84 protein-coding genes and 4 pseudogenes are annotated in these 93495 nt (G+C 71.3%); 29 read left to right on the top strand and 59 right to left on the bottom strand.

Features of this window, described 5'->3' with window-relative positions:
* Positions 1-370: 370 nt before the first annotated feature.
* A complete protein-coding gene (locus tag ACFZB3_RS35445; RefSeq protein WP_391382869.1) occupies positions 371-772 on the bottom strand; it encodes a hypothetical protein in 402 nt (133 codons plus the stop codon).
* A 51-nt stretch (positions 773-823) separates the two neighbouring features.
* On the opposite strand from ACFZB3_RS35445, the gene ACFZB3_RS35440 reads away from it, so the two are divergent.
* Together ACFZB3_RS35440 and ACFZB3_RS35435 are read left to right on the top strand one after the other, a co-directional pair.
* Positions 824-1582 carry a DUF6192 family protein gene (locus tag ACFZB3_RS35440; protein ID WP_391382866.1) on the top strand — a complete coding sequence of 253 codons (759 nt, stop codon included), beginning with the start codon at positions 824-826 and terminating at the stop codon, positions 1580-1582.
* Between the two features lie 306 nt (positions 1583-1888).
* Positions 1889-2284, top strand: coding sequence for a hypothetical protein (locus tag ACFZB3_RS35435; RefSeq protein ID WP_391382863.1), 396 nt, complete (start codon positions 1889-1891; stop codon positions 2282-2284).
* 643 nt (positions 2285-2927) lie between these two features.
* Here ACFZB3_RS35435 and ACFZB3_RS35430 read toward each other — a convergent pair.
* On the bottom strand, positions 2928-3611 hold the full coding sequence (locus ACFZB3_RS35430; RefSeq protein WP_391382860.1) for a TetR family transcriptional regulator: 684 nt from the start codon (positions 3609-3611) through the stop codon (positions 2928-2930).
* 109 nt (positions 3612-3720) lie between these two features.
* Between ACFZB3_RS35430 and ACFZB3_RS35425 the strand changes: the two genes are divergently transcribed.
* Together ACFZB3_RS35425 and ACFZB3_RS35420 are read left to right on the top strand one after the other, a co-directional pair.
* Positions 3721-4323, top strand: coding sequence for a hypothetical protein (locus tag ACFZB3_RS35425; RefSeq protein ID WP_391382919.1), 603 nt, complete (start codon positions 3721-3723; stop codon positions 4321-4323).
* A 353-nt stretch (positions 4324-4676) separates the two neighbouring features.
* Positions 4677-5288: a ferredoxin gene (locus ACFZB3_RS35420; RefSeq protein WP_391382857.1), complete on the top strand. Its 612-nt coding sequence runs from the start codon at positions 4677-4679 to the stop codon at positions 5286-5288.
* 485 nt (positions 5289-5773) lie between these two features.
* On the opposite strand, the gene ACFZB3_RS35415 is transcribed toward ACFZB3_RS35420, so the two are convergent.
* The 5 genes from ACFZB3_RS35415 to ACFZB3_RS35395 form a co-directional block, all read right to left on the bottom strand.
* On the bottom strand, positions 5774-6145 hold the full coding sequence (locus ACFZB3_RS35415) for a hypothetical protein (protein WP_391382855.1): 372 nt from the start codon (positions 6143-6145) through the stop codon (positions 5774-5776).
* 309 nt (positions 6146-6454) lie between these two features.
* Entirely contained in the window at positions 6455-7024 is a 570-nt protein-coding gene (locus ACFZB3_RS35410) for a transcriptional regulator (protein WP_391382852.1), read from the bottom strand.
* 9 nt (positions 7025-7033) lie between these two features.
* Positions 7034-8611 (bottom strand): helix-turn-helix domain-containing protein, encoded by a 1578-nt coding sequence (locus ACFZB3_RS35405; RefSeq protein ID WP_391382849.1) that lies wholly within the window; start codon positions 8609-8611, stop codon positions 7034-7036.
* Positions 8608-8934: a helix-turn-helix domain-containing protein gene (locus tag ACFZB3_RS35400; protein ID WP_391382846.1), complete on the bottom strand. Its 327-nt coding sequence runs from the start codon at positions 8932-8934 to the stop codon at positions 8608-8610. Before ACFZB3_RS35400 ends, ACFZB3_RS35405 begins: the two co-directional genes overlap by 4 nt.
* Positions 8935-9509: 575 nt before the next feature.
* Positions 9510-10193 (bottom strand): restriction endonuclease, encoded by a 684-nt coding sequence (locus tag ACFZB3_RS35395; protein ID WP_391382844.1) that lies wholly within the window; start codon positions 10191-10193, stop codon positions 9510-9512.
* Positions 10194-11079: 886 nt separating this feature from the next.
* On the opposite strand from ACFZB3_RS35395, the gene ACFZB3_RS35390 reads away from it, so the two are divergent.
* On the top strand, positions 11080-11616 hold the full coding sequence (locus ACFZB3_RS35390) for a 2'-5' RNA ligase family protein (protein WP_391382842.1): 537 nt from the start codon (positions 11080-11082) through the stop codon (positions 11614-11616).
* Between the two features lie 19 nt (positions 11617-11635).
* On the opposite strand, the pseudogene ACFZB3_RS35385 reads toward ACFZB3_RS35390, so the two are convergent.
* Positions 11636-12355: pseudogene (locus ACFZB3_RS35385) on the bottom strand (ATP-binding protein).
* A 78-nt stretch (positions 12356-12433) separates the two neighbouring features.
* Here ACFZB3_RS35385 and ACFZB3_RS35380 point away from each other — a divergent pair.
* From ACFZB3_RS35380 to ACFZB3_RS35370, 3 genes are all read left to right on the top strand, one after another.
* Positions 12434-13018, top strand: coding sequence for a hypothetical protein (locus ACFZB3_RS35380; protein ID WP_391382916.1), 585 nt, complete (start codon positions 12434-12436; stop codon positions 13016-13018).
* Positions 13015-13587, top strand: coding sequence for a restriction endonuclease (locus ACFZB3_RS35375; protein WP_391382839.1), 573 nt, complete (start codon positions 13015-13017; stop codon positions 13585-13587). Before ACFZB3_RS35380 ends, ACFZB3_RS35375 begins: the two co-directional genes overlap by 4 nt.
* A gap of 1117 nt (positions 13588-14704) precedes the next feature.
* Positions 14705-15256, top strand: coding sequence for a CoA transferase (locus ACFZB3_RS35370; protein ID WP_391382836.1), 552 nt, complete (start codon positions 14705-14707; stop codon positions 15254-15256).
* A gap of 343 nt (positions 15257-15599) precedes the next feature.
* Here ACFZB3_RS35370 and ACFZB3_RS35365 read toward each other — a convergent pair.
* A pseudogene (locus ACFZB3_RS35365) lies at positions 15600-16394 on the bottom strand (ISAs1 family transposase); the annotation flags it as partial.
* Between the two features lie 452 nt (positions 16395-16846).
* Here ACFZB3_RS35365 and ACFZB3_RS35360 point away from each other — a divergent pair.
* Both ACFZB3_RS35360 and ACFZB3_RS35355 read left to right on the top strand, forming a co-directional pair.
* Complete coding sequence (locus ACFZB3_RS35360; protein WP_391382834.1) at positions 16847-19477, top strand: tetratricopeptide repeat protein; 2631 nt, start codon at positions 16847-16849, stop codon at positions 19475-19477.
* A 161-nt stretch (positions 19478-19638) separates the two neighbouring features.
* Entirely contained in the window at positions 19639-20037 is a 399-nt protein-coding gene (locus ACFZB3_RS35355) for a hypothetical protein (protein ID WP_391382832.1), read from the top strand.
* On the opposite strand, the gene ACFZB3_RS35350 is transcribed toward ACFZB3_RS35355, so the two are convergent.
* Entirely contained in the window at positions 20038-20367 is a 330-nt protein-coding gene (locus ACFZB3_RS35350) for a WhiB family transcriptional regulator (protein ID WP_391382830.1), read from the bottom strand.
* A 291-nt stretch (positions 20368-20658) separates the two neighbouring features.
* On the opposite strand from ACFZB3_RS35350, the gene ACFZB3_RS35345 reads away from it, so the two are divergent.
* Entirely contained in the window at positions 20659-21069 is a 411-nt protein-coding gene (locus tag ACFZB3_RS35345; protein WP_391382922.1) for a hypothetical protein, read from the top strand.
* Here the strand turns inward: ACFZB3_RS35345 and ACFZB3_RS35340 are convergent.
* The 5 genes and pseudogenes from ACFZB3_RS35340 to ACFZB3_RS35320 all read right to left on the bottom strand — a co-directional run bounded on the left by ACFZB3_RS35340 (position 21005) and on the right by ACFZB3_RS35320 (position 26633).
* Positions 21005-21831: pseudogene (locus ACFZB3_RS35340) on the bottom strand (class I SAM-dependent methyltransferase). The gene ACFZB3_RS35345 and the pseudogene ACFZB3_RS35340 overlap by 65 nt on opposite strands.
* A gap of 537 nt (positions 21832-22368) precedes the next feature.
* The gene (locus ACFZB3_RS35335; protein WP_391382827.1) at positions 22369-23802 is read right to left on the bottom strand and encodes an MFS transporter; all 1434 of its coding nucleotides are present in this window, start codon (positions 23800-23802) and stop codon (positions 22369-22371) included.
* A 772-nt stretch (positions 23803-24574) separates the two neighbouring features.
* The gene (locus tag ACFZB3_RS35330) at positions 24575-25255 is read right to left on the bottom strand and encodes a PhzF family phenazine biosynthesis protein (protein ID WP_391382825.1); all 681 of its coding nucleotides are present in this window, start codon (positions 25253-25255) and stop codon (positions 24575-24577) included.
* 215 nt (positions 25256-25470) lie between these two features.
* Positions 25471-25572: pseudogene (locus tag ACFZB3_RS35325) on the bottom strand (nicotinate-nucleotide diphosphorylase (carboxylating)); the annotation flags it as partial.
* 302 nt (positions 25573-25874) lie between these two features.
* Positions 25875-26633 carry a calcium-binding protein gene (locus ACFZB3_RS35320; RefSeq protein WP_391382823.1) on the bottom strand — a complete coding sequence of 253 codons (759 nt, stop codon included), beginning with the start codon at positions 26631-26633 and terminating at the stop codon, positions 25875-25877.
* A gap of 506 nt (positions 26634-27139) precedes the next feature.
* Here ACFZB3_RS35320 and ACFZB3_RS35315 point away from each other — a divergent pair.
* A complete protein-coding gene (locus ACFZB3_RS35315) occupies positions 27140-27427 on the top strand; it encodes a hypothetical protein (RefSeq protein WP_391382821.1) in 288 nt (95 codons plus the stop codon).
* 27 nt (positions 27428-27454) lie between these two features.
* Positions 27455-27883: a hypothetical protein gene (locus ACFZB3_RS35310; protein ID WP_391382820.1), complete on the top strand. Its 429-nt coding sequence runs from the start codon at positions 27455-27457 to the stop codon at positions 27881-27883.
* A gap of 120 nt (positions 27884-28003) precedes the next feature.
* Here the strand turns inward: ACFZB3_RS35310 and ACFZB3_RS35305 are convergent, their stop codons facing one another.
* The 11 genes from ACFZB3_RS35305 to ACFZB3_RS35255 all read right to left on the bottom strand — a co-directional run bounded on the left by ACFZB3_RS35305 (position 28004) and on the right by ACFZB3_RS35255 (position 39397).
* Entirely contained in the window at positions 28004-28537 is a 534-nt protein-coding gene (locus ACFZB3_RS35305; protein WP_391382818.1) for a DoxX family membrane protein, read from the bottom strand.
* Between the two features lie 208 nt (positions 28538-28745).
* Positions 28746-30440: an OB-fold domain-containing protein gene (locus ACFZB3_RS35300; RefSeq protein ID WP_391382816.1), complete on the bottom strand. Its 1695-nt coding sequence runs from the start codon at positions 30438-30440 to the stop codon at positions 28746-28748.
* Positions 30441-30983: 543 nt separating this feature from the next.
* Complete coding sequence (locus ACFZB3_RS35295) at positions 30984-31808, bottom strand: SDR family oxidoreductase (RefSeq protein WP_391382814.1); 825 nt, start codon at positions 31806-31808, stop codon at positions 30984-30986.
* A gap of 87 nt (positions 31809-31895) precedes the next feature.
* Positions 31896-32291: a hypothetical protein gene (locus ACFZB3_RS35290; RefSeq protein ID WP_391382812.1), complete on the bottom strand. Its 396-nt coding sequence runs from the start codon at positions 32289-32291 to the stop codon at positions 31896-31898.
* 165 nt (positions 32292-32456) lie between these two features.
* Entirely contained in the window at positions 32457-33920 is a 1464-nt protein-coding gene (locus tag ACFZB3_RS35285) for an MFS transporter (protein WP_391382810.1), read from the bottom strand.
* 322 nt (positions 33921-34242) lie between these two features.
* On the bottom strand, positions 34243-35187 hold the full coding sequence (locus tag ACFZB3_RS35280) for an SDR family NAD(P)-dependent oxidoreductase (RefSeq protein WP_391382808.1): 945 nt from the start codon (positions 35185-35187) through the stop codon (positions 34243-34245).
* 102 nt (positions 35188-35289) lie between these two features.
* The gene (locus tag ACFZB3_RS35275) at positions 35290-36528 is read right to left on the bottom strand and encodes a cytochrome P450 (protein ID WP_391382806.1); all 1239 of its coding nucleotides are present in this window, start codon (positions 36526-36528) and stop codon (positions 35290-35292) included.
* 60 nt (positions 36529-36588) lie between these two features.
* Positions 36589-36783, bottom strand: coding sequence for a 4Fe-4S domain-containing protein (locus ACFZB3_RS35270; RefSeq protein WP_391382804.1), 195 nt, complete (start codon positions 36781-36783; stop codon positions 36589-36591).
* Between the two features lie 17 nt (positions 36784-36800).
* Positions 36801-37985: an FAD-dependent oxidoreductase gene (locus ACFZB3_RS35265; protein ID WP_391382802.1), complete on the bottom strand. Its 1185-nt coding sequence runs from the start codon at positions 37983-37985 to the stop codon at positions 36801-36803.
* Positions 37986-38196: 211 nt separating this feature from the next.
* The gene (locus ACFZB3_RS35260) at positions 38197-38937 is read right to left on the bottom strand and encodes a glucose 1-dehydrogenase (protein ID WP_391382800.1); all 741 of its coding nucleotides are present in this window, start codon (positions 38935-38937) and stop codon (positions 38197-38199) included.
* A 43-nt stretch (positions 38938-38980) separates the two neighbouring features.
* Positions 38981-39397: a carboxymuconolactone decarboxylase family protein gene (locus tag ACFZB3_RS35255; RefSeq protein ID WP_391382798.1), complete on the bottom strand. Its 417-nt coding sequence runs from the start codon at positions 39395-39397 to the stop codon at positions 38981-38983.
* 275 nt (positions 39398-39672) lie between these two features.
* On the opposite strand from ACFZB3_RS35255, the gene ACFZB3_RS35250 reads away from it, so the two are divergent.
* Positions 39673-41337: an NAD(P)-binding domain-containing protein gene (locus ACFZB3_RS35250; protein WP_391382796.1), complete on the top strand. Its 1665-nt coding sequence runs from the start codon at positions 39673-39675 to the stop codon at positions 41335-41337.
* A gap of 85 nt (positions 41338-41422) precedes the next feature.
* Here ACFZB3_RS35250 and ACFZB3_RS35245 read toward each other — a convergent pair whose 3' ends face one another.
* Positions 41423-41815, bottom strand: coding sequence for an SgcJ/EcaC family oxidoreductase (locus ACFZB3_RS35245; RefSeq protein ID WP_391382794.1), 393 nt, complete (start codon positions 41813-41815; stop codon positions 41423-41425).
* Positions 41816-41868: 53 nt separating this feature from the next.
* Positions 41869-42267: a nuclear transport factor 2 family protein gene (locus ACFZB3_RS35240; protein WP_391382791.1), complete on the bottom strand. Its 399-nt coding sequence runs from the start codon at positions 42265-42267 to the stop codon at positions 41869-41871.
* Positions 42268-42434: 167 nt separating this feature from the next.
* On the opposite strand from ACFZB3_RS35240, the gene ACFZB3_RS35235 reads away from it, so the two are divergent.
* Positions 42435-43481, top strand: coding sequence for a cyclase family protein (locus tag ACFZB3_RS35235; protein ID WP_391382789.1), 1047 nt, complete (start codon positions 42435-42437; stop codon positions 43479-43481).
* A 185-nt stretch (positions 43482-43666) separates the two neighbouring features.
* Here ACFZB3_RS35235 and ACFZB3_RS35230 read toward each other — a convergent pair whose 3' ends face one another.
* Positions 43667-45652 (bottom strand): pyruvate dehydrogenase complex E1 component subunit beta, encoded by a 1986-nt coding sequence (locus ACFZB3_RS35230; protein WP_391382787.1) that lies wholly within the window; start codon positions 45650-45652, stop codon positions 43667-43669.
* Positions 45653-45841: 189 nt separating this feature from the next.
* On the opposite strand from ACFZB3_RS35230, the gene ACFZB3_RS35225 reads away from it, so the two are divergent.
* Positions 45842-46549: a TetR/AcrR family transcriptional regulator gene (locus tag ACFZB3_RS35225; RefSeq protein ID WP_384051675.1), complete on the top strand. Its 708-nt coding sequence runs from the start codon at positions 45842-45844 to the stop codon at positions 46547-46549.
* Positions 46550-46598: 49 nt separating this feature from the next.
* On the opposite strand, the gene ACFZB3_RS35220 is transcribed toward ACFZB3_RS35225, so the two are convergent.
* Genes ACFZB3_RS35220 through ACFZB3_RS35210 form a run of 3 tightly spaced genes read right to left on the bottom strand, consistent with a single transcriptional unit; the run spans position 46599 to position 49711 of the window.
* Complete coding sequence (locus ACFZB3_RS35220; RefSeq protein ID WP_391382784.1) at positions 46599-47762, bottom strand: acyl-CoA dehydrogenase family protein; 1164 nt, start codon at positions 47760-47762, stop codon at positions 46599-46601.
* The gene (locus tag ACFZB3_RS35215; RefSeq protein WP_391382782.1) at positions 47759-48814 is read right to left on the bottom strand and encodes an alcohol dehydrogenase catalytic domain-containing protein; all 1056 of its coding nucleotides are present in this window, start codon (positions 48812-48814) and stop codon (positions 47759-47761) included. The genes ACFZB3_RS35220 and ACFZB3_RS35215 overlap by 4 nt, the downstream gene beginning before the upstream one ends.
* A gap of 45 nt (positions 48815-48859) precedes the next feature.
* Positions 48860-49711 carry an enoyl-CoA hydratase-related protein gene (locus tag ACFZB3_RS35210; RefSeq protein ID WP_391382780.1) on the bottom strand — a complete coding sequence of 284 codons (852 nt, stop codon included), beginning with the start codon at positions 49709-49711 and terminating at the stop codon, positions 48860-48862.
* Between the two features lie 223 nt (positions 49712-49934).
* On the opposite strand from ACFZB3_RS35210, the gene ACFZB3_RS35205 reads away from it, so the two are divergent.
* Both ACFZB3_RS35205 and ACFZB3_RS35200 read left to right on the top strand, forming a co-directional pair.
* Positions 49935-51464 carry a long-chain-fatty-acid--CoA ligase gene (locus ACFZB3_RS35205; RefSeq protein WP_391382778.1) on the top strand — a complete coding sequence of 510 codons (1530 nt, stop codon included), beginning with the start codon at positions 49935-49937 and terminating at the stop codon, positions 51462-51464.
* Positions 51465-51467: 3 nt separating this feature from the next.
* Positions 51468-52238 carry an SDR family oxidoreductase gene (locus tag ACFZB3_RS35200; protein WP_391382776.1) on the top strand — a complete coding sequence of 257 codons (771 nt, stop codon included), beginning with the start codon at positions 51468-51470 and terminating at the stop codon, positions 52236-52238.
* Between the two features lie 51 nt (positions 52239-52289).
* Here the strand turns inward: ACFZB3_RS35200 and ACFZB3_RS35195 are convergent, their stop codons facing one another.
* From ACFZB3_RS35195 to ACFZB3_RS35180, 4 genes are all read right to left on the bottom strand, one after another.
* Positions 52290-53042: an IclR family transcriptional regulator C-terminal domain-containing protein gene (locus tag ACFZB3_RS35195; RefSeq protein WP_391382913.1), complete on the bottom strand. Its 753-nt coding sequence runs from the start codon at positions 53040-53042 to the stop codon at positions 52290-52292.
* A 248-nt stretch (positions 53043-53290) separates the two neighbouring features.
* Positions 53291-54301, bottom strand: coding sequence for a 4-hydroxy-2-oxovalerate aldolase (gene dmpG, locus ACFZB3_RS35190; protein WP_391382774.1), 1011 nt, complete (start codon positions 54299-54301; stop codon positions 53291-53293).
* The gene (locus tag ACFZB3_RS35185) at positions 54298-55251 is read right to left on the bottom strand and encodes an acetaldehyde dehydrogenase (acetylating) (RefSeq protein WP_391382772.1); all 954 of its coding nucleotides are present in this window, start codon (positions 55249-55251) and stop codon (positions 54298-54300) included. The genes dmpG and ACFZB3_RS35185 overlap by 4 nt, the downstream gene beginning before the upstream one ends.
* On the bottom strand, positions 55248-56141 hold the full coding sequence (locus ACFZB3_RS35180) for a fumarylacetoacetate hydrolase family protein (RefSeq protein WP_391382770.1): 894 nt from the start codon (positions 56139-56141) through the stop codon (positions 55248-55250). The genes ACFZB3_RS35185 and ACFZB3_RS35180 overlap by 4 nt, the downstream gene beginning before the upstream one ends.
* Positions 56142-56491: 350 nt before the next feature.
* Here ACFZB3_RS35180 and ACFZB3_RS35175 point away from each other — a divergent pair, with 350 nt between their 5' ends.
* Positions 56492-58090: an FAD-binding protein gene (locus tag ACFZB3_RS35175; protein ID WP_391382768.1), complete on the top strand. Its 1599-nt coding sequence runs from the start codon at positions 56492-56494 to the stop codon at positions 58088-58090.
* Positions 58091-58146: 56 nt separating this feature from the next.
* Here the strand turns inward: ACFZB3_RS35175 and ACFZB3_RS35170 are convergent, their stop codons facing one another.
* Both ACFZB3_RS35170 and ACFZB3_RS35165 read right to left on the bottom strand, forming a co-directional pair.
* Entirely contained in the window at positions 58147-58755 is a 609-nt protein-coding gene (locus ACFZB3_RS35170; RefSeq protein WP_391382766.1) for a TetR family transcriptional regulator, read from the bottom strand.
* 42 nt (positions 58756-58797) lie between these two features.
* Positions 58798-59676, bottom strand: a complete 879-nt coding sequence (locus tag ACFZB3_RS35165) for an alpha/beta fold hydrolase (RefSeq protein WP_391382764.1) — start codon at positions 59674-59676, stop codon at positions 58798-58800.
* Between the two features lie 161 nt (positions 59677-59837).
* On the opposite strand from ACFZB3_RS35165, the gene ACFZB3_RS35160 reads away from it, so the two are divergent.
* Positions 59838-60707, top strand: coding sequence for a VOC family protein (locus ACFZB3_RS35160; RefSeq protein ID WP_391382762.1), 870 nt, complete (start codon positions 59838-59840; stop codon positions 60705-60707).
* A 103-nt stretch (positions 60708-60810) separates the two neighbouring features.
* On the opposite strand, the gene ACFZB3_RS35155 is transcribed toward ACFZB3_RS35160, so the two are convergent.
* The 4 genes from ACFZB3_RS35155 to ACFZB3_RS35140 are packed head-to-tail and all read right to left on the bottom strand — an operon-like array spanning position 60811 to position 63198.
* Positions 60811-60999 carry a ferredoxin gene (locus ACFZB3_RS35155; RefSeq protein ID WP_391382760.1) on the bottom strand — a complete coding sequence of 63 codons (189 nt, stop codon included), beginning with the start codon at positions 60997-60999 and terminating at the stop codon, positions 60811-60813.
* 15 nt (positions 61000-61014) lie between these two features.
* Entirely contained in the window at positions 61015-61827 is an 813-nt protein-coding gene (locus ACFZB3_RS35150; protein ID WP_391382910.1) for a mycofactocin-coupled SDR family oxidoreductase, read from the bottom strand.
* Between the two features lie 7 nt (positions 61828-61834).
* A complete protein-coding gene (locus tag ACFZB3_RS35145) occupies positions 61835-62056 on the bottom strand; it encodes a hypothetical protein (RefSeq protein WP_391382758.1) in 222 nt (73 codons plus the stop codon).
* Complete coding sequence (locus ACFZB3_RS35140; protein ID WP_391382756.1) at positions 62053-63198, bottom strand: amidohydrolase family protein; 1146 nt, start codon at positions 63196-63198, stop codon at positions 62053-62055. The genes ACFZB3_RS35145 and ACFZB3_RS35140 overlap by 4 nt, the downstream gene beginning before the upstream one ends.
* Positions 63199-63372: 174 nt before the next feature.
* Between ACFZB3_RS35140 and ACFZB3_RS35135 the strand changes: the two genes are divergently transcribed.
* A complete protein-coding gene (locus ACFZB3_RS35135; RefSeq protein WP_391382754.1) occupies positions 63373-64236 on the top strand; it encodes a mycofactocin-coupled SDR family oxidoreductase in 864 nt (287 codons plus the stop codon).
* A gap of 3 nt (positions 64237-64239) precedes the next feature.
* Here the strand turns inward: ACFZB3_RS35135 and ACFZB3_RS35130 are convergent, their stop codons facing one another.
* From ACFZB3_RS35130 to ACFZB3_RS35115, 4 genes are all read right to left on the bottom strand, one after another.
* Positions 64240-65217, bottom strand: coding sequence for a zinc-binding dehydrogenase (locus ACFZB3_RS35130; protein WP_391382752.1), 978 nt, complete (start codon positions 65215-65217; stop codon positions 64240-64242).
* On the bottom strand, positions 65214-66413 hold the full coding sequence (locus tag ACFZB3_RS35125) for an acyl-CoA dehydrogenase family protein (protein WP_391382750.1): 1200 nt from the start codon (positions 66411-66413) through the stop codon (positions 65214-65216). The genes ACFZB3_RS35130 and ACFZB3_RS35125 overlap by 4 nt, the downstream gene beginning before the upstream one ends.
* Before the next feature lie 8 nt (positions 66414-66421).
* Entirely contained in the window at positions 66422-67189 is a 768-nt protein-coding gene (locus ACFZB3_RS35120; protein ID WP_391382748.1) for an SDR family NAD(P)-dependent oxidoreductase, read from the bottom strand.
* A 175-nt stretch (positions 67190-67364) separates the two neighbouring features.
* Positions 67365-68837 carry an FCD domain-containing protein gene (locus ACFZB3_RS35115; protein WP_391382746.1) on the bottom strand — a complete coding sequence of 491 codons (1473 nt, stop codon included), beginning with the start codon at positions 68835-68837 and terminating at the stop codon, positions 67365-67367.
* A gap of 194 nt (positions 68838-69031) precedes the next feature.
* Here ACFZB3_RS35115 and ACFZB3_RS35110 point away from each other — a divergent pair, with 194 nt between their 5' ends.
* From ACFZB3_RS35110 to ACFZB3_RS35100, 3 genes are all read left to right on the top strand, one after another.
* Positions 69032-70231: an acyl-CoA dehydrogenase family protein gene (locus ACFZB3_RS35110; protein WP_391382744.1), complete on the top strand. Its 1200-nt coding sequence runs from the start codon at positions 69032-69034 to the stop codon at positions 70229-70231.
* Between the two features lie 180 nt (positions 70232-70411).
* Entirely contained in the window at positions 70412-71662 is a 1251-nt protein-coding gene (locus ACFZB3_RS35105) for a cytochrome P450 (protein WP_391382741.1), read from the top strand.
* Positions 71663-71691: 29 nt separating this feature from the next.
* Positions 71692-72726, top strand: coding sequence for an alcohol dehydrogenase catalytic domain-containing protein (locus ACFZB3_RS35100; RefSeq protein WP_391382739.1), 1035 nt, complete (start codon positions 71692-71694; stop codon positions 72724-72726).
* A gap of 181 nt (positions 72727-72907) precedes the next feature.
* Here the strand turns inward: ACFZB3_RS35100 and ACFZB3_RS35095 are convergent, their stop codons facing one another.
* The 9 genes from ACFZB3_RS35095 to ACFZB3_RS35055 form a co-directional block, all read right to left on the bottom strand.
* Complete coding sequence (locus tag ACFZB3_RS35095) at positions 72908-74050, bottom strand: acetyl-CoA C-acyltransferase (RefSeq protein ID WP_391382737.1); 1143 nt, start codon at positions 74048-74050, stop codon at positions 72908-72910.
* An 18-nt stretch (positions 74051-74068) separates the two neighbouring features.
* Positions 74069-75277, bottom strand: a complete 1209-nt coding sequence (locus ACFZB3_RS35090) for a CoA transferase (protein WP_391382735.1) — start codon at positions 75275-75277, stop codon at positions 74069-74071.
* Between the two features lie 2 nt (positions 75278-75279).
* The gene (locus ACFZB3_RS35085; RefSeq protein WP_391382733.1) at positions 75280-76044 is read right to left on the bottom strand and encodes a crotonase/enoyl-CoA hydratase family protein; all 765 of its coding nucleotides are present in this window, start codon (positions 76042-76044) and stop codon (positions 75280-75282) included.
* Between the two features lie 2 nt (positions 76045-76046).
* A complete protein-coding gene (locus ACFZB3_RS35080; protein WP_391382732.1) occupies positions 76047-77303 on the bottom strand; it encodes a MaoC family dehydratase N-terminal domain-containing protein in 1257 nt (418 codons plus the stop codon).
* A complete protein-coding gene (locus tag ACFZB3_RS35075) occupies positions 77300-78799 on the bottom strand; it encodes an AMP-binding protein (RefSeq protein ID WP_391382730.1) in 1500 nt (499 codons plus the stop codon). Before ACFZB3_RS35075 ends, ACFZB3_RS35080 begins: the two co-directional genes overlap by 4 nt.
* Complete coding sequence (locus ACFZB3_RS35070; protein WP_391382728.1) at positions 78786-80021, bottom strand: acyl-CoA dehydrogenase family protein; 1236 nt, start codon at positions 80019-80021, stop codon at positions 78786-78788. The genes ACFZB3_RS35075 and ACFZB3_RS35070 overlap by 14 nt, the downstream gene beginning before the upstream one ends.
* A gap of 20 nt (positions 80022-80041) precedes the next feature.
* Entirely contained in the window at positions 80042-80509 is a 468-nt protein-coding gene (locus tag ACFZB3_RS35065; protein ID WP_391382726.1) for a VOC family protein, read from the bottom strand.
* 10 nt (positions 80510-80519) lie between these two features.
* Positions 80520-81758: a cytochrome P450 gene (locus tag ACFZB3_RS35060; protein WP_391382724.1), complete on the bottom strand. Its 1239-nt coding sequence runs from the start codon at positions 81756-81758 to the stop codon at positions 80520-80522.
* A 67-nt stretch (positions 81759-81825) separates the two neighbouring features.
* Positions 81826-83058, bottom strand: a complete 1233-nt coding sequence (locus ACFZB3_RS35055) for a CoA transferase (RefSeq protein ID WP_391382721.1) — start codon at positions 83056-83058, stop codon at positions 81826-81828.
* 99 nt (positions 83059-83157) lie between these two features.
* Between ACFZB3_RS35055 and ACFZB3_RS35050 the strand changes: the two genes are divergently transcribed.
* Together ACFZB3_RS35050 and ACFZB3_RS35045 are read left to right on the top strand one after the other, a co-directional pair.
* Positions 83158-84477, top strand: coding sequence for an acyl-CoA dehydrogenase family protein (locus ACFZB3_RS35050; protein WP_391382719.1), 1320 nt, complete (start codon positions 83158-83160; stop codon positions 84475-84477).
* On the top strand, positions 84474-85265 hold the full coding sequence (locus ACFZB3_RS35045; protein ID WP_391382717.1) for a glucose 1-dehydrogenase: 792 nt from the start codon (positions 84474-84476) through the stop codon (positions 85263-85265). Before ACFZB3_RS35050 ends, ACFZB3_RS35045 begins: the two co-directional genes overlap by 4 nt.
* A 128-nt stretch (positions 85266-85393) precedes the next feature.
* Here ACFZB3_RS35045 and ACFZB3_RS35040 read toward each other — a convergent pair whose 3' ends face one another.
* From ACFZB3_RS35040 to ACFZB3_RS35030, 3 genes are read right to left on the bottom strand one after another with little or no spacing between them, the layout of a single operon-like run.
* A complete protein-coding gene (locus tag ACFZB3_RS35040; RefSeq protein ID WP_391382714.1) occupies positions 85394-86419 on the bottom strand; it encodes a phosphotransferase in 1026 nt (341 codons plus the stop codon).
* On the bottom strand, positions 86416-87945 hold the full coding sequence (locus ACFZB3_RS35035) for an AMP-binding protein (RefSeq protein WP_391382712.1): 1530 nt from the start codon (positions 87943-87945) through the stop codon (positions 86416-86418). The genes ACFZB3_RS35040 and ACFZB3_RS35035 overlap by 4 nt, the downstream gene beginning before the upstream one ends.
* Positions 87946-87959: 14 nt before the next feature.
* On the bottom strand, positions 87960-88277 hold the full coding sequence (locus ACFZB3_RS35030) for a hypothetical protein (protein ID WP_391382710.1): 318 nt from the start codon (positions 88275-88277) through the stop codon (positions 87960-87962).
* A 102-nt stretch (positions 88278-88379) separates the two neighbouring features.
* On the opposite strand from ACFZB3_RS35030, the gene ACFZB3_RS35025 reads away from it, so the two are divergent.
* Together ACFZB3_RS35025 and ACFZB3_RS35020 are read left to right on the top strand one after the other, a co-directional pair.
* Positions 88380-89153 carry an enoyl-CoA hydratase-related protein gene (locus tag ACFZB3_RS35025; protein ID WP_391382708.1) on the top strand — a complete coding sequence of 258 codons (774 nt, stop codon included), beginning with the start codon at positions 88380-88382 and terminating at the stop codon, positions 89151-89153.
* A gap of 74 nt (positions 89154-89227) precedes the next feature.
* Positions 89228-90256, top strand: a complete 1029-nt coding sequence (locus ACFZB3_RS35020) for an LLM class flavin-dependent oxidoreductase (RefSeq protein ID WP_391382706.1) — start codon at positions 89228-89230, stop codon at positions 90254-90256.
* A 72-nt stretch (positions 90257-90328) separates the two neighbouring features.
* Here the strand turns inward: ACFZB3_RS35020 and ACFZB3_RS35015 are convergent, their stop codons facing one another.
* The gene (locus ACFZB3_RS35015; protein WP_391382704.1) at positions 90329-91606 is read right to left on the bottom strand and encodes an amidohydrolase family protein; all 1278 of its coding nucleotides are present in this window, start codon (positions 91604-91606) and stop codon (positions 90329-90331) included.
* A gap of 247 nt (positions 91607-91853) precedes the next feature.
* Here ACFZB3_RS35015 and ACFZB3_RS35010 point away from each other — a divergent pair, with 247 nt between their 5' ends.
* Positions 91854-93332, top strand: a complete 1479-nt coding sequence (locus tag ACFZB3_RS35010) for an aldehyde dehydrogenase family protein (protein ID WP_391382702.1) — start codon at positions 91854-91856, stop codon at positions 93330-93332.
* Positions 93333-93495 lie beyond the last annotated feature (163 nt).

The following is a 93495-nucleotide window of genomic DNA, read 5'->3' as shown; positions in this document are numbered from 1 at the left end:
GCGCGCGGCCACGCTCCGCGGGCACGACGCGCCGGCCCTACGGGCCGGAAGACCCCGGCCGCTACGCGGCCCAACTTCCTTGCTTCGCAAGGAAGTTGGTGCGGCGTCACTCCGTGACGCCGCAGGAATTCGCTCCGCGAATTCCTAAAAGCGCACCTACATCAGGTGGCCCGGCTCGCTCGTGCCGTTCCAATCTGACGTCCCGTCGGTTACATTTCCAGTTGGCATATTTGAAATAGTTTCCTTCATTGCTTCAAAATCCGCACTTTTAGGGGAATTAATTCCCCTAAAAGTTAATCTGGAATTATTTCTAGCTAAGGGCTGTCCCGTAACTGCGGGAGCGTGAGGAACGGCCCCGGCTTCGTGAACGTCAGAGGAAGAGAAGTTCGACGTCCTTCGCGACGCAGAACCGCAGAACGACCGCCAACTGTCGGGCCGCATCGATGTGTGCCCGAGGAACATCGGGCTCGTTCTGCCACTGGTCGACGATTGCCTCCAGCCGAGGCAGGAGCGCAGCGCACTCGGTGGGCGAGAGCTCGCCTCCGCCGTCATCGGGGCGATCGAGGAGTGGTTCGAGTGAGGTCGAGACATCATTCCAGGAGCGATCTCCGCCGAAGCCCCACATCTTTGAGAGAGTGAACCCCTCAGCTTGCGCCAACTGTCCCCGGAACGCGGCGAAGCCGCTGTAGGACCAAGAGACGTCGGGACTGCTGGTGTTTCCGTCTCCCGGGAACAGAGTCAGCCCCACGTCGTTCTCCCTCTTGATCGTCAATACGCAAGGATCAGTCGGAACCTGCGACGTCTGCAACTGAGATGATCCCGGGTGCCTGGTGTGATCACGGCGTCTGAGCCGTCCTGGATAGCCCCGTTCACCGGGCTGAGCCCTCGCCTGTTCGGCAAGCTGGTGAGCGTGCTGCTGCGCAAGGGTGCGGGCGCGGTCCGAAAGGGTCGGCCATGGGGCCTGCCGCTGGAGGACCGAGTGCTGCTGGTGGCGGCTTACTGGCGGACGAACCTGACGATGCGCCAGCTCGCTTCGCTCTTCGGGATTTCGAAGTCGGCCGCGGACCGCATCATCGACCACCTCGGACCGATGATCGTGCTCCAGCCGCGCAAGAGGTTTGCCAAGGGCGCCGTGCTCATCGTGGACGGCACCCTCGTGCCCACCCGCGACCACGCCATCGCCGCGCAGTCGAAGAACTACAGGTACTCCACCAATCACCAGGTCGTCATCGACGCCGACACTCGACTCGTCGTCGTGATCGGCCGACCCCTGCCCGGAAACCGCAACGACTGCAAGGCGTGGGAGGAATCGGGCGCCAAGGCCTCCGTCGGCAAGACCACCACGATCGCCAACGGCGGCTACCCCGGCACCGGACTCGTCATGCCCCACCGCCGGCGCAAAGCCGAACGTGGCCAGCAGGCCTGTGGGGGCTTCGAGGAGAGCAAGCTGCTCGCCCCGGCGATCCGCGTGATCGACCGGTTGGTGGAGTTTCTTGATCTCGTCGCCGTCTGCCATGGGTTCGTCGCGGTGGCCGGCCGGGGCGTGCCGGGCTTGTGCGAACCGTCAGTTCGGCGATGGTGAACGCGTTGTCTTCCACGAGAACGTCGCCTGGGTGCGGGGCATCCGTGCGGACCCGTTCCGAGAACTGGTCTGGGACCCGCTCTGCCATGAACTCCCCTGGTCCTGAGGGTGGTTCGTCTGTGGCTTGATTTTCAGGATGTCTGCCGTTGTCCCGGCGGCGCTGGGGCTCTGGCTTGATCATCCCGGGTGAAGTTACCGCACAAATGGTGCGTCATCACACAATTTTTCGATCTTGGGCGTGTAGACGTACCGACGGGTCCCGCCGAAACCAGGGGCTCCCCTCTCACGGAAATGAAGGAGACCTCAGTGGTCAAGCGCGTGTTGAAGTGCGGTCTCGTGGCCGCAGCGGCTGCGGCGATGCTGGTCGGCTCGGGCGGCTTCGCGGCAGCCGACAGCACGGGAACCATGCACATCGTCGAGGGCCAGCTGGTCACGCTTCCCGCGTCGCCCGGCGGCGGCTACGCGGGGACTGCGGCGGCCTCGGCCAAGTGTCCCGCCGGGGAGGTCCTCACGGGCGGCGGGGCCGAGGTGAAGGCCGGGAACTCGTTTGTCCAGCGCTACAACCTCGCGGCCAGCAGGCCGATCGGCGGAGAGACGTGGTGGGCCTATGCCACGAACTCGGACACCAGTAACCCGGGCACTATCCAGGCCTTCGCGGTTTGCGCGAAGGTGACCAACCTGGATGTGGTCCACACTCCCTGACACGGTGCACGGACGAAGGGGTGGCGCTCCGGTGAGGGTGCCGCCCCTTCGTTCGTCAGGCCATGCCGCGCTGGCCGAGGTGGATCGGCGGGGCCACAGCCCGGTGCGGTCGCTCGTCCAAGCCCGGCAAGCCGTTCGCCGGCCGGTGACCGCCGGCGTTCTGTCAGCGGCAACGACTCCGGTCGAAGCTGTGTCCGGTGCTTTCGTGCGCACCAGCGTCGGCCGGGGAACGGCAACCGAGCACTGGTTGGTCTCGATCCGGTCCGAGCCCAGGCGGGCACGCCTGGAATGGCGGGAACACGGAGTCGTGCTCCTGCTGCTGAGCGCATGCTGTTTTCCGCCGTGCGTATCCCAGCTCGACTCGTCGTGGCTCTCGCCGGCTCGTGTCCTGTGGCCACGGCAGCCGAGTTGGCGAGCCGCAGAGCGTCTTCGGCTTCGCCGGGGCGGTTGTCCCGGATCGCTGCTGCCGGCAGGCGCAGCAGGAGCCGGTACCGGGTGTTGACGGTCGCGGCGGTGTGGATGTGGTCGGTGGCGTCGTCGTGGGCGCGTTCCGGGGCCGTCTCGGCAGCGTCGAACTGTCGTGTCTGGGGCATCGGCCAGCCGGTGAGTTCCAGGAGGCGGGCGTGCGGTCGGGTACTGGCGGCTATGTGGCGGGTGGTGAGCAGTCGATGTCGGGGACTGTTGCGGCTGGCGGAGGTGTGTGGTCGGGCGTGGGGGTGGTGCTCTGGTCGAGTCTGCGGGCGGTGTGGGCCCGTAGCAGTCCTTCGATGCCGCGCAGCAGGGTCTGGCCGGCGAGGGTCGGGTCGCCGAGGTAGCCGGCGCTCATCGCGCCGTCGCGGAGCATGACGAAGTGCCGTCCCGCGTACTGGGCGGAGTCGTCTGTGATCTCGGCGAACAGTGCGGTGATCGTGTGCAGGAACCATGCCCGGTGTTGCACGACGGCCTGGTGGACCGGGTGGTCGGGGGCGGGGAATTCTGCTGCTGCGTTGAGGAAGGCGCAGCCGCGGTAGCCGGGTGAGCGGATCTGTTCGGCCAGGGACGCTCCGATGCCCCGCAGGATGGCGTCGGTCGGCAGGTCCGCGGCGGTCAGGGTGTCGAGCTGGGTGCGGATCGCCTGGTCGACGCTTGCGATGTAGGCGACGGCCAGGTCTTCTTTGCTGCGGAAGTGGCGGTAGAAGGTGGCGTTGGTGATCTTCGCCTCGGTGACCAGGCGGTCGACGCCTACGGTGTGGATGCCCTGGGTGTAGAAGAGCTGTCCGGCGGTTCTCAGGAGTCGTTCTCGGGCTTCGGAGGCTCTCCTGCCGGTGCCGGGTTCCGTCTGCGTCATAGCGCCCACCGTAGCAGGTAGAACGTTCTCTCTTGTTTCGGGGGAAGGGGTGTGCCAGGCTGCGGACAAGAGAGAGCGTTCTCTCTTCTTCGAGATGAGGTTTCCCGTGATCCGTCCGGCCGTCCGTCCCGCGCTCCGGCGCTCCGCCGCTTCCGCCGAGCTCGTCGGCGCCACGCCCGCCCTGCGCCGGCTGTACGCCGTCCGCTTCGTCTTCGCCGCCGTGTGGGCGGTGCTCCTGCTGGTGTCCGGCTCCGACCTCACCGCCGGGGCCAGGCTGCTGCTGTTCCTCTATCCCGCCTTCGACGTGGCCGCGGCCGTCGTCGACGCCAGGTCGGCGCGCGCCGCCAGGTCGGCCCGGGCCGCCGGGCCGGTCGCGGGCCTGTACGCCAACATGGCCGTCAGTGCGCTCGCCGCCGTGGGCGTCGCGGTCGCCGGCGCCTCGGGCGTCGCCGACGTGCTGCGCGTCTGGGGCGCGTGGGCGGTCCTCTCGGGCCTGGTCCAGCTCCTCGTGGGCGTCGCGCGCCGGCCGATGGGCGGCCAGTGGGCCATGATCGTCAGCGGCGGCATCTCGGTGCTGGCCGGCGCGTCCTTCGTCCGAAGCGCCGCACAGGACGACCCCTCGCTGACCGCCCTCGCCGGCTACGCCGCGCTCGGAGGGATCTTCTTCCTCGTCTCGGCGATCCGCCTGTCCCGCCCGGCCCCCAGGGGCTGACCCGTACCGGCCCGGGATCGCGGCGACCAGGCGCGGCGCGCGCCCGGACCGCCCCGGAGACAGACCGGGTCGCCGTCGGCCGCGCGGCGGGCGGCGAAGGCCCGGCAGATCCCGGCGGCCCGCCCGACCGGTGCCTCCGCGTGCCCTGGTGGCAGCCGAGCCGGTCAGCGGGCACCCGGTGCGGCGGTACGAGAGTGCTGCCGGCAGCGGCGGAGGCGCGGTCCGGGCGCAGGGAGCAGCGGCGGCAGGTGCCGCGGCCCGGTTGCCGGGCGGCTTGTGGACTGCGCCGCAGGGAGTCCCGTAGGTTCCGGGGTGATCCCGCCCGGTGGGAGGCGAACACGATGGAACAGGCAATGGCACAGGCTATGGCACAGGCCTGGGACCGAGAACTCGCGCGTTCGGCGGCACGGATGCGGCGGCGGCTGGCGGTCCATCCGGCCGAGGGGCCCTGGCAGGAACTGCGGTACTGGGACCCCTTGCCCAGCGCCCGCGAGTTCACCCACTCGATGGGCAGCGGGCGCTGGGAGGACCGCAGCCGGCTCAACGTGCCCGGTCCGTTCTACGCGGGCGTGACCGACGACGGCCTGAACGGCCCGTACTACCTCCCCCGCCACGTGCTCTCCAGCGACGAGCACTACGAGTTCGTGTACCGCCAGCCGGCCAATCCCCGCGAGGTGGCGGGACTGGTGGAGATCGCCGCCGCCGAACCGCAGGGCGGCTACGCCTGGGACGGCGACCAGCACTGGACTCCCGAAGCGGTGAGACAGTGGTGGGCCGGGCGCGCGTCGGTCCGCGCCTGGATCGCCGGGGAACTCGACGACCGCCGCAACGAGAAGGAAGCCCTCCGCCAGTACGCCGCCTACCTGGACGACGGCCTGGAAGACTACCTGCGCGGCTACCTGTTCTGGCTGACCGAGCACCGCGAGCCCCGCACCGACGAGGAACTCCCCACGCTGAGCCTGTGACGGACCGCTGATTCCGGTGTTCTCCGGACAGCCGAGCGGCCCCGGGGTGATCGTGTGCGCTGCCGAGCCCATGATGATCGAAGCCGAGGCCGCGTCAAGGCCGCACCGGTGAGTCTGCCGGACGATACTGTCCGCACCGGGCTCCTGGCCGTGCCGTCCGGGTTCAGGGGGCCTTCTACAGCTGCCGGGCTGCCCGGCTGCCGGGGCGGACTCGCTGTCGGAACCCGCGGGCGCATTGCTGTGCACCGGCGGGCCGGTGAGCCGGCCGGCACGGAACTGCCCGCGCGATGGCCTGGGGCCCGTATCCGCCCCGCCCGGCCACCCGCTGCGCGCGGACCGGCCGCACCGGCGGACTCCCGTTCGTCGAAGGCACGTTGATCCGCCACCTGGCCTTCGGCCGTCCTGGGCAGTCCGCCCCGCCCCTGGCCGTGGCCCGTATCGCCGGCACTGTGAAGGCCGTCGTGGTCCTTTGCCCCGGCCCGAGTTCAGCCTGCAGCATTCACCAGGGCCGTCAGCTCGGTATCGGTGGTCCCGGCCGGCAGACGCACGTCGAAGGTGCAGCCCTCATCGCAGAACACCAGGTCGAGGTGCACGGGTGTGAGCCTGCGGAAGGTGATCGCCAACCAGATCGCGTCCTCCGCCCAGACGTCCATGTACAGGCAGGTACCGTCCTCGTGAAGACATGCCTCGCCCGGGCCGTACGCCGACTCGAACTCCCAGGTGAGACTGCGCACTTCACTACGGTGCGACGAATCGGTCCCGGCCTCAGGCCACCGGGCACGGATCGCCCCGGTCAGCGCATCCCGATCGACGTGCCACCCGCCCGCATCGCCCTCGACCACCGCCACGAACGTCATAGCCAGGATCTAGCAGATGGCCGTGGCACGCTGCCGATCAGCGGTGGCCCGAAGCCGGGACAGGGTCCATCCGCGGATTGTGCTGCGCCGCGACCGCTGCCGTCACCACCGCACGGCGGGTACCGCGGCCGCCGTGTTCCGCCTCCGGGCCGCCCCGGGTGGCCGCGGGTGTGGCCCCGGCTCGGACCGCCTGCCGGAGTCATTTCACGACGCCTGGTCTTCACGGGGCGGGGCGGGCGCAGGCCGGGGCCGGTCCGCCTGCACGCCGGCCGGCAGTTCGTTCCTGGCCCGACCGCGGCGGGGCCGGGTTCAGGCGGCGAATCCCACGGAGGTGACGTACTCGTATTTTCCCCACTGGGAACCGAGACTGACGATCTGGTCGATCCAGGCGTCGTCGAGGGCCCCGGCGTCCGAGGCGGTCCAGGCGGCGATGATGGCGTCCCAGGTGCGGATGTTGAGTCTGCGGTATTCCAGGACACGCTGGTGGGGAACGGGGACGCGGCCCTGGTCCAGGGGGTGGATCTCCACCCGGGTTCCGCCGTTCGCGTTGAGGCGCCCCAGAAGGTAGCGGGCGACGTTGTGGCGGCGCAGCGTGCGGTAGGCGGCATCGATCTTCGCCAGGTTGGCCTTGTTGGGGCGCTGTTTCCCGGCGAGCCAGGCTTTCAGGGTGCGGGGGGTGACGGTGACGCCCGCTGCACGCATCGCGTCGCGGCCGGCGGCCGAACGGGTGAGGTAGCGCAGGCGGGCCGACAGACCACGGGCAGAGGTGACGGGGGTGGCGATGTAGCCGGCGAGGGAGTCGAGCACACGGGCCGCGGCTTCGCTCCCGCGTTCGCCTCGGGCGCCGTAATGTCCGAAGTCATGTGTCCTGTCGGGCATACGGGGCTCTTACCGCCGGCCGGCGGGCAGGGTGTAGACGTCCTTCACCTTCACCTGTGCCACGTCGCGCCCTTCCGTGAATACCTGCCGCCAGTCACCGGCGATATGGAGTTCGTCCGTTCCCATGACCCTCATGACAGCGAGTCCCGCAGTGTGTGCTTTATAAGCCTTGAGCCACAGGTTGACGAATGCCTGCGAGCGGATGATGTGCATCCAGTCGGGACGGTAGAGCTCCCGGTTGTAGTTCGACTCCCCCATCGTGGACACGAACTTAGAATACATGGATTTCACGTATTCCAGGGTGACTTCGTCTTCTTCGGCGATGGCTTTCTCGCGGGCGTCGCGCAGGGTCTGGCGGAATTTCTCGAAGAGCTGTTCCGTGGATCCCGATGTCCAGGATTCGTGGATGACCGGGGGGTCGCACAGAGGGCCGTACGGTGCGGTGGCGAGGCGCTGGAGGAGGCGGAGGGCGGGTTCGGTGACCCAGACGGGGCCCGACTCCTCGCGGTTGCCCAGGGGGTTGGGGAGGTGGGAGTGGTGGTCCCAGTCGGGTGGGGTGATGAGGTGGATTCCTGAGCGGCGGCGGGAGTGGACGTTTCCGGTGGAGTATTCGAGGGCGCCGAGCGGGAGGTGGGTCTTCAGGGCGGAGAGGTAGGCGCCGTTGATGTCCAGGGCGGTCACCTCGCCCGAGCCGGGTGGCGCATCGAGGCGGGTCCAGTGGGGGCGGGCCTCCCATACCTCGTCAGCGCCGTGGGCGGACTTCTTGCGCAGGATGCCGGGCAGCGGCGGGTGGCCGACGATGTCGTAGCGGGCACCGGTGCGGCAGGCGTCCAGCAGAGCCATGGCGTCCGGGATCGCACGGCGCTGCAGTTCGGCGCTGGCCGCCGCCAGGTCGCCGCCGTGGGCGCCGAGGGCCTCGTGGACGGCCCGCGCGACCAGATCGAGGGCGCGGCCGCCCTGGTGCTGGGGGGAGCGGCGGCGGGCCGGGGGCTCCCGGTGTCCCGGAGGCGGCGTGACGGAAAGGGCCGCGGCGGAAGGGGGCGCGGCGGAGGGTTCAGGGGTGGGCGCAGCGGGGGCGGGGGTTTCGGGGCGGGGTGCGGCGGAGGCGGAGGGTTCGGGGGTGGGAGCGGCGGGCGGGTTCGGGGCGGGGCGGGTGCAGTCGGCGGGGTGGAGGTGCTGCGGGTAGCCCTCGACCTGGTCGGTGGCGGGTCCCCCGCACAGGACGCAGGGCCGGGGGGCGGGCAGGGGCTCGTCCTCGTCCGCTGTGGTGGTGCTGTGCCGGCCGGCAGGAGCGGCGGCGGGGGCGGGGGCAGGGGCGGCGGGGTGGGGTGGTGTCGCGGTGCGGGTGTGCAGTCGCTGCCGGGCGCCGGTGAGGAAGTAGGCGTACTTCTCACGGATCTCACCGCTGGGGTCGCGTCCCTGCTCCCAGCCGCCGACCGTGGACGGGCTCACTCCCAGTACCTGGGCCACCTGGGCACGCGAGAGGTTCAGCGCCCGGCGCAGGGCGCGCCGCTGCTCGGCGGGGGGCAGGTCAGCCGGTTCGCGGGCACCGGCCAGGAGTGCGTCGATCGCGTCGAAGTCGGTCATCGTGGTGTTCCCTGGGCGGCAGAGGCGGAGGCAGGGGCGGGAGTGGGGGCGGTGCGGCGGGGGGCGGAGGGGCGGCGCCGGTGAGGAGGCAGGGTGTCACAGGCCCGGGTCGGGCCGGCGAGCAGGTCCAGGGCGTCGATCCCGTAATGCGCGGCGAGGGCTTCGCAGTCGTTCAGGCTCCATGCCGCACTGCCGGACTGACGGCGGCTGATCTGCGTCTGGCTGACACCCAGAGCGGTGGCGAGGTCCGCCTGGGACTCCCCCGTGATCTGCATGAGCGCGGCAGTGGCCGCCCGCACCCGCTCGCCGAGCGTCATCTTCATGGAACCACACTAAAAGATCTATGCACATGAAGCATGGAAATTGGCGAAAACGCGAGGAATTTGCGCCGGCGACAGGGGGGGCCGATCCCGTACCGGAACACCACCGAAGCCCCCCCGCGACCGGACCGGTGGGACTGCGGGACGAACGCCCGCGGACCTGGAAACGGGGTTCCTCACGCCAGTGGGCCGCGGCGCTGCGGACACGCACGCCGCCCTGCCGCGTTCCGGTCGCGATGACCCCCGCAGCGCCGAGGCCACGTCCCGGCGCAGTGCCGCACCCCATGCGGTCAGGACCGGCAGGCACTGGGGACCGCCCCCCCCCCCCGGCGCGGACATCACCAGACTGACGTCATCGTGACGGTGAAGACGACGCCGGAACACGAACGCCCCCCATTGACGCAGCAGACCCCGGCCCTGGCCTACCGCGCGGCGGCGGAGCGCAGCGGCTTCACCCTGCGCCAGGGCTCGGACATCCGGCCCCCGATCTGGCGATGTGCCCAACCTGGTGCCATGTGGAGGTGGTTGCTCTCCGCAGGTCGTGCGGCGTGCGGCGGCGGCGCCTTCGGCAGAGCCGCTCAGGGGAAGGAGGACGGCCTGCGGGGCGCGGGAAGCGCGGGCAGCAGTTCCCACAGGGGCCGGCCCTGCGACGCCCAGGCTCCCAGCAGCCGGCGGTCGACGAGGTGAAGGCGCTGCCGGCGGGCGAAGGCGCGGCCGGGCTGGGTGATCCTGCCGTTGGTCAGCATCACCACCACGTCCGCGCGGTGGACCGGGCGGCCCGTGCCGTTGAGGACCTGCAGCTCCGGGGTACCCACGGCGGCGCCGCGCTCGCCCCCGCGGCGGTGCTTGCACTGGATCACCCACCGGCGCCCCAGCGGGTCGGTCGCCTTCACGTCCGCGCCCAGGTCTCCCTGCCCTCCGACCTGGATCGCGTCCGTGCAGCCGTCCCGGAGCATCAGGTCCCGCACGGCGAACTCGAACTGCCGGTGGGAGAGGGCGTCCAGCTGGGCCAGGCCGTAGCGCAGAGCGCGCGCCCGGGCCTGTTCCCAGCGCATGCGCTCCGCCCGCCGGCGCCACCACACGATGCCGGCCGGGACGGCGGCAACAGCTCCCGCGAGCAGCAGCCACCAGTGGACGAGCAGCCAGTGGACCACCGCCACCACGAGAGCGATCACCCCTGCCGCGATCACCGCCACCAGGACGAACCGGATGCCGTCCTGCTGCTTGCGGCGCGACCTGCGGACGGGCCTGCGCCGGGTCACCGGCCGCTTCCCAGACGGGAGAAGTCGATCGGGTACGACACGGTCGGCGTGGGCACCGCCCTGTGTGTGGCGGGAGCGGCGAACCTGATCGGGTACGACACCGTCGGGCCCGGCACGCTACGGCCCTGCCCGCCGGCACCAGCGCGGTCGTAGCGAACCGGGTAGGAGACCCGTGGCTGGGGCCGGGTACCGGATGCGGCGCCGGCGTCCGCGCCGGTGCCGTACCCGAACACCACCAGCGCAGCGAAGGCGAAGACGGTCAGTTCCCGGCGCCCACCCGGCGCCCACCGGGTATGCCCGCGCACCGGCGTCCCGTCAGAGCGCACGTACGGCCGCACGAACGGCATACGGTCCCCCCAGATCGTCGTCACGTCCCCTGTCGCACACCATGCTGACGGCCGCCACTGACAACCGCGCATCCGGACACCCCCAACTACGCTTGTTTCAGGGTCAGTTCACGCCATCCGCAGGGCACCCGGCTGCCGAGCGGCACCCCGGCCGCCTGCCCCCGCACGGCCGGCCCCTCCCGCGCGGTACTCCCCCGACAACGGCTCCGACCGGAGAGGAAGGCGGCAATGGCCAGCCCAAGACACGCGCAGAGAGCACCGGTGCCGCGGCCGGTCACACCGACCGGCCCTGGTTGATTGCGCCATTGCCCGAAGTCCCCCGGCGGACAGAGGGGCGACACGACGCGCGGCTTCGAACGAGCCCCTTGGCCCCGGAGGAACGAGTTCGCCGGCCCCAACCAGCGATCTCGGGCGCCCGTCGTGAACGAGCCGGCTGGCCCCGCCTGAGCCAGGAACCCGTTGAGCGTCGACCGCCGGTTCAACCGCCCGCGATCGTAAACGGATCGCTGCCGTCCCGGGCCCGCTGATACATATGTGCGATGACAGGCGAGGATTCCGGTGCGTTTCAGGCAGGGCAGCCGGGACTCATCGTGAGTGTCCCCGAGGCAGAACCCGCTGTTCGAGCGTGGCGTGACCGGCTGGACCCCTCGGCCCGTGCGGGTGTTCCAGCCCATGTCACCGTCCTCTTCCCGTTTCTCGACGAGAGCCGCACCGACGACGGTGCTTACGCCGCCATCGCAGAAGTGACCGGGCGTCACCGGCCCTTCGGGGCCCGGTTCGAGCACTGCGGGCGATTCCCGGGGATCTTGTATCTCGCCCCCGAACCGGACCTCCCCTTCCGCCGGCTCACCGAGGCGATCGCGGACCGGTGGCCGCAGACCCCACCGTTCGGCGGGCAGTTCGACGAGGTCGTCCCGCATCTGACCATCGCCCAGGGGCAGGACGATGCCGTGCTGGAAGAGGCCGAGGCCGGCCTTCGCAGCCGGCTTCCCGTCACCGCCCCCGCGCCGCCGGTCGATCTGATGGTCCACGACGGAACAAGGCGGCAGCAGCGGGCGCCGTTCGCACTGCGGTGACTTCTCCGCCGGCCACCGGTCAGCCGCCGGCCTGCTGGGCTTCGGCAGGGGCGAGGCAGCAGGAGCCGCTGCCGGTTTCGATGATGCCGCCGCCGAAGGCGAGGCGGTCCACGACCGCCGCACAGAGCCCCGGGCCGGCGGACGCCTTGGTCCACGAAGAGAAGGACCCGCAGGAGGCGACGGCCATGCTGTCCTTCTCCCCGCGCTCCGTCACAACCTGGAACAGCCCAGCTCAGCACCGCGCCGGTCCCGGCTCCACATCGCCCGGCTCGTCACTGCAGAGAAGACCGACGCGTCCGCAGCAGGCGACGGTCTCGGCCAGCAGCTTCTCGTCGCCCGCCCCGACGAACTCGTTGACGAGCTCGGCGGCCAGGACCTACTCGACCCGGAAGCCGGCCATCGCAGCCTCGGCGCCCAGCGCGATCAGCAGGTGCGACTTGCCGGTGCCGCTGCCGCCGACCAGACACAGCGGCAACCCTCGGCGGACCCAGTCACACGAGGCCAGGATACGGATGGCCGCCGGATCGACAGCAGAGTTCGCGTCGAAGCCGAACACGCGAAGCGCCTTCTCCCAGGGAAAACCCGCGGCCCTGATCCGGCCATCACAGCGACAGCGGTCACGGCCGTCGCATCCGGCCACCAGCAGCTCGGCCAGAAACCCGCGGCAGGACATCCGGTCACATGCTGCTGCAGCGCCGAGTCCGGAGAACTGGCCCCGCATGACGGGCAGCCGCAGCATGCGGCAGGCCTGGCCGATGGAGGCGGTGGCGGCTTCTTCGGTCAGGCCTCGCTCAGACCACGGGAACGGGCGGTGTTCATGGCAAGCGCGCCAACGGCCGGCGGAGGGGCCGCCGATGACTGGACGGCACGCCCGGCACCGAACGGCCCGTCGTTGCCGACCCTGCAGGAAAGACCACCCCGCTCGACGCGCACATCCACACGACCGCACCCGACCGGCTCCATCCCCTCTCCCCTCGTCCGTCGCGGCTACAACTACCGTCGCAGCAGCGACGGCCAAGGGCTGATCCCCTCCTGCTTCCAGCGTGACCTCGAGAAGGGCTTCGAAGCCGTACAGCAGCAACTGCAGGACGAAGCCACGGCCATATGCACCCTCACCGCCGGCGGCGGCTACTTCTTCGTCCCCCACCCGGTGATGGCCAGATCAGCGCACCGGCGTGAAGAGGAACGGCCTCGATTCCGGCAGGAGAGAACCCGGTCCGGCCTCCCGCACAATCAGTGCAAGCGTCCTGGGGCGGGCGGTGCAGATGCCGGCGGGTTCTCGGCGGCCGGGTCCGTGCCGGTGGCCGGAACGGAGTTCAGAGCGGGTTCGGGCACGGGTGATCGAGCCTCCGGGGCGATGTGCACTGACGGGGAATCAGCGGCGATAGGGTCGACGCCGTGACGACTCGACGACCCCGGCGGAAGCCGGACAAAGACATCTTCTGGCGCGAGTACGAGAAGCAAATAACCCAGCTCTTGGCCACACTGGATCCGAATGCTTCTGTACGCCACAACGCATCGATTATCGGCGGCATCAGTGGTGTGCCACGACAGATCGACGCATTGGCGGAGGGAGTGATTGTCGGGCAGAAAATGCGCGTCGTCGCCGAGGCGAAATGCCATGCACGCAAAGTGACTATCGAGATGATCGATGGATTTGTCGGCAAACTGCTCGACCTTGGAGCGGAGCGCGGGATCTTCTACTCATCCGCAGGCTTTTCCGAGGGCGCGATCAGCAGGGCCGAACAGCAGAGGAACCCACACATCGGCCTCGTCCGTCTCCATGCAACGCCCGCACCCGAATTCCATGACACGACTGCCTACATGACGCCTGGCCGCACGACCGAGAATCTTTACAGAATTGAGCATTCTTGGCCACTGAATGACGGAACTCCGCTGGCTGCGGGCCCGGTCGTCGAGACATACGAGGAATTCCTGCGCGGCGAGGGGTTCCTCTACCTGGAAGAGTAAGGCAGGACGCGGGCTCTGGCGTGACCGCGGACCCATGCCGACCGGCGCAGGCCGCCGTACGGGTAAAGGCAGAGGGCGATCGGGGCGCCCACCGCGGCCGGCTTCGACGCCTGCGAGCAGGACACGGACGATGGCGCCTCAACGTCCCACCCAGTACTGCGCCGCTCCGCCTTCGTCCACCGCCCTGACGGGACCGTGCCCGGCGAGGAACGCACGGGTACGCCGGCGAGGCCGATCCTACTGCCGGCAGACGATGCAGCGGAAACCCTCCGTCACTCCCCAACCCGGGCCACCAGCCCCCAAGCCAATACCCCCGCCCAGCGGCCACAGGCCGCCCACCGAGGACCAGACACGGGATGCACCACCACCCGACCCGGCACGCGATGCATCCCGGGCACGGCACACAGCCCACTCCAGGCCCTCGGCGGCACACCCGGCAGACGCAGCCACCACAACCATCAGCAGCCACAACAGCCCCACACCCGCAACCAGCAGCCAGACATCCATCACCCCGACCCCAAACCCGGCCACCGAAACGACCACAGGCAACCAGACCCCCCAGACCTACCATCCCCACATGGCCGACGACACGCCACCCACCACCCCACCCACACCCACACACCCAACACCCCACCCCCCTCAGCCCGGCCGCGCGCCGACACGGCACAGCCGGCCCGCGCGTGGCCCGAGACCGACCCCGCACGCCTCGCCAACGACTGGGCACGCAGCGGCCTCCCCCTGCTGACCGGCCACCGACACGGGCCGCTGCTGCTCCCGCCCGGCGGGGCAGCCACCCTCGCCGCCCGGCTGGCCGAGCACATCACCGCAGCCGGCGGCGCACGCCTCGACGGCGCCCGCCTCCTCACCGAACGAGCCGCGCTCAGCGGGCGCGGCCGCCAGGGCCGCCTGTCGGTGGGCGGCAGCTGCCGCCTGCTGCCCACCCGGGACGGCTGGGCAGCCGTCTCCGACGCCCGCCCGGACGACCCCCCGCTGTGGAGCGCACCGATCAGCCGGGAACTCGAACCCGCGGCACTGCCCGCCCAGCTGGCCGACCGGCTCGCCACACACGACAGTGCCGAACCGGACGAACACGTGAAACTCCTCTCCCTCGCAGGCGATGCGGCCCCGGCCCCGGTCGGACCGCACCTCCCCGACGCCCGCAACGCCAAAGAGTGCGGCCGGCCTCCTGGCCGTCGACTTCAGTGCCCCGTGGACGGGACCGCTCTGCGCCCACCTGCTCGGCACAGCAGGAGCAAAGGTGGTCAAGGTCGAGACACCCTCCCGCCCCGACGGCGCCCGCCTCGGCAATCCCGCCTTCTACGACCCGCTGCACGCCGGCCACGCCTCGGTCGCCCTCGACCCCGCGGACCCGGACAGCCGCACCGCACTGCACGAACTGGTCGGCCGCGCGGACGCGGTCATCGAGGCCTCCCGCCCCCGCACCCTCGACGCCCTCGCCCTCGACGCCCAGGCCGAGGCCGCCTCCCCCGCCATACCCGCCAGCCACCACACCCACGTCGACGAACAGAACGCAGGCTGGGCCGTGACCGACGGCAGCACATCCCACCAAATGACCACCCCACACCCACGCCACCCGACCACCACCACCCCGCCAAACAGCACCCACACCACCACCGCCCCGCACAACCCCCGAATCCCACCACCATAAGCAAGCCGCTGAACCGCAGACCCGCGCCACGGAAACCAACAGCCCACAGTGCACTGCCGCCTCCAAGCAAAAGACAGACAGCCCGACGAACTCGACCCCAGGCACACGCACACACCCAGGCAAACAAAAACCCACATCACCAACAACCCACCGCCACCAGAACTCGGCTCTGGCACAGATCATGGGGAGTGGGCACGGACGGGTAGCCGCGGTGTTCGATTGCGAGGAGCTGGTCTCGCGTGAGACCGCGTACGCTTCCACGCTGGACAGGCGATAGCGGCGCTCCATCAGGTCACTGCGGGCCCCCGCGGTCGTCGGCCGGGGCCGGTGACGGTGCTGGTCATGCAGGCCGAATCATCGTTCTGGACTTGCTGGTGTTCGACGGGATCGACGACGTGGACACCGAGGCGGTGACCGCCGTCTTCGGCACGGTAGACAACCAGTGGACGGTGTTTTCCACGGTCCAGTGCCCGCGAGCCCAGGACGCGATCTCGGCTGCGTTCGCTTCCTCAGCGGGCAGGTCGGTGATGGCGTGGACGGTCTCGGTGGACCATTTCTTCGCCCCGTAGAGACGGCGACGGCGTTGGATGCGCAGGACCTGGGCCGCGTGCGGAAAGAGCAGGCCCGCGACGGTGACGACTTGCACGGGCCGCTACTCGTGACTGCCGTGGCCCCGGGCGTCGTCGCGGTGGATAACGGGGATCTCCTTCCAGGGCAGGCAGTGGAGCTGACAGGCCTGGCCGCGTTGGTTGTTCTTGATGGTCAGCAGGTAGTGGGCGCTGCGTTCGCGCAGGTAGGTGGCATGGTCGCGTTGGGCGTGGAGGGCATCGGCGGTAACGACCACCCCCGCGAGATACGTGTCGTCGACCTGGTCGAGGAGCGGCGCGAACTCGTTACGACTTTTGGCAGTGCTCTCATGGACATAAGAGAGTGTGTTTGCTCCATGACGCTGCATCACGTCAAGCGCGACGTTAACGTACCGGCCGGGTCTACGATCGGGGGCGGCATGCTGGAGCAGACCTTGGTGGAGCTGGCGGTGACCGGTGGCACGGCCGTGGTGCAGGCCGCTGGTACAGACGCGTGGGTCGGATTCCGGAGCGCGGTGGCCCGTTGGTTCGGTCGTGGTGCTGCCAGGCACGAGCAGTCGGCGCTGGAACGTCTGGACCAGACTGCCGTAGCCCTGCGGACTACGGATGCGGCCGATGCGCAGGAGGAGCGGATCCGGCAGGGAGCACTCTGGCGTGCTCGCATCGAGGCCCGGCTTGAGAACCTACAGAGTGCCGAGCGCATGGAGGCAGCCGATCAACTACGCGCTCTGCTGGCACACCACGCGGCGCCAGGAAATGTGTCCGCCGGGCCGCGCGGTCTGGCTGCAGGTGGCAACGTCGTCATCCGCGCTGATGGCGGCTCAATTGCTGCCGGGGTAATGCACGGAGGCGTGAACCTTGGCATCCCTTCGACGCCGGATCCGTCCCAGGGCTGAACGGACCGGCCTTTCACAGCCCACCTGCCATCGAGCACCCCGCGGCATGCGAGACGTCAGCGGGCATTGCCGCGCATGCCAGCGAGCATAGTCTTGCGATCGGCCAGGTGGCCGACGGCGGCAAGGTCGTCCACTACGCCGTACCCAGGCCTGCGGCCTCCTGGCCGCATCAGGTGGGAGTGCTGCCCCGGGAGGCCGATCACTTCCAGGACCGTACGGCCGTCGAGCAACCGGAGCAGGCGGTGGTCCAGAGGAGCACGGTGGTGCTGTGCCAAGTCCTGGCCGGCATGGGCGGGGTCGGCAAGACTCAGCTCGCCGCCCACCGGGCACGCCAGGCATGGGCCGGCGGCGGTGTGGATCTGCTGGTGTGGGTCAGCGCCAGCACCCGCGCCGCGGTCGTCTCCGCCTACGCCCAAGCCGCCAGCGACGTACTGGGCGCCGACCCCACGAACTCCGAGCACGCCGCGCGGGCGTTCCTGGCCTGGCTCGAACCCAAGCGGAGCAAGCCGCGGTGTCGTTGGATGGTCGTGCTCGATGACGTTGCCGCCCCGGCTGATCTGCGCGGATTGTGGCCCCCGGCAAGCCGGCAGGGCCGGACCCTGATCACTACCCGCTGCCGTGACGCTGCCCTGATCGGCAGTGGACGCCGCCTGGTGCCGGTCGGCCTGTTCACCCCCGACGAAGCAACTACCTACCTGAGCACTGCTTTGGCCGCTCACGGCCGCTTGGACACCCCGACCGAGCTCGCCGCACTCGCAGATGACCTCGGGTATCTCCCTCTGGCACTTTCTCAGGCTGTCGCATACGTCATCGACGCGGATCTGGACTGCGCCGCCTATCGTGCCCTGCTCAATGACAGAGCCCAGACCCTCGCCGAACTGCTGCCCGACTCTGATGGGTTGCCCGATGACCAACCCGTCACCGTGGCCGCCGCCTGGGCACTGTCGACGGACCGCGCCGACCGGCTTGCTCCCGCTGGCCTGGCCCGGCCCATGCTGGAGTTGACCGCGGCCCTCGATGCCAACGGCATTCCTGCCCCTGTCCTGGTCAGTCCACCCGCTCTGGCATACCTCACCGAGCGCAGCGAATGCGGGGCCAGGCGGAACGGCGGCGCCTCGGTCACGGCTCAGGACACCTTGCGGATTCTGCGCGTACTGCACCGGTTGAGCCTCATCGATCACAACCCCAGAAGCCTCGACCGCGCGGTGCGCGTCCACCAACTCATCCAGCGCGTCACCCGCGAGGCCCTCACTTCCCAGCAGCACGACCGACTCGCCCGTGCCGCTGCCGACGCAGTCACCAGTACATGGCCCGACGTGGAAGGTGACGCCGCCTTCGCTCAAGTACTGCGTGCCAACACCGAAGCGCTCACCGTCCACGCCGAAGACGCCCTGTACCGGGCAGACGGAGTGCATAACGTGCTCTTCCACATCGGCAGAAGCCTCGGTCAGGCCGGCCAGGTCCAAGCCGCGATCGACCACTTCCAGCGCCTGGCCCGCACGGCCCACAATCGTTTGGGACCGGACCATCCCGACACCCTCAACGCTCGGCACAACGTCGCCTGGGGGCGAGGAGTGGCGGGATACTCGGCTGCCGCTGTCGCCGCCTTCGTCGAACTGCTGGCCGACATCGAGCGGATGGGGGGCCCGGACCACCCCGACGCCCTCTGCGCTCGATACGGTCTCGCCCACTGGAAGGGGACGGCAGGGGATTCGGCTGCGGCTGTAGCCGCCTTTGTCCGGCTGCTGGCCGACCGTGAGCGAGTCCTGGGCCCGGACCACCCGGACACCCTCCATACCCGATGCGCTGTCGCCAGGTGGCGGGGGGAGGCGGGGGACGCGGCCGCGGCTGTTGCCGATTTCGCCCGGCTGCTGACCGACATGGAGCGGGTCTTGGGCCCCGATCACCCCAGCACCCTCGCTATTCGGCACAACGTCGGGGCCTGGACAGGAAGGGCGGGGAATGCGGCAGGTGCTGCTACCGCCCTCGCCCGGACAGTGGCCGTCCGCGAGCGGGTGCTGGGCGCGGACCATCCCAGTACCCTTTTCACCAGTCAGTGTTCTGCACACTGGCAGGCTGCGGCGGGGGATACGGATGCCGCCACCGCTGTCTTCACTGAGCTGCTGGCCTCTCAAGAGAGAGTGCTGGGCCCGGACCACCCGCACACCCTCGTCACACGGCTGGAACTCGCCGCCTGCCGCGGGGCGGCAGGGGACGCACCGGAGGCCGTTACTGCTTTCGCCCGACTGCTGGCCCATCAGGAACGGGTGTTGGGCCGGGACCACGCTCATACCCTGTACACCCATCACTGCCTCGCCCACTGGAGCGGAGTGGCAGGAGATGCGGCTGCGGCTGTTGTCGCTTTCGCTCACCTGCTGGCCGATCGGTCGCGCGTCCTGGGCCCGGATCACCCCGACACCGTCTACACCCGGGAGTGTCATGCCCAGTGGCACGGGGTGGTGGGGGACACAGCTGCCGCCGCCGAACTCGTCCGAACTCTGGTCGACGGGGAGACCGTCCTGGGACCGCACCGCCACAGGATCCGAAATACCCCGTACGACTTCTACACCTGGGGTGCGACTCGGCCGTTTTACCGGCCGGGACAGGCCGGTCCACCACTGGTGCGGCGTCAGAACCCAGACGCCGGGGTCCAAACTGCGACGGACGGTCGGCGGGGGCGACCCCTCAGAAAGGTGCAGGGCAACGGCGTTTGCCCGGATCGTTTCGACCCGGAGTGACTGATCTCCGCAGTGGGCCCCGGAAGAGCAATACTCAGGACTTGCGGACCGGTCTTCGGGACAGGACGCGAAGGGCGTACCTTCCCGAGCGATCTACAAGTCACCGCGTAGAGGCCCGCGTTCGCAGCGCGGGCCGGCAAGGCACGCCCGCGCTCAGCGCAGTGAATGCCGACGGTTCCACCGAGTCCGGCTCCCTGATCGACGAGATCGTCCGTGAGGGCGCCCGGCGGATACCCGCCGCTGCGCCGGAGGCCGAAGCCAACCGGAGCACAGCCGAGTTGGCCGCCGAGACGGATGAGGCCGGGCGCCGTCTGGTGGTCCGTAACAGCCACCACCGGCCCCGCACCGTGATCACCGCCGCAGGTCCCGTCGAGGTCACAGCCCCGCACGCGCTCGCTCCGGAACAGGAACAGAGCCCACGCGCCGTACAGGCCGGCGGTGCGGCCGACACCGACATGGAGGAGGAGTCCGCCGTCGAGGCCGGAGGCGTCCGGCAGGGTCAGCACCCCGAGGCAGACCCCGAGGAAAGCACTGAACCGGGACTCCGGAGGCAACGGTGATCAGCCGGTCCGGGCCCTGTCCTCGGCGCTGCCGGAGGACCGGCCGCCAGGCCGTTCGTGCTCGGTGCGCGCGGTGTCCAGGAGAATCCGCCAGGACGTCACCGTCGGACGCCGACGCAGCAGGCTGCGCCTCTCCCGCTCCGTCATGCCTCCCCAGACCCCATGCTCGATGCGGTGGTCCAGGGCGTAGGCGAGGCACTCGGTGCGCACCGGGCAGCCGTTGCAGACGGCCCTGGCCCTGTTCTGGGCCGCGCCCTCGACAAAGAGGTCGTCGGGGTCAGCGGTACGGCACTTCGCCCGTGCCTGCCACTCTTCCTCACCCGTGATCATGCCGCCGCCGTCCTCTCCCCTGCCCCCGCACCGAGGCGGATGCACAGACCGTACGACACCCGCGCGGGAAGCCAAGCGCCTCGCCGGGCCGGAACTCCATCGGATGACAGCCCTGTTGACAGCGGTCGAGACGGCAAGCAGGGCGCCGGTCATGCCGACAGGGCCGCACTGCATGTCAGCCAAGGGTGCGACCATGCGCCCAGGAGGCGAGAGTGAAGATCGGGTGAGCCCACACACACCAGCTGGACTTCGACCGTCTGATGGAGCCCATCCTGTACAGGACCCTCAGCAGTGAGGGCAGTACCGAACCGGTCACCGGCCGCGGCCGCAACCGTGGAATCCGCATGCGCATCGTCCGGAACAGCGAGCTGGAGATCGTCCAGCTGTTTTCACCTCGCCGGCTTCCCCACCTCCGCGCGCAGCCGGCGCCGCGCGATCCGTGCATCGTTCGACCGGGCGGCCCGGCTGCGACCGCACATCTGGACGCTGGTCGTACCGCGCACGCTCAGCGATCTGGAGCGCGCTTTCATCCAGGATCCTGCAGGCGGCGCGGCGCTGCCCGAGATCCAGAGCGAGGACCGTGCGCGGCTCGACGCGTATCCCGCGGCGTTCCCGGACCTCGTGGAGCAGCGCAGCGTCAAGCCCGGCCATGCGCGATCAGGGCTGCATGAGGCAGGATCAGTACACCGCCCGGACCAGTGAACTCCGCGCACAACGACTCGAAATGGCGTCTGATCTCGTCGATGACCACCGGGTTCTGACTCGTCACGGTCTGACCGATCGTCGCCACGCCGGCGGCCGGTCCGCTCCACCACTCCTCAGGCGTGGTCCGGTGGTCCCAGACCACGGTGTCGCAGACGACGTCCGTCAGACCCGTCTCACGGAGCAACGCGGCAAAGCCCTCTTCAGTACGGGGGAAGTCGTCTTCGGCAGCGAGGGCCGGCAAGTGAGCCGGCCGGGTGACGCCTGCCGCCGGACAGCCCTGCCCAGCAGCGTCTGCCCGGCGGCCGCGGGAACCCCCCAGACGGTGACGGCTATCCGCCCGCCAGGACGCGTCACCCGCCGCAACTCCCTCAGGGCCTGCCGAGGCTGTCCGACATGGTTGAGGACGAAGTCGCCGACCGTGGCCTCGAACTCGTCGTCGGCGAACGGCAGCTGCGGCAGTGCGGCAAGCTGCACGTCAGCTTCCGGAGCTGCCAGCGCGGCCTGGGCGACCATGCCAGGTTCAGCGTCCACCGCCGTCACCTCCGCTCCCCGCCCACAGGCAAGAGCAGCAGCAGTGCCCGTGCCCGCCCCCACATCAAGGACCCGCACACCCTCCCCGACCCCAGCAGCGTCGAGGAGCCCAGGCACCGCATACGCGCAGAGCCCGGCAAAACTCGCAGCACAGGCATCGGCCCGTCCCGCCCACACCCGCCGCTCGGACTCATCAAACGCCGTCTGCACTACGCGCCCCCTCCCCAGAACAGCCGCCTCCGCGACCGCAGTCCCGCAGAGCCGACACCCACCCGCAGCTGATCAGCAGCGGCCGGAGATCAGAAGCATGCACCAACGCCGCCACCCGCAGCCATCCCCTTGATTCGCAGAGTCACCCGCAGTGCAGTGGCACTGCTGCCGGCATCCCCCCGCCGGACTCTTCCATCAGCGGGCGCTCGCCGACCGCACCCCGGCTCGGAACCCGATCCTCACCCAAGCCCGGGAAACAACCCCCTTCGCGACACCCGAAAAACGTGCCGGGAGCCACCGCCCAGACGTGGACCCTCACCACAGACAGCAGGGCGCCCGCTGCCCGTGAAGACCAGCAGACCCTGCTGTCTGTGGTGAGACCCCCGTGATTGCGGAGGGGACGTCGACGAAGGCCGTCATCACGCCGAGGCAGACCACCAGGAGGCCGAACCAGCGGGACCGCCCGCCGCCGGGGCCCGCGGACCGGGAAGCCTGAGCGGGAACGGACGCCGCCGGGGCCCGCGGTGCGGGAAGCCTGAGCGGGAACGGACGCCGTCATCGGGGCGGCACCGCCCTCTTCTGCGACACGGCCAGCGACACCACGCCCGCGGCGGCCATGAGAGCCATCGTCACCAGCCACGCGTGCCGGTAGGTGTCGAGGGAGGCGCCACCGGAGGCGGTGCCGAGCACGGCGACCAGGACGCTGATGCCGACGACCGAGCCGATCTGCGTCGACATGGTCACGATGGCGCTGCCGGTGGCGGCCTCCTCGGGACGCAGGCCGACGGTCGCGGACGAGACGACGGCCGGCAGCGCCAGCCCGGCGCCGAACCCGAACAGCAGCCAGCAGGGGAACGCTCCGGAGAGGTAGTTCGGGTCGTCGTGCAGCAGGAGGACGAAGAGCAGGATGCCGGCGGAGGCGATCGCGCTGCCGACCGCCGCGACGGCACCGGCCGGGATCCGGAAGCGGCGCTGGAGGGTCTCACTGATGGTGGCCGCCGCCGCGAAGCCGACCGGGCCGGGAAGGCCCGCACATCCGGTCCTGATGGCGGAGTAGTGCCAGTGGTCCTGCATCCAGAGGATCGACGACAGCAGGAGGCTGCCGAACGAGGCCACTTGCAGCATGCCGGCCAGGTTCGCCGAGGCGAAGATCCGGTCACGGAAGAGCGACAGGTCGACGACGGGTACCCGGTGCCGTGCCGAACGGAACAGGAACGCCACCAGCCCGACCACTGCCACAGCCAGGGATGTGACGACCCGGGTGTCCGACCAGCCCCAGCCGGGTGCCTTCACGATGCCGAGGGCCAGGGCGCCGACCACGACGATCAGCAGGACGCCGCCGAGCAGGTCGGGGACACGGGCGTCCTGTTCGTGCCTGGCGTCGGAGACGAGCCGGGCGGCCAGCGCGATGGCCAGCAGTCCGAAGGGAATGTTCACCAGGAACAGCCACCGCCAGGATGCCTGGACCAGCAGCCCGCCGAAGACCGGTCCGCACACCCCGGACAGCGAGCCCGCGGTGAACCAGATCCTGACGTAACGCTCCACCTTGCCAGCGGGGGCACCCGTCAGGACCAGGCCGAGACTGGCGGGAGTCAACAGCGCTGCGCCCACCGCCTGGAGAGCGCGGAAGACGACCAGCACCCATACGCCGCCGGACAGGGCAGCCCCGAGACTCGCCGCAACGAAGACACCCATGCCGAGAAGGAAGCCGTTCTTGCGCCCGAAACGGTCGGCGAGCCGTCCGGCAGGGACGAGAAGGGCGGCGAAGACGATCGCGTAGCCGTTGAGCACCCAGCTCAGGTCCGACAGCGAGGCCGAGCCCACGCCCTGGCCGATGTTCGGCAGGCCGACGTTGGTGATCCAGACGTCGAGCTGGCCGAGGAAGCTCGCCATCGCCAGCACGGCGAGGATGAGAGCCGGACGGGCTTTCCAGGAGTCTTCACCTCCCTGCTGCGTCAGCGGAAGGGTCATCTGATCGTGCGAAGGCATACGACTTGTCCGTTCCGTGGGCTTTGAGGGGTGCCGAGAGCGGCCGGCAGCCCAGTTCTGGACCGCTTCGCCAAGAACCCTACGAAGTTCTGGAACGACATGTCAAGAATGCTTGGGGAGCCCGCACACCGGGCGTGCCGTCACGTCCGCCCCGACTCCGCCGTGCGGCGGAACAGAGCCCGGCACCCCCGGGGAGAGGTGCCGAGATGCCGAGATGCCGGTGCAACGCCGCCCGCAGGGACGCGGCGGCACCGAAGCCGGCGAGGCGGCCAGCGGCCGACCTGCTCGACCGGAACGGCGCTCGCCTCCAGCAGTTCCCGCGCCCGGCCGACACGCACACCGGCCAGCCAGGCCACCGGCGCGCTGCCGCCCCCCTCCCGGAAGCGGCGGATGAAGAGCCGCCGGGACACCCGAGCCCGCTCCGCGAGGCCGTCGACGGCGAAGGCGGCCCCGAGGCTGCCGAGCATCCGCTCACGCAGGGGAGCCAGTCCGTCCCCGCCGGCCTCGCGACGGAACCGTCCGACGAACCGCACCCGGCCCCCCGCCGGCGTGGCGGCGCGACAAGGTCCCGGACACAGACGTAGACGCCGGCGCCGCACCCAGGCCGGTGCAGCGCCGGCGCCCCCCCCCTCCAGCCCCCCCTCCCGGCCCCATCGCGGCCGGCCTGACCCACATCCGCGGTTGCTGCACGTTGCACGAGACGCGGCCGGAAGGCGGCCGAGCCGGGAGGACGTCGAGCCGGGAGGACGTCGAGCCGGGAGGACGTCGAGCGTCAAGCCTGACGCACGGCTGTTCGTGCGGGAGCTGCCTGGCCCCCGACTCGGACCGGGTGTTCCCGGTGCATGCTGTCGATGGCCGCCGCAATGGTGGATGGGCTGCCGAGGAGATCGCCCATGCCGACGGTGAGGCGGTCCGTACCGAATCGGGCCATCTGCGCGACCGGACAGGCTGCGCTGCCGGCGTCGGCGATGTCCCCGGGGACGCCGATCGACCAGGCGAACATCCGAGCGGCTGCCCGGCCGCGCCGGTCCGGGATCGAACAGGCGTACCAGCCCAGCAGGCCGTAGCGGCCGCAGGCGCCACGCAGCAGGGCGAAGTCCGGGGAGAAGCCGGCCAACGCGGCACGCGACCGCACTGGCAGGAGAAGCCTCGGCCGCCCGTTCGAAGCCACACAGGCGTCGCCGACGACCCCTCCGCCAGCCAGGCCAAGGGCAGCTGCGACCGCCCTCAGCCCGGGAGGCCGGGCGACGCACAGGCCCACCGGGCCCGACTCGAACGACGCTGTCACACTCTCGCGGTTGCGGACCGCCCAGCCCACGAAGCTGCGGCTCGCCGTACACAGCACGGCGCGCTGGCCGCTGCCGCCTGCGCGTACGGCGAGCAGCACCAGGACCGCGACAGTACCGTGACCGCACACAGGCAGTACGCCCTCGGCGGCGAAGAACCCGAGCAACTACGAGAGACGGCCGCGCCCAACTCCGCCGGCACCGACGAAGACGGCGTGCCAAATGCCCACTTCCCCGGGAAAACGGCACCCCTCCACGCCGGTGAACAACGCTTCGTCCAGAACAGCCGCCGGACTGCCGCCCCGGCCCAGCCGCTGACACACGCCGATAACCACCACCCCCGCCACCACACCAGATCGGTCGCCAGCAGCACCGCCAGATCCAACGCAGGCGCGCTCCACGTCAACGCGCCGACCGAGATGAGGCCGACTCCCGTCTCGGCGATGGCGCAGACACCGTCCAGACAGACGGTGCCCGAAGCCACCAGCAGAATCCAGGAGACATCGGCACACCCGGCCCGCAATCACACGACCCATCCGATGCCAGCCACCGGCACACTGCCGAACATGACCCAGCACGCCCCAGCATCCAGAACCCCAACAACCAGCACCACAGCCAGCACCACGACCAGCACCACGACCTGCACCCCCCACCCCCCACCCAATACACACCACCCGATACACACCACCCCACACCCATCACCCCGGTCACACCACCAACCACAGCAAAATAACTCCCCCCTCAACAACCACCACCACAAAGTCAAACCGAAGATTGCGGAACAAGTCAGCGTACGTCGACGTAGTCGCCGGTGGCCCCGGCCGTGGAGGTAGTGCTGTCGCCGCCGTAGTACCAGCGCCAATAGCCATCGACCTTGGCCTTGGCCGTGGTCTTCAGGGCGCCGCCGCGGCCGGTGGTTACCGTCTTGACAGTGGTGTAGGTGGAGGTGCCCGCCTTGCGGAACTGCAGCTTGACCGAGCGGCCGGCGTAGCCCGCGTACTTGTGGGTCGACCAGTCGGCGCGGGTCAGCTTGCCGGTCACGGTGAGAGTGGCGTTCTTGGCCACCGGCTCCGGGGCAGCGTTGGCGGTCAGCTTGGCAAGCCGTCGTACCGTGAAGGTGGCGGCTCTGTCCGTGCTGACCCAGTCGCCGTCGTTGGCATACACATAGGCCTCGACGTACCAGGAGTCGTCGGCCGGGCCGTTCCCGTAGAAGTTGCTCGTGTCCACTGTCCAGGAACCGGTGCAGGACGTGGTCGTGGCGCTCACGGCGGTGCAGGTCAGACCCCGGTCCGCCGCCTTGTAGAGGTAGGACGGCAGCCTCACATGAAGATTCATTTCCCTGATACCGGAGTTGTCCTGGGCCGTGACACTCACCGGGAAGGACTTCGGCGCCGTGGCGCCCAGCGCCAGTCCATGCCCGCCGTTGACGACCACGTCGGTGATGGTCGTGTTGCCGTCGGCGTGAGCGGCCGGGACCAAGAAGGTCGTCAGGGCCGACAGAGCCAGGGCGCCGGTCAGCGCGGTGGTCAGGCAACGTCTACGCATGCGATACCCCCAGGTCGACTACCGGCCCGCCGAGCCTGGCCGGCCGCTGGCCCCGTCCCCGCACACGATTGACGGGCGAAGACGCGGACGACGCCCATCCTTCCAGACGCGGGCCCCAGAATGATCAGAAAGACTACGCAACCGGGTACGCATCCCGCGTCCGCGCTGACAGCTCCGCAGGTTCACCCGCACCGTCGGCAACCCCAAGCTGCAACTCGCCCACCCGGGAACACCAGGCTCCGGCTTCCTGAGGTTAAAAGACAAGCTGAGTGCCTGTTTCTGGACCCGGAAGCCACAGTTCAGCCCGTCAGTGTCCGAGATGCGAAGTTCGCGGGAGGGTTCGCCGAACGATCACAGTGACCGTTTGGTAAACGGAACTGCGGGGGTGCGTGGGGTACGCGAACCGTCCCGGGTTCCGGGGCGGGTGCGTTCAGCGAGGCGGGCGGACACGCCCACGGCCGGGTGAGTGCACGCGGCCCCGGGACGGCCAGGGAAAGGTTGTGGTCATGAAGACCACTGTCACCTTCCGGGACATGTCCGGCGCGGACCCTGTCCGCCGGCGCGTCGAGCAGCGGGTGACAGCGTTGCAACCGCACCTCGACGAGGACGGTACCGCCCAGGTCGCCCTGAGCGCGGACGGTCATGCGGTCACTGTCGAGATCGGGCTGCGGCTCGGCCAGGCCGTCGCGGGGCTGGAGTCGGGGATCAAGTCGGCTTCGAAGCAGAGGGCCTGGCTCACGCCGCGCCCCGCACATGCTCGGCCGGACGGCCTGTCCGCGCCGTCCGGCGCGTGACACCACGAGATCGCCAAGGGAGATCGCATGCCTCTTCGTCCTGGTACCTACTCGATGGCACCCACCGGCTTCGGCGGCGACTACAGAAGGATCACCACCGCAACCGGACCTGGGGCGGGCAAGGGCGCGTACACCGCCACCCTCGACTCCGGCCGGAACCTCCCGGATCCGTTCTTCGGATCCGACAGCGGCGGGAAGGGGCCTGTCGTGTACGCCGACCGCGATTTCGGCGGCGACAGCCAGACCCTCGAAGCGGGCGACTACGACCTCCAGCGCAACGGAGGAGTCGGTGAGGACGTCATCAGCTCGGCCAAGGTGCCTGCCGGATGGACCGTCATCCTGTACGCCGACGGCTCCTGCAAGGGTGATTCCGTCACCCTGACCGCCGACACCCCCTACGTGGGCGACGCCCTCAACGACCGGACCTCCTCGATCCGGGTCACCGGCCCCCGCTGACGCGGCGCCGGCCCGGCGGGCGATACCGCAGACGCGCGAGTTGGGGAGCGGGCTCAAGGGCGGCGATCCGACGGGCCATCGGCTCAGCCTGACTGCCCAGACCGATGTAGCCCTCACGCATCAACCGGCCTCCTGGCCAAGGGGTTCGGAACCGGGTGCCGGAGCGGGCCGGGGGCGCCAGAACGTGGCGAGCAGGACGGCGGTCGCCGACACGGACACGCCGAGGGCGAGGCCCGCGCCCGTCCAGCCGTCCAGGTCGAGGCCGGCCATGTGGTCCAGGGATGCGCTGCCCGGTCCCAGTACGGCCAGTGCCAGGGACACGACGGCGAGCGTGAGGACGTACTCGTAACCCTCTGCGAAGACGAAGAAGCCGTGGGGGCGGTGGGCGAGGAGGCCCGCGACCAGCATCACCGAGATGACGGCCGCGCAGGCCAGCGGGGTGAGCAGGCCGGCCAGCAGCAGCACTCCGGCGCCCGCTTCGGTGAGCACGCTCAGCCAGGCCTGGAGGGTTCCGTGGGTCAGGCCCAGGCCGGTGAACCAGCGGGCGGTGCCGGCGATGCGGCCGCCGCCGCGCCAGTGGTTGAGTCCGTGCGCGATCATGACGACGCCCAGGACCATGCGCAGCAGCAGGGCGACGGCATCGGCTTGATTCATTGAGATCTCCCGTGTCGTGGCGCGCTGCGAGGCCGGTGTTCCGGCTCGGGGTGTGTCCGGCGCAGGTCCTCGTCGCCGTACTGGGAGGAGTCCGGCGGACGGGGGTGGCAGGGCCGTCCGTTGGGGGCGGTCTGCGGACCCAGTAGTAGTTCTCGACCGGGTTCGTCGATGTTCATCGCACCGGGCACCGGCTCCGGGTTGCTGTCCGTCACGTGTCCGACCTGAGGAGCAGGACTCCACTGGGCGCGAGCCCGCCGGTGCTGACCACGGCGACCCGGGCCCCGGGCACCTGGCGGGCTCCGCCGTCGCCGCGCAGCTGGACGATCGCCTCGTGGACGAGGCCCATGCCGTGGGTGCGGCCGTGCGAGAGCTGGCCGCCGTGGGTGTTGAGGGGCAACATGCCGTCGCGGGCGATGTTCTTCCCGCCGTCGAGGAAGTCCTTGGCCTCGCCGATGCCGCAGAAGCCGAGTGCCTCGATCCAGGAGAGGCAGTTGAAGGTGAAGCCGTCGTAGAGCTCGGCCACGTCGACGTCCGCGGGGCGCAGGGAGGTGCGGGTCCACAGGTGGGCGGACTGGCCGATGGTCTGGGGTTCGTGGGTGAGGGTGCTCTGGTCCCATTCGATGCGTTCGGTGATCTGGGTGCCGACGGCCTCGACGAGAACGGGCGGTCGGGCGAGGTCGCGGACGGTGTCGAGGGCGGAGACGACGACGGCCACGGCTCCGTCGCAGGGGACGTCGCAGTCGTAGAGGGCGAAGGGGGTGGTGATGGGGCGGGCCTGGAGGTAGTCGTCCATCGTCATCGGTTCGCGGTAGATCGCGGTGGGGTTCAGGGCGGCGTTGGCGCGCTGGTTGAGGGCGATCCAGCCGAGGGTCTCGCGGGTGGTGCCGTACCGGTGCATGTGGCGCTGGGCGTTCTGGGCGAGGGTGTGGGCGGCGGAGGTGGCGCCGAACGGTTTGAGCCAGCCGGGGTCCGCGCCGCCGGGCGGCGGGATCCTGCCCTGTCTGACCAGCTCGGCGTGGCTCGATTCCCACACCGTGCGGAAGCAGAGCACGTGGCGGGCCAGGCCGCCGGCCACCGCGAGCATCGCCGCGATGAGCGAGCCGCCGGGGCCGAAGGTCTCGCTGCCGCCGTTGTACCAGGTGGGACGGATGCCGAGGGCCGACTCCAGTGCGGTGGTGCCGCCTTCGGCGAAGCCGCCGTGAGCGCCGGCCCCGGGGTAGCTGGAGAGGCCGTCGATGTCGTCCAGGGTGAGGCCGGCGTCGGCGACCGCGGCCTGGCAGGCCTGGACGGTGAGGGAGAGCGGGGGGACCATCAGGCGGCGGCCGAGCCGGGAGGCGCCGATGCCGGTGAGAGCTGCCTTGTCCTCGAACTTCTCCGTGGTACGCATGGGCCGCACCTGACGGATCGCCCCGTACGGCTCGTCCTCGTCGGCCGGCGGATTCGCGGCTTCCCTCTGCTCCGCGGCCGGGCAGAACAGTGGCAGCCAGACCTCGCCGGCCTGCTCGAAGACGACCTCCATGCGCATGCCGAGGGCGAGTTCGCCGGGGTCGCAGTCGACGGCGTTGGTGGTGAGCCGGATGCGGGGGTCCTCGTCGAGCGCGACCTGGGCGACGACGTACGGCGCGGGAAGCCCGGGAAGGCTGAAGCGGTGGCTGACGGTGAAGCCGATGAGGGTCGCGGCCCCGGAGACGGCCCGAACGCCCATCTTCTGGCCTCGGCAGTGGCGGCAGACGGGCTGGGGCGGATGGATCAGGGAGGCGCAGGAGGTGCACTCCTGGATCCGCAGCCTGCCGTCCGCCCCCGAGGTCCAGAAGAACGCGTTCAGTTCCGTGATCAGGGGCAGGGGACGTCCCGGGGATCTGGCGGAGTCGGCGGATGCGGCGGAATCGGCTGAATCGGCCACTCTCCGGCCTCCCTTTCACTCGTCGCAGGCCATCCGAAGCGTCCCCGAACGACGGGCCGAGCCGGTCACCCTGGGTGCGGGGCGGATGAAGGTGGCGCATGCCGCGGATGATGCCGATGGCCTCGTGGCGCGTGGAGTTGGACCGTCGGCCGGCGCCCGGAGCCGGGGCGAAGTGGCGCGGTAGCTCCTCGGTGACCGAGTCCAGCAGGGTTTCCCGCTCCCGTCCGGGCCGGTCCCGCTCACCGGGACGCCGGGAGAGACGTTCCGGGGGCATGGGCGCCCGCCACGATGCCGGGCGAACGCGGTGACGAAGGCGGTGGCGAATGCGGTGGCGAATGCGGTGGCGAATGCGGTGGCGAAGGCGGTGGCGAAGGCGGTGGCGAAGGCGATTCGGCCGTCCTCGATTCGAACGAGGTGGCATCGGATTCGCGGGCGAAGCGGAGTGGGCGGTCCGCGTGAAGCTCGGTGTGAGGAACGGAGGGGGGAGCACTGCGCGACCGGCCGAGGAGGACCTGCGGTCGCGCAACTCCCGGCTCCCCGGTGTCAGTCGTCCCGTAGAGACGCGCACAGGCCTCCGTCGACGACGATGTCCACGCCGGTCACGAAGCTCGCCTCGTCCGACAGCAGGAACGCGGCGACGGCGGCGACCTCCTCGTTCCGGCCGGTTCGGCCCAGCGGTGTGCGCTCGACGAGTTCCCGTACCGACGCGTGCCGCGCCATCTCGAAGCGCGTCTGGGGGGTGTCGATCGCGCCGGGTGACAGTGAGCACGCCCGGGCGCCCACCGGTCCGAGCCGCACCGCCTCGGCGCGGACGAAGCGGTGCACGCCGTACGTGGCCCACGGGTACGCCCAGGCCGGGTCCTCGATGGCGGGGCCCACCGCGTCGCGGACCCGGTCCAGGAAGTCCTCCTGCAACGGGTCGTCGAGGACGGCGGCGACCGCCGGATCGGGTTCGACGTGAGCGATCAGCGGGGACACGGAGGCCAGGTAGACGAATGCCGTCCCGGCGGTGGCCAACGGGCGCAGCGCCTCGGCGAGTTGGGCGGCCGCGAGGTAGTCGGCCCGGAGCATCCCGCGCCAGTCGGCCTCCTCCGGAGCCACGTTCTCGGCGTGTACGACGGCCCGGAGCGTGCCCAGTTCCCCGATCCGGCCGGCGAGCCGGGCCGCGTCGTCGCGATCGGCCGCGTCCCCCACGAAGGGTTCGGCGGCGGCCCGCCTGCCGTGGCCCGACAGGTCCTTCGCGAACGCGGCCACGGCGGCCTCGTCCCGGTCGACGAGCAACAGCACGTCCACCATGTCGGCCAGGCGGCCGGCGCAGGCCTGCCCCGTCTCGCGACCGGCACCGGTGGCGATACCTACCGTGGTCATCCGCCGCTCCTCACTAGAGACACTCGTCACGGGTCGAGTGTCTCGCGAGTGGCGCTGTGCGGAGCTCGACGGGGCCCGGACGCCCTGTCACGGAGTGCAAAGGGTCTTCAGCCTGTCCGCCGCTGCGTCGATCTTGCTGGAGTCGGGGTTGGTGTCGCCGTTCAGGACGGCCTTGTTGTAGTCCTTGATCGCCTTGTTGAGGTCGTCGACGGCCTTGCCGACCTTGCCGTCGTCCGTCCGGTCGTTGATCTTGTCCAGGTTCTTCTCGATGGTGGTGATGGAGTCCGCGGTCCGTGCCGGGTCCTTGGCCGCGTCGGCGCCCGCCTGGTTGATGGCCGTGATGCTGTCGCTGATCGAGTCGGCGTTGGTGAGGCAGTCCAGTGAGTCGTCGGGGTCGCACCCGGTGGCCAGGGCGGCGGTGAGGGTGACGGCGGCTGCGGCGGTGGCGAGGGCGGTGGTGCGTCGGCGTCGGTCGACGGCCATGGGGTCGGTCCCTTCTGGCGGCGGCGCGCTCGCGACCACCGCCGGAATTCCTCGGCACGAGAGCTCGGCGCTCTCGGTCTCTGCCGTCAACGATCCCGTCCACCGCCCGACGCGACGATGGAGCGGACTCCCGGACGTCCGGTGTAGCCCGCTCCACCCCGTGCGTCAGACCGTCTGCGGGACCGGGGTCTCGGCCTCGCCGAGCCGCCTGCTCCTGGGCACGAGCGCGACCAGCAGCGTGCCGAGGGCGCAGCATCCGACGACGAGCCAGAGACCGTTGGTGAAGCCCTCGTCGAGGTAGAACTGGGTGCCCTTCAGGACCACTCCGTGCTGGGCCATGACCACGAAGGCCAGTTGGGAGACGATGATCTGGGCGACGCCCTGGGCGAGAGTCTGGGCGCCGTTGGCGAGGGCCTGTTCGGCGGGCGTGACCACCTCGATGATCATGATGGGGACGACGGCGACGACCATGCCGGTGCCCAGGCCCGCGAGCACACCCCAGCCGACGATCTGGGGGCCGTTGTGGTGCAGGTGGGTGCCGATGCCGTAGCCGATGACCGTGCACACGGAGCCGGCGGCGAGCAGGATCCGGGCGTCCACGCGGCGGGCGACCCAGCCGGTGCCCACGGCCCCGACGATGATCATCGCGCTGATCGGGCTGGTGACGATGGCGTTGTGGGTACCGGACCAGCCGAGGCCCTCGGAGACGTGCGGGATGTTCGGCATCAGCACCAGCAGCTGGATGACCACGCCGACGGCGCTGAGCGAACCGGCCGCCACGGACGTGGCCAGCAGCACGGTCCACACGGGCCGGCGCCGGGTCATGGCCGGCGGGAACAGCGGCTCGGCCACCCGGCGCTCGACGATCAGGAAGGCGACCAGCGCTACCACCGCGCCGGCGACGTAGCCGATGAACCTGCCGCTGCCCCAGCCCCAGTCGGCGCCCTCTCCCACCGCGTAGACGAGCCCGGTGACCCCGGCGCCGAGGAGGAGTCCGCCGGTCCAGTCCATGCGGCCCGCGCTCTGCCGGACGGGGCTCTCCGGGACGAAGAGGGCGACCATCGCGAAGCTCACCGCGGTGCTGACGGCCATGAACCACAGCACGCCGCGGAAGCCGTAGTCGTCCAGCAGCCAGCCGGCCAGGAACGGTCCGCCGAAGGCGACCAGTCCGACGCCGCCGGCGAGGATGCCGCTGGCGATGCCGACCCAGCGGCGCGGGAAGATGTCGCGGGTGATGGCGTACCCGATGGGCATCGTGGCCGCGTAGACGCCGGCGAGGCCGCGGCCGATCAGCAGGGTGCGGTAGTCGGTGGCGACGGCGGCGAGCAGGTCGCCCGCGAAGCCGAGGCCGGTGGCGACGAGCAGGACGCGCTTCTTCCCGAACAGGGCGGCGCCCTTGACCATGAACGGCAGGAAGAAGGTCCCTGTCAGCAGGGTCATCAGGGTGAACCAGGCGATCTGGGTGGTCCGGAAGTGGATCGCGACGTCGGCCTGGGCGATGCCGGACAGCGCGGCGACGAGCGACACCAGCTGGACCGTCCACAACAGCGCGACGACGACGAGCACGTTGCGTGTGGTGGAGCGGGATCTGTCGTCCGCCTGCGGCGGAACGGTCTGCGTCTGGGACATGGGGGCCTTCCGTGGACGGTCGGGGGCGCGGGGAGCCGCCGCGGACAGACACGGCCTGATGCGCCTTGCCGGAGGGGAGATCGGACGGCACAGCGGTGAGCGGGCCGATCCGGGTCGCCGACGTATCTCGTCGGCCCATGAGTGGTGCGGGGCGCCCAGGTACGGGCGTCGCACGTAACGTAGACCTAACGGTCGGTACAATCAATCCTTCGCGCCGCGGAAAATCTCGATGAGACGGTTGTTTCCGGGACAACACGAAAAAGCCGCGCGAACAGCCGAGTTCGCGCGGCAACAGAAGGAGCCCGGTGTCGTCAGACGCTGCTCACGCGTCCGCGGCCCCCGTCCCGAGCTGCCCGAGCTGGTGCTTGAGGAAGGCCCCTGACCACGCCATCAGGTCGGAGGGGACGTAGTAGCCCTTCTCGTCGTTGATGGCCTCCCAGTTCGCGGCCACGTCCTCGACCGAGGCGGCACCGCCCTCGTGGGCGTATCCCTCGGTGGAGGCGAGGAAGAGGCGCGCGAAGCGTCCCGCGCCGGCGGTGTAGGTCTCGCCGCTGACCGGGCAGCTCTCGTGCGCGAGGTAGGCGACCATGGGCGCGACGGCGTCGGACGGCATGTACGGCATGCCCGGGGCGGCCTCGGCGGGCTCCTCCTCGGGGCCGCCGCCCATCCGGGTCATGGCGGCCGGCGCGATCAGGTTGACCTTGATGTTGTGCGGCTCCCCCGCCAGCTTCGCGCTGCGGGCCATGCCGACAGTGCCCGCCTTGGCGGCCGCGTACGACAGGTTGTTGTCCATGCCGAACATGCCGCTGGAGGTGGTCAGGACGACCCGGCCGTACCGCTGCTCCACGAAGTGCGGCCAGGCGGCGCGCATCGTGTTGAACGAGCCGACGAGGTGCACGGCGAGGTGGCGCTCCAGGTTCTCCGCGTCGATGTCGGGCAGGCCCGCGTACCGGATGATCCCGGCGTTGTTGACGAGGATGTCGATGCGGCCGAAGTGCTCGATCGCGGTGTCGACGACGGCCTGGCCGCCGGCCGGCGTGGAGACGTCGTGGGTGTCGGCGACGGCCTCGCCGCCCGCCGCGGTGATCCCGTCGACGGCCTTCTGCGCGGGACCGGCGTCCGAGCCGTCGCCCTCCATGGAGCCGCCCAGGTCGTTGACGACGACCTTCGCCCCGCGCGCCGCCAGGAGGCGGGCATGGGCCCGGCCGATGCCACGACCCGCGCCGGTGACCACGGCGACGCGTCCTTCGAAGCTCAACTTGCTCATGCCTGACTCCTGTTGTGCGGCGGTTGCGTGCGGGATACGGAACGCCGGTTCCGTCCGGGCGGGCGGAACCGGCGGTGCTGCGGGGCTCTCGGGACGCTCCGGCTACCAGGTGACGGGCAGCTCGCTGATGCCGAAGGCGAGCGCGTCGGAGGGCCGGAATTCGAGTTCGTCCCGGTCGACGGCGAGGCGCAGGGTCGGGACGCGCCGGTAGAGGGTGCCGTAGACGACCTGCAGTTCGATGCGGGCGAGCTGCTGGCCGAGGCACTGGTGGATGCCCCAGCCGAAGGCGTGGTGGTGCCGGGAGTCGCGGGCGAGGTCGAGTTTCTCCGGGTCGGGGAACGCCTGCGGGTCCCAGTTGCCTGCGGGCAGCGGGACGACGATGCCGTCACCGGCCCTGATCTCGGCGCCCTCGAACTCGAAGTCCTCGGCGGCGATCCGGCGCTGCCCGAACTGGGCGACGGTCAGGTAGCGCAGGAGCTCCTCGACGGCGGGTGCCGCGTCCTTGGTGTCCTCGATCCCGCGCAGCCTGGCCAGCTGCTCGGGGTTGTCCATGAGGAGCGCCGTGCCCACCGTGATCATGGTCGCGCTGGTCTCGTGACCCGCGATCAGCAGGATCATGGAGAGCAGGGTCGCCTCGGGAAGGGTGAGGTCGCCGTCCTTGATGCGCGCGGCGAAGTCCGAGAGCACGTCCTCGCCGGGCTCCTCCATCTTCTTCTGGAGGAGTGCCGCCAGGTAGCCGCCCAGCGCCTCGTTGGCGTGGTTCTGCTCCTCGGTGGTCTTGTCGCTGCGGGTGGCGAAGGAGGCGTGCTCGTGGAAGAACTCGTGGTCGTCGTACGGCACTCCGAGCAGCGCGCAGATCATCAGTGAGGGCAGCGGGAGCGACAGCGCGTGGACCAGGTCGACGGGTTTGGGGCCCGCGAGCATCTTGTCGATGAGGTCGTCGGTGATCCGCTGGATCTCCGGGCGCAGCGCCTCCATCCGGGGACGGGTGAAGGGCCGCGTCATCATGCGGCGGATCCGGGTGTGGTCGGCGCCGTCCGCGTTGAAGATCGTCAGCGGGTGCAGGTGCGCGGACTCCGCCATGGCCCGGTTCGGGTAGGGGAACCCGGCCTGCTTGTCGTCCGAGCTGACCCGGGTGTCGGACAGGATGGCTCGCTGGGCGGCGTGTCCGGTGACGAGCCAGGGGGTGCTGCCGTCCCAGATCCGGCCCCGGCTGACCGGGCCCGTTTCGTTCAGGGCGCGCAGCCCGGGCGGCGGAGCGAAGGGGCACTTCGCGTCCCGGTCGTCCTGGTAGTGGTAGACCTGCTCGTCGGGGGCGGTTCGGGCCTCTGCCTCGGCCATGGGTTCTCCTACGGTGATGGGGTGGGGGGAAGGAGCGGGCTCGGGTGGCGGGGGTGCTGCCTACTCCTCGATGCGGATGGCCAGCGCCGGGCACACCGCGGCCGCGTTGCGGACCTCGTCGGCCAGTTCCGCGGGCGGGTTCTCGTTGAGGACGACGACGATGCCGTCGTCCTCGCGCTGGTCGAACACCTCCATGGCCGCGGCCACGCACTGGCCGGCCGCGACGCACTTCTCCTCGTCGACGACAACCTTCATCGGTCTCTCCGGATCCTTCAGGGGGCGGGGGTACGGAAGGCGTCGACGATCTCCTGTCGACGCACTCGGGCCTGCTTGGGCATGTTCCAGCCGAGGACGCCGGTGACGACGCCGTCCAGCCGGTAGCGGGCGACGAACCGGCGGGCCGCCAAGTCGCCCTCGACGACGTCCACTTCGGCCTCGGGCGGCAGGAAGCCGTGCACCTGGAGCTTGGCGTCGAACTGGTCCGTCCAGAAGTAGGGGACGGGCGCGTACGGCCGGTCCTCGCCGAGGATCGCCGCGGCTACCGCCATGGCCTGCTCGGTGGCGTTCGTACGGTTCTCCAGGCGGACCGGGCGGCCGAGCCGCTCGTGGTGCCAGCGGGCCACGTCGCCGACGGCGTAGATGCCGTCCGCGGCCCGGCAGCGGGTGTCGCAGACCACGCCGTTGTCCAGCCGCAGCCCGCTGTCCGCGAGCCACTCCGTCGCCGGGACGGCGCCGATCGCGACGACCACGACGTCGGCCGGCAGCGTCTCTCCGCCGGCGAGCCGTACGCCTGCCACCCGGCCCGCTCCGTCGTCGGTGAACCCGGTGACGCCGTTGCCCAGGCGCAGCCGGACGCCGCGTTCGGTGTGCAGTTCGGCGAGCACGCCGGACACCAGGGGGCCCACCTGCAGGGCCATGGGGGCGTCGAGGGGGCCGGTCAGGGTGACGTCCAGGCCGATCCTGCACGCGGTGGCCGCGATCTCGGAGCCGAGGACGCCTTCGCCGACGACCACCAGCCGCCGGCCGGCCAGCAGGTCCTTGCGCAGCGCCAGCGCGTCGTCGAGGGTGCGCAGCACGTGCACCCCGGCGAGCGCGTCCTGGCCGGGCAGCCGCCGCGCCCGGACGCCGGTGGCGATCACGACGGCGTCGGCGGACAGCTTCCGGCCGGACTCGGTGCGCACGGTCCGGGTCGGCGGGTCCAGCGCGACGGCCGGGTCGCCGAGCACGAACTCGGCGTCCAGCGCCGACAGGACGTCCTCGGTGCGCAGCGCGGCCCGGTCGGGTTCCCACTCGCCGGCGAGGACCTGCTTGGACAGCGGCGGGCGGTCGTACGGTGCGTGGGGCTCGTCGCCGAGCACGGTGAGGGTGCCGCCGTACCCCCTGCGCCGCAGCGCTTCCGCGGTGGTCAGCCCGGCCGCGGAGGCGCCCACCACCAGCACCCGGTCCGGGGCGGTCATGCGAGCACCTCGCCGACCGTGGTCCCCCTGGTGATGCCGTCGTTCGTCATGCGTGACTCCGTTTGGGTCTCTGGTGCGGTGTCCGTCCCTGAAAAATAGACCGACCGGTCGGGAGAATCAATTCGGTCCACATAAGGACGCCCCTGAACGAGGGGAAAGCGCCCCGGCGGAGACGGACACCGCGAACGTGCCGGCCGTACGGCGGCGGGGCTCAGACGAGGTAGCGTCCGCCGTTGGCACTGAGGCTCTGGCCGGTCACGTAACCGGCCTCTTCGGAGGCGAGGTAGGCCACCGCGTAGGCGATGTCCTCGGGCTGTCCGGCCCGCTTCATGGGCATGGTCGCCGCGGCCGCCTCGACATCGACCGGACCCTCACGGACCAGCGGGGTGTCGATGAAGCCCGGCGGGACGTGGTTGACGGTGATGCCCTTGTCGGCGTACTCGATCGCGAGGGCCCGGGTGAGGCCGATGACGCCGCCCTTGGAGGCCGCGTAGTGGGCCATCGCAGGGGCGCCGGTCTGCGCGGACGAGGAGGAGATGTTGACGATCCGCCCCCAGCCGGCCTCCAGCATGTCCGGCACCAGTTCCCTGGTGACCAGGAACGGCCCCTTGAGATTGATCCCGATCATGCGGTCCCAGGCGGCCTCGCTGATGCCGGTGAAGGGCACGTAGGCGGTGGTACCGGCGTTGTTGACGAGGATCGTGACGGCGCCCAGTTCCTCGCGGGTCCGGGCCGCCGCGGCGGCCACGGCCGTGGCGTCGGCCGCGTCACCGGCCACGGCGATCGCGGTGCCGCCCGCCTCCTGGATCTCGGCGGCGGTCTTCTCCGCGCCCTGGGCGTTCAGGTCCCAGACGGCGACCGACGCGCCGCGCGAGGCGAGGACGACGGCGATCGCCCGTCCGATTCCGCGGGCGCCGCCGGTGACGACCGCGACCTTTCCCTGCAGTGTCATGCGTGCTCCTTGTGTGCCTGATGCGGGTGCCGTACGGCGCCCGTCACTCGCCCAGCGCCTCGCGCGCCGCAGTGCGGGCCGCCACCGCGCGGGGGAAACCCGCATAGCCGGCGGCGTGGTAGACGACCTCGGCGATCTCGTCCTCGGTCAGTCCGTTGGTCAGTGCGATCCGGACGTGCGTCTTCAGCTCGGTCTCGGCGCCCAGGGCGATCAGAAGGCCCAGCGTGACCAGGCTGCGGTCCCGGGGCGCGAGCCCCTCGCGACCCCATAGCGCGCCCCAGACACTGGTCAGGCCGATGTCGACCAGCTCCTCTCCGAGCCGGCCGTCGCGGAGGTCGACCTCTCCCTCCGGGAAGACCCCGGGCAGGGCCGCGCGCATGGCCTTCCAGCCGGCGGCTCGCAGGTCAGCGGTGGTCCCGGACCCCGCTGCGGTGGGTTCCTGGACGTCCTTGGTCGTCATGTGCGACTCCTCTGCCACGACATGGTGCGGTGCCCCTGAGCGAAAGTTAATTCAAACGGTCGGTACAATCAATCCATCCCGCCGATCCGGTCGTCCGCACCGCGGACCGAGCCCACCGCGCGGCGGGATCTCCCGGGAACCCGAAAACCCGCGACCCCGGACCATTGATCGGGCCCATCACCTCCCCTACGCTCGGCCTGAATATTCGACCGACTGGTCGAAACATCATTCAAGGCGCACGCGGGAGCAGCGGCCCCTGTCACGTTGGAGGGCAGATGAGCGAATCGACAAAGGCGCCGGAAGCGGTGCCCGCCGCACAGGCACAGGCGCCGGAGCAGGGCGTCGTGGACGTCCTGGTGATCGGCGCCGGTGTCACCGGCATCTACCAGCTCTACCGGGCCCACGAGGCCGGCTTCTCGGCGCAGTTGCTTGAGGCAGGCACCGGTGTGGGCGGCACCTGGTACTGGAACCGCTACCCCCAGGCACGCTTCGACTCCGAGAGCTACACCTACGGCTACCTGTTCTCCAAGGAGCTGTGGGAGGAGTGGGAGTGGTCGGAGCACTTCGCCGGCCAGCCGGAGATCGAGCGGTACTTCAACCACGTGGTCGACCGCTTCGACCTGCGGCGCCACATCTCCTTCGGCGCCAGGGTGACCTCGGCCGTCTGGGACGAGCCGGCGGGCACCTGGACCGTCCGGACCGAGGACGGCACGGAGCGCCGGGCGCGGTTCCTGGTCGCGGCGACCGGCATCCTCTCGGTGCCGTTCGTCCCGGAGATCCCGGGCCGTGCCGACTTCCGCGGCGAGCAGCACCACACCGGCCGCTGGCCGAAGACGCCGGTGGACTTCGCCGGCAAGCGGGTGGCCCAGATCGGCACCGGCTCCAGCGGGGTGCAGATCGTCCCAGCGATCGCCGACGAGGTGGCCTCCATCACGGTGTACCAGAAGGTCGCCGACTGGCTCACGCCGCTCAACAACCGGCCCATCACGCCCGGGGAACAGGCGGACCTGAAGGCGAACTTCGAGTCCATCCGCGACACGCTCAACACCTCGGTGAGCGGGTTCCTGCACCAGATCACCATGCGCTCGGGCCTGGAGGACACCCCGGAGCAGCGGCAGGCGTTCTACGAGGAGAAGTGGAACAGCCCCGGTTTCACCAAGCTCTCCGAGCACTACTACGACATGACCACGAACGCGACGGTCAACGAGGAGTTCTGCGCGTTCATCGCCGCCAAGATCCGCTCCATCGTCAAGGACCCGGCGACGGCCGAGAAGCTGATCCCCAGGGGGCACGGCTACGGCGGCCGGCGGCCCCCGTTCGGCACCGGCTACTACGAGGCGTACAACAAGCCGAACGTGCACCTCGTCGACATCAACGAGACGCCGATCATCCGCATCACCGAGACCGGCATCGAGACCGCGGACGGCGTGCACGAGGCCGACGTCATCATCTGGGCCACCGGCTACGACTTCGGCACCGGCGCCCTGAACCGGCTGGGCGTGCGAGGCCGTGACGGGCTCCCGCTGAAGGAGTACTGGGCGGACGGCCCGTCCACGTACCTGGGCGTCGCGACCGCCGGCTTCCCGAACTTCTTCTTCCCGGGCGGACCGCACGGCGCGCTCGGCAACAACCCGCGCTACTCCGGCGACCAGGTCGACTACGTGATGGACGTGCTCGGGTACGCGCGCGACCACGGCCACGACGTCGTCGCGGTCACCGCGGCCGCGGAGGAGGAGTGGACGAACCTGGTCAACGACAGCGAGGGCCAGTCCTCCTTCCTGAAGAGCAGCTACTTCTACGGGGCGAACATCCCCGGCAAGGCGATCAAGCAGCTGCTGAACCCGACCGGCCGGTGGAAGCTCCAGGAGCTGATCCGCGAGTCCGTCGCGAACGACCTCCCGGCGTTCTCCTTCGCCAAGGCGGCCGAGAAGCAGGCCTGAACACACCGGCACCCGTGCCGCCGGTCCCGTCACGGGGCGGGACCGGCGGCACGGGCGTTCGGCCGTGCCGGGTCGATCGGCCTGGTCACCTGAAGGACAGGACCCGCTTGCGGAACTGCCACGCCCCGTCCACGAGGGCCACCGTGTCCTCGTAGCTCCCGACGAGCTGCACGGCCCAGCCCTGCTCACCGCGTGCGAAGAACACCAGGTCGCTGGTGGCCGTCACCTCCTCGCCGGGGGGCGAGGTGATGACGGTGTTGCCCACGAGGTGCAGCTGCGGTGTCTGCGGCTCGAAGGCGCCGTAGGTCTCCCGGATCACGTCACGGCCCGCGAAGGTGCCCTGGCCGGCGATCTCGGAGACACCGTCCTCCGTGAACAGGTCGGCGACGGCACCGGCGTCACCCGCGTCGATGGCGTGCGCGTAGGCCGCGATGACGGACTGCACGCCGGCCAGGGCGGCTTCGGCGGAGATGGTCATGTGTCTTCTCTCTCAGCAGATACGGACGGGGGTGGGGTGAGCGGGTGCGGGCGCTACACCTGGAAGGTGCAGACGCGCCGCTGGATCAGCCAGGTGCCGTCGACGTGCCGCAGGGTGTCCTCGTAGTGACCGACCACCTGCGGTGCCCAGCCGGACTCACCGCGCTGGAAGAAGGCCACGTCGGTCGACGCGGTCGCCTCGTCGGGCCCGGAGGCGGTGACGACGGTGTTGCCCGCGAGGTGCAGCTGCGGCTGCGTGGGAGCCCAGCCCTTGAAGGCCTCGCGCAGGGCGTCGTGCCCCTGCACCGGGTCCATGCCCGGCAGCTCCAGGATCCCGTCGGGCGCGTACAGCGCGACGATGTCGTCGGTGCGGCCGGCGTCCTGGGCCTGGGTGTGCACGCCGATCACGGCACGGACCCCGGCCGCGACCCACGCCGGTGTGGATTCGCTCATTGCCTCTCCAGGTGCTAGACGTTTCGACCACTCAGTCTATTGATCCTCGCGAGTAATATGAAGTCCCAAATTCCAAGCTGTCACGCTTGTTGACCGCTCGGTACATTGCAAATAGCATGCGGCCACGACCGTCGACGGGGACCGTCGTCTAAGGAGGCGTTTTTATCGTGACGAAGCGTTGGAAGCAGCGGCCGCCGGGTTCGACGTGGGGCGATTTCGGCGAGGACGACGAACTCGGGCGCATCAACCTGCTGACCGCGGAGAAGGTCCTCCAGGGCGTGCGCGAGGTGGAGCACGGGGTCACCTTCAGCCTGAGCCTGCCGCTCGACTATCCGGGCGGGACCGCCCTCAACCAGCGGCGTTACCCGCCGATCCTGAAACCCACCGAGGACCTCGCGCACAACCAGGACGTCTTCTACAACGTGGTCGCGCGCGACCAGATCGACCCGTCCCTGATCGACGTCTGGTCCGACGACGTGGTGACCCTCTGGCTGCAGTACTCGACCCAGTGGGACTCCCTCGCCCACCAGGGCGCCGAGTTCGACGCCGACGGCGACGGCGAGGCCGAGCCGGTCTACTACAACGGCTTCCGCCCCGGTACCGATCTGGTGGGGCCGCAGGAGGACGCCAAGGGCGACGGCAGCGGGAGCGTCAGCTTCGCCCGCCACCTCGGCCTGGAGAAGATGGCGGAACACGGCGTCCAGGGCCGCGGTGTCCTCATCGACATCGCCCACCACCTGGGCACCGGCTACCAGGCGGTCAGCTACAAGCAGCTCCAGGAGATCATGGCCGCGGACGACGTGACCGTGGAGCCCGGCGACATGGTGCTGCTGCACACCGGATTCGCCACCCAGGTGCTCGCCTGGAACAAGGACCCGGACCCGGTGGCGATCCACCAGACCGCCGCGTACCTCGACGCGGACGACCCGGACATCCTCAAGTGGATCGCCGACTCGCAGATGTCGGCGCTGATCTCCGACAACTACGCGGTCGAGGGGGTCGGTGTCACCCAGGCCCAGGGCCGGCACACCCTGCTCCCGATCCACCACCTGTGCCTGTTCAAGCTGGGCGTCCCGCTCGGCGAGCTCTGGTACCTGCACGACCTGGCGGCGTGGCTGCGCGAGCACAACCGCAGCCGCTTCCTGCTCACCGCTCCCCCGCTGAACCTGCCCGGCACCCAGGGCAGCCCGCTGACTCCGGTCGCGACCGTCTGAACCACGGCCACGACCGGACCGCCGCCGGCCCATTCCTTGTCCTGCCGACGAAGGCGGGCCGGCGGCGGACACCACGAAGCGGCGGTCACCACGAAGGGGCGGTCACCACGAAGGGGCCCCGGGATCGGATCCCGGGGCCCCTTCGGCATTCCGTCGTGCCGACCTGCCGCCCTGCCGCCCTGCCGTCACACCGCCGCGATCCGCCGCAGCGTGTCGGCGATGGTGTCCCGCGAGGGCAGCCAGAGCCGTTCCAGGGCGGGGCTGTAGGGGGCCGGCATCGGCGGCGCGGCGACGCGTGTGACGGGCGCGTCCAGGTGCCAGAAGCCCTCGTCGACGGCGAGCGCCGACAGTTCCGCGCCGACACCGAAGTCCCGTACCGCCTCGTGGGCGATGACCAGCCGGTTGGTCTTGGCGAGGGAGGCGAGGACGGTCTCGCGGTCCAGCGGGGCGACCGTGCGCAGGTCGACCACCTCGACGCTCACGCCCTCGGTGGCGAGGAGTTCCGCGGCGGCCAGGGCGTCCTGGACCATCCGGGACCAGGAGACGAGGGTGACGTCGGTGCCCTCGCGGACCACCTTGGCCCGGCCCAGGGGGACGATATGGTCGGCCGGCGGCCGCGGCCCCTTGAGGCCGTACTGGAGGCGGTTCTCCACGAAGACCACCGGGTTGGGGTCCTGGATGGCGGCCCGCAGCAGGCCGTAGGTGTCGGCCGGGTCGGCGGGCATCACCACGGTCAGCCCGGGGATGTGCGCGAGCAGGGCCTCCAGGGACTGGGAGTGCTGGCTGCCGGAGGAGCGGCCGGCGCCGAACTGGGTGCGCACGACGAGGGGCATGGCGGCCCGGCCGCCGGTCATGAAGCGCAGCTTGGCGGCCTGGTTGAGGAGCATGTCCAGGGCGACGCCGATGAAGTCCATGTACATGATCTCGACGACCGGCTTCATGCCGGCCATGGCCGCGCCGACCGCCGCGCCGAGGATCGCGCTCTCGCTGATCGGCGTGTCGCGCACCCGGCCCGGGAACGCCTGGGCCAGGCCGCGGGTGAGGCCGAAGACGTTGCCGCCCGCGCCGACGTCGATGCCTGCGACGAACACGTCCGGGTCGGCGGTGAGTTCGTGCTCCAGGGCGAGGCGTACGGCGTCCATGGTCCGGAAGACCTCCCCCTGGGCGGGGGCGGGCTCGGGTACGGCGGTACGCGGGGCGGAGACGAAGTCGTAGAGCGTCTCGGGGGCGGGCTCCGGCTGGCTCCGGGCCCATTCCACGGCCGCCTCGATCTCCTTGTCGATCTCCTCGTCGACGGCGTCCACGAGCGCGGTCGCCACCCCGGCCGCCGCCAGGTGCCGGCGGGCGATGACCAGCGGGTCGCGTTCCTTGGCGGCCGCGACCTCCTCGGCCGGGCGGTAGCGCTCGGGGTCGCCCTCGTAGTGGCCGTGCCAGCGGTAGGTCTCGGCCTCCACCAGGACGGGTCCGCCGCCCGCGCGCAGGCGTGCCACCACGTCCGTCATCAGCGTCTTCACCGCGAGTACGTCGTTGCCGTCGACGTGCTCGTAGCCGATGCCGTATCCGGCGGCGCGGGCGGCGAGGGTGGCGCGGTGCTGCTCGGCGGCGGGCGAGAACTCGGAGTAGTGGTTGTTCTCGCAGAGGAAGACGACCGGCAGGTCCCATACGGCGGCCAGGTTGACGGCCTCGTGGAACATGCCCTGGGCGACCGCGCCGTCCCCGAAGAACGCCACCACCACGTCGCCCCGGCCGCGCAGCTTGGCGGCCGTGGCGACTCCCCCGGCGATCGGCAGTCCGGCGGCGACGATGCCGTTGGCGCCGTAGATGCCCATGCCGGGGTCGGCGATGTGCATCGAGCCGCCGCGGCCCCGGTTGGTGCCGGCGTCCCTGCCCATCAGTTCGGCCATCATCGGGGCGGCGTCCAGTCCCTTGGCCAGGACGTGGCCGTGGCCGCGGTGGGTGGAGGTGATGCCGTCGCGCTCGGTCAGCGGCCAGCAGGCGCCGACCGCACTGGCCTCCTGTCCGATGGACAGATGCAGGAAGCCGGGTATCTCCGTCGCCCTGTACAGGTCGGACGCCCGCTCCTCGAAGCGCCGGATGCGCCGCATACGGCGGTACATTTCCAGGAGGTCGTCCGCCGGAGCGGAGCCGGTGTGCTGCGGTGCCTGCGTCATGCGCGTCCTCGCAATGCTCACGCAGACGGCCTGGCCGTCTGTATTCCGTGTTTTAATGTACCGTTTGGTCTAGCAAACTGGAACGACACCTGGAGTCCGCTTCCCCCGGATGTGCCGAAGGCTGTTCGACGCGGGCCCGGGAGCCTGTTTCAATCGACACGTCGTCACATCACGCGGGGAGAGGAATCCATGCCACGTCCGCCGGGCCATGGACCGGGTTTCGAGGTCAGACGCCAGAAGATCATCGACATCGCGGCCTCGCTGTTCGCACAGCAGGGGTACGCGGCGACCTCCATCAACGACCTGGGTCGCGCGGTCGGGCTCGCCAAGGGAGCGCTGTACTACTACATCGGCTCCAAGGAGAACCTGCTGGTCGAGATCCAGTCCCGGGTGATGGGGCCGCTGCTCGCCCGGGCCCGCCAGATCGCGGACCTCGACGAGGAGCCGCTGCTGCGGCTGCGGCTGCTGTCGGAGTCGCTGCTGACGATCATCTTCCGGCGGCTCGACCACATCTGGGTCTACGAGCACGACTACCGGTCGCTCAGCGGCGACGAGCTCAAGACCCTGCTGGGGCAGCGCTCCGACTTCGAGGAGCTGATGGCGGCGCTGCTCTCGGAAGCCATGGCGCAGGGCACCTTCCGGTCGATGTCGCCGCGGCTGGCCACCCTGCAGTTCCTGAACCTGCACAACCACACCTATCAATGGGTGCGGCCGGAGGGGCAGTGGGACGCGGCGTTCCTGTCCGCCGAGTACTGCGCGACCCTGTTCCGCGGGTTCGGCGCGCCGGACCACGCCCTGCCGAGGGTCGAGGACCAGGCCGCGGCGTTCAAGCGCGAGCGGCCCGGTCTGCCGCTCGACCCCGAGGCCGAGTGGGAGCAGGTTCCCGCCGCCGGCTGACGTACGGTCCCGCGGTGTACCGACGCACACCGCGGGAACCCGCATCTGCTCACGCCTCGCCGACCAGCGCCCTGGCGATGACATTGCGCTGGATCTCGTTGGTGCCCTCGCCGATCTCCAGGATCTTGGCGTCGGCGTAGAAGCGGGAGATCTCCGACTCCCGGACATAGCCGTAGCCGCCGTGGATCTGCACGGCCTGGGAGGCGGCCCGGTTGGCGACCTCGGAGGCGTAGAGCTTGGCCATGGCGGACGCGGTGCTGTGCGGACGACCCTGGTCGGCGAGCCAGGCGGCCCGGTAGACCAGGCAGCGGGCGGCCTCCACTTCGGTGCCCATGTCGGCGATCTTGTGTCCGACGGCCTGGAAGTCCGACAGCGGGCGCCCGAACTGGTGCCGTTCGGTGGCGTGCTTGACGGCCAGGCCGAGCGCCGCCTTGGCCAGCGACAGGCCGAGCGCGGCGACGCTGATGCGGCCCTTGTCGAGGACGGAGAGGAACTGGCGCAGGCCGCCGCCCTCCTCTCCGATCAGGTGGTCGTCGGGGACGAAGCAGCCGTCGAAGACCAGTTCCCGGGTGTCCATGGCGTGCCAGCCGAGCTTCTTCAGCTTGTGGCCGACGGTGTAGCCGGGGGTGCCGGTCGGGACGTAGAAGGTCGCGTAGCGCTTGCGTCCCTCGTCGCTGCGGCCGGTCACGGCGAGGATGGTGACGCCCTGGCTGATGTCGGTGCCGGCGTTGGTGATGAACATCTTGGTGCCGTTGATCACCCAGCCGCCGTCCGCGCGGCGGGCGGTGGTGGCGATGCCGGCCGCGTCGGAACCGGCCTCCGGCTCGGTCAGGCCGAAGGCTCCGATGGCCTCGCCGGCCGCCAGCGGGGCCAGCCAGCGGTGCTTCTGCTCCTCGGTGCCGTAGGCGAGCAGCGGCAGGGTGGCTATGGTCGAGTGGGCGTTCCAGGAGGAGGCCACCGACTGGTCGGCGGCGCCGAGTTCCTCCATCACCGCGACGTAGGTGACCATGTCGGAGCCGGCGCCGCCGTACTCCTCGGGCACCAGCATGCCCATCAGTCCGAGTTCGCCGAGCTTGGTGAAGACCTGGGTCGGGAACTCCTCGTTCTCCGACCACTGGGCCGCGTGCGGCGTGATCTCCTTGGCCGCGAACTCGCGGACCATCTCCTTGAGGGCGACGGTCTCCTCGGGCAGGTCGAAATCCATGTCGGTCATCCCTTCGGGGTCAGCAGAACCTTGAGGTGGCGGGCCCGGTCGGCGGCCAGGTCCGCGAAGACCCCGGCTCCCGCGGAGAGCGGGAAGCGCCCGGTGACCAGCGCCGAGGCGTCCAGGCGCCCGGTGCTCATCAGGTCGATCACGCGGGGAATGTCGAAGTTGTAGCCGAGCGTGCCGAGCACGGAACGCTCGTAGAAGACGAGCTGCCCCATGTCGAACTCGACGCTGCCGTGGCCGACTCCGGCGAGCACGACCCGGCCGCCGCGCCGGACGGTGGCGACGGCCTGGGCGGCCAGCCGGGGCACGCCGGTCGCGTCGATGACGGCGTCCGGGCCGATCCGGCCGGTGCGCAGGAACACCTCGCGGCGCACGTCGGTCTCCGTCGGGTCGAAGGCCTCGGTGACACCGAGGCCGAGCAGCATCTCCCGGCGCTCCTTGAGGGGTTCGCTCACATAGAGGCCGGCCGCGCCGGCGATCCGGGCCGCGAGGACGACGGCGACGCCGATGGGCCCGCCGCCGACGACCAGGACGTTGTCGCCGGGCCGCACCCCGGCGCGGGTCACCGCGTGCAGGCCGACGGCCAGCGGTTCGGCGACCGCCGCCATCTCGTCGGTGACGTTGTCGGGCAGCCGGGTCAGTCCGGCGATCGGCACGGTGACGCGGTCGGCGAAGGCGCCGGGCGAGGCGAGGCCGACGGAGCCGCTGCTGGGGCAGATGTGGTACTCGCCGCGTGCGCACCAGAAGCACACGCCGCAGCGCCAGACGGGGTCGGCGGTGACCCGGTCGCCGACCGCGATGCCGGGTACCCCGGTGCCGAGCGCGACGACGGTGCCGCTCAGTTCGTGGCCGAGGGCGAGGGGCGGCTCGGCACCGGTGAGGGGGTGCGGGCCGGTGCGGATCATGTGCGGGCCTTCGAGGAACTCGTGCAGGTCGGTGCCGCACACCCCGCACCAGGAGACCTCCACGACCGCCTCGTGCGGGCCGGGTTCGGGAGGGTCGGGGACCTCTTCGAGGCGGAGGTCCCGTGCGCCGTGCCAGCGCAGTGCCTTCATGGGCGGCGCCCCTTTCGTGTCGTCAGTGCTTCGCTGCCGGCGCGGTCACGAGTTGTTCTTCGGCTGCGGCGCCGTGGAGGCTGGTCGCGCAGTTTCCCGCGCCCCTTCGGGGCGCTCCTGTGCGGCATCTCCGAAGCGGGCCCGGCCCGGGCCGTGGGCGAGGAAGGAGTGGATGCCCGTGGTGGCGTCCTGGGTGCCGAAGACGCCGGTGAACAGGGCGCGTTCGAGGCTGAGTGCGGTGGACAGGCTCGTGTCGGCGCCGTGGTCCACCGCCTCCTTGATCGCCTCCAGGGCCGCGGCCGGGCCCTCGGCGAGCCGGCGGGCGTAGTCGAGCGCGGCTTCGAGGACCCGGGCGGCCGGTACCACCTCGTCCACGAGGCCGAGGCGCAGGGCCTCGTCCGCGCCCACCCGGCGGCCGGTCATCAGGAGGTTCTTCGCGCGGGCCGGGCCGATGAGGCGGGTGAGCCGCTGGGTGCCGCCGGAGCCCGGCATGATGCCGAGCTGCACCTCGGGCTGGCCGAGGAGTGCGTCGTCCGCCGCCACCCGGTAGTCGGCGGCGAGGGCCAGCTCCAGGCCCCCGCCCAGGGCGTAGCCGGTGACGGCCGCGACGACCGGCATCGGCAGCCGGGCCACCTCGTCGAAGGTCCGCTGCAGGGCGCGGTTCCAGCCCCGGACCTCCTCCGGCCCCATCGCGGCCAGTGCCTTCACGTCCGCCCCGGCCGCGAACAGCCGCGCTCCGCCGTAGAGCACCACGGCCCGTACGCCGGGGGCGTCGGCGAGTTCGCGGACGCACGCGGAGAGTTCCGCCCGCTGGGCGGAGTCGAAGGCGTTCATCGGCGGGTTGTCCAGGCGGACCGTGACGACCGGCCCGTCGGGGTCGAAGCGGATGCGTGGCACTGGCACCTCCTCGTCGGCTCCAGCACATTCCGGCGGTTCCGGCACCGGCAGGCGCGAGCGCTTGTCGGGGCCTTCATGCCGTCGTAAAGTGCGGAAACAAGTTTTATAGACCAAGGGGTACACTAAATCTTCGGTGCGGGCAACCGACCGGTCGGGACCCGGGTCGCCCTTGAGCCGGGGGCGGCTGCGGTCGTCGTCGAACACCACACAGTGAGAGTGAGCCGTGCACAATTTCGCGAGCATCCTCGACTACCACCTGGCCCAGCGGCCCGATGCCGTGGCAGTCGCACAGGAGGACCGGACCCTGACGGTTCGTCAACTGCACGAGCGCGTCAACCAGCTGGCAGCCGGGCTGACCGAACTGGGCATCGGGCGCGGCGATGTCGTCGCCCTGCTCCTCTACAACCGGCCGGAGTTCCTGGAACTGGTCTACGCGGCGAGCCGGATCGGCGCCGTGTTCCTGCCGCTCAACTACCGCCTCTCCGAGGAGGAGTGGCAGTACATCCTCGGCCACTCCCAGGCGAGGGCGGTCATCGCCGAGCCGGAGTTCGTGCCGGCGATGGAGCGCAGTGCCGGCTGTCTGACCGACCTGGAGCACCGGATCCTGGTCGGCGGCACGCCCGAGGGGGCCTGGACCGGCTACGAGGCGCTGCTCGACGGCCACCGGGGCGCCCGGGTGGAGCCGGTGGACGTCGAGGAGGCGGATCTGCAGCGCCTGATGTACACCTCCGGCACCACTTCACGGCCCAAGGGCGTGCGCATCACCTACGGGAACCTGCAGGCCAAGAACTTCGCGCACATCGTCCACTTCGGGCTCACCGCGGCCGACACCACCCTGGTGTGCGGTCCGCTCTACCACGTCGGCGGGCTCGACATGCCCGGCCTCGCGACCCTCTACGCGGGCGGCGCCGTGGTGCTCCAGCGCAGGTTCGACCCGGTGGGCGTCCTGGAGGCGATCCCGAAGCACCGCGTCACCAACCTGTGGCTGGCGCCCGCCATGGTCAACGAGGTGCTGGAGGTCCCCGGCCGCGACGGCTACGACACCACCTCGGTCCGCTTCATCCTGGGCGGCGGCGAGAAGACCCCCGAACCGGTGCTGCGCCGGATCATGACCGCGTTCCCCAACGCCTGGTACGCCGACGCCTACGGGCTGACCGAGACCGTCTCCGGCGACACCTTCCTCGACCGCGCGCACGCCCTGTCCAAGCTGGGCTCGGTCGGCCGACCGGTGCCGCACACCCGGGTCAGGATCGTCGACGACGAGGGCAAGGGGGTGCCGGCGGGCGGGCTCGGCGAGATCACCCTGCGCGGCCCGAAGGTCTTCGCCGGCTACTGGCGCGACGAGCAGGCCACGGCCGCGGCGCTCAGGGACGGCTGGTTCCACACCGGCGACATCGGCCATCTCGACGAGGACGGCTACCTCTACATCGACGACCGCAAGAAGGACATGATCGTCTCCGGTGGCGAGAACATCGCCACCCCGGAGGTGGAACGGGTGCTGTACGAGCACCCCGCCGTGCTGGAGGCGGCCGTGGTCGGCCTGACCCACCCCCGCTGGGGCGAGGTCCCGCGCGCGTTCGTGGTGCTGCGGCCGGGTGCGGCGGCCGGCGCGGAGGAGCTGCGGGAGTTCTGCCGCACCCGGCTGGCCAAGTTCAAGGTGCCGGCCCGCTTCGACTTCGTCGACGTGCTGCCCCGCACCCCCTCGGGCAAGGTCCTCAAGCGGACCCTGCGCGACGTCCCCGCGGAGGGCTGAGCGATGACCGACGTGAACACCGAACTGCGCCTGGACGGCAGGACGGCGTGGGTGACGGGGGCGGGCAAGGGCCTCGGCCGTGCGATCGCGGTCGCCCTCTCCCAGGCCGGCGCCACCGTCGCCGTGACCGCCCGCACCGCCGCGGATCTCGAACAGCTGGCGGCGGAACTCGCCGGCCACGGCGGCAAGGTGCTGGCCCTCCCCGGGTCGGTCGCCGACTCCGGCGCCGTGCGCGAGATGGCCGAGCGCATCACCGACGCCACGGGCCGGCTGGACGCGCTGGTCAACTGCGCGGGGATCAGCCCGCACTTCACCCGCAGCGAGAAGGTCGCCGACCGGGACTGGCAGCAGGTCCTCGACGTCAATCTGCAGGGCACCTTCTACTGCTGCCGGGAGGCCGGCAGGGTGATGCTGGCCCAGCGTTCGGGCTCGATCGTCAACGTGTCGTCCGTGCACGCCAGTACCGGCTTCGAGCGGATCGCCGCCTACGCCGCGAGCAAGGGCGGGGTCGAGGCGTTGACCCGGGCGCTGGCGGTGGAGTGGGCCGACCGCGGGGTGCGGGTCAACTCCCTGGCCCCCGGCTACTTCCACACCGACCTCAGCTCCGGGCTGCTCGACAGCCGCTGGGGCGAGCGGATCGTCCGCGGCACTCCGCTCGGACGCGTCGGCGACGCCACGGAGCTGGGCGGCGCCGCGGTGTTCCTGGCCTCGGACGCCTCCCGCTTCGTCACCGGTACGACCCTCACCGTGGACGGCGGCTGGACGGCCTGGTGACCCGCTCCCGCCGGCGGCCGGGCGCACCCGCTCCGGCCGCCGGCCAGCGGGCTAGCCCACCAGTGCCTCGTGGCGGTCCGGCCGCGGGGTCTCCAGGAGTTCCCCGGACACCGCCCGGACCACGTTGACCACCAGCGGGGCCACCAGTTCCAGCGCGGAGCCGTCGTCCCCGACCACCGATATCGCCGCGACCGGACCCTCGGGCCCCCGCAGTGCGAGGCCGACGCACCCGATGTGGGGGAAGCACTCCCCCCGTTCGATCGCGAGGCCGTTGCGGCGCCGGACCAGGCCGAGTTCGCGGTGCAGCTGGTCGAGGCGGCCGATGCTCTGCGGGGTACGGGGCTCCATCACCTGCGCGCACCGGGCTTCGACCTCCTCCGCGGACAGCCAGGCGAGCATGGCCTTGCCCAGCCCGGTGCAGTGCGCGACCGCCCGGCCGCCGACCTTCGAGGGGATGTCGAAGGCGGCCCGGCCGCCGATCTTGTCCAGGTAGTAGATCTCCGGCCCGTCGAGCACGGCCAGGTGGACGACCATCCTGGTCCGCACCGCGAGGTCGAGCAGGTGGGGCGCGGCGGCGGCGCGCAGTGCGCTGTGGTCGATCTCCCGGCCTCCCAGGCCGAGGGCGCGGGCCCCCAGCGTGTATCCGGCCGCCGTGTGGCGCAGCCAGTCCAGCCGGACCAGCTGGTCGAGTATCCGGTGTGTCGTCGAGCGCGGCAGCTGGGTCCGACGGGAGATCGCTTCGAGCGTCAGGCGGGTCTGCGGACGTTCGAAGAGATCCATGATCAGCGTCACGCGCTCCATCATCGACGGAGGCAGCGCGGGGCCGTCGGCCGCGGTGGTACCTGCGCTCAGGCGAAGGGCAGACGTCATCGTCGGTGCCTCTCTGCTCAAACTGAAATAAATTCTAGTTCGGCGCCGACGCCAAAATACCAACGCCTTCGGCCGCGGAGTAAGAGGCGTGCAGCGATTAATTAGAGTGATTGGTCTATTCTTCGCGACACCCAAAACGTATCGCCCCCGGAGGTGCTCCGGGGGCGGGCGTGGCGTCCGGGTCAGCCGCGGGCGGTGAGGTCCAGGGCGATGTCCACGATCATGTCCTCCTGGCCGCCGACCAGACCGCGCCGGCCGACCTCCTCCAGGATGGTCCGGGCGTCGAGGCCGTAGCGCTCCGCGGCGGTCTCGGCGTGCCGCAGGAAGCTGGAGTAGGCACCGGCGTACCCGAGGGTGAGGGTCTCCCGGTCGACGCGCACCGGGCGGTCCTGCAGCGGACGTACGAGATCCTCGGCCGCGTCCTGGAGGGCGTGCAGATCGCAGTCGTGCTTCCAGCCGTGGAGGTTGGCGACCGCGACGAACGGCTCGATCGGGCAGTTGCCCGCGCCCGCGCCCTGTCCGGCCAGGGAGGCGTCGACCCGGGTCACCCCCTCCTCCACCGCGACCACGGAGTTGGCGACCGAGAGGGAGAGGTTCTCGTGCGCGTGGATGCCGATCTGGGTCTCCGGGTCGAGTACGTCACGGTAGGCGCGGATGCGGTCGCGTACCCCGTCCATGGTCAGGCGGCCGCCGGAGTCGGTGACGTAGACGCAGTGCGCGCCGTAGGACTCCATCAGCCGGGCCTGCTCGGCCAGGGCCCGCGGGGGTGCCATGTGGGCCATCATCAGGAAGCCCGAGACGTCCATGCCGAGTTCACGGGCCGTGGCGATGTGCTGCGCGGCGACGTCGGCCTCGGTGCAGTGGGTGGCGATGCGCACCGAGCGGACCCCGAAGGCGTAGGCGCGCCTGAGTTCGGCGATGGTGCCGATGCCGGGCAGGAGCAGGGAGGTGAGGACCGCGCGGTCGATCGCGTCGGCGGCGGCCTCGATCCACTCCCAGTCGGTGTTGCTGCCGGGCCCGTAGTTGAGGCTGCCGCCGGCCAGTCCGTCGCCGTGGGCGACCTCGATGGCGTCCACGCCGGCCCGGTCGAGCGCGGCGGAGATCTTCGACACGAACCCGGGGGTGATCCGGTGCCGGATGGCGTGCATGCCGTCCCGGAGGGTGACGTCCTGCACGTAGAACCTGCGGGTCACTTGGTCACCTCGGACGTCGTACGGAGGGCGATGCGCTCGGCGACGCGCAGGGCGGCGGAGGTCATGATGTCGAGGTTGCCGGCGTAGGCGGGCAGGTAGTGGGCGGCACCCTCCACCTCCAGGAAGACGGAGACCTTGGTGGCCGGCCGCTCGGTGACGTCCTCGGGGAGCAGGGTGTGCACCGGGTCGCCCGCGGGCACCGGGGTGAACTGGACCTGCTGCTTGAGCCGGTAGCCGGGCACGTACTCGGCGACCGCGGCCACCATCTCCTCGACGGACGCGCGGATCGCGTCGTGGTCGGCGTCGCCGATCAGGCAGTAGACCGTGTCCCGCATGATCAGCGGCGGTTCGGCCGGGTTGAGCACGATGATCGCCTTGCCGCGGCGGGCGCCGCCGACCTTCTCGATGGCGCCGGCCGTGGTCTCGGTGAACTCGTCGATGTTGGCCCGGGTGCCGGGACCCGCGGACCGGGAGGAGATCGAGGCGACGATCTCCGCGTACGGCACGGGGGTGACGCGGCTGACCGCGTGCACGATCGGGATCGTCGCCTGGCCGCCGCAGGTGACCATGTTGAGGTTCCCGACGTCGCCCGCGAGGTGCTCGTCGAGGTTGACCGTCGGCACCACGTACGGCCCGAGGGCCGCCGGGGTGAGGTCCACCAGGCGCTTGCCGTACGGGGCGAGCTTCCTGGCGTTCTCGATGTGGGCCTTGGCCGAGGTGGCGTCGAAGACGATGTCGATGTCGTCGAAGCCGGCCATGCGGATCAGGCCGTCCACGCCCTCGTGGGTGACGGGGATCTTCAGCCGGGCGGCGCGCGCCAGGCCGTCCGACTCCGGGTCGATGCCCACCAGCGCGGCCATCTCCAGGGTGTCGGACAGGCGCAGCACCTTGATCATCAGGTCGGTGCCGATGTTGCCGGAGCCGATTACGGCCACCTTGGTCTTCGTCATCCGTGTTCCTTGGCTTCGGGGGCTTCGAGGGCTGCGGGTGCTTCGAAGGCTTCGGGGGCTGTGGGTGACTCCCGGGGCGTGAAGGCCGTGGTCACCGAGCCCAGGCCCGGCATCTCGGCCCGTACGGTCGTTCCCGGCGGTGTGGGGACGAGCGGGCCGAGGGCGCCGGAGAGCACGACCTGCCCGGCGCGCAGCGGGTCGCCGAACTCCCGGGCGGTGCGCGCCAGCCAGAGCAGCGCGGCGAGCGGATCGCCCAGGCAGGCGGTGCCGTCGCCCTCGGAGGCGAGCTTCCCGTCGGCGTAGAGCCGCATGGTCACGTCCCGCGGCTCGAACTCGTCGATGCCGACGGCCTGTTGCCCCAGCACGAAGAGTCCGCTGGAGGCGTTGTCGGCGACCGTGTCCGTGATCGCGATGTCCCAGCCGGCCACCCGGCTGTCCACGATCTCCAGCGCGGCGACCGCGTACCCGACCGCGGAGCGGACCCGCGCCAGGTCGAGGCCGTCGGTGTCCAGGTCGGCGGCGAGCACGAACGCGATCTCCGCCTCGGCCCTGGGCTGGAGCAGCCGTCCGCTGGGGACGGCCGGCAGGCCGGTGACGTCCATGTCGTCCAGCAGGACGCCGAAGTCGGGCCGGTCGACGCCCACCTGGCGCTGCACCGACGGGGAGGTCAGCCCGATCTTGCGGCCGACGACGCGTGCTCCGGCGGCGATGCGGTCGCCCACGACGCGTCGCTGGACGGCGTACGCGAGGCCGATGTCGTCGGGGCCGAGCAGATCCCGTACCGGCGCACAGGGTCTGTGGTCGCTCGCCGCCCGGGCGAGGCGCGCGGCCGCCTCCGCCACGGCTCTGTCACGGTCCGCGACCGTCCTCGGTTCCCACACGTCCGTCATCGCCGTCCTCACCTCGTGCCGGCCTTCAGCCTGTGGCGCCGCACGAGGTGCCGTCGGGGACTTTCCGCTCACCGGGACTCGGGGACGGCCACCGGCATCGGCGGGCCGGGTCTCGCTGAGCGAGATGGCGCGGGAACGACCCCACCCTGTCTCATTACCGTCGTCCGCGGGGCTGCCGGAGGCGGCGGCATGCCCCGAAGGGCGGGGCCGTGGAACGTCCCGGTCGGTCGTCCTCGCAGGCGCGTCGGCCCCGTCACGGTACGAGGGTGCGCGCGTTCCCGGTTCCAGTCCGCCCCCCTCACCGCGCGGACTCCCCCACCAACAGGTTCGGCACCCATCAGGAGGTTCGGATGAGCATCAAAGAAGATGCCTACGACGTGATCGTCGTGGGGTCCGGCGGAGGTCTGGTCGGGGCGTACGTGGCGGCGTCACGGGGCCTGCGCACGCTCGTCGTCGAGAAGACCGACCGGGTCGGCGGCACGGTCGCGTACTCCGGCGCGGGTCTGTGGTTCCCGGGCTCGGCGCCGCTGAGCCGGGCCGGCCTCGGGGACGACGTCGAGGAGGCCCGGTCGTACCTGCGGGCGGTCGTCGACGACCCGTCCCGGGAGGCGCTCCAGGACGCGTACCTGGCGGCCGGGCGCCGGCTGATCGACGAGCTGGAGCAGAACACCTGGTTCCGGTCCTTCGTGCACGGGCCGGTGCCGGACTACTACGCGTCGAGCCCGGGGTCCTCGCCCACGGGACACACCGTCTTCCCGCCGCCGCTGGACGTCGCGGACCTCGGCGCGCGCCGGGCGCTGGTCCGCGACTCGCTGCCCACGGAGCGGTTCGGCTTCGACGAGGGCCCGCTGCTCAGCGGCGGGCGGGCGCTGATCGGCCGCGCCCTGTCCGCGTTCCTGGAGACGGGCCACGGCGAACTGCGGCTGAACACCGCGCTGGAGAGCCTGGTCGTCGAGGACGGCAGGGTCGTCGGCATCGAGGCCGTGAGCGAGGGCGAGCGGGTCCGGATCCGGGCCACCCGGGGCGTGCTGCTGGCGGCCGGCGGCTTCGAGCGCGACCGTGAGCTGCGCGAGGAGCACCAGTCCCCGCTCACCGGGGAGTGGTCCGACGGCGCCCCCGCGAACACCGGTGACGCCCTGCGGGCGGGCATCGCCGTCGGCGCGGACACCGACCTGCTCGACGAGGCCTGGTTCGTGCCGGGGCTCGTCCACCCGGACGGCCTGCCGGTCTTCCACACCGGGACCCGGGGCGGGTTCTGGGTCAACGGCGCGGGCGAACGCTTCGTCAACGAGACATCCCCCTACGACCAGGCCGGACACGAGATCTTCCGCCGGCACCGGACCACCGGCGTACGGCACATCCCCTGCCACTGGGTCTTCGACCAGCGGCAGCTGGACCGGGACGGCATCGGCTTCCCGCCGGCCGCACCGCCGGTGGCGGAGTGGCTGGCCTCGGGGGCGCTGAAGAAGGCCGACTCACTGGAGGAACTGGCGCGGCTGATCGACGTCCCCTTCGACGCCCTGGACCGCACGGCCAAGGAGTTCAACGGGTACGCGGCCAGCGGCGTCGACGAGAGGTTCCACCGGGGGGAGACGCCCTGGGACCGGATGTTCCACCACATCGTCCCCTTCCCGGCCGACCCCCGGCAGAACTTCCCCGCCAAGCCGTCGCCGGAGTGGCCGAACCCGCTGCTGCTGCCTGTCGACACGGCGCCGTTCTACGCGGCGACGATCGTCCCGTCGGACATCGGCACCAAGGGCGGTCTGCGGATCGACACGCACGCACGGGTGCTGCGGCCGGACGGCCGGGCGATCGACGGCCTGTACGCGACGGGGAACACCGCGGCGGCGATGTCGGGGCGGGTCTACCCCGGTGCCGGAACCCCGATCGGGTCGAGTCTGGCATTCGGGTACCTGGCGGTCCTGGACATGGCCGGAGCGACGGACTGACGGGACGAGGAGAACGGGTGCCCGGGACGCGGTGTGTCCCGGGCACCCCCACACGTTCAGGATCCGGCGATCAGCCGCACGGCGAGCCGCAGGTCCGCCTCTCCCTGCCCCGCGGAGATCTCCTCGGTCAGCATGGCCACGAACACCCCCCACCAGCTGTAGACGAGCAGCCGCACCCGGCTGCGCCCGGTCTCCCCGTCCGTACGGCCCCCGAGCAGACACAGCAGTCGCCGGCCCAGCGCGCTCTCCACGATGTCGATCGGGCTGCGGGCGGCGCTCGCGTACTCCGTGAACGACGACAGCGCCACCGCCGAGGCGAGCAGCCGGTGGTCCAGCAGCCTGTCGCTCAGCGCGATCAGCGTGTCGGCCACCTCGGTCACGGCGTCCGCCGCCTCGCCGGCTGACGGATCACCGTCGCGGCCGCCGAGAAACCGCTCGATGTGCCACTCGAGGACCGACAGGAACAGATACGGCTTGGACGGGAAGTAGCGGTACAGCGTGGCGATCGCGACCCCGGCCTCCTTGGCGACGTCGTGCATCTGCACGGTGGCCAGCCCCTCGCGCGTGCCCAGTTCGGAGGCGGCGTGCAGGATGCGGATGCGGCGGTCGGTCTGGCGGCTCGACACCGGCGCGGCGGGTCGGCGGGTCCGGGGCGGTCTCGCCATGCCGTCGTCCCCCGGGTCGTCGGATGCCCCCGCGCCCGGCACTCAGTCGGCCTCCGGGCAGGTCAGGAAGGCCAGTACCGCGCTCTCCCAGGCCTCCTTCTGCTCGATCATCGCCCAGTGTCCGCAGTCGGGCAGCACGTGCAGCTCGGCCCTGGGGATGGTGCGCATCGGCAGCAGCGCGCTCTCCAGCGGTGTGACCCGGTCGTCGCGGCCCCAGGTCAGCAGCGTCGGCGCGGCGACCTTGTGGAGCATGGCCCAGATCGGCTGGTCGGACCGCGACTGGGCGGCCTGCATCGCGGCCATGGCCTGCCGGCCGTAGATCCGGCGGGACGCCTCCAGGGTCGCCGGTTCGGTGGCGCTCGCCCAGCGCTCCTCGATCAGCTCGTCGGTGAGCAGGGCGGGGTCGTGGACCATGGACCGCAGCCACTGGACGAGGTTGTCGCGGGTGGGGTTCTCGGCGAACTCCACCAGCAGGTTGAGCCCTTCGCTGGGTCCCGGGGAGAGCAGGTTGCGGCCCACCCCGCCGATGGTCACGATCCTGCGGAACAGGTCCCGTCGGGCGACCGCGAGCCCCACGGCGACGAACCCGCCCATCGAGTTGCCGATGACGTCGACGCGGTCGAGGCCGAGGCCTTCGAGGAAGCGCAGGACCGCCTTGGGGGCGGCTGCCATGGGGTTCTCGGGGGTCGGGTCGCTGACCCCGAAGCCGGGGAACTCCAGCGCCAGGCAGCGGAAGTGCCGGGCGAACACGGGCAGGTTGCCCCGGTAGTTGCGCCAGCCGGTCACACCGGGGCCCGAGCCGTGCAGCATCAGCAGCGGCGGCCCGTCGCCGGCCTCGTGGTAGCGCAGGACGCCGTCGTCGGTGGGCAGTTCGCGCAGGGTGTCCTCGTAGCCGAGGGTGCTGGGTGTGCTGGGTGTCATGACGGTCACCGTGGCACCCGCGCGGCGGCCGTCGCCGTACGTCTCCCGATCAGTGGGACGGCCCCGGCGGCGGGGCCGTGCGGCCTTCTACCGTCGCGGACGTACCGATACCGGGGGCCCGGAGGGCCGCCTGGGACCTGACCAACTGAGGGGAGGGCCTGATGGGTGTTCGCTCACTCGGGTACCTGCGTCTGGAGTCCAACGACCTCGACACGTGGAAGGCGTTCGGAGCCGACTTCCTCGGCCTGATGCCCGTCGAGAGCGACTCCGGGTCGCTCGCCTTCCGGATGGACGACCATCCGTCCCGGATCGTGGTCGCGCCGGGTGCCCAGCCCGCGATGACGGCGCTGGGCTTCGAGGTCCTCGACGAGCGGGAGCTGGCGCGGCTGGCCGCGGACGTGGAGAAGGCCGGGATCAAGGTGACCGCCGGTACCGAGGCCGAGGCGGCGGAGCGGAAGGTGACCGGCTTCGTCAGGTTCAGCGACCCGGGCGGCAACCCGGTCGAGCTGTTCTACGGCCGGACCCTCGACCACCTGCCCGTGCAGACCCCGCTGGTGTCGAGGTTCGTCACCGGCGACATGGGCTTCGGGCACGCCATCGTCTCCGCCGAGGACGCGCGGGGGACGTTCGACTTCTACGTCGGCGTGCTCGGCTTCGTCGAGCGGAACACGATGCGTTCGCCGGGCGGCACGACCTGGTTCATGGGCTGCAACCCGCGCCACCACACGCTCGGCGTCACGCCGATGCCGGGCCCCGGGCGGCTGCTGCATTTCATGGTCGAGGCGGCGACCCTGGACGACGTGGGGCGGGCCCTGGACCGGGCCGGCAGGTACGAGGTCCCGATGATGCACTCGCTCGGCAAGCACACCAACGACCACATGGTGTCGTTCTACGCCTGGTCCCCGGAGAACTACGCCGTCGAGTTCGGCTGGAACGGCCTGAAGGTGCCGGAACCCGTCCCCGTGTACGAGATCACGGACGGCGCGTTCTGGGGCCACCACTTCACCCCGCCGCCGCAGCCTGCCGGCTGAGCCGACGGGTACGGGGGGAGAGCCCCACGGTCCTCGGGCCGTGGGGCTCGTTCGTCGTCGGTGGACGTCGCGGGCAGTGGACTTGTTGTCAGCCGACGCGTTGTCAGCGGACGGTGATGGCCCGTTCCGGGCAGGCCGTCGCCCCGTCCCGGGCGGCCTGCTCCAGACCCTCGGGGACGTCGCCGTCTAGGGGCAGCGCATAGCCGTCGTCGTCGAGACGGAACAGCTGCGGGGCCGCGGCCGCGCACCGCGCGTGGCCCGAGCAGGACGACGTCTCGATGGTGACCTTCATTGAACCCACTCCGTTCTACGGCTTGTTGGTCGACCCCGCGTCGACGGTGAACTGCAGCCCGGTGACGTACCGCGCTTCGTCCGAGGCGAGGAAGAGGACGGCGTTCGACACGTCCCGGGGCTCGACGTACGGGGCCAGGGGGTTCATCGCGGCGAGCGCGAACAGCGGCTCGCGCGCGGCGAGTTCCTCGACCGGCACGCCGACGGTGATGCCCGTGTCGGCGACCCCGGTGGGGTGGACGGTGTTCACCCGGATGCGGTGCGGGGCGAGTTCGTTGGACAGGGCCTTCATCAGGCCCACCACGCCGTGCTTGCTGGCCACGTAGTGGGCGTACGGCACATGGCCGCGGATGCCGGCGGCGGAGCTGGTGATGACGATCGAGCCGCCCTGTCCCGCCTCGATCATCCCGGGGATCGCGGCGCGTGCGGTGTTCCAGGCGCCCTTGAGGTTGACGTCGACGACGACGTCCCAGACGTCCTCGGACAGCTCCCAGGCGGAGCCGGAGCTCATGACGCCGGCGTTGGCGACGACCGTGTCGAGCCGCCCGAACTCGCTGCGCGCGGCGTCGACCGCGGCCCGCATCTCGGCGATCGAGCGGACGTCGGCCTGTACGGCGACGCACCGCCGGCCGGTCTCCCGGACCAGTTCGGCGGTCTCCTCCAGTTGTTCCTTGGTCCCGAGCGGGTAGGGCAGTTGGTCGCTGATGTCGTGGCAGACGTCGGTGACGACGATGTCCGCCCCCTCCTCGGCCAGCCGCACGGCGTGGGAGCGGCCCTGCCCGCGGGCCGCTCCCGTGACGATCGCGACCTTGCCGTCGACACGCCCCATGGTCACCTCAGTCGCCCTTCGGCCGGTCGATCAGGTCCGCGGCGGCCTCGCGCAGGGCCCGCAGCCGGGACCGGAGGAGTTCCCGCTCGGGCCCGTCGGACGTGCCCGGCTCGGCGAGGCGTGCGTCCGTCTCCGCGATCTCGGCGAGGAGCCGGCCGTGGGCCTCCTCGCGGGTGAGCAGGTCCAGGTCGGTCCAGTCGGACCGCTCGGACTCGGGGCGCCGGTTCACGCGGGGAGGTTGTAGAGGCGGCGGGTGTTCAGCTCCACGATCTTGTGCACCTCTTCGTCGGGTACGTCGGCCAGGACCTCGGCCGCGTAGGCGCGGGACTTGGGCCAGTAGGAGTCGGAGTGCGGGTAGTCGCACTCCCAGGTGATCCTGTCGATGCCGACGTGATGCCGTACCTCCACGCCGAACCGGTCGTCGATGAAGCAGCCGTGGAAGTGCCGGCGGAACAGCTCCGAGGGCCGCACGCTCTGGTCAACGTTCTGGTAGAAGCGGTGCCGCTCCCAGGTGCCGTCGGCGCGCTCCAGGAGGTACGGGATCCAGCCGATGCCGCCCTCGGACAGGCCGATCTTCAGCCTGGGGTGCTTGTGGAGCACCGGGGAGAAGAGCAGGTCGGCGGTGGCGTACATGGCGTTGCAGCCGAACAGGGTGATCGTCACCGCGAACGGGGCCTCCTCGGCGGTCTTCGGCGGCTTGCCCGAGGTGCCGAAGTGCAGGCACACGGGCAGGTCGGTCTCCTCCGCCGCGGAGAACATGGGGTCCCAGTGGTCGGTGTGGAAGGAGGGCAGGCCGCGGGGGGCGGGGTTCTCGGGGAAGGAGATCGCCTTCGCGCCCTTGGCCGCGGTGCGGTGGATCTCGGCGACACAGGCGTCGACGTCCCACATCGGCATGATGACCAGCGGGATGAGCCGGCCCGGTGCGGTGGCGCACCACTCGTCGAGGACGAAGTCGTTCCACGCCCGCACGCAGAGCAGGGCCAGTTCGCGGTCCCGGCCGTCCAGGAAGACATGGCCGGAGAAGCCCGGGAAGGACGGGAAGCAGAGGGCGCCCCACACGCCGTCCAGGTCCATGTCGCGGATCCGGGCCCCGGGGTCGTAGCAGCCGGGGATCATCTCGTCGTAGCGCGTGGGTTCGAGGCCGAACTCCTCGGGCCGCTTCCCGGCGACGGCGTTGAGGCCGATGTAGGGGTAGATCCGGTCCTCGTAGACCCAGACCTCGGCGGGGGCCCGGCCCGCGCCGCGCGGCTGCTCCACGATGCGCGGCCCGGCCTCCCGGTACTTCGCCGGCAGCCGGTCGGACCACAGGTGCGGGGGTTCGATCAGGTGGTCGTCGGTCGACAGCAACTTCATCCACGGCTGCAACGGCATGGTGTGCTCCCTCGGTCTCGGACTCTCTAGCACCCGGCACATTGTGTGCACTGAACATGTCCCACTGGGCGGGAAGGACCGACCGACTCCTGCGTGATTGGGGGATCATCGGATACCGACCAGCCCCCTCGGTCACTATTAAGGCTACTCTTTTCTTCCGTGGAAGGAGACCCCATGGGTCGAGTGCAGGACAAGGCCGTCTTCGTCACCGGAGCCGCGCGGGGCCAGGGCCGGGCCCACGCGGTGCGGCTCGCCGCGGAGGGGGCCGACATCATCGCCGTGGACCTGTGCGCGGACATCGCCACCAACGGCTACCCGCTGGCCACCGGGGCGGACCTGGACGAGACGGTCCGGCAGGTGGAGAAGCTCGGCCGGCGCGCCGTCGCCCGCAGGGCGGACGTACGGGATCCGGCCGCGCTGCGGGCGGCGGTCGCCGAGGGGGTGGCGGAGCTGGGGCGGCTCGACGCCGTGGTCGCCCAGGCCGGGATCGCCCCGCTGGGGCCGCAGCAGACCGCGCAGGCGTTCCTGGACGCCGTCACCGTCGACTTCAACGGGGTGGTCCACGCCGTCGACGCGGCCCTGCCCCATCTGCCCGACGGCGCCTCGATCGTCGCGACCGGTTCCATCGCGGCGCTGATACCGGCGACCGTCGACAACCCGGCCAACGGGCCCGGCGGACTGGGGTACTCCTTCGCCAAGCGCCAGGTGGCCGCGTTCGTGCACGACCTGGCGACGGTCCTGCTGGCCCGCCGGATCCGGGTCAACGCGGTCCATCCCACGAACGTCAACACCGACATGCTGAACAGCGACCTGATGTACCGGTCGTTCCGGCCCGACCTGGAGAACCCGACCCGCGAGGACGCGCTGCCCGGCTTCCCCGCGACGACCGGTTTCGGGATCCCCTACGTCGAGCCGGAGGACGTCTCCGACATGGTGCTGTTCCTGGTGTCGGACGAGTCCCGGTACGTCACCGGCATGCAGATGCGGGTCGACGCCGGCGGTTACGTCAGGCGGCGCCCGCAGCTGCCGGCGTTCTGACTCTCATGCCCGCATGTCGATGACGACCTTGCCGGTGGTGCGCCGCTCGGCCACGTCGGTCAGTGCGGACGCCACGTCGGCGAGGGGGTGGACGCGGGAGACGAGCGGGCGCATACCGTCCCGGACCATCCGGGCGAGCGCCCGGTCGCCCGCGGCCACCGTGTCCGGGGCGTGCTGTCGCAGCATCCGGATCTCGAAGCCCCGTACGACCGCGTCCTTGAGGAGCACCAGGTTGAGCGGGATCCGCGGGATCCTCCCGTCGGCGTAGCCCACGGTGACGAACCGGCCGCCCCGGCGCAGCGCGCGCAGGGCGGCCTCCGCGTGGTCGCCGCCCACGGGGTCGACGACCAGGTGGGCGCCGTCGCCGCCGGTCAGTTCGCGGACGCGGGTCTTCAGGTCCTCGCGGACGTAGTCGACGCCGGCCTCGGCACCCAGTTCGCGGGCGACGGCGAGCCGCTCCGGGCCGGAGGCCGCCGCCACGACGCGCAGGCCGAGCCGGGTGGCGACGTCGACGGTCGCGGAGCCGACGCCGCCCGCGGCCCCGAGCACGGTCGCCCACTCCCCCGCCGCGCCCTGCCCGACGGTGGTCAGGGCGTGGTAGGCGGTCGCGTAGGTGACGTGGAACGCGGCGGCGTGCACCATGTCCAGGCCCTCGGGGACGGGACGCAGGCCGGCCACCGGCACCACGACCTGCTCGGCGAAGGCGCCGGTGAGCACCGCTCCGGCCACGGGCGTGCCCACCGCGGGGCCGGCCACGCCCGCGCCCAGCGCGGCGACGACACCGGCGAACTCGCTGCCCGGGGTGAACGGCAGCGGCGCGGGCACCTGGTAGCGGTTCGCGACCAGCAGGACGTCCGGGTAGTTGACCGCGGCCGCGTGCACCCGGACCAGGACCTCCCCCGGGCCGGGTGCGGGGTCGTCCAGTTCGACGACGGCCAGGTGGTCCGGTGGCCCGTAGTCCGTACAGCGTGCGGCTCTCATCGTGTTCTTCCGGTGGCCGGCATCGCCGGGTCCCGGGGCAGTCCCAGGACCTGTTCGGCGATCGTGTTGCGCTGGATCTCGGCGGTGCCCGCGCCGATCGTGGAGGCCCGGGTGCGCAGGAAACCCAACACCCAGCGGCCGCGCTGGACGGCGTGCGGGTCACGGCGGCCCAGGATCCCGTAGGGCCCCAGCAACTCCAGGGCGAACTCGTGCAGTTCCTGCTCGAAGGTCACGATGAACAGCCGTGCGGTCGAGGAGGCGGGGCCGGGCTCGCCCTTCGCCATGATGTCGGCGATGGTCCGCATCCCGGTGAGCCGCATGATCGTGACCCGGATCTCGAAGTCCGCGAGCCGGTCGCACACCAGGGGGTCGGCGGTCGCCCCGCGTTCGTGCGCCAGCTCGATCAGCTCGTCGAGGACGCGCCGGTACCGGGCCGCCTGGTTCATCGCCCCGGCGGCGCGTTCGTGGCCGAGGCTGGTGCGGACCAGGGGCCAGCCGCCGTTCTCCGCGCCGATCCGGTCGGCGGCCGGGACCCGGACGTCGTCGAAGAAGATCTCGCAGAAGTGCGCGTCACCGGTGAGGTCGCGCAGCGGGCGCACGGTCACGCCGGGGGCGTGGGCGTCGATCAGGAGGTAACTGATGCCGTCCTGGCGGGAGTCGGGGGGCCCGGTGCGGACCAGGGTGAAGAGGATGTCGGCGATGTCGGCCGAACTGTTCCACACCTTCTGGCCGTTGACGACGTACTCGGCTCGGGGGTCGTCGGGGCCGCCGCCCGCACGGTGTGCCGTGGTGCGCAGCGCGGGCAGGTCCGAGCCCGCCTCCGGTTCGGAGTAGCCCTGTGCCCAGACGGTGTCGCCGCGCAGCATGGGGCGCAGGAAGCGTTCCTTCTGTTCGGGCGTGCCGTACCTGATGAGGGTGGGTGCGGCGATGCCGGGTCCGGTGCCGAGCGGGCCGGGGACCCGGGCTCGCGCGTACTCCTCCTGGTAGCCGACCTGGCGGGCGAAGGGCAGGTCCATGCCGCCGTACTCGCGCGGCCAGCTCGGGCCGGCGTATCCGGCGTCGTAGAGCGTGCGCAGCCAGTTCCTGTGCCAGGCGAGGCGTTCGGCGGGGTCCTTGGGGCGGCGGCCGGGGTGGTGCTGCGTGAGGAAGGTGCGCAGGCGGGTGCGGAACTGCTCGTCCGTCTCGGCGGTGGTCATCGCCGGGGTCATCGCGGGGCCATGCGGATCGCGCCGTCGAGGCGGACGGTCTGGCCGTTGAGGTAGGGGTTCTCCAGCATCTCCACGGCCAGGCGGGCGAAGTCGTCGGGGTCGCCGAGGCGTTTGGGGTGCGGGACGGAGGCGGCGAGTCCGTCGCGGATGTCCGCGCGGAGGCGGGCGAGCATGGGGGTGTCCATGATGCCGGGGGCGATGGTGTTCACCCGGATCCCCCAGCCGGCGAGGTCTCGGGCGGCGACCAGGGTCATGCCGTGCACGCCGGCCTTGGCGGCGGTGTAGGAGGTCTGGCCGATCTGGCCGTCGAACGCGGCGACCGAGGAGGTCAGGACGACGGCGCCGCGGTCGCCGTCCACCACCTCGTTGCCGGAGAGGCGGGCGGCGGCCAGGCGCAGCACGTTGTAGGTGCCGATCAGGTTGACCCTCACGACCTCGGCGAAGGTGGCGAGTTCGCCGGGGGTGCGGTCGCGGGCGATGATCCGGGTGCGGTCGCCACCGCGCCCTGCGCAGTGCACGACGAAGCGCAGGGGCCCGTCTTCCTGTGCGGCGTCGAGGGCGGCGTTCACCGCGGCCTCGTCGGTGACGTCGGCACGGACGAAGCGGGCGGCGTCGCCGAGTACGGCGACCGCTTTGGCGCCCTGCTCCTCGGAGATGTCGGCCAGGACGACCCGGCCGCCGCGGTCGGTGATCCGGCGCGCGGTGGCCAGTCCGAGCCCGGAGGCTCCGCCGGTGACCAGTGCCGTGGATCCGTCGATGTTCACTCGGGTCTCCTCTGCAGGCCCAGGGACTTGCTGACGATGGTCTTCCGCCGCGGTTGCCGGCCACTCACCTATTCAGTATACGTAATTGGTGACTACTGGCACAGCAGAAAGCCCCGTGCAGCAAGAAGCCGCACAGGGGGTGGGTAATCAGTGTCACTAAATCAGTGTCACTAAATCAGTGCCACCAGGGGATGAGGGCGTCCAGGTGGCGGCGCAGCCGGTGGCGGGCCACTCCGGCGTCGCCCTGCACGATGGCGTCGAGGATGCGCTGGTGGACGTGCTGGACCTCGTCGGCCACCGTGTCGCCGGGCAGCGGCCGGTCGTGCCCGGAGGCGTGCCGGCGGAACAGCTCGGTGATGATGGCGAGGAACAGCGACAGCACCGGGTTGTCGGCCAGGGCCGCCAGTTCGGCGTGGAACAGGTCGGCCTTGCGGGGGTCGTCGGACGGGCCCTCGACGGTCCAGCGGACGGCCCTGCCCAGGCGCTCGGCGACCTCCGGGTCGCCCGCGGCGTGCCGGGCGGTCACCCTGGCGACGATGCCGAGTTCGACGGCGTTGCGGACGATCCGCAGGTCGTCGGCGGTGACGCCCTGGTATTCGAGGAAGAGGGCCATCGTGTCGATGCTGGCCTGCGGCTCGGGCGCGGTGACGACCAGTCCCCCGCCGGGGCCGCGCCGCATCCGGGCGACCGAGTGGTACTCCAGGAGCCGTACGGCTTCCCGCAGCACGGCCCGGCTGATCTCGTAGCGGGCCAGCAGGTCCGCCTCCGAGCCGAGGACCATGCCGATCTGCCAGCCGCGCGCGGCGATGTCGTCGTGGATCCGGGAGGCCACCACCTCGGCCAGCTTGGCGCGCGGGCCCTCGGCCAGCTCGGGCTCGACCACGCTCCCCGAGATCCGTGCGCCGCGGCGCACCCGGTGCTTCTCGATCCAGGCGGCCACCGACTCCAGATGGGCCGTCAGCTCGGTCTGCGCGCGGGCCCCGTCGTCGGCGACGACGGCGTCCACGACGGCGCGGTGCTCGCGGTGCGAGGTCTCCTTGGCCGCGTGCATCTCCGCCTTGGAGATACGGCGCGAGGTGTGGGCGTAGCGGGCGGTGAGGCGGGTGAGGACGTCGATGAACAGGTGCAGCACCGGGTTGCCCGACAGCTGTCCGAGTACCGGGTGCAGGGGGTCCTGCGAGTGGACCGACGGGTCGTCCCAGTGGTCGCGTTCGGAGTCGAGGGTGGCGCGCAGCATGGCGATGCCCTCCTCGGTGATGCGGTCGGCGGCGAGGCCCGCAGCGATGGGTTCGAGCAGCCGGCGGGCCTGGAGCAGGTCGGTGACGCTGGTGCCGACGTATTCCAGGTAGATCACCATGGCCCGGGTCGCCGGTCCGGCGTCGGGGGCGCAGACGATCAGGCCGCCGCCGGGCCCGCGCCGCATCCGGGCGACCTGGTGGTGCTCGACCAGGCGCACCGCCTCGCGCAGCACCGCCCGGCTCACCCCGAGTTGCTCCCGCAGGTCCACCTCGGAGCCCAGCGACTCGCCGACGGGCCAGCCCCGGCGGATCACGGTCGCCTCGATGCGCTGCGCGGTCTGCGCGGCCAGCTTGCCGACGGGGGCGTCGGCCTCGCCGTCGGTGGGCTCGCGGTCGACGGCAGTCGCCATGGGCCAACTCCTCTGCGGAAACATTGCGGATCCCCAGTCTATTCAGCGCCGGGGCAGGAGCCCCGGCGACTGGACATCCGGCGCCGAGATCGGGTCACTGATTTCGGCGTCGGCCCTTGGCAACCGCACCAGAGCCATGGTTAGAGTACCCTCATTTCGGGATCGCTTGCATGAGGACCGAGGAGTCGGCGGCGATGCGACTGGAACCCACGCCCGAGCTGGTGGCCTTCCGCGGCAAGGTGCGCGCCTTCGTGGCCGAGCACGCGCCGGGCGTCAAGGCGCACGCCGGGGTACGCGCACCCGAGCCGGAGCTGATGCCGGCGATCCGGGCCTGGACAGCCAGGCTCTACGAGGCGGGCCTGCTCGGCATCGACTGGCCCGCCGAGTACGGCGGCCGGCCCGACGCGCACCCCCTGGAACCGTCCGTCGTCGCCGAGGAGATCGCCCGCGCCCGCACCTGGGCGCCGGTCGGCGCGGCCTCGCTGGCCTCGGCGGCCCTCATCGAGTTCGGCACCGAAGTACAGCGGGCGCGGTTCCTGCCCCGCATCCGCTCCTGCGACGACGTCTGGTGCCAGCTGTTCAGCGAACCCGGGGCGGGCAGCGACCTGGCGTCCCTGCGCACCCGGGCCCGTCGCGAGGGCCGGGGCGACGACGCGATGTTCGTCGTCGACGGCCAGAAGGTGTGGACGACCAACGGCCAGCACTCGGACATGGGTTACCTGCTCGCGCGCACCGACGCCGACGCGCCGAAGCACAAGGGCATCACGGCCTTCGCCCTGGACATGCGCAGCCCGGGGGTCGAGGTGCGGCCGCTGCGCGAGATCACCGGGACCACCGACTTCAACGAGGTCTTCCTGGACGGCGTACGGATCCCGGCGGCGAACGTGATCGGCCGGGTGGACGACGGCTGGCGGGTGGCGATGAGCAGCCTCGCCCGGGAGCGGTCCGGGGTGGCCGCGCGCGGCGTCGAGCTGCTCGCCGTGCTGAAGGACCTGGTGCGGCTCGCGGAGGAGGTGCCGGTCGGCGGACGGCCCGCGCTCGACGACGCCGCCACCCGCCAGGAGATCGGCGAACTCGCCGCACGGGTGCAGGTGAACACCGCCCTGATCGCCCTCGCCCAGTCGCGGTTGCTGCACGGCACGGAGCGGCCCGCGGACGCCCTGCTGGGCAAGATCTTCTTCAGCGAACTCAACCACGACCTGGCCGACTTCGGTCTGCGCCTGCAGGGCACCGACGGTCTGCTCACCGGGGAGGACCCGGCGGCGGTCGCGGCGGGCTGGTGGCAGGACGCCCACCTCTACTCACGCGCGTACACCATTGCGGGCGGGGCGAACGAGGTGCTGCGGACACAGGTCGCCGAGCGGGGGCTGGGGATGCCCAGGGAACCCCGCTGACCCGGCCGAAGCCCTCGCCCACATGGTCGAATGCATGGCGGCACGAGAAGCACCGACTAAATGGACCGGACGGTCGATAATCGACCGAGAATCAGGCAGGAACCTCGCCAGGAATATTGATTGGACCGCACGGTCCACGTATGGTGCCCTCAATTGTGCCGCCGAGAGAACGAGGGACCCATGAGCGAGAGCATCGCCGGGACCGATGCCGCCACGGAGCTGCCGGAACTGCCGGAGTTTCCGACGCCCCGATCGAGCCAGTGCCCGTTCGCGCCCCCGCCGGGCCTGCTCGCGCTGCACGAGACGGACAAGGACGTCATACGGGTCCGGACCTGGGACGGCACCACCCCGTGGCTCGTCACCTCGCACGCCGCGCAGCGCGAGCTGATGACCGACCCGCGGCTCAGCGCGAACATCGGTGCCCCCGGCTACCCGCACACGACCGAGGCCATGAAGGCGCACGCGGCCGAGATCCAGCCGTCGATCAACAACACCGACGGTGCCGAGCACACCCGCTGGCGCCGGATGCTGACGAACTCGTTCACCCGCCACCGGATGGAGAAACTCCGCCCGGAGATCCAGCAGATCACCGACGATCTCATCGACAGGATGCTGGCCGGACCCAATCCGGTCGACCTCAACGAGGCCCTGTCGCTGCCGCTGCCGTCGCTCATGATCTGCGCGCTGCTCGGCGTGCCGTACGAGGACCACGACTTCTTCCAGGAGCACGCCGGGGTCACCAACGCCCGCTTCAAGACCCCCGAGGAGGCGGCCCGGTCCGTCGTGGAGGTGCGCCGCTACATCGCCGGGCTCATCGAGGCCAAGATGGACGACCCCGGTGAGGACGTCCTCTCCGACCTCGGCGCGCGGATCAGGGAGGGGGTGCTCTCCATGGAGGAGGCCGCCCCGCTCGGGCACATCCTGCTCGTCGCCGGCCATGACACCAGCGCCAACATGATCACCCTGGGCACCGCGCTGCTGCTGCAGCACCCCGACCAGCTCGCGGCGCTGCGGGAGAACGAGGACGACCCGAAGTACGTGACCAAGGCCGTCGAGGAACTCCTGCGCTACCTGACCATCCCGCACCTGCTGGCGCGGCGGGCCGTGCTGGACGACATCGAGATCGCCGGGGAGACCATCCGCGCCGGCGAGGGTGTCATCGCCTCGCTGCCGGCGGCCAACTGGGACCCGCGGGCGTTCCCGGAGCCCGGCACGCTCGACCTGACCCGCGGCGCGGCGCACCACCACGCCTTCGGCTGGGGTCCGCACCAGTGCGTCGGCCAGCAGCTGGCCCGCATCGAACTGCACGTCGTGTTCAGCACACTGTTCCGCCGGATCCCGACCCTGCGGCTCGCGGTCGACGTCTCGGAGCTGAGGTTCAAGGAGGACTCCCAGGCGTACGGCATCTACGACCTGCCCGTCGCCTGGTGACCGGGCTTCCCGTGGAAGGAGCGGGCCGCATGGCCACGATGAGATCCGTGCGGACCGGCGCGAAGAACGAGATCGAGGTCGTGGCGGCCGAGCGTCCGGTGCCGGGCCCGAAGGACGTGGTGGTCAGGATCCGTGCCTGCGGGATCTGCGGCACCGACACCTTCTTCGTCCGGACGGGCGGTACGCCGTACAACGCCGACGGTTCGGTGGTGCCGCTGCTGCTCGGGCACGAACCGGCGGGCGAGATCGCGGAGTTGGGCGCCGAGGTCACCGGGCTGAAGATCGGCGACCGGGTGGTGGTCAACCCGCAGGGCGTGCCCTCCGGAATCATCGGGTGCGGCGGCGCGCACGGCGGGATGAGCGAGTACCTGTTGCTGGAGGACGCGGAGATCGGCAGGACCCTCGCCGTCTTCCCCGACACGGTGCCCTTCGACGTCGCCGCGCTCAACGAGCCGATGGCCGTGGCCCGGCACTGCGTCAACCGGTCCGAGGCGGGGCCCGCCGACAAGGTCGTGGTCTTCGGTGCGGGGCCCATCGGGCTGGGCGTGACCATCTGGCTGAAGCTGCGCGGGGTGGAGCACGTCGTCGTCGCGGACGTGATCCCCGAGCGGCTGCGGACCGCGCTGGCCGTGGGCGCCGACGCCGTGATCGACCCCGCGGCCGAGGACGTCACCACGCGGCTGACCGAGCTGCACGGCGAGGCGGCCAACGCCCTGGGCCAGCCGTGTGCGGGCACCGACATCTACATCGACGCCGCCGGTGTCGCCGCGGTCTTCAACTCCACCGTCGGCGCCGCCAGATGGGGCGCCAAGCTGGTGATGGTCGCCGTGCAGAAGCCGTCCGAGGCGATCGACCTCGGCGCGATGCTGCGCAGCGAGCTGACCCTCGTCGCCTCGCAGGGCTATCCGACCGAGATCTTCGAGGTGACGGCGGAACTCGCGGAGCACCAGGAGCGGTTCGCCCGGCTGATCAGTCACCGGGTGCCGTTCGCCGAGGTGGCCCGGGCCTTCGAGCTGGCGATGACTCCCGGCGCCGCGGAGAAGGTCGTCGTCACCTACGACTAGACGTGAACGGGCGAGGGCGGTTTTCGGCGCTCCGCGCTCCGCTGGAAGTGCCGCGATGTGCGGTGTGTCGTCCGCGGCGCCGTCGTGGCTGGTCGCGCCCGCGCGGCGGAGCCGCAGATTCGGTACAGCCCCGCGCGCCTTCGGGTGCTGCCGAACCGCCGCGGGGACAGCGGGCAGGTCGTCACAGGAGTTCGACGATCGTCGCGTTGGCCGTGCCGCCGCCCTCGCACATGGTCTGGAGGCCGTAGCGGAGGTTCTCGCGGCGCATCCGGGTCAGCAGCCTGGTCATCAGGATGGCGCCGGAGCCGCCGAGCGGGTGGCCTACGGCGATCGCGCCGCCGAGCGGGTTGAGGCGCTCGGGATCCGCGCCGGTCTCGGCGAGCCATGCCAACGGCACGGGTGCGAAGGCCTCGTTGACCTCGTAGGCGCCGATGTCGTCGAGGGACAGCCCGGAGCGGCGCAGTACCTTCTCGGTCGCGGGGATCGGGCCGAGGAGCATGGTGACCGGGTCCGCGCCGCTGACCGCGCCGGTGTGGTAGCGGGCGATCGGGGTGAGGCCGAGGTCGCGGGCCCGTTCGGGGGTGGTGACGAGCAGGGCCGCCGCGCCGTCGGAGATCTGGGAGGAGTTGCCGGCGTGGATCACGCCGTCCTCCTTGAACGACGGCTTGAGCCGGGCCAGCGTCTCGGTCGACGTGCCCCGCCGCAGCCCCTCGTCCGTGCCGAACTTGGTGCCGTCGACGTCGATCGGCACGAGGTGGTCGTCGAAGACGCCCGCGTCGATCGCCGCGGCGGCCTTCGCGTGCGACGCGGAGGCGAACCCGTCGAGGCGCGCGCGGCCGAACCCGTACCGTTCGGCGATCATTTCGGCGCCGATGCCCTGGCTGAACTCGACTCCGTCGTAGCGGGCGATGACGGCGGGACCGTACGGCTGCCCGGTCGTCCGGTGGGCGCCGAGCGGCACCCTGCTCATGGTCTCGACGCCGCCCGCGACCACCAGGTCGTACTGACCGGCCATGACCGCGTGCGCGGCCTGGTCTACGGCCTGCTGGCTGGAGCCGCAGGCCCGGTTGACGGTGACGGCCGGGACGTGTTCGGGCCAGCCCGCGGCGAGCACCGCGGAACGGCCGACGTTGCTGGACTGGTCGCCGATCTGGGTGACGCAGCCCCAGACCACGTCGTCCACGGTGCCCGGGTCGATGCCGGTGCGCCGCACCAGCGCCTTGAGCACCACGGCCGACAGGTCCGCCGCGTGCACCGACGCCAGCGAGCCGTTGCGCTTGCCGATCGGGGTCCGTACGGCGTCGACGATGACGGCGTCTCGCATGACAACTCCTAGGTCAGGTCATTCGGGGTACGGCACGCCCCAGTCGCGGAACACGGCGCGGCTGTCGGCGCCGACGGCCGGTGCCGTCGGGCCGGGGCGGGCCGGGGTCGCCGAGAAGCGGGGGGCCGCGGCGGGCTGGAGCACGCCGTCGCGGACGAACAGGCTTTCGCGGGCCGCCAGATGAGGGTGGGCCGGCGCCTCGGTCAGGCTCAGGACGGGCGCCACGCAGGCGTCGGTGCCTTCGAACAGTGCCGCCCACTCGTCCCGGGTGCGCTCCGCGAAGCGCTTCGCCAGCAGCTCCCGCAGCTCGGGCCAGGCCGATCGGTCGTGCTGCCGCTCCGGGTCCACGTCGATGCCGAGCAGTTCGACCAGGCTGCGGTAGAACTTCCGTTCCAGCGCGCCGACGGCCACATGGCGGCCGTCCTTCGTCTCGTACACGGCGTAGAAGGGCCAGCCGCCGTCGAACCGGTTGACGCCCCGCTCGTCGCGCCATTCGTCGCGGGCGAGTTTGGCGAAGGTGCTGGCGAGCAGGTGGGCGGTGCCGTCGACGACGGCCGCGTCGACGACCTGTCCCGCGCCGGTGCGTCCGGCGGCGTGCAGGGCGGCCAGTACGCCGATCACCAGGTAGCAGCCGCCGCCCCCGAAGTCGCCGACGAGGTTCAGCGGGATCCGCGGCGGGCCGCCCGCCTCGCCGATGGCGCCGAGCGCGCCGGTCAGCGCGATGTAGGTGATGTCGTGTCCGGCCGCGGCGGCGAGGGGGCCGTCCTGGCCCCAGCCGGTCATCCGGCCGTAGACCAGGCGGGGGTTGCGGGCCAGGCAGTCGTGCGGTCCGATGCCGAGCCGTTCGGTGACGCCGGGCCGGAACCCCTCGATCAGGACGTCCGCGTGCTCGACGAGTCGCAGCAGCGCGTCGATCGCGGCGGGTTGCTTCAGGTCCAGTACCACCGACCGCTTGCCCCGGTCGAGCACGGCCGCCGGTCCGCCCGCGTCCGGCTCGGCCTCCCGTCCGGGCCGGTCCACCCGGACGACCTCAGCGCCCAGGTCGGCGAGGAGCATCCCGGCGAAGGGTCCCGGTCCGATGCCGCCGAGTTCGAGGACCCGGCAGCCGGCGAGCGGCCCGGCCGTAGCGGTCGGCGCCCCGGCGCGGTCGGCGTGCCTTTCCCGGCCTGAGGTATCGGCTCCGCCGGCGGTCCTGTCCCCGCCAGTGGCCTCGGCTCCGGATGTCATCGTCAACGGCCCTTCCAGGCAGGCGCCCGCTTCTCCGCGAACGCCGCGGCGCCTTCCCGGGCGTCCTCGGACCGGAACACCGGCTCGGCGATGTCGAACTGCCTGCCCCACGCCTCGTCCAGGGTCCAGTCGGCGGTGGAGCGGGCGATCTGCTTCGTCGCCGCGACCGCGAGCGGGCCGTTCGCCGCGATGGTCGCCGCGAGTTCGAGGGCGCCCTCCAGTGCGCCGCCCTCCTCGGTGAGCCGGTTGACCAGGCCGTGGGCGGCGGCCCGCGCGGCGCCGATCGGCTGCCCGGTCAGCAGCAGTTCGAGGGCGATGGCGTACGGGATGCGGCGGGGCAGATGGAGTGCGGCGCCCGCGCGGGCGACCAGCGAGCGGGTGACCTCGGGCACGCCGAGCCGGGCCGTGCGGGCGGCGACGACGAGGTCGCAGGCCAGCAGGAGTTCGAAGCCGCCCGCCAGGGCCCAGCCCTCCACGGCGGCGATCAGCGGCTTGCGCGGCGGGGTCATGCTGATCCCGCACAGGCCGCGGCCCTCGATCGCGGGGGTCTCGCCGCGCAGCCAGGCCTTGAGGTCCATGCCCGCCGAGAACGTGCCGCCCGCGCCGGTGAGCACGCCGACCCGCAACTCGTCCGACTCGTCGAGCTCGTCGACCGCGGCCGCCACTCCTTCGGCCACCGCGGCGTCCAGGGCGTTCTTCACCGCCGGGCGGTTGATCGTGATGAGCTGTACCGCGCCTCGGCGCTCCACCAGTACCTCGTCGGACACGCCTACCTCCTCGCATGGTCGCCGGTCACGGCGAATCGGGCCAGTTCGTGGGCGACCATGCCGTCGAGGTCCGCCGCGGGCGGCGCGGGGAGTTCGACGGGCCGGTCGCGGGTGGGTAGCAGGACGACGGCCGTGCCGGGGGTGGTGACCTCGCCCCGCTGGTTCTCGCAGCGCACCTCGATGTCGACCTCGGCGCGCCCGTCCGTCAGGCGCTTGCCGACGACCGTGCCGCGCGCCCAGGTGGTGTCGCCGCGGTAGTTGAACCTGCGGTGCTCGCAGCGGAGTTTCCACAGCCAGCCGTCGTCGCCGATCCAGTCGGTGAGCAGATGGCACAGCCAGGTCTCGCGCATGCCGCCGTAGTCGTAGGGAGCGGGCAGGCCCAGTTCCCGGGCCCGCTCCGGCTCCCAGTGCAGCCGCTGCACGGTGTCGGGGATGTTCAGCGGGTTGGGCGGGTAGAGGCCGGGCGCCTTGCGCCGGACCTTGGCGGCGATCCCGAACGCGCCGGGCGGGGTGAGCTGCATGCCCCAGCCCAGGTGCCAGACGACCACGTCGGTGGTGGTCAGCGGCCCCTTCACGCGGGGCTGGAGCTCGTCGCCGATCTCGACGTCCTCCCAGTACCGCGGTTCGGCGCCGCGCCGGGTCTCGGCCGCGTAGGCGGCGTCGATCGCGGCCAGCTCGGCGTCGGTGTAGGGCTGTTGGACGAGGTGTTCCTTGGCCCGCTGCTTCGAGGTGTGCCGCTCTGCGTTGATCCAGGTGCCCCGGCGCAGTGCGTGCATCTCGCCGCGTCCGTTGGCGTAGAGGTAGTCGTTGACGACGTGGGCGGTGCGGCCGCCGAAGCGGCTGGGTTTGAGGTCCACGCCCACCTGGGTCTGTAACACCCGGCAGCGGTCGCCGCGTTGCAGCGGGCGCCACCACTCGAACTCCATCACCGCCTGGTAGGAGCCGAGTCCGGCGAAGGGGTCGCCCTTGAGGAGCGCCCTGGTCCCGGCGTCGGGCGGCGGGGCGGCGTCCTCGCCCATCGTGTAGAGGAAGGTGGGCGGTGCGAGCAGGGCGCCCCAGCGGGTGCCGGCCGCGTGGTCGGGGTCGCAGTACAGGGGGTTGTCGTCGCCGTAGCCGTAGGCGAAGTGGCGGACGGCGTCCCAGGTGACCTCGTAGTTGTGCGGCGGGTTGCGCTGGGGCCGGGGGACGCCGAGGCGGCGCCGGGAGCGTTCGACGGCCTCGTCGGTCAGGACGCCGAACCGCTCCTCGGTGTCCGTCATCGCTGTTCCTCCTTCCGTCCGAGCCGGTCCCGGACCAGTCCGAGCAGCTCCACCCGGCTGACCTTGCCCGAGGGGGTCCGGGGCAGTTCGCCGAGGACGACGATGTGCGCGGGCACCTCGTAGGGGGTGAGCAGGCCGCGGCACAGGGCGACGAGTTCGGCGGGGTCCGGGGCGGGCCGGGCCGGTTCGGCCTCGACCGCCGCGACCGGCACCTCGCCGAGCCGGGCGTCCGGCAGTCCGGCCACGGCCGCCTCCCGTACGGCCGGGTGCGACTCCAGGACGCGGCGGACCGTGTCCGGCTGCACCTTGAAGCCGCCGCGGATGATCGCGTCGTCCGCGCGTCCCTCGATCCACACGAACCGGTCGGTGTCGATGCGGGCGAGGTCGCTGGTGCGCGCCCACACCCGGCCGCCGTGTGTGCTCTGTTCGGTCCTGACCTCCAGCCGGCCCGTCCGGCCGGCGGGCAGTTCCGTGCCGTCGTCGCCGGTCACCCGCAGCTCGACGCCGTCGAAGGCGCGCCCGGCACTGCCCGCCTTGTGCCGCCACCACCGCTGGTGCAGCGGCAGCGTCCAGCCGGCCACGGCTCCGGCGAACTCGGTCGCCCCGTAGGTCATCAGGACGGGCACGCCGTACGTGCGGAAGAACCTGTCGGCGAGTTCGGCCGGGCAGGGCGCGGTGCCGGAGGTGACGACCTGGAGGGTCGCCAGGCGTTCCTTCGGCACCTCGGCGTCGAGCACGGCGCGGATCGCGGCCGGGACCAGGCTCGCCGCGCGCAGTCCGTGCCGCTCCACCGCGCTCGTCCAGGGTTCGACGGCGAACCTGGGCATCAGCAGCATGCGGCGGCCGGTCGCGAGACAGGCGAGCGCCCGCCACAGCCCGCCGATGTGCACGAGCGGGCTGGACACGAGCGAGGCCGACGGGGACAGCAGGCGCTCCGCTCTCGGGGTCTGCCCGCCGGAGACGAGGGCCTGGTCGAGCTGGCCGATGCGCAGGTGGACGCGTTTCGGGGGGCCGGTGGTGCCGGAGGTGAACATCTCCACGGCGACGCCGGGGTCGGCCGGGGCGTCGGCGGGGGCGGTGCCGCCTGCGGGTTTCACCGTGCCGTCCGGGCCGAGTTCCAGCGCCGCGCCGTGGGCGGTCACCGCCTCCGACACGCCTGGGCGGGCCAGTGGTTCGGTGCGGGCGACGACGACGGGCAGCGCGCAGCGGTCGATGTCGGTCGCGAGCCGGTCGGCCGGCTGCAACGGGCTCAGCATCACCAGGCAGCGCCCGGAGGCGATCACCGCGGCGACCACGGCGACGTGCTCGGGCCGGTTCTCCAGTACGACGCCGACCCGGCCGCCGGGCGGCAGGCCCGCCTCGTCCAGCAGCGCGGCGATGGCGTCCGCGGTCGTGCGGACCTGTCCCCAGGTCCACCACTGGCCGTCGTACTCGATCGCCTCGGCCTCGGCGGCGGCTTCGCCGAGCAGCCGGGACAGACGGTCACGGATTCCCACGTGATCGGCCTTTCGTCTGCTCACGTGATCGGCCATTCGTCTGCCCACGTGATCGGCCTTCCGCCGCCTCGGGCGCGGTGATTCCCGTCAGCCCGGCCAGCCGCCGACGGTGCGTCGCCGGGCTGCCGAGGAGCTGCTCGGACGACTTCGCGCGTTTCAGATGCAGGTGCGCGTCGTGCTCCCACGTGTAGCCGATGCCGCCGTGGATCTGGATGTTCTCCTTGGCCGCGTGGGTGTAGGCGTCCGAGCAGCAGACGGCCGCGACCGCGGCGGCCGCGGACACCGGCGACTCGCTCGACTCCCCCGGCTGCGGCAGGTCCGCCGCCGCGGACAGCGCGTGGTAGACCGCCGATCGTGCCGCCTCGACCTTCACCAGCGCGTCGGCGCACTTGTGCTTGACCGCCTGGAAGGAGCCGATGGGCCGGCCGAACTGCACCCGGATCTTGGCGTACGCCACGGCCGCCTCCAGACACGCCTGTGCTCCGCCGGCCTGCTCGGCGGCGAGGGCCACCATCGCGAGGTCGGTCACCCGGCGCAGGTACGCGGTGGCGTCCGCGGCCGTGGGGCCGACCGGCTGTGCCGGGGCTCCGTCGAGGTCGATCCGGGCCAGGCGCCGGGTCGGGTCGAGCGTGTCCAGCCGGGTGCGGGTCACTCCCGGCGCCGTGCCCTCGACGGCGAACAGCCGGGGGCCGGTGGCCGCACGGGCCACGATCAGGAGGAGGTCGGCGCTGTGACCGTCGACGACGAACATCTTCGTGCCCGACACCCGGTCGCCGGTACCGCCCCCGTCGGGTACGGCCTCGGCCCGCACGTCCTCGACGTGCCACGATCCGCTCTCCTCGGCGAGCGCCAGCGTGCCGGTCAGCGAGCCGTCGGCGATCCCCGGCAGCCAGCGGGCCTTGGCCGTCTCGTCGCCGGAGACCGCGAGGGCCTGGCCTGCCAGGGCCACGGTCGCGAAGTACGGGGAGGGCAGCAGGGCCCGGCCCAGTTCCTCCAGCACGAGGCCCAGTTCGACGGGGCCGCCGCCGAAGCCGCCGTACTCCTCGGGCAACGGCACCCCGGGCAGGCCGAGTTCGTCCGCCATCCGCCGCCACAGCACCGGGTCGTGTCCGTCCGCGGACTCCATCGAGCGGCGCACGGCCTCGCTCGGCGCCTTGTCCGCCAGGAAGCGGCGCAGCGTCGCGCGGAGTTCCTCGTGTGCGTCGGTGAAGGCCGGTGCCATGTCCGTCCCGTCCTCGGCCGTCACCGGGGCGTCTTCGACCGCAGGTAGGCGGCGAAGTCGGGGATCCGGGTGCGGTCCACGATCTCGATGCGGATGCCGGAGGGGGCCAGGTGGTAGGCGAAGACGGAGGGTTCGCCGTCGACGACCGCGCAGGCCTCGGCGGCGAAGCCCGCCTCCGCCAGCCGTTTCGATGTCGTCGCCAGGTCGTCGCAGAAGTAGCCGAGGTGGTGGGTGGCGTTGTGTTCGGCCGCCGTCCACGGTGTGCCGGGGATCTCCTGGACGAGTTCGATGTGCGGGGCGTCCAGGGAGTAGGCGTAGCGCAGGTTCAGGATCCGGTCGCCGTCCGCCAGGCGGACCGGGAGTGCCGCGGACATGGTCCCGGTCCAGCGGTACCCGGCGACCTCGCTCATCCGGGCCTTCCAGGCGTCCACGTCGTCGACCACGATCCCGGTGTGGTACAGGTCGGCCGCGCGCAGGGGGTGTGTCATGGCCGGCGCCTCACCACTCCAGCCGCAGCGACTTGATGCCGTACATGTTGCCGTGCTGCCACAGCTCCTGGCCGGGGGCGACCCGGTAGTCGGGGATGCGCCGGTGCCATTCCTCGACCGCCACGTTGAGTTCGAGGCGGGCGAGGTGCGAACCGAGGCAGCGGTGCGGGCCGGAGCCGAACGCGATGTGGTTCGTGGCCTTGCGGTGCAGGTCCACCGCCAGCGGGTTCTCGTACCGCCCGGGGTCGCGGTTGGTGACGGCGAGCGGGAGCATCACCATCTCGCCCGCCCTGACGGGGCAGCCGCCGATCTCGACGTCCTGGGTCGCCTTGCGCGCCGGGACGACGAACGAGTAGACGCGCAGGATCTCCTCGACCCCGGTCGGGATCAGCGAGGGGTCGGCGAGGATCTCGGCGCGCTGCTCAGGGTGCGTGGCGAAGTGGTACAGCGCCCAGCCGATCGAGATGGGCACGGTGTCGAAGCCGGCCTGGAACATCAGCACGCAGAAGGCGTGCAGGTCCCGGTCGTCGATCGGTTCGCCGTCGACGGTCCAGGTCATGGCGTGCGAGAGCAGGTCGTCCAGGGGCGCCCTGCGGCGCAGGGCGATCTGTTCCTCGAAGTACGCCGACACCTCCCGCATGGCGGTCAACTGCCGGGCGCCGTCCGGGTCCTCGGCGTGCGAGAGGTGCAGGAGTTCGCGGATCCAGCCGAGGAAGGTGGGCAGGTCGTCCTCCGGCAGACCCATCATCCGCATGAAGATCAGGGTCGGGAAGCGGCGCGCGAACGCGTCGAGCACGTCGGCACCGTCGCGGTCCGCGAGCGCGTCGATCAGCTCCGCAGCGGTCCGGCGGACCTCCGGTTCGCGGGCGGCCACGGTGCTCGGGGAGAAGTAGCGGCCGAGGAGGCGCCGCCAGGCGCTGTGCGTGGGCGGGTCCAGCATCTCGGGGATCCACAGGAACTTCGGGTCCGGTTCGAGCGCCGTCACCGACGTGCTGGAGAAGGTCCGCCAGTCCTGGAGGGCCTCCTGCACGGCCGGGCCGTCGGTGACGACCCAGAAGCCGCGCGCGACGGTGCTGCGGAACCCGCCGTGGGTGCCGGCCATCTCGTCCCAGCGCTCCTGGTGGCTGAGGACGGGTCCGCCGAGCCGGTTGTCGAAGTGGTAGGCGGGCGCGCCCTCGTACGTCCCTACGTACGTGCCCTCGGACGTCCCTTCGGACGTCCCCTCGGACTCGTCGAGTGTCGTCCCCATCACGGCTCCTTTCGTCGTACGTCCGTCGGGTCTCGTCGTACGTCGGTCCGGTCTCGTCGTACGTCCGTCACGTCGCCGCGCCGTCGATCTTGAGCGCGATCAGCTCGTCGTCACCGAGGCCGAGCGAGCGCAGGACCTCGTCGGTGTGTTCCGCGAACTGCGGTGCCCGGGTGAGGGTGGCGGGGGTCTCGTCGAACTGGACGGGGCTGGCGACCAGTTCGCGGTCGACGCCGTCGGCGTCCACGACGGGGGCGATGAGGCCGTTGGCCCGCAGGGCGGGATCCTGGCCCACCTCCCAGGCGTCCTGCACGGCCGACCACTGCCCCTCGCCCCGGGAGAGGATCTCCACCCACTGGGCGTAGGGACGGGAGGCGATGAGACCGGCGACGATCTCGGCGGCCTCGGCCGCGTTGGCCATCAGCTTCTCGGTGCTGTCGAACCGTTCGTCGCCGCTCAGCTCCTCGCGGCCGGCCAGCTTGCAGAACTCGGCCCAGTAGCGGCCCGGTTGCAGCATCGACAGTTCGATCCAGCGGCCGTCGGCGGTGCGGTAGGCGCCGATGAGCGGGTTGGTGGCCGAGCCGTACCGGGGCTGGATCTTCGCCGGGAGCGGGCCGCCGGTCAGCAGCGCGAGGTTGACGGTGAACTGGGTCGCCCAGGCCCCGACGCCGATCAGGGACACGTCCACGACGGACGGTTCGCCGGTGGTGGCCCGGGAGTAGAGGGCGGCGGCGATGCCGCCGGCGATGGTCATGCCGCCCATCGAGTCGCCGTAGGCACCGGCCGGCATCCGGGTCATGCGGTCGGCGGCGGGCGGGGTGACACCGGCGGCGCTGCCGCCGCGCGCCCAGAAGGCCGTGCTGTCGTAGCCGCCCTTGCCGGCCTCTTCCCCGCGGGCACCGAAGCCGCTGCCCCGGACGTAGATGATGTCGGGGTTGACCGCCCGGACGTCCTCCAGCTCGATCCGCAGCCTCTTCCGCGCCTCGGGCAGGAAGTTGGTGAGGAACACGTCGCTGGAGCGGATCAGTTCCTCCAGCACGGGCCGCGCCGAAGGCTTCTCCAGGGCGAGGCCGACGCTGCGTTTCCCGCGGTTGGGTCCCTCCATGATCGGGAAGAACGACGAACCCGCGCTGGCCGCCTCGTACCCGAGCACCCGTACCAACCCGCGCTGGGCGTCGCCGCGTTCGGCGTGCTCGATCTTGATCACGTCGGCACCCCAGTCGGCCAGCACGGCACCCGCGGCCGGCACGAAGGTGAACTGCGCGACTTCGAGCACCCGCACGCCCTCCATCGGCCTCTGCATCCGACCAGACCTCCCCGATCGTCACCATTGCGCATACCCAATTGACCTCTGGCGCTTCGAGTATGGACCGATGCCCCGTAAAAAGTATACTGTTTTGCCATGCTGGATTTCGCGATCGATCCTGACTTCCAGGCCAAGCTCGACTGGGCGGCCGCCTTCGTCCGCGAGGAGGTCGAGCCGCTCGACCTCCTGTTCCCGCACGGCGGCGACCCGTACGACACCCGCAACGAGAAGGCCCGCGCGATCCTCGGGCCGTTGCAGCAGCAGGTCCGGGAGCAGGGCCTGTGGGCCTGCCACCTGGGCCCCGAACTGGACGGACCCGGCTACGGCCAGGTGAAGCTCGCCCTGCTCAACGAGGTCCTCGGCCGCTCCTACTGGGCGCCGACGGTTTTCGGCACCGCCGCCCCGGACACCGGGAACGCCGAGATCCTGGCGATGTTCGGCACCGAGGAACAGAAGGCCGAGTATCTGCGGCCGCTGCTCGACGGCGAGATCGTGTCGACGTTCTCGATGACCGAGCCGCAGGCGGGCGCCGACCCCAAGGAGTTCACCTGCCGTGCCTGGCGGGACAGCGACGAGTGGGTGATCGACGGGGAGAAGTGGTTCTCCTCCAACGCCCGTTACGCGGCCTTCCTCGTCGTCATGGCCGTCACCGACCCGGACGCGGCCCCGCACCGGCGCATGTCGATGTTCATCGTGCCGTCGGGGACACCCGGTATCGAGATCAAGCGCAACGTCGGCACCATGGACGAGCGCGAGAACCTCGACGAGGGCATCCACGCCTACCTCCGCTACCACCAGGTCCGCGTCCCGCTCGACGCCATGCTCGGCGGCCCCGGCCAGGGCTTCGAGGTCGCCCAGGCCCGCCTCGGCGGCGGGCGCGTGCACCACGCGATGCGGACGGTGGGCAAGTGCACGCGTGCCTTCGACATGATGTGCGAGCGCGCGCTGTCCCGCCGTACCCAGGGCACCCTGCTCGCCGACAAGCAGGCGGTGCAGCAGTTCATCGCGGACTCCTGGGTGGAGCTGCAGCAGTTCCGGCTGCTCGTGCTGCACACCGCCTGGATCATCGACACCCAGCCGCACGGTGCCGCCCGCACCCAGATCGCGATGTGCAAGGTGCAGACGGCGAAGGTGCTGCACGACATCGTCCAGCGGGCGGTCCACCTGCACGGCTCGCTCGGCACCACCGGTGAACTCCCGCTCGCCAGGTGGTGGATGGCCGCGCCGAACCTCGCCCTCGCCGACGGCCCGACCGAGGTGCACCGCACCACCATCGCCAAGCAGCTCCTCAGGAACTACACCCCGGCCCAGGGCCTGTTCCCGAGCGAGCACATCCCGCCGAAGCTGGAGGCGGCCCGCAAGCGGTACGCCCACATCATCGAGGACGACAACCTCAGCGGCCGGGTGGACGGATGAGCCGCGAGCGCGTCCCGGGCGGTCGTGACGCCAAGTCCGTCGCCCCGGCCGACCTGTTCGACCTGTCCGGCAAGGTCGCGCTCGTGACCGGCGGCAGCCGGGGGCTGGGCCGGGAGATGGTGCGGGCCTTCGCCACGGCGGGCGCGGACGTGGTGGTCACGAGCCGCAAGCTCGACGCGTGCGAGACGGTCGCGGCGGAGGTCCGCGACCTGGGCCGGCGCGCGCTGCCGGTCGCCGCGCATGTGGGCCGCTGGGACGACCTCGGCCGGCTCGCGGACCTCGCGTACGAGGAGTTCGGTCACGTCGACGTCCTCGTCAACAACGCCGGGATGTCCCCGCTGGCCCCCTCCTCCGCGGAGACCAGTGAGGAGCTCTTCGACAAGGTGATCGGCGTCAACTTCAAGGGCCCGTTCCGGCTCGCGTCGCTGATCGGGCAGCGGATGGCCGAGGGCGACGGCGGCTCGATCGTCAACGTGTCGTCCTCGGGCGCGCTGTTCCCCCAGCCGCGGTTCGGCCCGTATGCCGGTGCGAAGGCCGCGCTCAACGCGCTGACCACGGTCTTCGCCCTGGAGTACGGCCCGACGGTACGCGTCAACACGATCTCCGCGGGTCCGTTCCTGACGGACATCTCCAAGGCCTGGACGGAGGAGAAGAGGCAGAGCGCGCGAAGCGCGGCGGGCCGGCCTGGGCGGCCGGAGGAGATCGTCAGCACGGCGCTGTACCTGGCGAGCGATGCGTCGAGTTATACGACGGGGTCCCTGATTCGGGTGGATGGCGGGTTGTACTGAACAGTGCGGGCGCGTCGTGGTCGCTCGCGCAGTTCCCCGCGCCCCTGAAGGGGCGCGACTGCAGCCCCCTGTCTTTTAGAGGCGCGGGGAACTGCGCGACCAGCCCCCACGCGCCCGCAGCCGACCGACTACCGCAGCATTTCGGCCGCTTCCGCCAGCAGAACAGGCAACTCGGGCCGCATCCGCCGATGCATCTCGGTCAACCGCCCCGCCTTTCGCCCCCGTTTGATCAAAAGCGCGGTCGCCGCCGCCTCCTTGTACTTCGTCAGCGCCTCGAACCAGGCCATGTCACGCAGCGGTTCGCCACGCGCCTCCTGGTATGCGTCGATCAGCTCCGCCTTGCCCGGCATCCCGGTCGGCTCCGCGGAGACGGACGCCGGGTGGTGTGCCTCGTCCGTGAAGAAGGTCAGCCAGGTGATGTCGACCCGGGGGTCGCCCAGCGACCAGATCTCCCAGTCGATGACCGCGTTGACCGAGTCGGCGTCGCACAGCGTGTTGCCGAGCCGGTAGTCGCCGTGGGTGAACACCGGCATCATCGCGGCGGGCACGGTGGCCCGCAGGCGTTCCTCGACCGCCTCGCAGCCGGCGCGCAGGTCCTCGGGGACGGTGCTGAACGCCCGTGCCCAGCGATCGATCTCGGCGCCGGGCGTGACGACGGGCTCCACGGCCAGCGCGGTGCGCTTGGGGTCCACGCGGTGCAGGTGGGCGAGCATCCGGGCGGCGTCGAGCGCCCGCGCCCGCACCTGTCCGGCGGGCACGGTCCCACGGGGCACCAGCACCGGCTCCACGCACTGTCCGGGCACCAGTTCCATGGCCACGAAGGGCTGTTGGGCGGTCGGGGTGCCCTGGTCGGAGAACAGCACCTTCGGCACGCGGACGCCGGGCACCCCGGTCAGCACCTGCATGAGCCGTGCCTGGCGCAGGACGTCCCGGTTGCGGACCGGTGCCAGGCCGGGCGGGGCCACCTTGAGGACGACGCGCTCGTGGCCGGCGGGGGCGCCCGCCAGTGCGGCCACGTACGTGAGGCTCGACGTGCCGCCGGCGAGCGGTTCGACCGACTCCACCGTGGCCTCGGGCGCCCAGTCGCGCAGGGCGACGGCAGTCCGCCGGGCCAGCTCCGCGGTCAGGTCCGCGCTGTCGGCGACGACGCTCATGCTCCGCTCCCCGTCCGGTCCTCGGCGGTGAGCGCCCGGACGATGTCGCGGCGGACCAGTTTGCCGGTGGGGGTGCGGGGCAGTTCGGGCCAGCGGGTGATGCGTTCCGGGGTCCTGGAGCCGCGCAGCGTGGCACGCACCTGGGCCCGCAGGGCATCCGGGTCGACGCTCACGCCGGCCCGCAGGACGACCACCGCCTCGATGCGCTGGCCCCACTCCTCGTCGGGGAGGCCGACGACGGCCGCGTCGAGCACGTCGGGGTGGCCGAGCAGGACGTCCTCGATCTCGGCGGGCGCGATGTTCTCGGCGCCGCGGATGATCGTGTCGTCGGCGCGGCCCGCTATGTGGAGGTAGCCGTCGTGGTCGAGGCGGCCCCGGTCGCGGGTGTGGAAGAAGCCCCGCCCGTCGACGGCGGAGCCTCCGCCCGCGTACTCCCCCGACACCTGCGCGCCGCGTACCCAGATCTGCCCGGTCTCACCGGGGGCCGCCACCGCACCGGACACGTCGCGGATCTCCAGTTCGACGCCCGGCACCGGCAGCCCCGCCGAGCCGAGCCGGGCCCGGACCGCGGGATCCTCGCTCGCGACGGCCGTGCGGTGCTCCTGCGGGCCCAGCACGGTGATGGTGGAGGAGGTCTCCGTGAGCCCGTAGGCGTTCACGAAGTCCACGTGCGGCCAGGCCCGCAGGGCGGTCTCGACGACCCGGACCGGCATCCGGGCTCCGCCGTAGGCGAGGGCACGCAGCGAGGGCACCGACCGGTCGAGCCCGTCCGTGTCCATGATGCGGGCGAGCATCGTCGGTACGACCATCGCGTGGGTGATCCGCTGCTCCCGCACCAGGCCGAGCCAGCCGTCCGGGGTGAACTGCTCCAGGGTGACGGCCCGGCGCCCCGCGTACAGGTTCGTCAGCACGTTCGACACGGCGGCGATGTGGTACGGCGGGACGCTCACCAGCGCCGCCTCGGCGGGGTCGGCTCCGGCGAACTCCACCGTGCCGAGGACGTAGGAGACCAGGTTGTGGTGGCGCAGGACCACGCCCTTGGGTGCGGCGGTCGTGCCGCTCGTGTAGATGAGGACGGCCGGGGCGTCGGGAACCGCCTGGTCGTCGTCGGCTCCGGCCGGGGCGCCGGCGTGCTCGGCCACCCCGGCGGCCTGGGCGAGCCACTCGGCGGGGCTGCGGACCGGCAGTCCCGCGCGCCGCAGCGCCGCACCGTGCGCCGGATCGGCGATGCCCAGTGCGGGGGGGTGGTTGGCCAGCAGGGCGTCCAGCTGGGCGTCGCCCAGGCGGTAGTTGACCGGTACCAGGGGTACTCCGGCGCGGGCCGCCGCAAACAGTGCGGCGGGGAGGGCCGGACCGTTCACCGCGAGGTACACGATCGCGTCGGCTTCCGCGTCGCGGAGCAACCGCGCCCCGCCGACGGCGAGTTCCCGCAGCCGGGCGGCGGTCAGGCCGTCGTCCGCGCGCCCGATGACGACCCGGTCGCCGAAACCCTCGGCGGCCATGTCCAGCAGCATCGACAGGTTCACGGGCCGCCCGCCGCTCAGTCCGAGGCCGGCAGCGGCTTGGCGGCCTTCATCGGCAGCGGGACGCCGTTGACCGTCAGCGTGCCCGGTCCCGGCTTGGTGCACAGCAGTTCCACGCCCAGCTCGTCGTCGGCGTACCGCTTGCCGAGCAGCGACCCGCCCGTCAGGCCCGGGGCGGCCGTACCGGTGGCGGTGGCTCCCGCACCGTTCCCGTTGCCCTCGGCCATGGCGGCACCGCCGCAGCCGATCTCCAGTTCCTCGTCCGGGCACCGCACGACGATCACCGCCGTCGTGTCGACCGTACTGGTGAGCATCTGCCCCACGCGTGGCCTCATCGCAGTGTCCTCCGCGGCTCTCGTGGCGCCGAACGCGCGGCACCGAGTAACCAGAGAAAAGTATACTACTTTCCTCGATCGCGTCGAGAACGGAGCTGCCGGATGGAACTGGAGACCGTCCTGTTCGAGGTGACCGACCACGTCGCCACCGTCACCCTCAACAGGCCCGAGGTGATGAACGGCTTCAACCAGCGGATGCTGGAGGAGTTCGCCGCCCTCTGGGACACCGTCAAGAACGATGACGACGTGCACGTAGTCGTGCTGCGCGGGGCGGGTGACCGGGCGTTCTGCACGGGGATGGACGTGAAGGAGGGGATCGACCGCCACCCGAACGTCTGGTCGCAGACGGATCCCGGCGAGTTCCTCTCGCCGAAGCTGAACCAGGTGTGGAAACCCCTGGTCTGCGCGGTGCACGGGATGGCCGCCGGGGGTGCCTTCTACTGGCTCAACGAGGCCGACATCCTGATCTGTTCGGAGGAGGCGACGTTCTTCGACCCGCATGTCAGCTACGGGCTCACGGCAGCCCTGGAACCCATCGGGCTGGCCCGGCGCGTCCCTCTGGGCGAGGCGCTGCGCATCGCCCTGCTCGGCCTGGACGAGCGCGTGTCGGCGGCCCGCGCACTGCAGATCGGCCTGGTCAGCGAGGTGCTGCCACGCGAGGACCTGTGGGACCGCGCCGACGGCATCGCCCGCATCATCGCCGCGAAGCCGCCGGCCGCCGTCCAGGGCACGGTCCGCGCGATCTGGGAGTCCCTCGACTCGACCCGCACCCAGGCGCTGCGCACCGGGCTGTCGTACACGCAGCTCGGGAACCCGATCGGGAAGGCCGGGATCGACCGCGCGGCGGTGCCCAGGGGGAGGTGGACACTGCGCTGAGACTTCCCACCCCTACCTAAATAAGTGTACTTTTTTGCGCGATGTCGTTTCGGAGTGAGCAACGGGAGGCTGTCATGCGGTTCGGTATGCCCTGGCCCGGCCGGGACGTCGGACGGGAGGCCGAGCGGGCCGGCGCCGAGGCCTTCTGCGCCGGGGAGTTCGCCGACCACGACTCCTATCTCACCGTGGCCGACATCGTGGCGAACACCGAGCGCGCGATGGCGGGGCCCGCCATCGCCTACGCGTTCGCCCGCACGCCCTACGCCCACGCCACCGCCCTGCGCCACCTGCACACCCAGGCGCCGGGCCGGCTGTTCCTCGGGCTGGGCAGCGCGGCGTTCCGGATCAACCGGGACTGGCTGGGCGTGCCCGCGGAGCGGCCGGTGGCCCGGATCGCCGAGACCGTGGGTGCCGTACGGGCCTGGCTGCACGCGGAGAACGGCGAGCGGGTCCGGTACGCCGGCGAGTTCTACGACCTCGACGCCGACGTCCGGGCCCCCGTGCTCGGCCGGCTGGACATTCCTGTCCTGCTCGCCGCGTTCAACGCCCGGATGGCCGTCACCGCCGGCCGGGTCGCCGACGGCGTCGTCGGGCACGGGCTGTTCACCGGCTCCTGGTGGAACGAGGTGGTACGACCCGCGGTGGCCCGGGGCCGGGACGCGGCCGCACACGGCCCGGCCGGCCCGCGTCCGCTCGAACACGGCTGGATCATCACGGCGGTCGACGACCACGCGCCCGAGCGCGCGATCGCCGATGCCCGGCGCATGATCGCCTTCTACCTCACGGTCCGGACGTACGACCCCTTCGTCGCCCACCACGGCTGGGAGGAGCCCGTGGCCCGGCTGCGCGACGCCTTCCGGGCCGGTGACATCGACGCCATGGCCCGGGCGGTCACCGACGAGATGCTGGCCGAGATCGCGGTCTGCGGCACGACCGCCGACGCGAAGGACACCCTGGCCCGCCGCGCCGCCTCGCTCCCCCGCGACATCGGCTACTTCGCCCCACCGAGTTTCATGGTGGGCCGCGGCCGCCGGGCGGCGTACGCCCGAGCCGGGCTGGCCCTGATCGGCGCCCTGCCGGAGCCGGACCCGGACCCGGTCTGAACCGGGTCCGGCCCGTGCCAGGTCCGGCCCGTGCCAGGTCCGGTCCGGGCCTGGTCCGGGCCGGGTGGGCCGTCAGGCCTGCTCGGGGACCGGGGCCAGTTTGCGGCTGGCGTCGAAGCCGACGACCTTCGCGAGGGTGCCGCCGAGGATGGCGGCGCGGTCCTCGTCGCCCACTCCCTCGAAGTTCTCTGCGATGCACTCGTCGCTGCTGCGGAAGGTGCCCTCGGCGTGCGGGTAGTCGTTGCCCCACATCACCGTCGACAGGCCGGTGATGTGGCGGGCCTTGACAGCCGTGGGGTCGTCGGCGAACTGGACGTGGATCTGCCGGCGGACGTACTCGGTGGGCTTGAGGGGGTACGGCCACCTGTCGTTGACCGCGAACAGCCGCCCCATGGCGGGCTGCTCCTTCGGCCCGCGGCTGTCGTCCCAGAAGCCGAGCCACCAGTCGGGGTCCTGGCCGGTGCCGGTCTTCCATGCCTTGTCCATGTAGCCCATGAAGGAGACCAGCCAGCCGGCCGTGTACTCGATCAGGTTGAAGTGCAGGTCGGGGAAGCGCTCGCACACCCCGCCGCCGACGAGGCTGGCGATGATGCCCTGCGGGCCGGCCACGGCCGAGCCGACCGCGCTGCCCATGGTGCGGCCGGCCACCATGTCGTCGGTCAGGTTGCCCTTGCCCATGTTCATGGCCGTCATCAGGCCGCGGACGGTCACCGCGGTCTCGGACACCTCCTCCTTGACCTTCACCCCGCCGGTCGCGACGTGGATGAAGACCGGCAGCCCGTGCGCCTGCGCGGCCGCCCAGACCGGGTCGTACTCGCGTGCGTAGTACGGCAGGGGCGGGATCTCCGGGAGGAGGAGCGCGCCGATCCCCAGCCGCGCGACCCGCTCGATCTCCGCGACGGCCGCGGGGACGTCCGTGAGCGGGATCGCCGCCGTCGGCCGCAGCCGGTCCTTGTAGGACAGGTACCGTTCGGCCAGGTAGTCGTTCCACACCCGGGCGTGGGCCATGGACAGTTCGTGGTCGTCCGTGAACAGGACGAACAGCGAGAGGTTCGGGAACATCACCGACGCGTCGACGCCGTCGAGGTTCATGTCCCGGATGATGTGCTCCGGATCGCCGTCCGGGGTCTCGCCGCCTATCTGGCGGTACTTGGAGATGGTCCAGCCGTCGAAGCCGATGGTGTGCAGCTTCTTGAACTCGGTGTGCCCGCCGTCGACGATCGGCTCGTCGAGGGTGAACTCCTCTTCCCACAGGGCACGTTCACGAAGGTGCCTGGGCAGCCGGGTCTTGAAGAGATCGACCGGCTCGATGATGTGCGAGTCGCCGGAGACGACAAATTCCTTGAACACAGGCGGTACCTCTTTCGAACCTCGTCGTTCGTCGCAGAAATCCAACCCGCTGGTTCTGCCGAAGTTAGCTGTACCGACCGGTCGAGTCAACAATTCAGCACACGGAATGACCAGGCGATTCCCGCCCGGAATCCTGACATCTTGCTGACACGGGGGCCGAGATCCCACCCCTTCCCAGGGGAGTCCAATTAAGTACACTCAACTCTGCGGGCGTCCGAGGAGCACCGCAGTCGACCAGGAGGCGGACATGACGACGGCGTACGCGTTCTCCACGCGGCTCTACATCGACGGGCGCCGCACCGACGGCCGGTCGGACACCCCGGTGCCCGTCCGCAACCCTGCGACGGAGGAGCCGATCGCCGAGGTACCCGGCCCCTCGACCGCCGACATGGACCAAGCCGTCCGGGCGGCCCGGCGCGCCTTCGACGAGGGTCCGTGGCCGCGGATGCGGCCCGTGGAGCGGGCCGGTGTCCTGCTCCGGATGGCCCAGGAGATGGAGCGCCGGCTGCCCGAACTCGTCGCCGTCAACATGGCGGAGGCGGGCTCGGTCCGCGCCCTGGCCGAGACACTGCAGACCCGTGTTCCGGTGACGCATCTGCGGGACATGGCCGAGCGGGTGATCCCCACGTTCGCCTGGGAGCGCCCGATGGACCCCACGATCGCGCCGGGCATCGGCATCTCGCAGGGGGTGCTGCGCCGTGAGGCGTTCGGGGTGTGCGCGCTGGTCTCCGCCTACAACTTCCCGTTCTTCCTCAGCATGATGAAGGTGATCCCGGCCCTGGCGGCCGGCTGCACCGCCGTGCTGAAACCGGCGCCCGCCACGCCCCTGGAGTCCCTGCTGATCGGCGACTTCGCGGATGCAGCCGGGCTGCCGCCGGGCGTGCTGAACATCGTGACGGGTGACGTGGCGGAGGGCCGGGCGCTGACCACCCACCCCATGGTGGACCTGGTGAGCTTCACCGGCTCCGACACGGTCGGCCGCATGGTCTACGCACAGGCCGCGGCCTCCCTGAAGAAGGTCGTCCTCGAACTCGGCGGCAAGTCGGCCAGCATCGTCCGGGCCGACGGCGACCTCGACGGCGCCGTGCGTGCCGCGCTCACGGGCATCACCGCCCATGCCGGACAGGGCTGTTCCCTGCTGACCCGCACGCTGGTGCACGAGTCCGTCCACGACGAACTGGTCGCCCGGCTGACCGCGGCCCTCGCCCGGGTGAAGGTCGGCGATCCGGCCGACCCGGCCACCACCATGGGCCCGTTGATCAGCGAGGCGCAGCGGGCCAAGGTCGAGAAGCTGATCCGCCTCGGCGAGGAGGAGGGGGCCCGACTCGTCTGCGGCGGCGGCCGGCCCCCCGGTCTCCACCGCGGCTACTTCGTCGAACCCACTCTCTTCACCGGCGTCGACAACTCCATGACCATCGCCCGCACGGAGTTCTTCGGCCCGGTCGGCGTCGTCATTCCCTTCGCCGACGACGAGGAGGCGGTGCGGATCGCCAACGACAGTCCCTACGGTCTCGCCGGCGCCGTGTGGAGCGCCGACACCGTGGCCGCGTACGAGATGGCGTCCCGTATCCGGACCGGGGCCGTTTCCATCAACGCGAGCAGCGCCGGAGTGATCCCCCGGGCCGCGTTCGGCGGGTACAAGCAGAGCGGACTCGGCCGGGAGTGGGGCGAGTTCGGCCTGGACGAGTACCTGCAGACGAAGACGGTCAGCTGGGCGGCACGCTGAGACGCGTACCGCCCGCCCCACACGGTGGCGGCGCGCTCGAAGGCCTCGGTGCCCGCAGGCTCCTCCGCCGGACGGTTCCGATGGCGGTGCGGCACGCGGAGAGAAGAACAACTTGAGCCATGGAATTCAGAACACTCTAATGCAAGACCGATCGACAAGTTTC

It is taken from the genome of Streptomyces sp. NPDC008092, from assembly GCF_042957285.1.
Classification (GTDB): domain Bacteria; phylum Actinomycetota; class Actinomycetes; order Streptomycetales; family Streptomycetaceae; genus Streptomyces.
Note: the sequence above shows the minus strand (reverse complement) of the source record. Positions and strands in the feature narration are given on the sequence as shown.

Coding starts and splice junctions, on each gene's coding strand:
- ACFZB3_RS35315 (WP_391382821.1), top strand. CDS start 27,140: ATGAAGACCACTGTCACCTTCCGGGACATGTCCGGCGCGGACCCTGTC.
- ACFZB3_RS35290 (WP_391382812.1), bottom strand. CDS start 32,291: ATGGCCGTCGACCGACGCCGACGCACCACCGCCCTCGCCACCGCCGCA.
- ACFZB3_RS35025 (WP_391382708.1), top strand. CDS start 88,380: ATGGAACTGGAGACCGTCCTGTTCGAGGTGACCGACCACGTCGCCACC.
- ACFZB3_RS35405 (WP_391382849.1), bottom strand. CDS start 8,611: ATGACCGACTTCGACGCGATCGACGCACTCCTGGCCGGTGCCCGCGAA.
- ACFZB3_RS35265 (WP_391382802.1), bottom strand. CDS start 37,985: ATGACCGCCCCGGACCGGGTGCTGGTGGTGGGCGCCTCCGCGGCCGGG.
- ACFZB3_RS35305 (WP_391382818.1), bottom strand. CDS start 28,537: ATGAATCAAGCCGATGCCGTCGCCCTGCTGCTGCGCATGGTCCTGGGC.
- ACFZB3_RS35180 (WP_391382770.1), bottom strand. CDS start 56,141: ATGACGGACGTGTGGGAACCGAGGACGGTCGCGGACCGTGACAGAGCC.
- ACFZB3_RS35380 (WP_391382916.1), top strand. CDS start 12,434: ATGGCAAGCGCGCCAACGGCCGGCGGAGGGGCCGCCGATGACTGGACG.
- ACFZB3_RS35370 (WP_391382836.1), top strand. CDS start 14,705: ATGCGGCCCCGGCCCCGGTCGGACCGCACCTCCCCGACGCCCGCAACG.
- ACFZB3_RS35125 (WP_391382750.1), bottom strand. CDS start 66,413: ATGACCACCGCCGAGACGGACGAGCAGTTCCGCACCCGCCTGCGCACC.
- ACFZB3_RS35060 (WP_391382724.1), bottom strand. CDS start 81,758: ATGGGGACGACACTCGACGAGTCCGAGGGGACGTCCGAAGGGACGTCC.
- ACFZB3_RS35220 (WP_391382784.1), bottom strand. CDS start 47,762: ATGACCGACATGGATTTCGACCTGCCCGAGGAGACCGTCGCCCTCAAG.
- ACFZB3_RS35400 (WP_391382846.1), bottom strand. CDS start 8,934: ATGAAGATGACGCTCGGCGAGCGGGTGCGGGCGGCCACTGCCGCGCTC.
- ACFZB3_RS35185 (WP_391382772.1), bottom strand. CDS start 55,251: ATGACGAAGACCAAGGTGGCCGTAATCGGCTCCGGCAACATCGGCACC.
- ACFZB3_RS35225 (WP_384051675.1), top strand. CDS start 45,842: ATGCCACGTCCGCCGGGCCATGGACCGGGTTTCGAGGTCAGACGCCAG.
- ACFZB3_RS35310 (WP_391382820.1), top strand. CDS start 27,455: ATGCCTCTTCGTCCTGGTACCTACTCGATGGCACCCACCGGCTTCGGC.
- ACFZB3_RS35285 (WP_391382810.1), bottom strand. CDS start 33,920: ATGTCCCAGACGCAGACCGTTCCGCCGCAGGCGGACGACAGATCCCGC.
- ACFZB3_RS35080 (WP_391382732.1), bottom strand. CDS start 77,303: ATGACGGACACCGAGGAGCGGTTCGGCGTCCTGACCGACGAGGCCGTC.
- ACFZB3_RS35110 (WP_391382744.1), top strand. CDS start 69,032: ATGCGACTGGAACCCACGCCCGAGCTGGTGGCCTTCCGCGGCAAGGTG.
- ACFZB3_RS35245 (WP_391382794.1), bottom strand. CDS start 41,815: ATGACCATCTCCGCCGAAGCCGCCCTGGCCGGCGTGCAGTCCGTCATC.
- ACFZB3_RS35260 (WP_391382800.1), bottom strand. CDS start 38,937: ATGACACTGCAGGGAAAGGTCGCGGTCGTCACCGGCGGCGCCCGCGGA.
- ACFZB3_RS35050 (WP_391382719.1), top strand. CDS start 83,158: ATGCTGGATTTCGCGATCGATCCTGACTTCCAGGCCAAGCTCGACTGG.
- ACFZB3_RS35200 (WP_391382776.1), top strand. CDS start 51,468: ATGACCGACGTGAACACCGAACTGCGCCTGGACGGCAGGACGGCGTGG.
- ACFZB3_RS35020 (WP_391382706.1), top strand. CDS start 89,228: ATGCGGTTCGGTATGCCCTGGCCCGGCCGGGACGTCGGACGGGAGGCC.
- ACFZB3_RS35320 (WP_391382823.1), bottom strand. CDS start 26,633: ATGCGTAGACGTTGCCTGACCACCGCGCTGACCGGCGCCCTGGCTCTG.
- ACFZB3_RS35065 (WP_391382726.1), bottom strand. CDS start 80,509: ATGACACACCCCCTGCGCGCGGCCGACCTGTACCACACCGGGATCGTG.
- ACFZB3_RS35030 (WP_391382710.1), bottom strand. CDS start 88,277: ATGAGGCCACGCGTGGGGCAGATGCTCACCAGTACGGTCGACACGACG.
- ACFZB3_RS35135 (WP_391382754.1), top strand. CDS start 63,373: ATGGGTCGAGTGCAGGACAAGGCCGTCTTCGTCACCGGAGCCGCGCGG.
- ACFZB3_RS35175 (WP_391382768.1), top strand. CDS start 56,492: ATGAGCATCAAAGAAGATGCCTACGACGTGATCGTCGTGGGGTCCGGC.
- ACFZB3_RS35140 (WP_391382756.1), bottom strand. CDS start 63,198: ATGCCGTTGCAGCCGTGGATGAAGTTGCTGTCGACCGACGACCACCTG.
- ACFZB3_RS35155 (WP_391382760.1), bottom strand. CDS start 60,999: ATGAAGGTCACCATCGAGACGTCGTCCTGCTCGGGCCACGCGCGGTGC.
- ACFZB3_RS35150 (WP_391382910.1), bottom strand. CDS start 61,827: ATGGGGCGTGTCGACGGCAAGGTCGCGATCGTCACGGGAGCGGCCCGC.
- ACFZB3_RS35420 (WP_391382857.1), top strand. CDS start 4,677: ATGGCACAGGCTATGGCACAGGCCTGGGACCGAGAACTCGCGCGTTCG.
- ACFZB3_RS35160 (WP_391382762.1), top strand. CDS start 59,838: ATGGGTGTTCGCTCACTCGGGTACCTGCGTCTGGAGTCCAACGACCTC.
- ACFZB3_RS35045 (WP_391382717.1), top strand. CDS start 84,474: ATGAGCCGCGAGCGCGTCCCGGGCGGTCGTGACGCCAAGTCCGTCGCC.
- ACFZB3_RS35230 (WP_391382787.1), bottom strand. CDS start 45,652: ATGACGCAGGCACCGCAGCACACCGGCTCCGCTCCGGCGGACGACCTC.
- ACFZB3_RS35250 (WP_391382796.1), top strand. CDS start 39,673: ATGAGCGAATCGACAAAGGCGCCGGAAGCGGTGCCCGCCGCACAGGCA.
- ACFZB3_RS35165 (WP_391382764.1), bottom strand. CDS start 59,676: ATGACACCCAGCACACCCAGCACCCTCGGCTACGAGGACACCCTGCGC.
- ACFZB3_RS35390 (WP_391382842.1), top strand. CDS start 11,080: ATGACAGGCGAGGATTCCGGTGCGTTTCAGGCAGGGCAGCCGGGACTC.
- ACFZB3_RS35280 (WP_391382808.1), bottom strand. CDS start 35,187: ATGAGCAAGTTGAGCTTCGAAGGACGCGTCGCCGTGGTCACCGGCGCG.
- ACFZB3_RS35295 (WP_391382814.1), bottom strand. CDS start 31,808: ATGACCACGGTAGGTATCGCCACCGGTGCCGGTCGCGAGACGGGGCAG.
- ACFZB3_RS35100 (WP_391382739.1), top strand. CDS start 71,692: ATGGCCACGATGAGATCCGTGCGGACCGGCGCGAAGAACGAGATCGAG.
- ACFZB3_RS35350 (WP_391382830.1), bottom strand. CDS start 20,367: ATGATCACGGGTGAGGAAGAGTGGCAGGCACGGGCGAAGTGCCGTACC.
- ACFZB3_RS35270 (WP_391382804.1), bottom strand. CDS start 36,783: ATGAAGGTTGTCGTCGACGAGGAGAAGTGCGTCGCGGCCGGCCAGTGC.
- ACFZB3_RS35415 (WP_391382855.1), bottom strand. CDS start 6,145: ATGACGTTCGTGGCGGTGGTCGAGGGCGATGCGGGCGGGTGGCACGTC.
- ACFZB3_RS35430 (WP_391382860.1), bottom strand. CDS start 3,611: ATGACGCAGACGGAACCCGGCACCGGCAGGAGAGCCTCCGAAGCCCGA.
- ACFZB3_RS35070 (WP_391382728.1), bottom strand. CDS start 80,021: ATGGCACCGGCCTTCACCGACGCACACGAGGAACTCCGCGCGACGCTG.
- ACFZB3_RS35410 (WP_391382852.1), bottom strand. CDS start 7,024: ATGCCCGACAGGACACATGACTTCGGACATTACGGCGCCCGAGGCGAA.
- ACFZB3_RS35115 (WP_391382746.1), bottom strand. CDS start 68,837: ATGGCGACTGCCGTCGACCGCGAGCCCACCGACGGCGAGGCCGACGCC.
- ACFZB3_RS35335 (WP_391382827.1), bottom strand. CDS start 23,802: ATGCCTTCGCACGATCAGATGACCCTTCCGCTGACGCAGCAGGGAGGT.
- ACFZB3_RS35105 (WP_391382741.1), top strand. CDS start 70,412: ATGAGCGAGAGCATCGCCGGGACCGATGCCGCCACGGAGCTGCCGGAA.
- ACFZB3_RS35255 (WP_391382798.1), bottom strand. CDS start 39,397: ATGACGACCAAGGACGTCCAGGAACCCACCGCAGCGGGGTCCGGGACC.
- ACFZB3_RS35170 (WP_391382766.1), bottom strand. CDS start 58,755: ATGGCGAGACCGCCCCGGACCCGCCGACCCGCCGCGCCGGTGTCGAGC.
- ACFZB3_RS35130 (WP_391382752.1), bottom strand. CDS start 65,217: ATGAGAGCCGCACGCTGTACGGACTACGGGCCACCGGACCACCTGGCC.
- ACFZB3_RS35055 (WP_391382721.1), bottom strand. CDS start 83,058: ATGCAGAGGCCGATGGAGGGCGTGCGGGTGCTCGAAGTCGCGCAGTTC.
- ACFZB3_RS35195 (WP_391382913.1), bottom strand. CDS start 53,042: ATGATGGAGCGCGTGACGCTGATCATGGATCTCTTCGAACGTCCGCAG.
- ACFZB3_RS35090 (WP_391382735.1), bottom strand. CDS start 75,277: ATGACATCCGGAGCCGAGGCCACTGGCGGGGACAGGACCGCCGGCGGA.
- ACFZB3_RS35275 (WP_391382806.1), bottom strand. CDS start 36,528: ATGGCCGAGGCAGAGGCCCGAACCGCCCCCGACGAGCAGGTCTACCAC.
- ACFZB3_RS35040 (WP_391382714.1), bottom strand. CDS start 86,419: ATGAGCGTCGTCGCCGACAGCGCGGACCTGACCGCGGAGCTGGCCCGG.
- ACFZB3_RS35215 (WP_391382782.1), bottom strand. CDS start 48,814: ATGAAGGCACTGCGCTGGCACGGCGCACGGGACCTCCGCCTCGAAGAG.
- ACFZB3_RS35010 (WP_391382702.1), top strand. CDS start 91,854: ATGACGACGGCGTACGCGTTCTCCACGCGGCTCTACATCGACGGGCGC.
- ACFZB3_RS35095 (WP_391382737.1), bottom strand. CDS start 74,050: ATGCGAGACGCCGTCATCGTCGACGCCGTACGGACCCCGATCGGCAAG.
- ACFZB3_RS35240 (WP_391382791.1), bottom strand. CDS start 42,267: ATGAGCGAATCCACACCGGCGTGGGTCGCGGCCGGGGTCCGTGCCGTG.